Below are 112,935 nucleotides of genomic sequence, written 5' to 3' on the forward strand. Positions count from 1 at the left end.
GGGGCGAGATCTTCTCGATCTTCCCGGCGCTGTGTGCGGACACGTTCGGTAGCAAGAACGCGGCGTCGAACGCGGGTACGCTGTACACGGCCAAGGGTACGGCATCGTTGCTGGTGCCGCTGGCCTCGGTGCTCGCCGTCGGCGGTCACTGGGATCGTGTGTTTATCGCGGCGGCGATCATCAGCATCGCCGCGGCCGTGGGCGCGAAGTTCGTGCTCGCGCCGATGCGCCGACGCTGGATTGAAAGCGTGAACAGCAACGAGGTGCAGGCCTCGGCGAATCGCCCGGTCGCGATGGGGGCGCCCGCAAGCGAGTAAGCACGTTGTTCAGGAAGTCAGAGAGCGGGGCGCCGGAGACGGTGCCCCGTTTTTGTTTGCGCGCTCGGCGGGAGGGGGTGTTCGATCGATGCTGCGGGCGCCACCGAAAACAAAAAAGCCTCGCCGATCGGCGAGGCTTTCTGCGTTTTGGCTCCTCGACCTGGGCTCGAACCAGGGACCTACGGATTAACAGTCCGGCGCTCTACCAACTGAGCTATCGAGGATCAAACTTGGGTGCCGCACGCCGCTGTCACGGCGCATCGACTAAAACAAAAGCCTCGCGAGCGCGAGGCCATCGCTTTGAAATGCTTGGCTCCCCGACCTGGGCTCGAACCAGGGACCTACGGATTAACAGTCCGGCGCTCTACCAACTGAGCTATCGGGGATCAAAAGAGAAAGAGATTATAGGGGCGGCGTTCGCACACTGTCAACACCGGGTGCGCATTTTTCTGCGCGTGGCGCGCGACGTCCGCCCAAGTCGCCCGAGGCTTAGCGCTCGAGCAAATGAAGCTTTTCGGTGACGTCCTTCCACTGATCCGCGTCGGGCAGGGACGGCTTGGTCTTGGTGATGCTCGGCCAGTTCGGGGACAGTTCCACGTTCAAGGCGATGAAGGCTTGCTGGTCGCCCGGCACGTCTTCTTCGGCATAAATGGCGTTCACCGGGCACTCGGCCACGCAGACGGCGCAATCGATGCACTCGTCCGGATCGATGGACAGGAAGTTCGGGCCTTCGCGGAAGCAGTCCACGGGGCAGACGTCCACGCAATCGGTGTATTTACATTTGATGCAGCTTTCGGTGACAACGTGCGTCATGCCAACAACTCCAGAGTAGGGCGCGAAACGGCTTCGAACGGCCGTTAAAGGCGTTATTGTAACGCAGCCAGGGGCGGCAGGTGCGAGAGCCGAAGCGCTTCGCGCGCACGCCGCGGCGTCACCCGGTGCCCGGCGCGGACGTCATGCGTGACACCGCTTTGCGGTACGATGTCTGCTCTTCCCGCGCGCCGCGTCGTGGCTGTCTTGCCGATCGGCAGCGTGCGCTGCTTTCTGTTGCGTGTTCCTCGCGAAGTCTGTCGTCATGATCATCACGTCGCTGCTCGATACCGATCTCTACAAGTTCACGATGATGCAAGTGGTGCTGCATCATTTTCCCGCAGCGCAAGTCGAATACCGCTTCAAGTGTCGCACCGAAGGTGTGGACCTCACGCCGTATGTCGACGAGATTCGCGACGAGATCCGCCTGCTGTGCGGGCTGCGTTTTACCGAGTCCGAACTTCGTTACCTCGGTGCGATGCGCTTCATCAAGAGCGATTTCATCGACTTTCTCGACCTGTTCCATCTGAACGAGAAGTACATCACGGTGCAGCCCTCGCCAAAGGGCAACGGCGAGATCGACATCACGATTCGCGGGCCGTGGCTGCATACGATCCTCTTCGAGATCCCGGTGCTCGCCATCGTCAACGAAGTGTATTTCCGCAACACACAGCGCAAGCCCGCCTACGACGAAGGCCGTCAGCGGCTCAAGGACAAGATCGGCATGCTGGCGGGCCGCGTCGATTATCGCGACTGCAAGATCGCCGATTACGGTACGCGACGCCGCTTCTCGAAGGAGTGGCACGAGGAAGTGATTCTCACGCTGCGCGACGAACTGGGCGAACAGTTCGCGGGCACGAGCAACGTGTACTACGCGCTCAAGCTCGGGCTCACGCCGCTCGGCACGATGGCCCATGAGTACCTTCAGGCCTGTCAGGCGCTCGGGCCGCGTCTGCGCGACTCACAGATCTTCGGCTTCGAGACGTGGGCGAAGGAGTATCGCGGCGACCTAGGCATCGCGCTGTCCGACGTCTACGGTATGTCCGCCTTTCTGCGTGACTTCGATATGTATTTCTGCAAGCTGTTCGACGGTGCCCGTCATGATTCCGGCGATCCGTTCGTCTGGGGTGAGCGCCTGCTGGCGCACTACGCAGAGAATCGCGTCGACGCGCATACGAAAACCATGATCTTCTCGGACGGCCTCGATATTCCGAAGGTCCTGCAGCTTTTCGAGCGGTTCCGCGACCGTTGCAAGCTCGCCTTCGGCGTGGGAACGAACCTCACCAACGATCTGGGCTATCAGCCGTTGCAGATCGTCATCAAGATGGTGCGCTGCAACGGTCAGCCGGTGGCGAAGCTCTCGGACTCGCCGGGCAAGAATATGTGCGACGACGATGCTTATCTGGCGTATCTGCGTCAGGTATTCGAGATCGCGCCGGCGTCAGCGGCCGGCGTGTGACGTTCGATGCCTGCCGCCTGGTCCGAGCGTCGCGCCAGAGCATTCCGATAGTGCGCGAACGTGCGTCGCGCCCGCAAGGGCAGCCGTTATAATTGCGCATCGCCCGCCGAACTTGCAACGGTGGCCTTTCGAGAGACGATAAGCGACGACGTTGGCCGCACACCGGCACGTCGGCTTCACAGGACAGCCCATGGATACCTCCGACGCCCGCAATCGCATCTTTGCCCGCATCCGCAATGCTCAGCATCGTCCCGATGCCGCGCGCGCGAACGAGCAGGCGGCGGCAGAGGACTACCTGGCACGGCATCCGCAGGGACCGCGTCCGGCCATGTCGGACGATCTCGTCGCCACGTTCATCGACAAGGCGCAGGCGCTCTCGACGACGATCGCGCGCGTGCCGGGCATGAGCGACGTGCCGCCCGCGGCCGCGACGTATCTGCAGGCCAACGGCCTCACGGACCAGGCGGTGGCGTGGCCGACCTTGCGCGAACTCGATTGGGCGAATGCGGGGTGTCGCGTGGAATTCCGCAAGCCGCAGGGCGACGATCTGGTCGGCATCACCGGTTGCTTCTGCGCCATCGCTGAAACCGGCGCGTTGATGATGATGTCGGGCCCCGAGACATTTGCGTCGGCCACCCTGTTGCCCGAAACGCATATCGCGGTTGTGCCCGCGTCGCGCATCGTCGCCGGCCACGAGGACGGCTTCGCGCTCATGCGTAGCGAGCGCGGTCAACTCTCTCGGGCCACGAACTTCATTGCGGGCCCGTCGCGGACGGCCGACATCGAACAGACGCTGGTGCTGGGCGCCCACGGTCCCTACCGAGTGCATCTCATCATCGTCGACGGTGCCTGAGGCACGACGCCGTCGCATCGGCCCGCGACCGCGGGCCAACACCCAATGACTCCTTGCACCAGCGCGAATGTCGATACGCGATGGGGGGAAGGCTTTCGAGAATCGCCCGCCCGCTTCGGTATTTGATCCGCCGGGCCGTGCGGGACCTTGGTTTGAGATATTTCCCAAGGTTGCGCCATTTCGGGCACTCCTGCTTTGCGGGCGACTCGTACATCGTCGACGATCAATCAATAGGAACCAAGAACAATGCATAAGGGGATAGGGCGCATATTGGGAGCGGCGGGGCTGGCATTGGCAAGCCCCGCGGCGTTTGCTGCCGGGCCGGACGGCGCACAACTCGTCGCCTGGTGGGGCGTGCCGTTTGCCGGACTGCTGCTCTCGATCGCGATTGGGCCGCTGCTGGCGCCGGCGTTCTGGCATCACCATTTCGGCAAGATCGCGGCGTTCTGGGGCGCGGCATTCCTGGTGCCATTCGCATTGGTGTTCGGCGTGGGCGCGGCCTGGTATGGCGCTGTGCATGCCGTTGTCGCGGAGTACATACCGTTTGTCGTTCTGCTTACGGCGCTGTTCACCGCGGCCGGCGGCATCTGCGTGCATGGCAACCTGCGCGGCGGGCCGTGGCTCAACACCGGGCTGCTGACGCTGGGCACCGTGCTGGCCAGCATCATGGGCACGACGGGCGCGGCGATGCTGCTGATCCGTCCGCTTATCCGCGCAAACGACAACCGCAAACACAACGTGCACGTCGTCGTGTTCTTTATCTTCCTTGTGGCGAACGCCGGAGGCTCGCTGACGCCGCTGGGCGATCCGCCGCTGTTCCTTGGCTTCCTGCAAGGGGTCGACTTCTTTTGGACGACCGCGCACATCTGGCCTGAGACGCTGTTCATCTGCGCGGTGCTGCTGGTGCTGTTCTTCCTGATCGATAGCTACTACTTCCGGCAGAAGAGCGAGCCTCTGATCGAGGCAATGGATCCGACGCCGCATTCCGCGCCGCTGCGACTCGAAGGCAAGCGCAACTTCGTGCTGCTTGCCGCTGCCGTGGGGCTCGTGCTGATGAGCGGGGTCTGGAAGCCGGGCGTCGAGTTCGACATCTTCGGTACACCGGTCGCGTTGCAGAACCTCGCGCGCGACGTCGGGCTGATCGTGGTGACGTTGATGTCGCTGGCGATCACGCCGCGCACGGCGCGCGAGGGTAACGACTTCAATTGGGCGCCGATGAAGGAGGTCGCCAAGCTGTTCGCCGGTATCTTCCTGACCATCATCCCGGTGGTTGCCATTCTGCGAGCGGGGGAAGCCGGCGCGCTTGGCTGGGTCATTCGTCTTGTCACGGGGCCGGGCGGTGCGCCGGACAACGTCATGTATTTCTGGGCGACGGGCCTGCTCTCGTCGTTCCTCGACAATGCGCCGACGTATCTCGTGTTCTTCAATACCGCTGGTGGCGATGCCGCAACGCTGATGACCACCGGTGCGGCAACGCTCGCGGCGATTTCGGCCGGTGCGGTGTTCATGGGCGCGAACACCTACATCGGTAACGCGCCGAACTTCATGGTGAAAGCCATCGCGGAGCAACGCGGCATTCGCATGCCGAGCTTTTTTGGCTATATGCTGTGGTCGGGCGCGATTCTGCTGCCGCTGTTCGTATTGACGACCCTGATATTCTTCTGAGCCGCGATGGTGTGACGCGGTCAACCTTTGCGAGACAACTGGTGAAACCGAAGATCCTGGTAGCCCGAGCCATTTTTCCCGACGTGATCGAGCGTCTGGCGCAGTATTTCGAGGTCGAGCGCAACGACGCCGATACCGTGTATTCGAGCGACGAATTGCGCGCACGTCTGGCCGACAAGGCCGGCGCGATCACCACGGCGAGCGAGCGCATCGACGCATCGGTGCTCGCCGGTGCGCCACAGCTGCGTGTGGTGGCCAATATGGCCGTGGGTTACAACAACTTCGATATCGAGGCGATGACCGCCGCTGGCGTCATGGCGACGAACACGCCCGACGTGCTCAACGAGACGACGGCCGACTTCGGCTGGGCGCTGTTGATGGCGACGGCCCGTCGCGTGACCGAGTCCGAGCGGTGGTTGCGCGAAGGGCATTGGGATAAGTGGGCCTACGATATGTTTCTCGGCGCCGACGTGCATGGCAGCACGCTGGGCATCATTGGCATGGGCCGTATCGGACAGGCGATTGCGCGCCGCGCAATGGGCTTCAACATGCGTGTTGTGTACCACAATCGGTCGCGTCTCGATGCGGCAACGGAAGCGGCATGCCAGGCAAGCTTCGTCGACAAGGATACGCTGCTGCGCACGGCGGATCACGTCATCCTCGTGCTGCCTTACTCGGCCGCAACGCATCACACGGTGGGTACCGCCGAGTTGGCCCTCATGAAGCCGACGGCAACGCTGGTCAATCTGGCGCGCGGTGGCATTGTCGATGACGCGGCGCTCGCGGCCGCCCTTGCGGGCCGGCAGATTGCCGCTGCGGGCCTCGACGTCTTCGAGGGCGAGCCGAAGGTGCATCCCGATTTGCTCAAGGTGCCGAATGTCGTGCTGACGCCGCATATCGCGAGTGCCTCGGTGGCGACGCGTCGCGGCATGGCAAGTCTGGCGGCCGACAATCTGATTGCGGCGTTGGGATTCGGGGCGGCGGCGGGCAAGCCGCCGTGCCTGCTGAACCCGGCGGCGCGCCGGTCGTAGCGGCACCCTGCAGGCATCGGCAGGTATGGGCCGGCATCGGCAGCAGGATCGAAGGGCATCAACGGGAGTCGCAACGCGATGGTAGAGATGGGGTGGGTGGCGCTGGCAGCGCTGAACTTGTTGGTGATGATCGCGATTGCGGTGAAGGTCTGGCAGCGCGGCGGCGATTCGACGTTGCGCGAGACGCTCGTCGACGCGCTGGCCCATGTCCGCGATGATTTGCTTCAGGCGGCCGATCGCAGCGAGCGTGGCCTGCGCCAGGAGTTCGCGGAAACGGCGCGTGCCGCACGCGGCGAGCAAAGCGCGCAGATGGCGCAGTTCCAGCAGACGCTGGCCGCGCAGATGACGAGCGTGGCGACGGTGCAGAACAACCAGATCGACGCGTTTGCACAACAGTTGGCGAAGCTTACCGAAACGAATGCTGCCCAGCTCGATGCGGTGCGTCAGAGCCTGGTGCTCAACGGACAGCAGATGCGCGAAGAGCAGGCGTCGACGTTGCGCCGCTTCGGTGAGGCGCAGCATGAACAACTCACACAATTGGCCGAGGGCAACGAGCGGCGCCTGGCCGAAGTGCGTGCCACACTCGAACAGAAGCTCAAGGACATCGAGGTCAACAACGCGGCGAAGCTCGAAGAAATGCGCCGCACCGTCGACGAAAAGCTCCATGCCACGCTCGAGCAGCGACTCGGCGAGTCGTTCAAGCTGGTCTCGGACCGGCTGGAGCAGGTGCATCGCGGCCTGGGCGAGATGCAGACGCTCGCCGCTGGCGTGGGCGATCTCAAGCGCGTGCTGACCAATGTGAAGACGCGAGGCATCTGGGGGGAAGTGCAATTACAGGCGTTGCTTGAGCAACTGCTGACGCCCGACCAGTTCGCCAAGAACGTTGCGACCAAGCCGGGCAGTGCCGAGCGGGTGGAGTTCGCGATTGCGCTGCCGGGACAGAACGGCGACAGCAACACGCCGGTCTGGCTGCCGATCGACGCCAAATTCCCGCGTGAGGATTACGAGCGCCTGCTCGACGCGCAGGAGCGTGCCGATTTGGCGGCAGTGGAAGAGGCATCGAAGGCGCTGGAGACACGCATCCGCCTGGAAGCGAAGTCCATCGCGGACAAGTATCTCGCACCGCCGCACACGACCGACTTCGCGCTGTTGTTCCTGCCGACGGAAGGGCTTTACGCCGAAGTGCTGCGGCGTCCGGGACTCTCGGATCTGTTGCAGCGCGACTATCGCGTGACCGTGGCGGGTCCGACAACGTTGACCGCGCTGCTCAACAGCCTGCAGATGGGCTTCCGAACGCTCGCGATCGAACGCCGTTCCAGTGAGGTCTGGCAGGTGCTCGGCGCGGTGAAAACGGAGTTCACCAAGTTCGGTGATGTGCTCGCGAAGACCAAGGCGCAACTGGAGACGGTGACCCGTTCGATCGACAGGGCCGAGGTGCGCACGCGCGCGATGGCGCGTCAGCTCAAGTCCGTGGAAGCCTTGCCCGGTGAACAGGCGGTCGAACTGCTCGGTGTGGAGATGGAGGCCGACGACGAGACGTGAGCGCCCGGTAGGGCGAGTCGCGCGGAGGCGCCTGCGGACGCGGGACGTTCAAGACGCGCCTGACAGTCCCGGCATGGATGACGTTCGCAGCGTTCCCGAATTTCCCAATCCGTGGCGTGCTCAGAACGCTCGGGGCGCTGGGGGTTCGCCGCGATTGGCGAACCGCTCGAGTGCTTCGCCTGTCATGCGCACCACGCGCCAGTCGGGCAGCACCGTCGCGCCTTGCGAGGTGTAGAAGTCGATCGCCGGCTGATTCCAGTCGAGCACGGTCCACTCGAAGCGTCCGCAACCTCGTTCGACGGCGATGCCGGCCAATTGACGCATGAGCGCCTGTCCTACGCCCTTGCCGCGCATCGACGGCTGTACGTAGACGTCTTCAAGGTACAGGCCGCGCCGTCCGAGGAACGTCGAGAAGTTGTGGAAGTACAGCGCGTAGCCGACCGCCTCGCCATCCCACTTCGCCATCAGGCATTCAGCTGCCGGCGCGGGCCCGAACAGTGCCTCGTGCACGCTCTGCGGCGTTGCTTCGAAAATATCCAACAACTTTTCATAGACGGCCAGTTCTCGCATCAGGCCGTAAATCGCGCCGACGTCGTCGGCCTTGGCGGTACACAGGGTCAAGGACATGGGGCAGGGAAATCCGTGTGAAGGTCAGCACTCTTCGTCGGGGATGTCGCTCAGGGCAACTTCGATGCCGCCGAAGCGCTCCGCCACCCAGTTGTAGGCATGGCAGGCGACCCAGAGCAGCACGAAACCGACGATGGCGTTCAGGACCAGCGCGGAAATGAAGGCGAGACCCGGGAGTTCGCCGTAGCGGTAGAACGCTGCGAGGAAGGCCAGGAGCACCATCGGAATACTGAAAGTGAGATAGACCAGCACCAGCGCTTTGGCCGTCTGGCCAGGACTGATATACGTGATTTGCTTTTTTGTTGTCATTGACGTGTGCTTTCGGTTGGGTGCTGACATCGTCGAAGCGCCGACGCCGGCAATATATCGCAATTTCGCTGCTTCGCTTTAGGGGGGATTCGAGAGACTCGCGCTAAACCAATCCGTCGAACGCGATGACGTCGACCAATTCGCCCGCCGCGACATCGCCGCGAGCGGTGTCCAGCGTGACGAAGCAGTTCGCTTCGCTCATCGTGCGCAGAATGCCGGCGCTTTGTGCATCGGCCACCGTCACCTGCCAGCGGCCTTGCGCGTCGGCGGCGAGAATGCCGCGCAGGAATTCGGTCCGGCCGGGACGCTTGGCAATGGCCGTGGTCGTCGGCACCGGCAGGTTAGGCGTAACTTGCGGTTCGGCGCCCATCAGCGCGAACAGCCCGTCTCGAACCAGGTGGTAGAACGACGCCATTACGGCGGCCGGGTTGCCCGGCAAGCCGAAGAGCAGCGCGCGATGGCCGTCGGTCTCGAGTTCGCCGAAGGCGAACGGTCGGCCCGGGCGCATCGCCATCTTCCAGAAGACGACATTGCCCAGGCGCGTCATCATCTCACGGGTGAAATCGGCCTCGCCAACGGAGACACCCCCCGACGTGATGACGGCGTCGGCGTCGCGGCAAGCGGTGCGCAGGGTGTCCTCGATCGCTTGCGGGTCGTCGCGCACGACGCCCAGGTCGAGCACCTCGGCACCCAGACGTTGCAGCATGCCGAACAGTGTGTAGCGGTTGCTGTCGTAGAGATTGCCCGGCGCGAGTGGTTCGCCCACCGAGCGGAGTTCGTCGCCCGTCGAGAAGAACGCGACGCGAATGCGGCGGCGCACCGGCACTTCGCCAATCCCCAGTGAGGCGAGCAGGCCGAGCGCGGCCGGGCGAATCCGCTTGCCCGCATGCAGCGCCGTGTGGCCGGCGGCCAGATCCTCGCCAACGTGACGCACGTGGCGTCCGGGCGTGACGGCGTTGGCCGCAAAGGTGACGATGTCGGTATCGCCTTCGCGCCGCACCTGTTCCTGGGGGACGACGGTGTCGCAGCCGGCGGGCAGCAAGGCGCCGGTCATGATGCGCACGCATTCGCCGGGCGCGGCCACGCCGTCGAACGGATGGCCAGCGAACGAGCGGCCGGCCACGCGCAGGCGCACGTCGCCCCCGGCGGCCAGTACGCTGCCGGCGAAGGCATAGCCGTCCATGGCGGCATTCTCGAAAGCGGGAACGTCGAGCGGCGACGTGACGTCGCGACCCAGCACACGGCCCAACGCGCTGCGCACGGCGACCTGCTCGATGGCGGACACCGGACGCGCGGTGCGCGCAATGATGGCGCGCGCCGATTCGACCGTCATATGGTTGGGGTCGTAGTCCGGCAAGCCGGCCAGGGCTTCGTCAAGTGTAGTCATGGTGTGGCGTCGTCATCCGGCAAGTCCCCGGCATGAATCCCGTCAATGCGGTGGCGACAGATCGGGCCGCGTCGGTGTCCGCAATGTCAGGGCGCGCGCGGCGTGTCGGACGTATCGGGCCTATTGGAGGTATCGGGTTGGAGGTCGTCCAGCGTGTTGACATTGTAAAACGGACGCTCGTCGCCGAAGTGAACTTGTACGGCCTTGTGGCGTGCCAGCCACGCCCTGACGCGATGTTCGCCGGCCGCGAGCGTGGCGGCAAGATCGTCGGCGAGCGTGCGATGCAAGAGGGCGAAGACCGGATGCGGCCCCTGTGGCGTGACGGCATAGGCCGCCAGAGGCGGTGCGGCGGCGTCGGCGCCAGCGGCGCTCAACGCGGCCGCCAGTCGTTCGCCAAGATCCTCGGGGAGGTAGGGTGAGTCGCACGGTGCGGTGAGGAGGTAGTCCGAGCGCGTGGCGCGCAGGCCGGCCAACATGCCGGCGAGCGGGCCAGCGAAGTCCGGCGTCGCGTCGCACACGACTGGCTCGCCGAACGCGGCATAGGCATCGTGATGTCGATTGGCGCTAATCAGCAACGTCGCGACCTGTGGCCGCATTCGTTCGAGGACGTGCTCGACCAGCGTTCGGCCGGCGAATCGTTGCAAGCCTTTGTCGCGTCCGCCCATGCGTTGGCCTCGCCCCCCTGCGAGGACCAGGCCGGTCATGGCGCTACGAAGAATCGGCGCGGTAGTCATGGCGGCAGAATTCCAGGGCGATGGGCGGGCGGCGAACCGGTCAGGACCGATTGAGCGCGATGACGCGCCCGGACGCATCGAACCAGACGGCGCCGTTGCCCAGCATCACGCCCTGATCGCGCGCGAACATCAGGCGCGGCACGGCCGCGCCGATGGTGCGCACATAACCGTCGGTGAATATCTCGTTGTAGCGCGCGAGCAGCGATTTCGGGTTCCGAAGCATCATCGTCTTGCCGCGCAACGACACGCGCAACGGATAGCGAATCGATTGCGCAACGACGTCGCGCCGGTCGTCGAGAACCCCCTTGCGGAACTGCATGGCCGCACGATTGACCGTTTCGTCGTCGTCCACGCCGGCAACGCCGTAGAGGTGATCGAGCTTACCGTTCTGAACGCCGGCGAGCGCCAGCTCGAACGGCACCGAGCGCCCATTGCGAAGATCCTTCCATTGACCGGAAATGACCTCGCAGCTGGACGACACACCGCGTTGGCGGTCAACCTCGTCGTTGGCGGCGAAATCGCCGTCGAAGGTCGCTCGCGGCATGCCGCCCGCGTCGAACTCGGTCAGATGCAGACGCGACTTGTTCTCCAGCTTGCCCGTGAGGTACGTGTCGCCCAGCGATGAGGCATTGGCATAACGGCCTTCGAGCTTGCCGCCGAACGACGGACGCAGCACGAGCCGCAACGGATTGCGCTCGCCGAGCTGGCCGGTGTAGGTCATCACACGGTTTGCGACGTCGCGGCCGGCGGGGTCGCAATCGGCACGCGCCATCGCGGGCGCGAGGGCGGCCGACAACAGGGTCATAGCGCTCAGGCTGACGGCGACGAAGCGTCGGGCCGCAAGGCGAGCGCGCGGGGGCGAGACACGCCGGGAAATCTTCAGGGAGTCTCGGACACAATGGGCGTCCGGGGCGTCAAAAATCATGAGTCGAGTGAGAGTTCGATATTACGAAAGCGTGCGGACGAGCGGACAGGCACCGTGCCCGGTCCGTTCAACCGCCGATGTAGGACATCTCCACTTTCGGAGGGGCGTTTTCGGGCAGGCCAGTCGCCGCCGTGCGCAAGGCGGAGTAACGGTCGGTGCGACCCTGCCAGATGTCGCCGATGACGGTCGAGATCTGCGCGTCGCTCGCGCCGTTGCGTAGCAGCGTGCGCAGGTCGTAACCGGCGCTCGCGAACAGGCATAGATACAACTTGCCTTCCGTAGACAGGCGTGCGCGCGAACAAGTGCCGCAAAAAGCGCGCGTGACCGATGAAATGACACCGACTTCGCCGCCACCGTCGCGATACTGCCAACGCTGGGCCGTCTCGCCGGGATAGTTCGGCTCGAGCGCCTCGAGCGGCAAGGCCTCGTTCAGCCGGGCGATGACGTCGGCCGACGGCAGCACTTCGTCCATCCGCCAGCCGTTCGACGTGCCGACGTCCATGTACTCGATGAACCGCAACATCACGCCGCTGCCGTGAAAATGCCGCGCCATGGGCACGATGTCGCCATCGTTGGTGCCGCGTTTGACGACCATGTTGACCTTGACCGGGCCCAGACCGACGCGTTGGGCTTGCGCAATGCCTTCCAGCACTGTGTCGACCGGAAAGTCGACATCGTTCATCTGCCGGAAAATCGTATCGTCGAGGCTATCCAGGCTGACCGTCACGCGCGTGAGCCCGGCATCCTTGAGCGATTGCGCCCGGCGCGCCAGCAGCGACCCGTTGGTGGTGAGCGTGATGTCGAGCGGTTTGCCCGACGGTGTGCGCAGGCGGGCGAGCATCTCGATCAGACGCTCGATGTGCTTGCGCAACAGCGGCTCGCCCCCCGTGAGGCGCAGCTTCTCCACGCCATGGTCGACGAACAGGCGCGCGGCCCGCTCGATTTCTTCGAACGACAGCAGGGAGGATTGCGGGAGGAATGCATAGTCCTTGCCGAACACGTCCTTCGGCATGCAGTAGACACAACGGAAGTTGCAACGATCCGTCACCGAGATTCGCAGGTCGTGCAGTGGCCGCGCCAGCGCATCTTCGAGATGGCCGGTGGCAGCGCGCACTTGCGCGGGCGCTTGCGGGGAATACGTCGCATAACGCGCGTCGCTACGCAGATCGGTAAGTCGGATGATCGTTTCGGTCATGGTAGGGCCTTGGCTTGCGTCTCCATTCTAACGAATTGGCCTGTTGGCCGCCGACGCCGACGAACTAAGCATCGGATATCGGTACCCAGGCATTCGCTGCGGGACGTCAAACCCGTTCTGAGCGTCACGATACGGGGCGGGCCGGGCGGGCACAAGTCGGGACAACGTGGGGTCGCAAGGCGAAAAGCGATCCCCAATGGCAAAAAAGGAGGCCGAAGCCTCCTTTTCCAACATCACGTCAGGCGGATGGTCGCCAGCGGAACGGGTGCCGCTGCCTGTGCGTCACGCTATGGCACGTTAGGCCACGTGATCCGACGAGCCGCGCGTTTCCACTTGCTCCATCGGGCCACTGCTGGCCGGCGTGGACGGACGGCGCTCGCGCGGCACATGCGGTGCCGGTGCAGCTTGCGCTGCGGCCTCCTTGGCGGCGCGGTGCTTGTCGGCGTCCGTGTGGACCCAGACCAGACCCACACTTGCGAGCGACGACTCCAGTTCGGTGCTTTCCAGCGCGGGCGCTACGGAGGTCGGGGCCGGCCGAGTCGTCGCGACTTCCGTCGCGGCAACGGTGGCTACCGCTGCGGTCGCTGCGGTCGGTGCCGGCGTTTGCACCGGCTTCGCCGTTTCGACCATCTCCACCGGCGTCGACGGTGCGGCGGGTGCCGTCGGCGCGGGGCTGACGTCTGCCGGGGTGCTGGCAATGGCTGCCGTGGCGGCGATCTCGGTCAGGGCCTCGGCCGGGACGGCAGGCTGCGCCGGGATCGGCGTGGCGGCAGGCAACGGCGCGCTGACCGGCGGGACCACCGGTGCGGCGACTTCCACTGCAGGCAGCGGTGCCACGTTGATCGGGGCGATCGGTTCGACGATGACCGGCGACGAGACTTCCGGCAGCGCGAACGGCGCGGCTTCGGTCACGCGTGCCACGGGGACTTCCGCCGGCTCGACGTGAACCGGGGCGGGCGTCGATTCGACCTGCACCGTCGGCACATCGGCCGCCGTGACAGTCTCTGCCGCAATGACGGGCGCTGCAGCACGAGCCGGGACATCGATCGCGGTGGTGTCGACGGCTTCGTGCGTCAACACCGGGGCGTGCACACCTTCCTCGCCGGTCGATGTTGCGCCTTCGGCCTGCTCGCCTTCGCCATGGAGTTGCTGCTCATTGGCCTCACGCTCGCGACGGCCACCGCGGCGACCGCGACGACGGCTGCGGCGGCGCTCTTCACCCCCTTGCTCGCCTTCCTCGCCCGCGAGAAGCGGTGCGCCTTCGACCTGCGCCGTCAGACGATCCTGTTCGAGATCTTCCTGCTCTGCGACGAGCGGGGCGGCTTGGGCGATGCGTTGCGGCGTGGCTTGCTGGCCGTCTTCCCCTTCGGGCTGACGACGATCACGACGCTCGTTGCGGTCGCGACGATTGCCGCGTTCGCGACCTTCGCGCGGCTCGCGACCTTCCTCGGCACGCACGTCCTGAGCCGGCTGACGCGGCTGCGCTTCGTCGCGCTCACGCTTGTCACGGCCTTCCTGACGCTCGTTGCGATCACCGCGTTCGCTGCGCTCGGCACGTTCCGGACGGGCGGCGCGACCCTCACGGCCTTCGCGACCCTCGCGACCTTCACGCGCCGGTTGGCCGGCGTTGTCCTTGCCGGACTTGCTGTCGTCGCGAGCATTGCCACGACGGTTGCGGTTTTGCTGATGCGGACGTTCGTGGCGCTCGCGCGGCGGACGAACGTTAGGCTTGGCCGGTTCTTCGACCTGAACCGGTGCCGGGGCCGCAGGCTCGAGACCCAGCAGGCGCTTCACGAAGCCGATGAAGCCACCGCTGCGTGCGGGGGCTGCCGGCGCGGGTGCGGTCGCGGCGACGGGGGCAGGGCGCGGTTGCGCGGCCGGTGCCGGCTGTTCAGGCGTAATGCCCTTGACGGCGGCTTCCTGGCGCGGGCGCACGTCTTCCTTCTTCTTGCTGTAAGCCGCCGGATCCTCTTCCAGGGCACGCGCTGCCTCTTCGGCGAGGACGTAGCTGGCCCTCGGGGTATCCAGACGCGGATCGTCGAAACGCAGGCGCTCGAGCTTGTAGTGCGGCGTTTCGAGATGCTTGTTCGGGATCAGCAGCACGCCGACCTTGAAGCGTGCCTCGATCTTGTTGATTTCCTGGCGCTTTTCGTTGAGCAGGAACGCGGAGACTTCGACCGGCACCTGGCAGTGGATGGCTGCCGTGTGCTCCTTCATCGCCTCTTCCTGGATGATGCGCAGGACTTGCAGGGCCGACGATTCAGCGTCGCGGATGTGGCCGGTGCCATTGCAGCGCGGGCAGGTCACGTGCGTGCCTTCCGACAGCGACGGACGCAGACGCTGGCGCGACAGTTCCATCAAGCCGAAACGCGAGATCTTGCCCATCTGGACGCGTGCGCGATCGTGCTTGAGCGAGTCCTTCACACGTTGTTCGACTTCACGCTGGCTCTTGGCCGACTCCATGTCGATGAAGTCGATCACGATCAGGCCGCCCAGGTCGCGCAGACGCAGCTGGCGCGCCACTTCATCGGCCGCTTCCAGGTTGGTGCGAAGCGCCGTTTCCTCGATGTCGGCGCCCTTGGTGGCGCGCGCCGAGTTCACGTCGATCGACACGAGCGCTTCGGTGTGATCGATCACGATCGCGCCGCCCGAAGGCAGCGGCACTTGGCGTGCGTACGCCGTTTCGATCTGATGCTCGATCTGGAAACGCGAGAACAGCGGCACGTCGTCGCGATATTGCTTCACGCGATTGAGGTGATCGGGCATGACCACCTGCATGAAGTTACGCGCTTGCTCGGAGATTTCTTCCGTATCGATGAGGATTTCACCGATATCGGGTTGGAAATAATCGCGGATGGCGCGAATGACGAGGCTCGACTCGAGATAGATCAGCGCCGAGTCGCGCGGCAGTTCGATGTTGGTGGCGGCGCCTTCGACGGCACGCCAGAGTTGCAGCAGGTAGTTCAAGTCCCACTGCAGCTCTTCGGCCGAGCGGCCGATGCCTGCGGTGCGGGCGATGATGCTCATGCCTTCCGGCAGTTCGAGCTGACCCATCGTCTCGCGCAGTTCCTGACGATCTTCGCCCTCGATGCGGCGCGACACGCCACCGCCACGCGGGTTGTTCGGCATCAGCACGAGGTAGCGGCCGGCCAGCGAGATGAAGGTCGTGAGGGCGGCGCCCTTGTTGCCGCGCTCTTCCTTTTCGACCTGAACGATGAGTTCCTGGCCTTCGGAGAGGGCGTCCTGGATGCGCGCATTGCGCACATCGGCACCTTCGCGGAAGTACGCGCGGGCGACTTCCTTGAACGGCAGGAAGCCGTGACGGCCTTCGCCGTAGTTGACGAAGCAGGCTTCGAGGGAGGGTTCGATACGGGTAATAATACCCTTGTAGATATTGCCTTTGCGCTGTTCGCGGCCGGCCGTCTCGATATCGATATCGATGAGTTTCTGCCCATCGACAATTGCCACGCGCAGTTCTTCCTGCTGCGTGGCGTTGAACAACATGCGTTTCATGAAAACGACTCCCACCCGCCGCAGTTGCCAATGTGCAGTGCGTCGGGCACGTATCACTCGAGTTATCCAACACGCGAGGTTCGAGCCGGGAGTGGAAGAATTGCCGGGGGGTCCGGGCGATGAGGCCAACGGACGCAATGGCGCCAGCGAATACGTTATCGCGCTCACCCGGATCCGCCGAGGCACCGGAAAATTCCGGCCCGGCGCGGATCACTTCGGGCTTGCAGTCCCTACCAAGAGATACTGGACGAGAAACTTCATCAGCGTTTTCTCGGGGCGCCTGCCGACACTTTTTCTTCTTGTGACGGCGCCTCACCAAGACTCTTGCGCGAACGATACTCAGCAAAGCGATCAGCCCAGACAATCGAACCCGGGCTGACCACCAAAAAATTCTATAACCACCAACTCTATCCGCATCCCGCGCGCTGCGACCGAAGCGGCCTATGGGCCCACTTCCTGCCGACGCTGCGTGATGTGCGTGCGCTCGCTGCTCCAGGGTCACCGGACGAGCAGCCTGCCCGGGGTGCAAGTAAAATACCGTTTTGAGGTCAGCACCGACAGAGGTGGGGATTTGGCATGATTCCCGCTACCGCCACCTCTGTTGGGCAAATTATATTCATAATGAATGAGTTAGGCAAAAATCGGCAGAAAATGGTTTCGCCGGCGTCTCCGCCGCAGGTTCGACTGGTCGAAGTCGACGACGGCTCGGCCGGCCAGCGGATCGATAATTTCCTCTTGCGCGAGTGCAAAGGCGTGCCGAAAAGTCACATTTACCGCATTTTGCGTAGCGGTGAAGTGCGCGTAAACAAAGGAAGAATAGATGCTACCTATCGCCTTGTGCTTGGCGATATCATTCGTATTCCGCCGGTTCGCGTTGCGGCGCCGGCTGCCGAAGCGCCGGCCTACGTTCCCGCCGCCACCTTCCCCGTGTTGTTCGAAGACGATTACCTCATGGCGATCGACAAGCCGGCCGGGGTGGCGGTGCATGGCGGCAGCGGCGTGTCGTTTGGGGTGATCGAGCAACTGCGCCGCGCTCTGCCGCACCTGAAGTTTCTTGAACTGGTGCACCGTCTCGACCGAGAAACATCCGGGATCCTGCTGCTCGCGAAAAAGCGCTCGGCGCTGGTCGGCATGCACGAGCAGATCCGGCACAACCGGATGGACAAGCGTTACCTGGCTTGCGTCACGGGCGAATGGCGGGACCGTCAGCGTGCGGTCAAGGCCCCACTGTATAAGTATGTGACGGCAGAGGGCGAGCGTCGCGTGCGTGTACAGGAAGACGGTCAGGCATCGCACACGGTATTTCGCATGATGGAGTCGTATCCGCCCTATACGTTGCTCGAAGCGGAACTGAAAACGGGGCGGACCCATCAGATTCGCGTTCACCTGGCGCATTGCGGTACGCCGATCGTCGGTGACGACAAGTACGGCGACTTCACGCTGAACAAGACATTGGCCCGTCCCGGCGCCCGTCCCGGCATCAAGCGGATGTTTCTGCACGCGTGGCGGCTGAAGTTCAACCATCCGGTTTTAGATACGCCGATTGCGTTGGAAGCGGCGTTACCGCCAGAATGTCAGCAATTTCTGAACCAACTTCGAGGCGCTTCTGCCGATGCCAAGCCCTGAGTTCGACCTGGTCGTGTTCGACTGGGACGGGACGTTGATGGACTCGACGCCCACCATTACCCGCTGCATCCAGGCCGCCTGCCGCGATCTGGGGCTGCCCGTGCCGTCCGACGAGATCGCGAGCCACGTGATCGGCCTCGGCCTGCGCGATGCCCTGCAAATGGCCGTGCCATCCCTTGACCCCGCGCACTATCCGCGCCTGTCTGAGCGCTATCGCTTTCATTATTTGATAGGCGACAAGGAGACCGTGTTGTTCACCGGAATCCGTGAGTTGCTCGAAGCCTTGCGCGCGCGGGGGCGTTTTCTTGCCGTGGCGACGGGCAAGTCGCGTGTCGGTCTGAACCGGGCGCTCGAAGCCGCCGGGCTGATGCGGATGTTCGACGCAACGCGTTGCGCCGATGAGACATTTTCGAAACCGCATCCAGCCATGCTGCAAGAGCTGACGCGCGAACTCGGTCAGGACCTGCGTCGCACGGTCATGATCGGCGATACCACGCACGATTTGCAGATGGCGCACAGTGCAGGAACGTCCGCCGTGGCCGTGGCTTACGGCGGTGCGCATCCGCGCGAGCAACTGGTGGCGCTGGAGCCCGCGTATTGCGCCGGGAGCGTGGCCGAGCTGCGCGACTGGCTGCTGGAGCGCGTGTGAGCGAGTCCGTCGTGCCGCTGCCGATCTGCGCGGGCGCCGCGCTCGAGGATGGGGGGCGCGGCGTGCGTTTCGAGGTATGCGTGAGCGGTCGTCGTACCCCAGCGTTCGTGATTCGCTATGGCGGGCACGTTTACGCCTATCTCAATCAGTGCGCTCATGTGCCGATGGAACTCGACTGGTCTGAGGGGCAGTTCTTCGAAACGTCCGGCTTATACTTGATGTGCGCGACGCACGGCGCAACCTATGAGCCCGATACAGGGCATTGCGTTGGCGGCCCGTGTCGCGGCGGTGCGCTGCAGCCCGTGCGCGTGGAGGAGCGCTCGGCTGACCCGAACGGGGGCGATGCCGCTCACACGACCGTCGTCTGGTGGCCCGATGCGTACATCGAAGCGCCCGGACCTTCGACACACTGACGACACGACATCCCGGTTTCAATCGCAGTTTTCGCTTTTTACCCAAAGTTCTCTGGATACTTTATGGCTGACGCCCTGCCGCCTGATTCGCCCCGCACCGAACCTGGTTTTCCTCCGCCCGGTGGGCGGTCGTCGTCGGCAGCGGGGGCCGGCGCGGGCCGCGATCCGGGCGGGGTGAAGCTCTGGGAGCGCGAAATGCTGGAAAAGGTGTTGATGGCCGGCATTCGCGAGCAACGCGCGTCGCGCCGCTGGAAAATCTTCTTCCGGCTGCTGGCGCTGGCGATCGTCGCGCTTGTCATCTGGTCGATTTCCGATTTCGATGGCGGTACGGCAACGGTCGGCGCGGGCTCCGGCAAACATACCGCGCTGGTCACGCTGAGCGGCGAGATCGCGCCCGACGGTCAGGCGAGCGCCCGGAAGATCAACGCGGCGCTCGAATCGGCTTTCGAAGACTCGTCGGCGGCGGGCGTGATTCTACGCATCAACAGCCCTGGCGGCAGCCCGGTTCAGGCCGGCATGATCTACGACGACATCATGCGTTTGCGGGCGAAGTACCCGAAGAAGCCGCTGTATGTCGTGGTCGAAGAGATTTGTGCCTCGGGCGGCTACTACGTTGCGGCGGCCGCCGACAAGATCTACGTCGACAAGGCGAGCATCGTCGGTTCCATCGGCGTGTTGATGGATGGCTTCGGTTTCACCGGGTTGATGGACAAGCTCGGCATCGAGCGGCGATTGCTGACGGCTGGGCGTAACAAGGGGTTCCTTGACCCGTTCTCGCCGCAGACGGATCAACAGAAGACGTATGCCCTCGACATGCTCGAGCAGGTCCATCAGCAGTTCATCGGCGCGGTGAAGAAGGGGCGTGGCAATCGACTGAAGGACGACCCGGATCTGTTCAGCGGCCTGTTCTGGACGGGCCAGCGTTCAATCGAGCTGGGTTTGTCGGACGGCCTCGGCACGGTCGATTCGGTGGCCCGCGACGTACTCAAGGCGCCGAATCTCGTCGACTACACCGTCAAGGAAAACTTGCCTGAGCGCGTGGCGCGACGTTTCGGTGCGGCCGTGGGTGCCGCGGCGATGAAGACGATGATGATGGGCGCGACCCTCTCGCTCAAGTAACGCCCACGCATCGCGGAACGCAAGCACGCAAGCGACAACGCCACGGAAGATCTCCGTGGCGTTGTCTTTTGCTGAGGCCGATAGCGGGCGTTACTGGCCCAGAAATAGGAAAATGGCGGGGCGCTTGTGCAGATCGATACGCGCCTGAGGCCATCCCTGGATCCGATGCGTGACAATCTGCTCGCCGTCCTGCGTGACGTCGACCGCGACGCACAGCAGGGTGGAGGCGTCGCAGGTCTGCAGTAGCGCATCGAGCATGGCCTTGTTGCGATAGGGCGTCTCGATGAAGATTTGCGTCTGCTTCTCCTTGCGCGAGCGTTGTTCGAGTTCGCGCAAGCGCTTCGCTCGATCGGCCGCGTCCGTCGGCAGGTAGCCGTGGAAGGCGAAACTCTGCCCGTTCAGTCCGCTGGCCATCAAGGCGAGCAGGATCGAACTCGGGCCGACGAACGGCACCACGCGCACCCCTTTCTCGTGCGCCCTTCGCACCAGCAGCGCACCCGGGTCCGCCACGGCCGGGCAGCCGGCCTCCGAGACGAGGCCGCCATCGGCACCGGCAAGCATCGGCGCGAGGAGCGCATCGATGGCCGCTGCCGGCGTGTTGACGTTCAACTCGCGAATGTCGATTTCCTGAATCGGCGTGGACACCCCGACCAATTTGAGGAATGCTCGCGTGCTCTTGGCCTGTTCGCCGACAAAATACGTCAGACCGGCCGTCACGTTGCGGACGTCTTCAGGCAGTACCGCCGGCAGGCCGCCGCGGGTGTTCGTGCCAAGCGTATTCGGGATCAGATACAGCGTGCCGCTCATGCTGGCGCTCCTGTTGCGTCGGGGCCGGGGCCTGGCAGGCGAATGCCGGTGTTCATCAACATGGTCGTGAGCGCAATCAGCGGCAAGCCGATGAGCGCGGTCGGGTCGTCATTCTCGATGGTTTCGAGCAGCATGATGCCCAGTCCTTCGGATTTGGCGGCGCCGGCGCAGTCGTAGGGTGTCTCGGCATGAAGATAGGCGGCGAGCACCTCGTCGGGCAGATTGCGGAACTTCACCCGTGTCACGACATCTTTGGCCTGACTTTCGCCGTTGCGGGCATCGTGCACGCACAGGGCGGAGTGAAACTCGACGACCTTGCCGCGCATGTCGCGCAACTGTGTCATGGCGTTCTCGAAATTGCCGGGTTTGCCGATCTGGCGGCCTTCGAACGTGGCGACCTGGTCGGCGCCGATGACGATGGCGCCCGGTCGGCGCCCAGCCACCGCCCGGGCCTTCTGACGGGCCAGGCGCAGCGAGGTATCGTGCGGCGTCTCGCCGGGGACGGGCGTTTCGTCGATGTCCGGGACGTCGACCGTAAAGGGCACGCGCAGGCGCTCGAGCAACTCACGTCGATAGCGCGATCCGGAGGCCAGGATCATGGGTGGCGGGGGATGTGCGGTCATCAGGTTTAAGTGTTTGACGAGAAACGAAAAACTATTTAGAATTCACGGCTTTTGCAATCTGGCGCTCGGTCCCGCCAGTCTGCGCGGTACGGGTCCAAACGTCCGGAAACGGTGTTGGATCAAGGCGCTGCGGGTGGCAGGGGACGTTGAAAACGCGCTCAGATGCGCCAAAGGCAAGGATGAGCGTGATGAACGAATATATCGTCGATCTGTTCGAATTCGCGCGTACCGGCCGGGTGGCGGAAGGTGACGTGCAACTTGCGGCATTGCCGCGCATGGTAACCGAAGTGCCTGCCGAAGTCTCGGCGTCGGGGCGCGCCCAGGGCGTGTTCCACTGGCGCGCCGCAGGCGTCGAGAAGCAGGTGCTGCGTGCCGACGGGAAGCCTGCGGTGGCGCAGTTCCTGACGCTGTCGGTCGAAGGCCCGATGTGGCTCGAATGCCAGCGATGCCTTACGCCGTACCAGGAGCCGCTCGATTCGGAGACGACCTTCGAGGTTGTGCGTGACGAAGCGGCCGCGGAAGCCCGGCCCCTCGATGAAGATGAGTTCGAGGCGTTGGTCGGCTCCAAACATTTCGATTTGCGCGAGCTGATCGAGGAAGAATTGCTGTTGGCTTTGCCGATCGTGCCCAAGCACGAGGTGTGTCCGACTGTGCACGAAAGCCTGGCCACGGGCGACGACGGGTTGACCGAACCTGCCCCGCCGCCCGAAGAAGAGGATAAGCCGTCTCCGTTCGCGGCGCTGGCAGCGCTCAAGCGCTCGCCGGACAAGGACGGAAAGTAACGTGCGGCCGGGTCTCCGGCGCACCAAAGTACAAGTTTGCGTTAGTCGCACAGGTCGGGCCGACAGGCCGACACCGTAGGGCGGCGCTCGAACTGTGTTAAAATTTCGCGATATTTTGAGGAGTTATCATGGCCGTTCAACAGAACAAGAAGTCGCCGTCGAAGCGCGGCATGCACCGTTCGCACGATTTCCTGACCGCGCCGGCGACTGCCGTCGAGCCGACGTCGGGTGAGACGCATATGCGTCACCACATCTCGCCGAACGGTTTCTACCGTGGTCGCAAGGTCATCAAGACCAAGAACGACTAACTCGGCCCTCCAGACGATACGCGCCCATCATGGCGCTGTTTGATCGTCCGATGTGGCAAAAGCGGCACTCATCCTGCCGCTTTTTTTGTTACCTGTACCGCAAGCCAATCACGTCGACATGACAGTCACCCTGACGATCGATTGCATGGGCGGAGATCACGGCCCATCGGTGACGGTGCCGGCCGCGGTTCGCTTCGTGCAGTCCACCGACGATGTCGAACTTGTGCTGGTCGGACAGCAGGAGGTCATTAACGCGCAACTCGCAAAGTTGCGCGCGACGGATCACCCGCGCCTGTCCGTGGTCAACGCGACCGAAGTTGTCGCGATGGACGACTCCGTCGAGACCGCCCTGCGCAGGAAGAAAGACTCCTCGATGCGTGTGGCGCTCAACCTGGTCAAGGACGCGCGCGCGCAAGCCTGCGTATCCGCCGGCAATACCGGCGCATTGATGGCCGTCTCGCGCTATGTGCTCAAGACGCTGCCGGGCATCGAGCGGCCCGCCATCGCCACCGTGCTGCCGAACCAGAAGGGCGGTTACACCACGATGCTCGATCTCGGCGCGAACGTCGATTGCGAGCCGACCCATTTGCTGCAATTCGCCGAGATGGGTCATGCGCTCGTCGCGGCGGTCGATGGCAAGGAGCGTCCGTCGATCGGCCTGCTTAATATTGGCGAAGAAGTCATCAAGGGCAACGACGTCATCCGGCAGGCCGGCGAGCTGTTGCGCGGCTCCACGCTGAACTTCTACGGCAACGTGGAGGGCAACGATATCTATCGCGGCACGACCGACATCGTCGTGTGCGACGGTTTCGTGGGCAATGTTGCCCTCAAGACTTCCGAAGGCCTGGCACAAATGCTCGGCGACATGATCCGCGAAGAATTCACCCGTACGTGGTGGACGAAGGTGATCGCTGTCGTTGCGCTGCCGATTCTCTCCCGCTTCAAAAGCCGCGTCGATCATCGCCGTTACAACGGGGCAGCATTGCTCGGGTTGCGTGCGCTCGTGATCAAGAGCCATGGCTCCGCCGATGCCTACTCGTTTGAATGGGCCATCAAACGCGGCTATGATGCAGTTCGCAACGGCGTGCTCGACCGTTTGTCGCGCGCCATGCATGAGAATCAGACCCAGCTCCAGGACAACAAGCCGGTGGGCGCCATTCCGGCGCTCTGACGCCGGCGGCCTCGCTCCGGCGCTCTAACCGATCATAAGATGACTCAGTCCGCGATTCATTCCCGCGTCGTTGGTACCGGCAGCTACCTGCCGGCGCGCCGCGTGACCAATCAGCAGTTGGCCGACGAGCTGGCCACCCGTGGCATCGAGACGAGCGACGAGTGGATCGTTGCTCGCACCGGTATCCAGGCCCGCCATTTCGCCGCGCCCGATCAAACGAGCAGCGACATGGCGGTGGAAGCCGCCAGGCGCGCGCTCGACATGGCCGGCTTGAGCGCCAACCAGCTCGACCTCATCATCGTCGCCACGTCGACGCCGGATTTCGTGTTCCCGAGCACCGCCTGCCTCGTGCAGAACAAGCTCGGTATCGACAACGGCTGCGCGGCGTTCGACATTCAGGCGGTTTGCTCCGGCTTTGCCTACGCCATGGCGACGGCCGACAACTTCATTCGCACCGGTGCGTACCGCAACGTCCTCGTGATCGGTGCCGAGACCTTCTCGCGCATTCTCGATTTCACGGACCGCACGACCTGCGTGCTGTTCGGCGACGGTGCGGGCGCGGTCGTGTTGCAGGCGTCCAGCGAGCCGGGCATTCTGGCGAGCGCGCTGCATGCGGACGGCAGCCACGCGAACATTCTGTGCGTGCCGGGCAATGTGAGCGGCGGCGCGGTGCAGGGTGAAGCGTTCCTCTATATGGACGGCCAGGCCGTGTTCAAGCTGGCGGTGCGCGTGCTGGAAAAAGTGGCCAACGAGGCCCTTGAGAAGGCCGGTTTGGCGGCGTCGGCGATCGACTGGCTGATTCCTCATCAGGCCAACCTGCGCATCATGACGAGCACGGCCCGCAAGCTCGGACTGCCGGAAGAGAAGATGGTCGTGACCGTCGACCAACATGGCAATACGTCGGCCGCGTCGATTCCGCTGGCGCTCGACGTCGCGGTTCGTGACGGGCGCATCAAGCCGGGCCAGAACGTCATGATCGAAGGCGTGGGCGGCGGCTTTACGTGGGGCGCCGTGCTGTTCCGCATGTAAGTGGACCCGGCGCCAAGGCGCCACGCGGACCTGACGGTGGGCCTTCGGGGCGCCGCGTGGGGCGGCGCGCCCCACGCCGCCAGGTCGGTGCGCGACAGGGGGCCGCAATGTTTCTGAATCTGACTGCAAAACCAGGCGCTATGACATTCGCTTTCGTTTTCCCGGGACAAGGTTCCCAATCGGTGGGCATGCTCGATGCCTTCGCGGACAACGCGGTAGTGCGCGAGACCCTTGCCGAAGCTTCGGATGCCCTTGGGCAGGATATGGCCAAGCTGATCGCCGCCGGCCCGGCCGAAGACCTCAATCTGACGACCAACACTCAGCCGGTGATGCTCACCGCCGCCTACGCGATGTACCGCGCATGGTTGGCCGAGGGCGGTGCCAAGCCCGCGTTCGTTGCGGGCCACAGCCTCGGTGAATACACGGCGCTGGTCGCCGCGGGCGTCATCGCGTTCAAGGATGCCGTGCCGCTCGTGCGTTTTCGCGCGCAAGCGATGCAGGAGGCCGTGCCCGTCGGGCAAGGGGGCATGGCGGCCATTCTGGGGCTGGATGACGACACCGTTCGCAACGTCTGCGCCGAAGCATCGGCCGCGGGCGTCGTCGAGGCCGTCAATTTCAATGCTCCGGCACAGGTCGTGATTGCCGGCGCGAAGGCGGGCGTGGAAAAAGCCTGCGAACTGGCGAAGGCCGCCGGGGCAAAGCGCGCGCTCGTGCTGCCGGTGTCGGCGCCGTTCCACTCGTCGCTGCTCAAGCCGGCGTCGGATCGTCTGCGCGAATATCTGGCCGACGTGACGTTCAGCGCGCCGCAGATTCCGCTCGTCAACAACGTCGATGTCGCCGTCGAAACCGACGTGGCGCGCATCAAGGAGGCGTTGGTGCGTCAGGCCGCGGCGCCGGTGCGCTGGGTCGAATCGGTCAAATGGCTCGCGGCGCAGGGGGTGACCCAAGTCGTTGAATGTGGTCCGGGCAAGGTGCTGAGCGGCCTGACCAAGCGCATCGACGGCACGCTCACCGGGCTCGCGATCACCGATCCGGCGTCGCTCGGCGACGTGCGCGCGCAACTCTCGTAAGACACAGTCAAGGGTATTTCTCTCATGAGCAAGCAACTCGATAACCACGTGGCGCTGGTGACCGGCGCTTCGCGCGGCATCGGTCGTGCCATTGCCCTCGAACTCGCTCGCCAGGGGGCGACGGTTGTGGGCACCGCCACCAGCGAAGCCGGCGCGCAGGGCATTACCGCGTATTTCAGCGAGGCCGGTGTGACGGGCAAGGGCATCGTCCTGAATGTGACCGATGCCGAAGGCGTGGCTGCGGCACTCGACGACATCCTCAAGCAGTACGGCAAGCTCGACGTCCTCGTCAATAACGCCGGCATCACGCGCGATAATCTCGCCATGCGGATGAAGGACGACGAGTGGGACGACGTGATCGACACGAACCTCAAGGCGATCTTCCGTCTGTCGCGAGCGGTCATCAAGCCGATGATGAAGGCGCGCAGCGGCCGCATCATCAACGTGACGTCGGTCGTCGGCTCGGCGGGCAACCCGGGCCAGGCCAATTACGCGGCCGCCAAGGCGGGCGTTGCCGGGATGGCCCGTTCGCTGGCCGCTGAGATCGGCAGCCGAAACATCACCGTCAACTGTGTCGCCCCGGGCTTCATCGACACCGATATGACCAAGGCGCTGGGCGAAGCGCAGCACGAGGCGCTCAAGGCACGGATTCCGCTGGGCCGCCTCGGTGCGCCGGAAGACATCGCCAACGCCGTGGCGTTTCTCGCGTCGCCGCAGGCGGGTTACATCACCGGGACGACGCTGCACGTGAACGGTGGCATGTTCATGAATTAAGGGAATTTCGTCGGAATTGTGCTAATAATGCGCAATTTTGAGCGATATTGAACATTATTTGGCGCAGGCTAACTTTGCTTGGCAAACCTGTTAAAATGCGCGCACTTGTCTGAACTAACTACCCCGGAGGGTTTGAATGGATAACATTGAGCAACGCGTCAAGAAGATCGTCGCCGAACAACTTGGTGTGAACGAAGCTGACGTCAAGAACGAATCCAGCTTTGTGAACGATCTCGGCGCCGACTCGCTCGACACGGTTGAGCTGGTGATGGCACTGGAAGAAGAGTTCGAGACGGAAATCCCGGACGAGCAAGCTGAAAAGATCACCACGGTGCAGCAAGCCATCGATTACGTTCAAGGCAATTCCAAGGCCTAAGAGGCCCGCGGAGGATCGCCTGGACGGCCGGGGTGCCGACCGGTTCCCGGCGCCAGGCATGCCTGTCAGCCGCAGGGAGCACAGGGTCGAACCCTGTCGCCTCTGTGGCTTTTGTTTTGTAAGACCCAGCAGAAGAAGGGGAGTATCGTGAGTCGTCGTCGCGTCGTCATTACCGGTCTGGGCCTGATCTCGCCGGTCGGCAACACTGTTGCCGAGGGTTGGGAGAATCTGGTCGCAGGCCGTTCGGGCATCGCCAACATCACGAAGTTCGATGCGAGCGAATTCAAGGTGCAATTCGCCGGCGAAGTCAAAAACTTCGAGACCGAGAAGTATCTGTCGGCCAAAGAAGCGCGCCGCATGGATACCTTTATCCATTACGGCCTCGCCGCAGGCATTCAGGCGTTCGAAGACAGTGGCCTCGCCGTCACCGAAGCGAACGCGGAACGTATTGGCGTGCTGGTCGGTTCGGGCATTGGCGGTCTGCCGATGATCGAAGACACGCATGACGATTTGCTCAAAGGCGGCCCGCGCAAGATTTCCCCGTTCTTCGTGCCGGGCTCGATCATCAACATGATCTCGGGCCACCTGTCGATCAAGTACGGCCTGAAGGGGCCGAACCTGGCGATCGTTACCGCCTGCACGACCGGTCTTCACTGTATCGGTCAGGCCGCGCGCATGATCCAGTACGGCGACGCGGATGCGGTGCTTGCCGGTGGTGCAGAATCGACGGTGTCGCCGCTGGGGATTGGCGGTTTTGCCGCGATGACCGCGCTGTCCACGCGCAACGACGATCCGGCGACGGCCAGCCGTCCGTGGGACAAGGATCGCGACGGCTTCGTGCTGGGCGAAGGCGCCGGCGTGATGATGGTCGAAGAGTACGAGCACGCCAAGGCGCGCGGCGCGAAGATTTACGCCGAGCTGACGGGCTTCGGCATGAGCGCCGACGCGTATCACATGACGGCCCCGTGCGAAGACGGCGACGGCGCGCTGCGCGCCATGACCAACGCGCTGCGCGATGCCGGCATCAATGCCGATACCGTGAACTATGTGAATGCGCACGGCACGTCGACCCCGCTGGGCGATATCGCCGAGACGGTTGCCGTCAAGCGCCTGATGGGCGATGCCGCCAGGAACGTCGTGGTGAACTCGACCAAGTCGATGACCGGTCACCTGTTGGGTGGCGCGGGCGGCCTGGAGTCGGTGTTTACCGTGCTGGCCGTTCATCATCAGAAGTCGCCGCCGACGATCAACATCTTCAATCAGGACCCCGCTTGCGACCTGGATTACTGCGCAAACGTGGCGCGCGATCTGAAAATTGACGTCGCATTGAAGAACTCTTTCGGATTCGGCGGGACTAACGGCACGCTGGTCTTCCAGCGAGTCTAAGTTCGCGGGACGCCGCGCAGGCGTCCCGTTCCGCTGACCCACGCTCCGGTGAGTGTGCCCGGGCGTGCGGCGTAACAGACACTTCCCGCCGCGGTGGCCCGTGCTGCCGTGGAGCCATCAGGCCCGACCGGGGCCTGGCCGCCAGAGAAAATACGGATCCCAATCAGGTGAGTGAACGAGAAATCGACCAGGCGCTCGTCGAGCGCGTGCAAAAAGGCGACAAAGCCGCCTTCGAGCTGCTGGTCGCGAAATATCACCGCAAGATCATCCGCCTCGTATCGCGGCTCGTGCGCGACGCCGCCGAGGTCGAGGATGTGACGCAGGAGGCCTTTATCAAGGCCTACCGTGCCTTGCCGCAGTTTCGCGGCGAGTCGGCGTTCTATACCTGGCTGTATCGTATTGCTGTCAACACGGCAAAGAACCACCTGGCAACGCAGGGACGCCGTGCACCGACTTCGACTGAAGCGAACGCTGAAGAAGCGGAAACTTTTGCCGAGGCTGATCAACTAAGGGATATCAACACGCCTGAGTCGTTGCTGATGAGCAAGCAGATTGCTCAAACGGTCAACGCGGCGATGGAGGCTTTGCCCGATGAGCTTCGAACGGCCATTACCCTGCGGGAAATCGAGGGGTTGAGCTACGAAGAGATCGCCGAAGCCATGGGGTGCCCGATCGGAACGGTCCGTTCGCGAATTTTCCGGGCGCGTGAAGCGATTGCCAGCCGGCTCAGGCCGCTGCTGGACACGCCTGACGGCAAGCGCTGGTGAGCGCGCCGCCGGGGAAGTTATTTTCGTTAGGGGATATCATGGGATCAGCGACGGTGCAAACGCAGCGGGGGCTGCAAGCCGAGCGAATTTCCGCGTTGGTGGACGGGGAATTCGATTCGGACGAGCTGGCTGCCCTGCTGGATGAGGCTGACGCTTCCGGCCGGCCTTTGTGGGACGACTACCACCTGATTGGAGACGCCTTGCGTTCCGATGAGTTGACGTTGCCGCGATCGGAGTCGGCCTTCATGGCGGCCTTCTCGGCGCGCCTCGAAACCGAGCCTCACCTCCTCGCGCCGGCCGCACTGGTCGATGCCCAGGCAAGCGCCGCACAGGGCGCCAAGACCGCGGGCTCGCGCGTCACCCGTATCAATCCGTTCCTGCGCGTACGCCGCGTGCTGCCAACGGCGGCTGCCGCGGCGGCCGTGGCGGCGCTGTCATGGGTCGTGGTGCCGCGTCTACAGGATCACCCAGCCGGCGGCACGCAGCCGCAGGTGTTGGCTCAGGCCGCAACGCCGGCCGCCGGGGGCAGTAACCTCACGCGCGTTACGCTGTCGCAACCGTCGCAAGCCGCCGTGGCGGCCAACGGCGCGAGTGCGGGGGCGCCGAACGATCTGATCGTGCTGCGCGATGCGCGGCTTGACCAGTATCTGGCGGCACATCAGCAATATGCCCCGACGCCGATCGGCCAGGGCGTTTCCCCTTATATGCGAGCCTCGGCGCAAGCGGACGAATAAATGCAGCGCCTGAGTATCGAATCCTTGCCACGTGCGCCCATCGGGCGCACCTTCTTCCTGTTCGCCTTGCTGCTGGCGACCACGCTGCAATCGCAGGCGTGGGCCCAGGCTTCCGCGCCGACGAACGACCCGCTGATCGAGCGGCGCGAAGTCGGCGCGTGGCTCAACAAGATCCATCGCGCGGCGCAGACGCAAAACTACATCGGTACATTCGTTTATCAGCGTGGTTCGACCATGCGCTCTTCGAAGATCAGTCACTTCGCCGAGAAGGGTAACGAGTACGAAGCGCTCGAGACGCTGGACGGACGTCAGCGCCGCATTCTTCGGCAGAACGACGATGTCTACACGCTCATTCCCGAGCAGAAGACCGTGTTTCTGGAAAAGCGCGAGAGCAAGGACTCGTTCCCTGCCTTGCTCGCCACGCCCAATCGCGATGTGCTCGACTATTACGCACCGAAGCTGCTGCCGAATGAGCGCATGGCGGGCTTTGACTGCATGGTGATCGAACTCACGCCAAAGGACGAGTACCGCTTCGGCTACCGGCTGTGGGCCGATCGCAACACCGGCCTGTTGCTGCGCGCACAGACCCTCGATGCCGAAGGCCATTTGCTCGAGCAGGCGGCGTTCTCGCAGATCTCGATCGGTGTGCCGAGTGAGAAGGCGCGCATCGTGCACGCCATTCAGGCAACGCATGGCTGGCATGTCATCAAGCCGCAAATCGTACCGATGCATCTGTCCGATGCCGGCTGGAGCATCGACGTCGACAAGAAGGTGCCGGGGTTCAAGGCGGTGCGCGAAGTGCGTCGCACCATGCGATCGACGGCCGACGGCAAACCGTTGGAAGTCCAGCAGGTGGTATATTCAGACGGCATGGCCGGACTTTCGGTATTTATCGAACCGGCCACGCGAGAGCGCAAGGAAGGCCACGGCAGCGCCGGCGCGACGAATATTCTCATCAAGCGCTTTGGTGACTACTGGCTGACCTTGCTTGGCGAAGTGCCGCAGGCAACCTTGCAGCAGTTTGCTTCCAGTATCGAGTACAAACAGCCGGCGAAGTGACCGGCTGTCGGGTGGGCCGCGACCGGTGACGGTGCGGTCCGGGCAGCGAGGCACCGACAGACGCAATGCCCTGTCGGAGGGCTGGACTGCCTTCAAGCATTCCGAGACTATCGCGCACCACGATCTTCCAATGAAGAAGACCTTCCTGCTTCGTGTCATCCTTGGCGGTGCCATTGCCGCGCAATTGGCGGGGGCACCTGCTGCTTTTGCCGCCCCGGCCTCGGGGTCGGCGGCGCCACTTGTCAGCAATCTTCCCGATTTCACCCAGTTGGTCGACCGAGTCGGCCCGGCCGTCGTGAACATTCGGACGACCGAGCGCGTCAGCCGCAGTCAGAGTGGCTTGCCGCCCGGCATGGACGGCGACATGGCCGAGCTGTTCCGCCGCTTCTTCGGTGTGCCCCTGCCGCAGCAGCCGGGCCCGAAGGGCGGTACGCCCCGACGCGGCCAGCCGCAGCCGGATGAAGAGCAGAACAGCGGCGTCGGATCGGGCTTCATCGTCTCGGCCGACGGCTACATCCTGACCAACGCGCACGTGGTCGATGGCGCCGAAAGTATCTACGTCACCCTCACCGACAAACGCGAGTTCAAGGCGAAGCTGATGGGGGCGGACAAGCGCACCGACGTCGCCGTGGTCAAGGTCGACGCCAAGGACCTGCCGACCGTGCCGGTGGGCGACTCGAACAAACTGCGCGTTGGCGAATGGGTGGTGGCGATCGGTTCGCCGTTCGGTCTCGACAATACGGTAACGGCGGGCATCGTATCGGCCAAGGGCCGCGATACGGGCGATTACCTGCCGTTCATTCAGACGGACGTGGCCGTGAACCCGGGCAATTCGGGGGGGCCGCTCATCAACATGCGCGGCGAGGTGGTCGGCATCAACTCGATGATCTATAGCCAGACCGGTGGCTTCATGGGCATTTCGTTCGCGATCCCGATCGACGAAGTCATGCGCGTAGCCGACCAGCTCAAGAAGAGCGGCAAGGTCGTGCGCGGCCGGATCGGCGTGGCGATCAGCGAGGTCAGCAAGGAGGTCGCCGATTCGCTGGGGCTGCCGCGGGCGCAAGGCGCGCTGGTTCGCAGCATCGAGCCGGGGAGTCCGGCCGAGAAGGCGGGGGTGCAGCCGGGTGACATCATCATGAAGTTCGAGGGCCGGGCCGTCGATCATGCGACCGACCTGCCGCGCATGGTCGGCGAGACCAAGCCCGGTTCGAGCGCGATGCTGCAGGTGCTGCGCAAGGGCAAGAACCAGGACTTGCGCATCACCGTCGCGGAAGCCGATACCGATACGCCGAAGGCGTCCAAGGCGCAGAGCGGGAGTGCGGACACGCCCCACCCGAATGCGCTGGGCCTGGTGGTCTCCGACCTGACCGAGTCGCAGAAGAAGGACATGAAGCTGCGCGGTGGCGTGCAGGTCGAACTGGCCGAAGGTTCGGCGGGACGGGCCGGTTTGCAGCAGGGTGACATCATCCTGCGCGTGGGCGATGCAGACATCGTCAGCGCGAAGCAATTCGAGGACGTGGTCAAGGCGCTCGATCCGAAGCGCCTCGTGCCGATCCTCGTGCGGCGCGGCGATGCCACGCAATTCGTGCCGCTGCGTCCGCGCACGCCCGGCAAGTAATACCGCTGTCTCATGCATACGCCGGCGCTGACGCTCTATGGCCGCAAGTGGTGTCATCTTTGCGATGACATGCTTGCGGCGCTCGAAGCGATGCGTCCGGCGTGGAATTTCTCCGTCACCGTCATCGACGTCGACAGTGACCCGGCGCTGGAAGCGCAATACGACGAGATCGTGCCGGTGCTTGCGCTTGGCGAGCGCGAGTTGTGCCGGTATCGTTTCGACGCAGCGGCGGTCGCTGCCGCATTGCGCTCAGGTTGACGTTTCGCGCTATCCGCTCCCTGCCTCGAACGACGCCCGATCGTCTCAAGCTTCCCGCCATTTCCGATGGACTGCCGCGATACATGCGATTCCAGACGGCATCGCCACGCTTTCGGCTAAAATATCGTGTTTGCCGATTCTCTCGAAAGTCGCTGCCGAGCCGAATCCGATGGCACCGACTCTTCTCTAGCCTCGCCTCATGGACCATATCCGCAATTTTTCGATCATCGCCCACATCGACCACGGGAAATCGACCCTGGCCGATCGCATCATCCAGTTGAGCGGCGGTCTGTCCGATCGTGAAATGGAATCCCGGGTCCTCGACTCGATGGATCTCGAGCGAGAGCGTGGCATCACCATCAAGGCACAAACGGCCGCCCTGGAATACAAGGCGCGTGACGGCAAGGTGTACAACCTGAACCTCATCGATACGCCGGGCCACGTCGACTTCTCGTACGAGGTGAGCCGCTCGCTCTCCGCATGCGAGGGCGCACTGCTCGTGGTGGATGCCTCGCAGGGCGTGGAAGCGCAGACCGTGGCGAACTGCTACACGGCGATCGAGCTGGGCGTGGAAGTCGTGCCGGTGCTCAACAAGATTGACCTGCCGTCGGCCGAACCGGAGAACGCGATCCAGGAGATCGAGGACGTGATCGGTATCGAGGCAACCGACGCCGTGCGCTGCTCCGCGAAGACCGGCTTCGGCGTGGAAGAGGTGCTCGAAGCGCTCATCGCCAAGGTTCCGCCGCCCAAGGGCGATGCCGCCGCCCCGCTGCAAGCGTTGATCATCGACTCGTGGTTCGATAACTACGTGGGCGTGGTCATGCTGGTGCGCATCGTCAACGGCACGCTCAAGCCGAAGGAAAAAATTCAGTTGATGGCCACGGGCGCGACCTACCCGGTCGAGCAAGTGGGTGTCTTCACGCCGAAGTCGCAGCCGCGCCCGTCGCTGTCGGCCGGCCAGGTGGGCTTCATCATCTCGGGCATCAAGGAACTGGGCGCCGCGAAGGTCGGCGATACCGTCACGCATGCGCTGACGACCACGACCAAGCCAGCGCCCGAGGCGCTTCCGGGCTTCAAGGAAGTCAAGCCGCAGGTGTTCGCCGGCCTCTACCCGGTCGAGGCGAACCAGTACGACGCGCTGCGCGAATCGCTCGAAAAGCTCAAGCTCAACGACGCCTCGCTGCAATACGAACCTGAAGTTTCGCAGGCACTGGGATTCGGTTTCCGTTGCGGCTTCCTGGGCCTGCTGCACATGGAAATCGTGCAGGAGCGTCTGGAGCGCGAGTTCGACATGGACCTCATCACCACGGCGCCGACCGTGATCTATGAGGTGGTCGAGCGCGATGGCACGGTGACCACGGTGGAAAACCCGTCGAAGATGCCGGATCCGGGCCGTATTGAAGAAGTGCGCGAGCCGATCGTCACGGTCAACCTGTACATGCCGCAGGAGTATGTCGGCTCGGTGGTGACGCTGTGTCAGCAAAAGCGCGGCGTGCAGATCGATATGCAATACCACGGCCGTCAGGTGCGCCTCATTTACGAAATTCCGATGGCCGAGATCGTGCTCGACTTCTTCGATCGTCTGAAGTCGGTGTCGCGCGGTTACGCGTCGATGGACTACGAGTTCAAGGAGTACCGCACGTCGGACGTCGTCAAGGTCGACATGCTGATCAACGGCGACAAGATCGACGCGCTGTCGATCATCGTGCACCGTTCGGAGAGCCGCCGTCGCGGCGCGCAGGTCGCGTCGAAGATGCGCGAAATCATTCCGCGCCAGATGTACGATGTGGCGATTCAGGCGGCTATCGGCGCAAACATCATTGCCCGTGAGAACATCAAGGCTTTGCGCAAGAACGTGCTGGCCAAGTGCTATGGTGGCGACATCTCGCGCAAGAAGAAGCTGCTTGAGAAACAGAAGGAAGGTAAGAAGCGCATGAAGCAGGTGGGGAGTGTCGAGATTCCTCAGGAAGCGTTCCTTGCCATTTTGCAAGTCGAAGACAAATAACGTAGCGACAGGTCCCGCATGAATTTCGCCCTGATTCTTTTTGTCCTGGTGCTGGTGACCGGGGTGGCCTGGTTGGCCGACAAGTTGGTGTTTCAACCGGCGCGCCGCCGGGCAGCACAGGACGCCCTGGCGCAATTCGATCAACAGCAGCTTGCCACGCAGGGGTCTGGCATCCAGGGCTCCGGCTCACAGGATAGCGGCGTGATCGCAAGTGCGCGTGCGAAAGTGCGCGACGACAAGCTGCGTCAGCCCTGGTGGCTCGAGTATTCGGCGAGCTTCTTCCCCGTGATTCTCGCGGTGTTCGTGCTGCGCTCGTTCGTGGTCGAGCCGTTCAAGATTCCGTCGGGCTCCATGATTCCGACGCTGCTCGTGGGCGACTTCATCCTCGTGAACAAGTTCGACTACGGCATTCGCCTGCCGGTGGTCAACAAGAAGATCATCTCGATCGGTGAACCGAAGCGGGGCGATGTGATGGTGTTTCGCTACCCGAAAGATGAGTCGATGGACTACATCAAGCGCGTGATCGGCCTGCCGGGCGACGTGGTGGCCTACGAGAACAAGAAGCTCACGGTGAACGGCCAGCCGGTGTCGGAGACCGCCATGCCGGACTACTTCGACGAGGAGCATATCGCCTACTTCAAGCAGTTCGAAGAGACGGTGGGCGGCGTGAAGCACCGCATTCTGAACGACCCGAACGTGCCGCCATACATCCTGGGCGCCGACGACTTTCCGAACAAGCAGAACTGCCAGTACAACAGCCAGGGCGTGATCTGCAAGGTGCCGGAGGGCAACTACTTCATGATGGGCGATAACCGCGACAATAGCGCGGACAGCCGTTACTGGGGCTTCGTGCCCGAGCAAAACATCGTGGGCCGGGCCTTCTTCATCTGGATGAATTTCTCGAACCTCAAGCGCTTGGGCGGCTTCCAGTAAGCTTGCCGGTCGACGGGGAGGCCATCCCCCCCCGGGCGACGGTTTGATTAATGCGGAAATTGGCGATAAAAAGCCTATTTCCGCATTATTATTTTCAATTTTGAATTAAATGATGCGACGGGAAAGGGACACGGGGGAGATCGATGTATCGTCACCCCGGAAATGTCCGATCCCGCCCCCTCTCGCGAGTCCGAAAAGCCCGCCGCAAGGCGGTCCGGCCCGTCGTTTCTTGGCGACGACGCGCGCCGGGGCGGGAGCGTCGCGCTATACTTGCGCCATGCCTCAATCTCTGAACCCACTGGAAGAACGTCTCCAGTACCGCTTCCACGATGCGGAATTGCTTTGCCAAGCACTGACGCACCGTAGCCATAGTGCCGCCAATAATGAGCGGTTGGAGTTTCTTGGCGATTCCATCCTCAACTGTTCGGTCGCAGCGATCCTGTTCCGTCGCTACGGCAAGCTCGACGAAGGCGACCTCTCGCGTGTGCGCGCCAATCTCGTCAAGCAGCAATCCTTGTACGAAATCGCGCAGACATTGGGCGTCTCCGAATTCCTGCGCCTGGGCGAAGGCGAACTCAAGAGCGGTGGTTTCCGTCGCCCGTCGATTCTGGCCGATACCCTTGAAGCACTGTTCGGGGCAATGTATCTCGATGGCGGGTTCGAGGCGGCGTATGCCGTGATCGAGCGGTTGTACACGCCCGTGCTTGAACATGTCGATCCGAAAACGCTCGGCAAGGACGCCAAGACGCTGCTCCAGGAATACCTGCAAGGCCACAAGATTGCGCTGCCGCAGTACACGGTGACCGCGACGCACGGCGCTGCGCACAACCAGCAGTTCGAGGTGGAGTGCACGGTGCCGAAGCTCGACATCAAGGCCGGCGGATCGGGCGCGAGCCGACGAGCGGCCGAGCAGGCGGCTGCCAAGAAGGCGCTGGAGGAAGTGCAGAAGATGCCGGCACTTGCCAAGCCGAAGGCCGAAAAGAGCGCCAAGGCCGCAAAGAAGCGGGCGGCGAAGGCTGCGGCATCCGAGGCGAAAATGGCGGAGAGCGTCGGGCAGATGCGCGCTGCGCCGGCCATGACGGCGCCCGTTGGCAACGGTGCCGCTCGCACGGCGACAGCGCCCGCGGAAAAAACGGCCGACAAGGCAGCCGATAAGGCCACCGACAAGTCTGCCGAAAAACCTGCGGCTGAGAAGTCGGACGTCGCCAAGCAGCCCCCGGCCGCCGCCTGAGCCCCATTCAGGGGAAGGGCGCAACGCGCCGCCCCCTTTCAAGAGAGTTTCCAAACATGAACGATAAGACGGATTTTCGCTGCGGGACCGTGGCGATCGTCGGGCGTCCGAACGTCGGCAAATCGACACTGCTCAACGCCCTCGTCGGTCAGAAGATCAGCATCACCTCGCGCAAGGCGCAGACGACGCGGCATCGCATTACCGGCATTTGCACCACGGACGATGCGCAGTACATCTTCGTCGACACGCCGGGGTTTCAGACGCGTCACGCCACTGCGCTGAACCGATCGCTCAATCGCGCCGTGACCTCCACGCTGTCCAGCGTCGATGTCGTCATGTTCGTCATCGAAGCGGGCAACTTCGGGCCGGACGACGAGAAGGTGCTCAAGCTGCTGCCCGACAACACCCCGGTGCTGCTCATCGTCAACAAGTTCGATCGCATTGCCGACAGAGCGGAAATTCTGCCGTTCCTGAAAAAGGTGGGCGACCTGCGCGACTTCCGCGAGATCGTGCCGCTGTCCGCGAAGCGTCCAGACGATACCCAGCGGTTGCTTGGGGTGTTGCGTCCGTACCTGCTCGAAGGCGAGCCGATCTATGGCGAAGACGATCTCACCGACCGAAGCGAGCGGTTCATGGCGGCCGAGATCCTGCGTGAGAAGGTGTTCCGCTGGACGGGCGACGAGCTGCCGTACACAAGCACGGTGATCATCGACAAATTCGAGCAGGAAGGGGATCTGCGCCGCGTGTTCGCAACGATTCTGGTCGATCGCGACAGCCACAAGGCGATGATCATCGGCAACAAGGGGGCGAAGCTCAAACAGATTTCCACCGATGCCCGTCTCGATATGGCGAAGCTCTTCGACGGGCCCGTGTACCTGGAAGTCTGGATCAAGGTGAAGGGTGGCTGGGCCGACAACGAGGCCGGCCTGCGGGCGTATGGCTACGAGTGAACCGGACACCTTACGTGACGAGATTGCACCGCCGGACGATGTGACGTTGGCGGCAAGCAGCGCCTCGGCTGCCGGTGCGCCGCTGACGTCGGTCCCTCGTACCTCGCACGCCGGGGCAATCGGAGCGCGGCCGGCTCGCCAGGCGCGCAGTGCGCGCGCGCGGAGTGTCGACGACGATGCGTCGGACGCATTCCAGCACGCCGAAGCCACCGCCGATACCGTCAAGCGCGAAGCGAAACGCGTGCGCCGTGCGCCATCGCCCGCCCGGGCGGCCGAGCGCGAGCAAAGCCGCGTGACCGAGCAGCCCGGCTTTGTGCTGCACAGCTATCCCTACCGCGAAACCAGCCTGATCATCGACGTGCTCACGCGCGACCACGGCCGCGTCGCGCTCGTGGCGAAGGGGGCCAAACGTCCGCACTCGGCGCTGCGTGGCGTACTCCAGACGTTTCAGCCGCTCTCGCTCGCCTGGCTTGGCAAGGCAGAGCTGCGTACGCTGACCAAGGCTGAGTGGGTTGGCGGATTGCGTCCGCTTGAAGGCGATGCGCTGCTCAGCGGCTTCTACCTGAACGAATTGCTGGTGAAGTTCTGCGCGCGCGACGATCCGCACGACAAGCTCTTCCAGCACTATCTGACCACGCTGCATCATCTCGCGCATGGTGAGCCGGCGGGTATCATCCTGCGGGCATTCGAGCGCGTGCTGCTGCGTGAGACCGGTTACGCCGTGGCGTTCGACCGCTGCACGCAGACGCGCGGCAAGGTCGCGCCCGAGCGCCGCTACGTGTTTCATCCAGACCGGGGGGTACGCCCGGCGGGCGGCGATGAACCGTCGGACTGGCCGGTCGTCATCGGGCAGACGTTGCTCGACATGGAGCAAGACGATTATTCCCGGGCGCAGACCGTGCAGCAAAGCAAGCTGCTCATGCGCTTTCTTCTCAACCACCACTTGGGCGGCGTTCCGCTCAACACGCGGCAGATCCTGCTCGACCTGCAAAAACTATGAGCCTCTTCTTCCACGGCAACCCCATCGACCTCGGGGTGAACATCGATCACGTCGCCACGGTGCGCAACGCGCGCGGCACGGCCTATCCCGACCCGGTCAGGGCGGCATTGCTGGCTGAAGCGGCGGGCGCCGATGTCATCACGCTGCACCTGCGTGAAGACCGTCGTCATATTCGCGACGACGATGTGGCGAATCTGCGCGACAAGCTGCTCACGCGGATGAACCTCGAGTGTGCCGTGACGGACGAGATGCTGGCGATCGCATGCCGCACCAAGCCGCACGACGTTTGTCTGGTGCCGGAGCGTCGTCAGGAACTGACGACCGAAGGCGGGCTGGACGTCGTCGGTCAGTACGACCGTGTGGCTGCCGCGACGCAGCAACTCGGCGAAGTGGGCAGCCGTGTGTCGCTGTTCATCGATCCGGACGAAGCGCCGATCCGCGCGGCGGCGCGCATGGGCGCGCCGGTGGTCGAGCTGCACACCGGCCGCTACGCGGAGGCGCACGACGAGGCCACGCGCGAGGCCGAGTTCGCCCGCATCGAACGCGCCGTCGCGCTCGGTCTGTCGTTGGGCCTGCGCGTCAACGCCGGACATGGCTTGCATTATGAAAATGTGCAGCCGATCGCCGCGATCGAGGGCATTTCCGAACTGAACATCGGACACGCGATCGTCGCCCACGCCCTTTTCGTGGGCTGGGAGAACGCCGTGCGCGAGATGAAGGCCATCATGGTCGCCAGCCGCATCGCGGCGCGCGGCTGAGTCACGACGCCTTTCCCCCCCCACCATCAGGCGCTGCCCATGAGCGATCCGACGATGCCGTCGCCTTCGTCCCCCGACGTGCCGCCACCAGGCGAGCGTGCCGCTGGCCCTGAGTCCGGGGGCACGGCGATTTACGGCGTAGGCACGGACATCCTCCAGATCAGCCGTGTTGTCGGCGTCATGACGCGCACCCATGGGCGGTTCGCCGAGCGCGTGCTGGGGCCCGAGGAACTCAAGGTTTATCACGCGCGTCAGAGCCGGTCCGCCGTGCGCGGACTCGCGTATCTGTGCACGCGCTTCGCGGCGAAAGAGGCCGTGTCGAAGGCCATCGGGCTGGGTATGCGGTGGCCGATGACGTGGCGTGCCGTGCAAACGCTCAATGCGCCGTCGGGCAAGCCGGTCGTGGTGGCGTCGGGGGAGTTGGTGCAGTGGCTGGCCGAGCGGCAACTGTCGATCGAGATTTCGATCACGGACGAGAAAGAGTATGCGGTCGCCTTTGCGATCGCATCACGTAATGTAGGCAACATTCGCAATATTGCATCGGAGAAAACGCAATGACGAAGCGCAGGCCGGGCCCGGTGATGCTGGACGTCGTCGGGCTGACCCTCAGCGAAGACGACGTCCGTCGCATCGACCATCCGTTGACCGGGGGGGTGATCCTGTTCGCCCGCAACTTTGACGATCGCGCGCAACTGTGCGCGCTCACGAAGCAGATTCGCGACCTGCGCGACGACATCGTGATCGCTGTCGATCATGAGGGCGGGCGCGTGCAGCGCTTTCGTACCGACGGCTTCACGCACCTGCCGGCCATGGGCAAGCTGGGCAAGCTCTGGCACGACGACGTGTTCAAGGCGACGCGCGTGGCGACGGCCGTCGGCTATGTGCTGGCGGCCGAATTGCGCGCGTGCGATATCGACCTGAGCTTCACACCCGTGCTGGACCTGGACTACGGAACGTCGGCGGTCATCGGCGATCGTGCGTTTGACGCCGACCCGCGCGTGGTGGCCATGCTGGCCAAGAGCCTCAATCACGGCCTGCTTCTCGCCGGGATGGCGAACTGCGGCAAGCACTTCCCGGGGCATGGTTTCGTGGCGGCCGACTCGCACCACGAAATTCCGGTTGACGAGCGCTCGCTCGACGAGATCCTCAGCGTCGATGCGCAACCGTATGACTGGCTCGGCATGTCGCTGGCGGCGGTCATGCCGGCGCACGTGATTTACCCGCAGGTCGATCCGAACCCCGCCGGATTCTCGGCCAAGTGGCTCAAGGAAATCCTGCGCGGCAAGTATGCGTTCGACGGTGTGATTTTCAGCGACGACCTGTCGATGCAAGGGGCGAGCGCCGCTGGCGATGTCGTGACGGCGGCGCATGCCGCCATGGCGGCCGGCTGCGACATGGTCCTCATCTGCAACAGTCCGGAAAAGGCGGACCGATTGCTGCATGAGATGAAGTCGGTGCCCGATACCGCGTCTCAGCGCCGCATCAAGCATCTGCAGGGCCGCGGCAAGGTGCACGGCTGGGAAAAGATGCTCGCGCAGCCGGAATATCAGGCGGCGAAGCGTCTGATCGTGGAGACGTTCGGCGCGTAAGCGAGACACGCCCGCCAAGCAAAAAAGCGCTCAACCCTGACGGGAAGAGCGCTTTTCTTGTTGCCTGACGGTCGCGGATCGCGCCGCGTCGTCCGTAGACGGCGCGGGCGGCGTCGCAATCGTTTAGACGCGGCTGCGGTACTCGTCGGTACGCGTATCGATTTCGATCTTGTCGCCGGTGTTGACGAACAGCGGCACCTGGATTTCCAGCAGATCGTTGATCTTGGCGTTCTTCAGCACGCGGCCCGACGACGTATCGCCCTTGACGGCCGGTTCGGTGTATTCCACAACGCGCACGAGCGAGGTCGGCAGGTCGACCGAGATGGCCTTTTCATTGTAGAAAACGACTTCGCACTTCATGCCGTCTTCGAGGTACTTGATCGCGTCGCCCATGTTTTCGGCTTCGACTTCGTACTGGTTGTAGTCGGCGTCCATGAACACGTACATCGGGTCGGCGAAGTACGAGTAGGTCACTTCCTTCTTGTCGAGCACAACGACGTCGAACTTGTCGTCGGCCTTGTAGGCGAATTCGCCACGGCCTTCGCCCATCAACTTCTTGTACTTCATCTTGACGACGCTGGAGTTGCGGCCCGACTTGACGTATTCGGTCTTCAGCACGACATTGGGCTCACCGTCGATCATGACGACGTTACCGACGCGGAGTTCTTGAGCGGTTTTCATAAAAAACGAGATCCTGTGACGAAATAAGCGATTTGCCGCTTGTTGAGCGCTTCCATACGCCCACTCGCCGCTTGATTCCCGCGCCCGCCTGGAAACGGTCCGGTGCAGCAGGTTCAGCAGCAAAGCGTTGAAAAACCAGCTATTTTACCTGATTTTCGGCGAAGCTTGCCAACTGTCGCGCGAGGTCGGGGAGGGCCGCCTGCCTGCCTGCCCACGCCCGCGCATGGCGATTCAGTTCGGGCAGGACGGCGGCCAGTGCCGGCCAGTCGGGCGGGGGGCTGGCGTAGCCGTTCCAGAGATGCCAGAAAGTGCGCAGCGCCTCGCGTGCATCGTGTCCCAAGGCGCCGGTTGCCGGCGAGTCGGCGCTCGGATCGCTCAGATAGCGGTCGAGAAACGCGTCGAGTTTCACGTGGTGCGCGTTGTCGTCCTGCGGATAGATATGCCAGACGAGCGGCTTCGCCGCCCATTGCGCGCGCACGAACGAATCTTCTCCACGCACAAAATTGAGATCGCACGCCCACAGCAGCGCGTCGAACTCGGATTGCGCAACGAATGGCAGTCCATACGCCGTCAGTGCTCCTTGCGTTGCACAGTCGCGTGGCGCCAGTACCTCGCGGCCAAACCACGCGCCGACCGACGGTGCGATCCGACCTGGCGGGACCAGGCAGACGATGGGCGTCTCGCTGGCGGCCCATTGCGCAAGCAACCCCGGAAGCGCGGCGTTCTCATACGTGAAGAGCGATACCACCAGCGTGTCCCTCGGTGCGCCCGGGAGTCCGAGCGTGCGCTGCCACCAGGCGTCGCGAAGCGCCGGCGATGCAAGGAAGGCGTCTCTGCGCGAGAACAGCTCCCGTTCGCGCGCGAGCCCACCCGTGCGTTCCGTGAAGCCCGGGAAGAAGAACGTTTTGACGAGCCCCAGTTGCGGGTGTATCGACTTTTGCAGATGACATCCCTCGACCCAGTCTTCGGCGCTCAGGTACTCGAGGTTGATCCACACCGGCGCGTGTCCCGCCTGTTTGCGCACATGCATCGCCTGAACGCAGGCGTCGGGAATCTGGCAGGCAAACGCTTCGATGACGACATCGCCCGGCGCATTGTCGTCAGTGATCGGGCCGAAGTCGGCATCCCATCGGCGTACGTCCACGCCGTCGCAGCGTTGTCGGGCCAGGGAGGGATCGATGTCGGGACGCAGGTGACGGAAGCTCGCGAGGTCGTCGACCCATAGCCGCACCGACCAGCCATGTTCGCGCACGAGTTGTCGCGCGAGCCGCCAGCACACGCCGATGTCGCCGAAATTGTCGACGACGGTGCAGAACAGATCGCAGCGCGGCACCGGAGGCAGGGTGGTTGCGGCGGGCGAGAACGTAGTGGGCAGGGACATTGAGAGGCGGCAACCCGGATTGGTCTAAACTTCGGATTCTAGTCCCTGCGCCTGCTGGCGACGCGTGACGATGCCGTCGCACACAATTTGCGTGCCGCCGCGATCGCACGGTTTCGCCCCCGGGGACGCTCCGATGCCTGAGTTCATGACTGAAGACGCCCACGACGTCACGCCGCCGCGCAAGTCCCGCAAAGCCAAATCCGCCACGGCCCCCGCGGTCGCCACGACGGCGGATGCCGCTCAGCCCCCCGCCGAGGCGTTGCCCGACAGCGCGGCGTTCGACGCCCGCACGGTGCTTGCCCAGTTGCCGAACCTGCCTGGCGTCTATCGCTACTACGACGCAGCGGGCAGCGTGCTGTACGTCGGCAAGGCTCGCAATCTGAAGAAGCGCGTGTCGAGCTACTTCAACAAGACGCAGCTTTCCCCACGCATTGCGCTCATGGTTGCGCGCATCGCGAAGCTCGAGACGACTGTCACGCGCTCGGAGACCGAAGCGCTGCTGCTTGAGAACAATCTGATCAAGGCGTTGCATCCGCGTTACAACATCCTGTTTCGCGACGACAAGTCGTATCCGTTTCTCAAGCTCACGCAGCACAAGTATCCGCGCATGGCCTACTATCGCGGCTCGGTGGATCGCCGTGGACAGTATTTCGGACCATTTCCCAGCGCTTGGGCCGTGCGCGAGAGCATTCAGATCCTGCAGAAAGTATTCCAACTGCGTACCTGCGAGGACTCCGTCTTCACGAATCGCACGCGGCCGTGCCTGCTGCATCAGATCGCGCGGTGCAGCGCGCCTTGCGTGGGCGCCATTCAGGATGAAGATTACGCACGCGATGTGAATAACGCGGCGGCGTTTCTCTCGGGGCGTCAGAGCGAAGTGCTCAGTGCGCTCGAAGCGAAGATGATGACGTACGCTCAGGCGCTCCAGTTCGAGCAGGCCGCCGTGGTGCGTAATCAGATGCAGGCGCTCTCGGGCGTGCTGCAACAGCAGTCCGTCGAGACGGCGGGGGATGTCGATGCCGATATCCTCGCCGTCGCCTATGCGGGCGGGCGCGCGTGTGTGAACCTCGCGATGGTGCGGGGTGGGCGCCATCTTGGCGACAAGGCGTATTTTCCGGCGCACGTGGAGCGCGGTGTCGAAGGCGGGATTGCCGACGAATTCGAGCCGGACGAGGCGCTCGCGCCGGACACGTCCGAGGCCAACGCGGACGATGCCGCCACACAGGCGCGCGAGATCGCCAACGACATGCCGTCGGATACCCCGTTGGCATCGCTCGAATCGCGTTTGCTCGAGGCCTTCGTCGCGCAGCACTACCTGGGCCAGTCGGTGCCGCCGGTACTGGTCGTGAGCCATGCGTTGCCGAGCGACGAGTTGCTCGCCGCGTTGTCCGAGCAAGCGGGCAGGCGCATTGCGATGGTGCGTCAGCCGCAGGGGCAACGGCGTGCCTGGCTCGACATGGCGCTGCAGGGCGCGCAGCTCGCGCTCACGCGATTGTTGACGGAGCAGGGGAGTCAGCAGGCGCGCACGCACGCGTTGGTGCAAACGATCGGACTCGACATCGACGATCCGGCGCGGTTGCGGGTGGAGTGCTTCGACATCAGCCACACGCAAGGCGAGGCGACGCAGGCGTCGTGCGTGGTGTTCCATCATCACAAGATGCAGACGAGCGAATACCGGCGCTACAACATCGCGGGCATTACGCCGGGCGACGACTATGCGGCAATGCGCCAGGTGCTCACGCGCCGCTATGGTCGTTTGATGGAGGCGGCCGCTCACGTGACCGATGCGGCCGATCCGTCCTCCGTGGCCGCCGACGTGGCGCGCGCCGAAGCCGAGACGCGCGTGCTGCCGGACGACGGGGCGGCACTGCCGGCCGGCGAGTCTGCCGATGCAGGCGCCGCAACGGCCGCGCCCGAAGCGTCTGACGGGGAAGCGAATTTGCCGCAGCTCGTGCTGATCGACGGTGGCAAGGGGCAGGTCGAGGTGGCGCGCCAGGTGTTCGTCGAACTGGGGATCGACATCGGTCGATTGGTCGGCGTGGCGAAGGGCGAGGGCCGCAAAGTGGGGCTTGAGACGCTGATCTTTGCCGATGGACGCGCGCCGCTGGAATTGGGGCGCGAGAGTGCCGTGCTGATGCTGATCGCGCAGATTCGTGACGAGGCGCACCGGTTTGCGATCACGGGCATGCGGGCCAAGCGCGCGAAGGCGCGTCAGACGTCACGGCTTGAGGAGATCGAGGGCATCGGAGCGAAGCGCCGTCAGCGCCTGCTGATGCGGTTCGGCGGGTTGCAAGGGGTGGCGTCGGCCAGCGTGGACGAACTGGCCAGTGTCGACGGCATTTCGACAACGCTCGCCGAGCAGATCTATCGCCAACTGCACTGACGCGCGCAGCGCGTCACGTATCGCCGTGGAACAGCAGGCGCATGACGGTCTCGTTGTCGACGGTCTCGCCGGACAGCGTGCGGGCGAGCAGCTCGCCGCCGACGACGGGCGGCGCAAAAATCATGTCGGGCTGAACACGTTTGAGTTTGCTCAGGTGCTTGCTGTCGTTGACGGACGCGATGGTGCGCACCGTTGGCGCGATCTCTTTCGCGGCGAGCACGATGAAGGCGTTCTCCGAGTCGTCGGCCCGCAGGGCGAGCACGGCCTTGGCGTGTTCGATGCCGGCGTGGGTGAGCACGGTGTTGTCGCTGGCATCGCCGTGCATGACATCCGCCTCCTCGGGATACGGGTTATCGCTCCCGCTCGCGATGATGACCGTGACCGACCAGCCGCGCTTGGTGAGTTCGTGGTGCACGTTGATCGCGAGCGGCGATGCGCCGGCCACGATGAAGTGGTTCTTTCGTATCACGTGAGTGAACCTCCCCGAGAGAATTTTCTTTAGGTTGCCGCCGACGAGCGGGCCGATGACGACGGTCAGCGACGTTGCGAAGACACTGATCCCGAAGACGATGACCGAGGCGGTGAACAGGCGTGCGTCGACGCTGTGCGGCACGATGTCGCCGTAGCCGACGGTCGTCATCGTGACGATGGCGAAGTAGAACGCCGTGGCCAGGTCGGTGACGGGCGGCGCGAACTCGTGGCCGAGATACATGGTGCCGAACGTCGCGTAGACGAGCAGCGCGAACACGGCGACGAGCGTGTAGAGCGTGGCCGCCGCGAAGCTGGCGCGGTCGAATTCCCGCCAGTACCAGAGCAAAAGCGCAATGCAGGCGAGCGAGAGCGCGAACGTCAGGTCGAAGCGAAGGTTCAGGTGGAAATTGATGGCGGCGGCCAGCACGAGCATGACGAGCGTGAAGGCCCAGGCGGTGCGCGCGCGGATGACGAGTCCGCAGGCGAGCGCGATGAGCGACAGGCCGGAGAGCGCACGGGGCAGATGCGAGAAGTCGATGCGCTCGATGGCGTTCAAGCCGAAGAGCAACCGCGGCAGGTGGCTGGCTTCGATGCGCGCGAGCGCCGAGAGGTCGCCGCGCACGAAGAGATCGATGAGCAGTGAACCGGGCACGCGCAGCAGCACGGAGGCGACGAGCAGCAGGCCGTCGATCCCGACCAGTGCCGCGATGAGGATGTGGGGTGACAGCAGCGGTCGTCGTAATGTGGGCAAGGGCCAGGGCGGTTTCACGAGATCGGCGCTATTGGCGGAGGGTTGCAAGCAAGATAGGGGCACACCGACGCACATGTCAACCGCTGCGCGGCGCCTCGGCCTTGTCGCTACGGGGCAGACACGGCACAATGCGGGTCTGGTACGGCTGCCGAGGGCGCCGTGTGTCGACCGCCGTTTGCCGAACTCATGCTGCCATGCCCTTTAACGTCCCGATATTACTGACCTGGCTCCGGATCGTGCTGATCCCGCTGGTGGTCGGCGTCTATTACGTGCCGCCGACCTGGTTGTCGCCGGTCGAGATGAATTGGGTGGCCTGCGGCGTGTTTGTGCTGGCGGCGCTGACCGACTGGTTCGATGGCTTTCTCGCACGGCGCTGGAACCAGACGTCGGCGTTCGGCGCGTTCCTGGACCCGGTGGCGGACAAGCTGATGGTCGCGGCGGCGCTGCTGATGCTGTTGCAGATGGGGCGGATCAATGCGTTGGTGGCGTTGATCATCATTGGCCGCGAGATCACGATTTCGGCGTTGCGTGAGTGGATGGCGCAGATTGGCGCGTCGCGCAGCGTGGCGGTGCATCAGTTGGGCAAGGTCAAGACGGCGGCGCAGATGGTGGCGATTCCGCTGTTGCTGTTCAACGGCACGGTCGTCTGGGGGGCGTGGCACTTCGACTCACGGTTCTGGGGGACATGGTTGATCTACGTGGCGGCGATTCTCACGTTGTGGTCGATGATGTATTATCTGCGCCGCGCGTGGCCGCAGATTCGAGAGCGGGGCGCGGGCAAGATGTGAGTGCAAGTCCCTGAAGACGCGGGATTTGCGCGGTCGGAGAGAATAATCTTCACAAATTTTCGGTGCGGATGCTTGACACTGAATCACGGTTTAGACATAATCTCCTTCTCGCTGCTACGGCGCTAGCCCAGCAGCGAAGTTTTAAGAAACGGTTGGATTGGTAGTACGCATGACAATGCGGGAGTAGCTCAGTTGGTAGAGCGCAACCTTGCCAAGGTTGAGGTCGCGAGTTCGAGACTCGTCTCCCGCTCCAGTTTTCACACTGGACATTGAGTGAAGCAATCCTTGGTGTTCGGTGTCATGCGGGAGTAGCTCAGTTGGTAGAGCGCAACCTTGCCAAGGTTGAGGTCGCGAGTTCGAGACTCGTCTCCCGCTCCAAATCCAGAGGGAAGCCTGGCTTCCCTTTTTATTTGCCGAAAAGCCCGCGGCGATCGATCCGAAGGGCGCCCTCGATGGCAACACCGAGCGGTTACAATGCGGCATATCCCAATGGCGGGATGGCAGAGTGGTCATGCAGCGGCCTGCAAAGCCGTGTACGCCGGTTCGATTCCGACTCCCGCCTCCAAAATTCAAAAGCCCTGACTTGTCAGGGCTTTTTCTTTTTCCGCCGTTGATACGGCGCGTCCATGCAGATGCTGGTGCGCTGTCAAGTGCCGCTCGTTCATAGCGTTGCGCGGCTCACCCATGTCAGCATCATGGTCCGTTGAGAATTGCCGCATTAATATTCTGAGAACGATCCCAGGCATCGGAAATCGATGAAAGACATGACCGTCCCGAAACTGTTTTGCGTGAGCGCATTTTTGACGAGCACGCATTGCCGATGCTGGAACGGGCTAGTGATGCACGTGTTTGCATTGGCCAGACACGCACGGATTGCCCGCCAGCTTCGCAAGCGCTTGGGCATGGCGCAGCACCTCGCGAACCTCCAAAGGCCCACCGTGACCCATGTGGAACCGCTTGCCGCCGCTCTGCACCATCCGAATCAGTTCACGCGACACCGTGGCGGGGTCATCTTCAAACGGCGGTCGAATGGCTCGCCCCTTTCGAATCACGCCACCGATAAGGATGCCTGAGGCGATCAGGTCGCCAACCATCATGTCCTGGGACGACAACTCCACGGCAATCGAGCCGGGCGTATGGCCGCCCGTATGCCGCACGATGCCATCAACCCCGAAGTCGAGCAGGTTCACCGTGTGGCCGTTGCTCATCATGATGTCCGGGACAAAGCCGTCGTATGGTTCATGCGGAACTGGCGTCTTGAGAAACAGCTTGCCGACCCAACTCGTCGTGCAATAGGTCATCGGCTCCTTGCGGCTGTAAAAATCCGCGTCATTCTGATGCGCCAGAATGGGCGCGCCCGACAATGCGCGCACACGTGCCGCGCTGCCGGCGTGATCGGTATGCGCATGCGTGACAACGATCAACTTGATGTCGCGAAACGTCAGGCCGTGTTCGGCGAGCACCTTGCCGATCTTGAGCTCCGATCCGGGAATGCCGGTGTCAATGAGTACACAACCGGCCTCGCTGCGGATGAGATGGGCGTTGACCATACCGAAAGGCAAGATCGGAATGGTAATGATCTGGGTCTGAAACATGACGTAATCCTTGGATAGGCAAGTAGACGGTGGCATGCGGTCTATGGTGTCGTGGCGAAGTCTTCGTCATCGCTGCGATGCGGTGCGAAGCGTTGCGTGGTGCCCGCGATCATGTTGCGCTCGGCAGGAGGCGCTTCCGCAGGCTCGATCAGTGCGGGCGTTGCAGCTGCTAACGGCGTGGCAAAGTCCCGGATCAGGTCTGACAGGTCGCCCGGTGCTTCCAGGGGCGAGAGATGGCCGATGCCCGACAAAATATGCAAAGTGGCGTGCGGTATGCGCGTCATCAACTCCTGCCGCAGCACAGCAGGGGGATCGACCTGATCTTTTTCGCCTGAAATGACGAGTGTGGGAACGCGAATCAGTGCGGCTTGCGCGCTGATGTCTTCCTGGCTGGCGGCCAGCGGCCACGCCACTTTGGCTGCGGGCGCTCCGCGCAGGCTGTCCTGCACGACGGTTTCCAGATCGTCCGGCTGAAGCGGACTGGCTGCCAGCACCTGCCGGACGGTGGCCAGGATGCTTTCCCGGCTATCGTAGGCGCTGACCATGTCTTGCCTGACGGCAAGCGGCACGCGCATCGGCGATGGCGGCGATGGTGCTACCAGCACCAGTCCCGCCAATCCTGCCGGGTGGCGCGATGCCAGCAGTTGCGCGACTTTGCCACCCATCGAATGCCCGACCAAGAGGTAATGGTCGAGGCCGAGGCTTTCGATCAGCCGTTGGGCATCGTCGGCCAGCGTCGCGAGCGTATAACCACTGGATGGTTTGTCCGACTGGCCCCAGCCGCGCTGATCGAGCGCGATGGTGCGAAAAGCGGGCCTGAGGCGCTGGGTGACATGCCGCCACGTGCGCGACGACCCGCCCCAGTAATGCAGGAACACGAGCACCGGAGCGGTTATCCCGAGATCCTCGACATGTAGTTGGACGGTGTCCGAAAGGGTGTTCATGAAACGGCTCCTGAAACAGGCTGGCAGTGAGGATATTGCGGCTTTGGTGATCTCAGGCGGCGGCCTGAAGGATGAAGTCAGCGACGACAACGGGATGCGACAACATCGGCACATGGCTGGAAGCAACACGCTTGACCGTTGCATTCATGCGCGCGGCCATGCGTTCCTGATCCACGCGCAGGATGGCCTGATCGTCTTCGCCAATCAGGTAGAAGGTGGGACGACTGCGCCATGCGGCCTGTGTCAGCGTGCCGCCGAGCGCCGCGCGGTTGATCGGGCCTTGTGTGGCATGGACGACTGTCTGCTCGGCGGGGGCGAGGTCCTGTGCGAACAGGGTGGCGACGCCTTTGGCGGTGAGCGACAGGAACCCTTGCGCGTCGGGCCTGATTTCGTCGTTGAGCGGGGCGGCTTCGAACTGGGCGAAGAGCGAGCCGGCTGATTCGCCCGCGTCCGGCGCAAAGGCGTCGATGTACACGAGCCGTTTGACCTTGGGATCGTTGCCTGCCTGCCCGATCACCGCGCCCGCATAGCTGTGACCCACCAGAACCACATCGCCCTGCGCCAGCGCGATGGCACGCCCAACCGCCGCGACATCGGCCTCGAAACTGGTGAGCGGAAGCTGGACAGCAGTGACGGCCATGCCCTTGGCGGCCAGCAGAGGGATGATCCTGGCCCAGCTGGAGCCATCAGCCCAGGCGCCGTGAACGAGGATTACGTTAGAGATCGAGTTGGATACAGAGGCAGTCATCGCATTTCTCCTTGAATATATGGTTTGTGGGAAGAGGCTTAGCCGTGCCAGTGTGAGCAGCGGATGACGGCGCAGAAATTCCCGCGATGGAAGTGCGGCGCCTTGTCGGCGATCACATCTGCCTTGACGTTGCCGAATGTGGTGTCGGGCTTATGCTTGATGCCGTCGTAGAAGGCCTGGATGATGTCTTCCTTGAAGGCGGGGGTGCGTGGAAAGGCGGCGACCACGGCCTCACGGATGTCTGAGGGATAGCGGTCATAGGTCAGGCCCAGCACGTCCATCTCAACGCCTGCGGTGGTAAGGGCGATCACCGGATGCATGAATTCGGGTACGCCCGGCGTGGTGTGCAGCGCAATGCCGGTCCACACCTTTTCAATGTCGGCGGGGTCGAGCTTGTAGCTTTGCAGGAAGTCGCGGGCGGCGTTCGCCCCATCCACTTCGAAGCGCAGGTCGGCGCTGCTGTGCGACGGCATCAGACCGACATCGTGGAACATCGTCGCCGCGTAAAGCAGCTCCGGATTGAAGGTCAGTCCGCGTTGCTGCCCGGCGAGGGCGCCGAAGAAATAGACCCGGCTCGAATGGTTGAACAGCAGCTCGGTCTCGGTATCGCGCACAAATTCGGTGATCGCCCGGGCCAAGGCGCTGTCGGGAATGGCAATGCCATTGATGGCCGGCGTTGCATGATGATGGTGGGTCAAGATGGTTCTCCGTAGGTAGCGAACTTGGCGGGTATCGGATGAATGCGCCAGCGACGGTGCTGACGGCCATTGCCGTGGATCGAATGCGTGGTTTGGCTGGCGCCCGACTAGGACCTCGCAGCCGACCTAGTCATCATCGCGACAATCCGGTGTGGCAGCAATCGCATTGATCCGCGAAAAACCGCCAAGCGTGAGTGATAAACTGCCAGCGGCGTTTCGGGCGAATGGGAGTCCGAAAAACGGATCAATCTTGGCGCAGGGGCACGGGTACTGATGGCAAAGCGAGAAGTTGCAATCGTCATTTTCGACGGCGTTCAAGCGCTTGACGTAGCCGGCCCGCTTGATGTCTTCACGGCAGCCAATGGCTTCTTGCCGGAGCAGGACCATTACCAATGCGTTCTGGTGGCAAGCAACACACAGCGCCTGCGCAGTTCCAACGGAATGTGGATGATGGCTGATCTGAGCTTCGATCAGGCAGACCGCGCTTTTGACACGGTGCTGGTGGCAGGCGGCCCGCACCTTCCCGCAAGTCCACCCGACGATGCCTTGTCGGCATGGCTGAGGCGATGGGGTGTCGCGGCCCAGCGATATGGCTCGATTTGCACGGGCGCTTTTGCGCTAGGCCATGCCGGACTGCTCGATGACCGAACCGTCACGACGCATTGGATTTGTTCGGAGCAGCTCGCAACGCAGTTCCCTGCAGCGCGGGTGGAGCATGACCGGATCTATTCTCGTGACGATCGCTTGGTGACCTCCGCCGGCGTGACGGCCGGCATTGACCTCAGCCTCTCTCTGGTGGGTGAAGATCACGGACCTGCGCTTTCTCTCGCATGCGCCAAGGCGCTCGTTGTTATCGCGCAGCGCCAGGGAGGCCAATCTCAGTTCAGCCCCCTGCTGATTTCGGCCCGTGACCCGGAAACCCCGCTGGGCAGGGTGCAAACCTACGTAATGGAACATATCCGCGAGGCGTTCCCGGTTGAGCGGCTCGCTGATATCGGCGGTGTAAGCCCGCGTAGTATTGCGCGGCTCTTCGTGAGTGAACTGAGCGTAACCCCGCATGAATTCGTGGAAGGGGTTCGCCTGGATCAAGCTCGCAAACTTCTGGAATCCACCGAGGCGGCCCTCAAGACCATCGCTTTCGACTGTGGTTTTACCAGTCCCGACCATATGCGCAGCGCGTTTCAGCGGCGACTCAACGTCACGCCTCAGCAATATCGAGGAAGCTTCAAAACCGTGTAGAAGAATTTGCCTCGGTGAAGTTGGCCCTTCGTTGTTGAACGGCTCACTCGCCGGCAGTTTCGCGCAACACTCATGCCGCCGCGCCGAGGCGCGCGACTACCTGAGCGCGTGGTGACCAAAGCGTTCAACGGGAAAATCAATGAACGCGCGTGCGCGTGCCGACTGATTCAGTTTGTTCGGGTAGTAGACGAACAAATCGACATCCGGCGGAACGTGTTCGGGGAGTACCGCGCGCAGTCGCCCGCTCTCCACGAGATCCACCGGCCGATCCGTCACGTCCAATTGCACTTCCACGTGGGGGTGCCGCTTGGCGAATTCGGAAAGGAGCGGCGCAATCACGGTGCGCCCGAACCCCATGGGCGCGTTGACGCGCAACAGGCCTCGCGGCACTGACCGGCTCGACGATACCGCATCCTCCATCTCTCGGATCTCGGCCAGGATGCGCGTCGCATGAACTTACGTGGGGGGGCGCAAGCGACGGGCGGGCGGTGCGGACCGACCAGCATCGGCCAGCAACGTCGCTTTGCCCCCCCGCCATTGCGTCAACCGATGGAGCGACGTGCGATGACGCGTCGTGACAACAGCAGCAGCACCGTCAGCACGCAAAAAATGGCGCCTGCGTAAAACGTCGCCATGGCGCCGACCCGATCCCACAGCATGCCGGCAATGACGCTCGACCCGAGCGTGACGATGCCGCTCACCAGGTTGAAAACACCAAAGGCCGTCCCCCGCAATTGGGCCGGCGCCGTCTGGGCGACCATCGTGGCCAGCAGCCCCTGGGTCATGCCCATATGCAATCCCCAAAGGGCGACACCGACGAGCAGTACCGTCCAATGGTTGCCGTGCGCGAGCACGATGTCGGACGCGAACAACATCACAAGGCCCGCGATGAGCAATCGGGTGTGGCTCATCTGGTCGGCGAGCTTTCCGAAGGGATAGGCCGACAGCGCATAGACGGCGTTCATTGCCACCATCACCAGCGGCACCCATGCGACAGGCACGCCGCTGTCCATGGCCCGCAGCACCAGGAATGCTTCGCTGAATCGCGCCAGCGCAAATACGCCCCCCACGCCGACGACCCACCAATAGTCGCGTCCGAGGCGTTTTGCGTTCTCCCAGCGAATCGGGTTGACCCGCTTGGCCCCGCGGTCGTGAGCGGGTTCTTCAATGCCCAGCGTGAGCAGCGCCACGGCGATCACGCCGGGGATCATGGCCAGCCAGAAGGCCAGCCGAAAGTTGTCCGATCCTGCGAGCATGATGAGAACCGCCAGCAACGGTCCCAGGAACGCGCCCACCGTGTCCAGTGCCTGTCGCAAGCCGAACGCCGCGCCGCGCAGGTGGGGTGGCGTAACGTCGGCCACCAGCGCGTCGCGTGGGGCACCGCGTACGCCCTTGCCAACACGATCGAGCACGCGCGCGGTCACGACAACCCCGATCGTGGGCGCGATGGCGAACAACGGTTTGCTGATCGCACCGAGACCGTATCCCAAGACCGCAAGCCACTTGCGATTACGCAAATAATCGCTGAGCGTTCCGGAAAACACTTTCACGATTGGGGCCGTGGCTTCGGCGATCCCTTCGATCAGGCCGATCGTCGTCGCGCTCGCGCCGAGACTTGCCATCAGAAACATCGGCAGGAGGCTGTGGATGATCTCGGATGAAATGTCCATGAACAGACTGACGAAACCGAGTATCCACACGCTTCGTGGGATCTGTTGCAGTACCTTCGTTCGCGGGTTGGCTGACATCGAACATTTCCGAGGGACGGCGGAATCGAGTGGGGGGCTGGACCTGCCTCCCACAGGGTAAACCACCTGCAGGTTAGCTGGCAGGCACGTTTTCGGCTATTACTATTGTTGGGATTGCCCTGCCGCCGGAGCGACTGCTGCTGTGCGTCGTCACCCTGCCAGGGGGCAACCGCGGAACGACGTGTCCGAGCGTGCCGGCTGGAAAGCGCCCGAACTCTTCTCTACAATGAAAATCCGCACTCGAAGCCGAAACCGAACATCGGCTTGCGAGCCCGCCGGCTGCGCTGGCGAACGCCGGCAATCAAGGAAGGCAACCATGTCGACACTGATCGAAACGATGACGGGCGCGATCGACGGCCTACTGCCGGAACTCGAGGCGATCTACAAGGACCTTCACCAGCATCCGGAACTGTCGATGCAGGAAGTCCGCACCGCACGGATCGTGGCGGACTACGTCGAGAAGCTCGGCTATGAAGTCGCGCGCAACGTGGGCGTGACCGGAGTGGTGGCCGTGCTTCGCAACGGCGCCGGGCCGACGGTGATGCTGCGTGCCGACATGGACGCGCTGCCGATGGCCGAAGCCACCGGACTGCCCTATGCCAGCACGGTGAGCGCGAAGGATGAAGACGGCGTCGAGGTCGGTGTCGCACACTCGTGCGGTCACGATATGCACGTGACCTGGCTGATGGGCGTCGCGCGACTGATGGCCGAACATCGCGACGCCTGGCACGGCACCCTGATGGCCGTTTTCCAGCCCGGAGAAGAAGTCGCCCGCGGCGCGCGCAGCATGATGGACGATGGGATGACGCAGCGCTTTCCGAAGCCCGACGTGATTCTCGGCCAGCACGTGATGGTCGGCGCGGCGGGCACGGTGGGCTATCGAAGCGGCACGATTCTCTCCGCCGGCGACAGTCTCAAGGTCAAGCTGTTCGGCCGTGGCTCGCATGGGTCGCAGCCCCAGACGTCGATCGATCCGGTCATCATGGCGGCGTCCACGACGCTGCGCCTGCAGACGATCGTGTCGCGCGAAATTTCGCCACGCGACAGTGCGGTGTTGACCGTCGGGGCCCTGCAGGCGGGAACGAAAGAAAACATCATCCCCGACGACGCCACGCTCAAGCTCAATGTGCGCACATTCGACGAAGACGTGCGCGAGTACATGCTCGGTGCGATCCGTCGTATCTGCTGTGCGGAGTGCGCCGCCTCGAACGCCCCGCGCGATCCGGAGTTCACAACGCTGTCGAGCTACCCGCTTACGGTCAACGATGCCGCGACCCACGCGCGCCTGCTTGCCGCCTTCGAAGCCCATTTCGGCGAGCGCGTTTATGAAACGCAGCCCGCAGCGGCCAGCGAGGACTTCAGCGTGTTCGGCCGTGAATGGAAGGTGCCGTATGCCTTCTGGTTCGTCGGCGGCACCGATCCCGAGGTGTTCCGGCGCGCCGTGGCGGCGAAGCGGATCAACGAGATTCCGAGCAATCATTCGCCGAAATTCGCACCAGTGATCGAGCCAACGCTGCGCACCGGGTTGGAGGCCATGCTGTGCGCCGCCGGCGTGTGGCTCGCCCAACACGACGCAGCGGCATGAATTCCCACACGGTCTATCTCGTTCTCGACCTGATCGGTACCTTCGCCTTCGCGCTCAGCGGCGCGGTCGCGGCGCGTCAACGGCGACTCGATCTCTTCGGCATTGCGGCAGTGTCGTTCATGGTGGCTTGCGGCGGCGGTATCATCCGCGATGTCTGTATCGGCGCGATTCCGCCCACCGGACTCTCGAACTGGCGCTATCTAGCGGTGTCGTTGCTGGCATCCGTCGTGGTAATTGCCGCCTACGCACCGGTTCGCCGGATGCACCAGCCAGTGCTCTTCTTCGACGCGATCGGGCTCGGCCTGTTTGCGGTCTCGGGCGCGCAGAAGGCACTGGCCTTCACTCACAGCGCCGAACTGGCGATTCTGCTGGGGATCGTGAGCGCGGTCGGTGGCGGCGTCATGCGCGACGTGCTGCTATCGCGCGTGCCATCCATTCTGGACCGGGAAATTTATGCCTCGGCGGCGCTTGTCGGCGCGGGCGTGCAAGTCGGTTTCTTCTATGCGGGATGGACGGACTGGTGGACGCCGTGGTTTGCCACGTTTGCCTGCGTCGCGCTGCGTCTCGCGTCACTTCGTTTCGGCTGGGGGCTGCCGGTATTCGGCAAGCCGCGCGTGATCGACGTCCCCGACGGAAAGTAGTGGGGCTTCCGGCAGGCAGGACCGCGAAACACAACCGGCCGTCAAACGTCGACTGTCAAAGGCGCTGTGCTCGCGTGCCGGGCTGCGGCATTACGCTTGCGGACCGGCCGATTCCTGCGCGCGACGCAGACGCTCGCGGCTGTTGGTGAGGTGCGTGCGCATGGCCGCGCGCGCCGCTTCCGGATCGTGTCGCGCAATGGCGTTATAGATGTCTTCGTGCTCGCGATTCACGCGATTGAGATACGACACCTGGTCGTCGTCGGCGAGCTCGGCGGAATTCACGCGCGTACGTGGAATGATCGTGTTGCCGAGCTGCTCGAGAATGTCGTGGAAATAGCGGTTGCCGGTAGCGTTGGCCACTTGCAGATGGAACGCGACGTCGGCCGTCACCGCATTGCCCGTGCGTTGGCGCACGTGCATCTCGAAGTCGTCCAGCGCCTGACGCATCAGCTTGAGCTGTGTGTCGGTACGGCGATTCGCCGCCAGCCCGGCCGCTTCCGTTTCCAGCGAAATACGCAGCTCCAGGATCGCCATCACGTCGAGCATTGTGAGGATGCGGTTGGTGTCGACCTGCAATGAATTCTCGCGCGGCGCTTCGAGCACGAAGGTGCCGATGCCGTGGCGCGTTTCCACCAGTTGCGCGGCTTGCAGTCGCGAGATCGCTTCGCGGACCACGGTGCGGCTCACGCCCAGGCTTTCCATGATGGCCGACTCGGTCGGCAGCTTGTCGCCCGGGCGGAACGTCCCGCTGCGGATCTGCTCGGACAACGCGCTCACCACCTCTTCCGTGAGGCTGCGAGACTTGCGGCGAGGACGTGCGGGCAACGGGCTGGTCATGGACATGGCGTTGGTTGGAGTGTTGGGTGACGACAGAACGCCCCCAGTTTACCTTATCGCCGGTCGCATACATACGACAACCGATAAGAATCGACCGCCAACGCCACCCCCTAATCGGTATCAGGCATTGGCGGCCGAAAGTACCACCTCGTGCGACTTCTCGCGACCACTCATGACTGCCTGGGCCGGCACGCGCACGGCGCCAGCCCGGACAGCTTTCCTACGGACGAACCCGCGTCAGAAATCGACGCGGATCCCCAGCATGCCGACCACCTGCGAACTCGTCGCCGACGGCGTGCTGTTCTGCGAGTCGCCCACCGCCGGGCCGGCATTGATGATGCTCGCCGCATTGGCCGAGAGCGACTTGCCGTTGGCGTGCTGCCAGGCTTCGAGCGCGTACAGCGAGGTGCGCTTCGAGAGCGAATACACTTGCGCAAGCGAGACCTGATGATAGGTGGCGGCATCGGTGATGCCGTTCGCCTTCGAGGCCGCCGTGTAGCTGTACGCCGCCGCCAGACGCCACTGCGGCGACACGACCCACGACGCATGCACGCCCGCGGTATTGAAGATGGCGGTGTCATGGAAGAGCGACGCCGCGCCCGGCTTGTACTGCACGTTGCTGTAAGTCGCGCCCAGCGTCACGCTGCCGATCGTGTAAATACCGGCCACGGCGATGTGTTGCAGCACATCGGCAGTGACATAGCCCTGGTTGAGGGAGGACGTGCCCGGCGTGCCGGTCGACGCACCATTCCACGTCGCCCCGCTGCCGCCCACGTTGTTCAGGCGCAGGTAGCCGGCGGCCAGCGAGAGCGGGCCACCGTCGTAGCGCAGCGCGCCGGAGTAAGTGTTGCCCTTGCTGAACGCACCGGCCTGTCCGCCAAAGCCGTATTGCAGGCTGGCCGTCACGCCCCACATCACCGGCGACGTGTAGGTCACCGAGTTGTTGATGCGGATGGTGGTGTCGAGACCGTCGATATCGCCCGGGTGTGCGCCGGTCGCGCCCGTCACGTAGGTCGTCGGGCCGATGGTGCCGACCATCAGGTAGTACGGCGTGTACTGACGGCCGATGGTAACCGTGCCGAGCCGATCGTTCTTCAGGCCGACGAAGGCTTGACGATTGAACATCGAACCGGACGCGCCGAGTGTGCCATTGTTGAGGTCGAACCCGTTTTCCAACTGAAACAAGGCCTTGGTGCCACCGCCCAGATCCTCGGTGCCGCGCAGGCCCCAGCGACTCCCCGCCAGATTGCCGCTGCGCAGATAGGTGTTCGACTTGCCGTTCTGGTTGCTGCTGTACGTCATGGCATCGTCGACGATGCCATATAGCGTTACGCTCGACTGCGCAAACGCCGGGACGGCGCCAGCGGCGAGCCCGGCCAATACGAGCCCGGCAAACAATTTCGAATGTCTCACGACTTCTCCTTTTGTGGTGTGTTTTCTTGGACTTCGCTTGAAACGTTGTTGCATGCTCACGGGGGACTAAAAACGGGGTGCCCGGCCGCTCCAGTCGGGTTGGTATTTGCGCATCTGGATGGCGTCGTTGCGAGTGCGCACGCCGCAACGCAGAAACTGCTCGTGCAACTTGGCCAACTGGTCCTGATCGATCTCGAGACCCAGCCCAGGGGCCCGCGTCACGGCGACTGCGCCATTGCGAATGGCGATCTTGCCGCCGCGCACGACTTCCTCATCCGGCGCTTGCCACGGGTAATGCGTATCGCAGGCGTACGACAGGCGCGGCACGCTGGCGGCCAGATGCGTCATGGCCATCAAGCTGATGCCGAGGTGGGAGTTGGAATGCATCGACAGTCCGAGATCGAACGTCTCGCACATGCGCGCGAGCAGTTGGGTGTCGCGCAATCCGCCCCAGTAGTGATGGTCGGAAAGGATGATCTGCGCACCATTCAGTCGCACGTTCTCGCGGAACTGCCGCAGGTCGGTCACGACCATGTTCGTGGCGAGCGGCATGCCCGTGGCGCGATGCAGTTCCGCCATGCCTTCCAGCGTGGGCGTCGGATCTTCGTAGTACTCGAGATCGCCGGCGAGTTCGCGGCCCATTGCGATCGCAGTGGCGAGCGACCAGTTGCCATTCGGATCGATGCGCAACGGCTTGTCCGGGAAAGCGCGCTTGAGCGCCTTGATGCACTTCACCTCTTCCGACGGTTCGAGCACCCCGGCCTTGAGCTTGATGCTGCCGAAGCCGTGGGCGTCGATCATCGTGCGTGCCTGGGCAACGAGTTGTTCGGCGTTGAGCGTTTCCCCCCAAGGGTCGAGCGGATAACCGGTCGCCGGCATGTCGATGTGCTGCGCGTACTTGAAGAACAGATACGCGCTGTAAGGCACCTCGGGACGGACTGCGCCGCCGAGCAGTTCGACCAGCGGAATACCCAGATGACGCGCCTGCAGATCGAGGAAGGGCACCTCGAACGCGGCGTAGATCTTCTCGGCGTCCTTGCGCGGATCGGTGCCCGGCGCGAGTTCGTATTCCACGCGCTCACCGCGCACGCCCTGACGCACTACCGCCGCGACGCGCGCGCGCAAGCCGTTGGTGTCGAACGGATCCATGCCGATCAGGTGCGCTCGGGTGCTGTCAAGCAACGCCAGCACTGGCGCGTCGCCGTACGTTTCGCCGAGGCCCACGTGACCGTTATCGGTCTCGATCTCGATGATCGAACGCAGCGCATACGGCTCGTGAATGCCGGCCGCGTTAAGCAACGGTGGGTCGCGAAAAGCGATGGGGGTGATCGTGATGCGGCGAATTTTCACAGCGACTCATCCTCCGGCTCCAGGGGGAGCAGGGCAAGGGACGGAAACGCAAATTGCGTTTTGTGGACTACTTTTACGTCATCGTATGACTGGCCGTAATTTAGGTGACGGACGGGACGTCTCTCTATCGGTGAAATCCCTGATGTGTATCGAAAGATCCCACTAAAATCCCCGGAATTTCGACAAATAATCAATCGAATAGGAATCTCTTAGGGAAATCTCTGAGATGTTCCGACGTGTCTCCTGATTGCAAATTCACCTTTCAAGTCATATGATGACTTACGAGAAATTCAACACGAAGAGGAGACAGCATGACCTTCAGCCGCAGAGGATTCTGGCAACGCACGCTTGGCGCACTGGCATGTGCGACCGTATTGGGAAGCATCGCGAGTACCGCAACCGCTGCGCCGGTCGCGCTGAACATTGTCGACGTGGCGGGTAACCTCGCCCTCACGCAGAAGGGCTTCGAGGCCTTCCGCGACAAGTACCCGGATCTTGTTTCCAAGATCACGTTTACCAACGCGCCCGCTCCACAACTGCCGGGCAAGATCAAGGCCATGCAAGCGGCGGGTCGTTCCGACATCGACATCGTGCTCACGGGTACCGATGCGCTTGCCGCCGGTATTCAGCAAAACCTCTGGCAGCGTCTGCTGCCTGATGACAGCGCAAAGCTGCCGGGCGTACTCGACAAGTACTCGCCTAACGTGCGCGCGATGCAGGAACTCTCAAAGGGCTACGGTATTACCGTGACGTATAGCCCGGGAGGACCGCTCATTGAATACAACCCGGCCAAGGTCAGTCATCCGCCGAAGACAGCCGCCGAGCTGCTCTCGTGGTGCAAGGCCAATCCGGGAAAGCTGATTTATGCACGTCCGGCCAACTCGGGCCCGGGCCGCGCATTCCTCATGGGGTTGCCGTATCTGCTGGGCGACAAGGACCCGCACGATCCGATCAAGGGCTGGGACAAGACGTGGGCGTTCCTGAAGGAACTCGACTCGTGCATTCCCTATTACCCGGGCGGCACGTCGGCGGTGATGAAGGAACTGGGTGAGGGCAGTCGCGACATGACCGTGACCATGACGGGTTGGGACATCAACCCGCGTGCCTTGGGCATCGTGCCGGCAAGTTTCAAGGTGCAGGCCTTCGACAAGTTCACGTGGGTCAATGATGCGCATTACATCGTCGTGCCCAAGGGCGTTGCCAAAGAGAAGATGGAAGTCATTCTCAAGCTGATCAACTTCATGCTCGAGCCTGCGCAACAGGCGCTCGCCTACGACGACGGCTACTTCTACCCGGGCCCCGCCGTGAAGGATGTGCCGCTGTCCGCCGCGCCGGCGAAGAGCCAGGAAGTGATTGCGAAGTATGGCCGTGCGGAATACGCGAAGCTCATCGCCGACTTCCCGCATGCCGTGCCGCTCGATGCGACCGCAATGGTCGCCGCATTCCAGAAATGGGATGCCGAGATCGGCGCGCGCAAATCGAAGTGACCGGAGTGATCGGAGTCGTCCATGAAGCACAACTTTCAACACCTGCGCCTCGACAACGTCGCGCGCGCTTTCACCAACGCGGAAGGTCAGTCCGTGGCCGCCTTGAACGGCCTGGACCTGACCATCGAGCGCGGCGAATTCATCGCGCTGCTGGGGCCGTCGGGATGCGGTAAATCCACCGCGCTCAACTGTATTGCCGGACTGACGCCGCTGACCGGCGGCGCCATCTGGCTAGACGACGAGCGCATTGACGTGCTGCCAAGCGAGAAGCGCGGCTTCGGCATGGTCTTTCAGAACTACGCGCTGTTTCCGCACATGAGCGTGCTCGATAACGTGGGCTTCGGCCTGCGCATGCGCGGCATGCCGCGTGCGGAGATCGAGAAGCGGGCCCGTGCGGCCTTGCAACTCGTGCAGCTCGTGGGGCACGAGCGCAAGCTGCCGGGCCAGCTCTCCGGCGGGCAGCAGCAGCGCGTGGCCATCGCTCGCGCCATCGTGATCGAGCCGCCCGTCGTGCTGATGGACGAGCCGCTCTCGAACCTCGATGCGAAGTTGCGCATCGAGATGCGCGCCGAGATTCGCCGCATTCACGGCGAACTCGACCGCGCCACGATCTACGTGACGCACGATCAGGACGAAGCGCTCTCGATGGCCGATCGCATCGTGGTGATGAAGGAAGGCGTCGTGCAGCAGATCGGTGTGCCGCGCGATGTTTATTGCCGTCCGCGCAATCTGCATGTGGCGCGCTTCATGGGCTATCGCAACGTGTTCGACGTGTCGATCACGTCGGCGCAGGGCGATCGCGCCCGTGTGTCGAGCGGTGGTGCGTCGTTCGACGGCGTGCTCATGGAGTCGCCCGGCAGCGAGGGCAAGGTCAGCGTGGCGATTCGTCCCGACGATTTCGAGCGTGCACAGGCCGCCAATGACAACGCGTTCGATACGGTCGTGGAGACCGTCGAATACGGTGGCCGAGATTCGTTGTTGCGGGTGGCGTCGCCCTTTGGTCCGTTGTATGCGCGCCTGCCCGGCGACTATGCCGTGGGTGAGCGCGTGCCACTTTGCGTGCCGGTCGAGCGCACGCTCGTCTACGCCGGAGAGCGCGCATGAGTGCCGCCGCGTCCTCCCCGTCGCTCACGCCGGCCGCGCGCTTCGACGGCCGTGGCTGGCTCGTGGCCCCGGCGCTCGTGTGCCTGCTCGCGATGTTCGTGTACCCGTTCGCCTACGGCCTGTTCCTGTCCTTCCAGCCGATGGAGGGCGGCGTCTTCGCGAACTACGTGAAGTTCTTCACCGACCCGACGCTGTGGCCGACGGTGCTCATCACGCTCAAGCTCGCCGTGCCGGCCACGTTGATCAACGTCGGCGCGTCGATTCCGGCGGCGTTCGCGCTGCGCAAGAGCACGCGCGCGTCGAAGTTCGTGACGATGCTGCTCGTTGTGCCCGTCACGCTCGGCACGGTGCTGATCGCCGACGGCATGCTGACGTACTATGGACCGAACGGCTGGTTCCCGCAGGCATTGCATGCGCTGCATCTCTACAGCGATGAAGTCCGCCTGACGCACAACTATTGGGGCGTGCTGATCTCGCTGGTGATTTCCGGTTTCCCGTTCGCGTTCCTGCTGATTCTGTCGTACGTAACGGGTATCGATCCGACGCTCGCGCGTGCGGCCGGCACGCTGGGCGCCGGACCGTGGCAACAGTTCCGGCTGATCTATCTGCCGCTGCTGGTGCCGGGACTGACGATGGCGGCGTGCCTGTCGTTCGTGCAGGCGTTCTCGGTGTTCCCGTCGGCGGTACTGCTCGGGGTGCCGGCCGGGGCCACACGCGTGGTGTCGATCGCAGCGTATGAAGCCGCGTTCGAGAGCTACGACTACTCGCTGGCGTCGTGCGTGGCGATCGTGATGGGCTTCGTGCAATTGCTGATCGTGGCAGGGATGCTCGGCGCGCGCCGGGCCTTCTATAGCGGCCCGACCACGGGAGGCAAGGGATGAGCGCCACCAACAAGCATTTGGCCGGAACCCTGGCCGCGCAAAACGGAGATTTCATGACCACGCCTTCGCCCGTGAGTTCGCTGGCGGCTGCCCCCACGACCCGACGCAAGATGCGCCGTGAAGGACCGGGCTCGCGTCTGTGGCGTGTGCTGGTGTGGGGCGCGATGATCTTCTTCCTCGTGAACGTGGGGTTGATGATCGCCACCGTCACGATGAACTCGCTGGCCACCCGCTGGTTCGGCACGCCGCTGCCGCAAGGCTTCACGCTGCATTGGTACGCACAGGCATGGCGCGATTTCCAGCTTGCCGATGTGCTGTGGGTCACCATGGAGGTCGTGGGTGCGGTCGTGCTGCTGTCGATTGCGCTGGGCGTGCCTGCGGCGTATGCGCTGGCGCGTGCGCAGTTCCCCGGCAAGAAGCTCGCGATGCTGGTGTTCCTGCTGCCATTGATGGTGCCGCCGGTCACCTACGGCATTCCGATGGCGACGGTGCTCTACAAGGTCGGGCTGGGGGGCACGCTCGCGGGGGTGATTCTCGCGAACCTCGTGCCGTCGCTGCCGTTTGTGATTCTCGTGATGACGCCGTTCATCGAGCAGATCGATCCGAATCTCGAAGCCGCCGCGCGCATCTTCGGGGCCAACACGCTGAAGTATTTCCGCTACGTCTTGCTGCCGCTGCTGGTGCCGGGGATTCTCGCGGCCGGGTTGCTGGTGCTCGTACGCACCATCGGCATGTTCGAGCTGACGTTCTTCACGGCGGGTCCCGACACGCAGACGCTCGTCGTCGCACTGTACTACGCGGTGTTCTCGACCGGCGTGCGGGCGCCGCAGTCGATCGACGCCATGGCCATGATCTATATGGCGATCACGCTGTTGTGGGTGCTCATCGCGCTGCAATTCGTGAGTCCGACGCAGCTCGTGAGCCGCGTCAAGGAAGCGCCGAAGGGCGAGTAGGTCGTTGGGAGTGCCGCCGTCGCCTTGGGAGGGTCCGGGGGATGTGCGGCACTTGCCGCTTCCGCTGCCATGGCATTGCCGTCCCCCGCTGTTCTCTCCTTCGCTCCGCGCTGCATTGCGGCGCAGCAAAAAAATCGCTGACATCGGACGGAATAAAGCGTCGCGACCGGGCGTTCTGAGAGTGTCGTCCCCGACATTTCATTCAGGAGCCAATGTCATGAACCAACGTCAATCGATGTCCTCCGTTCTCACCGCACTCGTGGCGGCCGCCGGCCTGTTCGCCGCTGCCGCTGCCCATGCCGAAGCCCCGCTCAAGGCGATGGGCGGCATGATGGTCGATAGCCAGAACCGTACCGTCTACACGTTCGACAAAGATGTGGCCGGCAGCGGCAAGAGCACCTGTAACGGCCCGTGCGCCGATGCGTGGCCGCCCGTGATGGCCGCGCCGGGAGCGAAGGCCGAGGGCGATTACACCGTCGTGACGCGCGACGACGGCACGATGCAATGGGCTTACAAGGGCAAGCCGATGTATCGCTTCTCGAAGGACACCGCCCAGGGCGACATGAAGGGCAACGGCTTCAAGGACGTGTGGCACGTGGTCAAGCCCTGAGCGGGAGCGCACGCAGATCCGACAGGGAGTCAAGGGTGTTGGCGGTCTGGCCGGCCACGCGGCGTAGTGCAAAGTCGCGGCGGCTCAGTATAATTTCGCGGCAAGCGTCGGCGGTCGTCGCCGGCGCTGCTTCGGACTGGCTTGACGCCAGGCACCCTCCGCCAGGACATTTGCCGATGACCGGTCAGGATTTGCCCAGCTTGCTCCCTGGCTTGCTGCCGCGCCTCTGGGCGTTCGCCCTGCGCATTACAGGCGATCGCCACGATGCCGAGGATCTCGTGCAACGTGCCTGCCTGCACGCGCTTGAGCGCGTGCATCAGTGGCAGCCGGGCACCTCGGCGTTGAGCTGGATGTACCGCATCGTGCACACCACGTGGATCAACGAGATCCGTGCGCGTCGTGTCCGCTCGCGCGGCAGCCTGGCCTGGGACGATGCCGACGTCGAGGCGATTCCCGATCTTCAGGCGTCCACGCCCGAAGACCTGGCCAGTTACCATCAGGTGTTCGGCGCCGTCGATCGTCTGCCCGAAGCCCAGCGGCTCGTGGTGCTGCTCGTCGCTGTCGAAGGGCTGAGCTACCAGGAGGCCGCGCTGGTGCTCGACGTGCCCATCGGTACGGTCATGAGCCGCTTGTCTCGCGCACGCCGAACCGTCGGCGACCAGTTCCGTCAATCCAGGGGGCAACCCCGCCGTGCCGACAACGTCGGCCCTGACGCCGGCGCACGTGAGGAGGATGCGTGATGAACGAAGACGATATCCGCCTGCTCGCGTACGTCGACGACACACTCCCCGCTGCCGAGCGGGCCGAGGTCGAAGCGGCCATCGGCGCGTCGCCCGAATTGGCCGACGCGGTCGAGGCGTTGCGCGCGTCGCGCCTGCCGTATCGGGAGACGTTCGCCGCACAAGTGATCCCGCCCGTGCCTGCCAGCCTGAGCGCCCATCTCGATGCATTGCTGCGCGCGCATGCGCAGCGGCAGACGCCGCAAGACGGCGCCGATGCCATGAAGCCGTTGAGCTCGGCGTCGCCCGTCGCGTCCGTATCCGTCAATGCATCCCTTGGTCCGCCCGCGGCGAACGATGCGCCCGCCGCACGCCGCGTGCGCGCGGGGTGGCTGCTCGCCGCATTTGCCGCTGGCGTAGCCGTCACCGCCATCACCTTGCCCTGGTTGCCGGGTGCGCTGAACCGCCTGGGCGCGGGGCACGGAGGACTCATGACGGCCTCGGTAACGGCGCCGCCGAAGTCGCCGCAAGGCACGACGTGGGTGCGCGCGGCCGCCGAATACCAGCAGCTCTATGTGCGCGACACGATCGCGTCCGTACGGGTGGACGATGGCGACATTGCGCGCACCGTCAGCGATATTCGGCACGACGACAATCTCGATATCAGCGTTCCCGACCTGCGCGCACAGGGGCTGACGTTCAAGGGCGTGCAACGCCTGCGCTGGCAGGATCGAACGCTGGTGCAGATGGTGTACCTGCCGGAGACGGGCGACCCCGTCGCCCTGTGCGTGGTGCGCGACCCGCGTCCGGATCAGGACGTGGCGGAGCAGAAGATCGACCGGATGGGCGTGGTGACGTGGCGCAAGGGACAGATCGGCTACGCGCTGATCGGTGCGCCGGGTTCGATCAATCTGAAGGCGGTGGCGAAGGGGCTGGCGCAGGGACAGGTCACGCGACTGTATGGTCTGGTGACGCCGCCGGCGCTTGCGCGAGGGGATGTGGCGTCGTAGCCGCGACCGCTGCCCTGTATCCAAGACAAAACACCCTCGGATCGAAATCCGAGGGCGTTTGTCGTTGCGGCAATGTCGTTCGCTACGCGTTGAGCCTGCGTGTCATGCCTGCGACATCTCACCGTCGCGAAGTCGCCACAGGCCGAGCGGATTGGCTTCCTGCAGGGCTTCGGGCAACAGCGTGTCGGGCAGATCCTGATAGCAGACCGGACGCAGGAACCGATCGATGGCCGTGGCGCCCACCGACGTGAACATGGCGTTCGACGTCGCCGGGAACGGACCGCCGTGGACCATCGCATGACACACCTCGACGCCGGTCGGGAAGCCGTTGGCGAGAATGCGTCCGGCGCGACGCTCCAGACTCGGCAGCAAGCGGCGCGCCGCCTCGGTATCGCCGGCGTCGAGTTGCAGCGTCGCCGTGAGCTGTCCTTCCAGACGCTCGGTGATCGCGATCATCTCTTCGACGGTATCGCAGGCAATCACGACCGATGCCGGGCCGAAGACTTCCTCATGCAGTGCCGGCGTAGCGAGGAATTCGGCGGCGCTCGTGCGGAAGAGAGCCGCTTGGCCCTGGCATGCCCCCCCCGCCTGACCGCGCGCGAGCAGCGTCACGTTCGGTTCGTCGACCAGTCGCGTCACACCCTTGTCGTACGCCTGATGAATGCCCTGCGTCAGCATCGTGCCGGCGGCTTTCGCACCGAGCGCTTCAGTAGCCGTGCGGCAGAAGCGCTCGAGCGCGTCGCCCGCGATGCCCAGCACCATCCCCGGGTTGGTGCAGAACTGACCGACGCCCATCGTGAGCGAGTCGACGAACCCCTTGGCGATCGCTTCGCCGCGCGCGTTCAGCGCCTCAGGCAGCAAATACACCGGATTGATACTGCTCATTTCGGCATAGACCGGAATCGGTACGGCACGCGACTGCGCAATGCGCTGGAGCGCGAGGCCGCCGGTGCGCGAACCGGTAAAGCCCACGGCGGCAATCGCCGGATGCGCAACGAGCGCCTCGCCCACGGCGCGTTCGCCCACGAGCAGCGAGAACACCCCTTCCGGCAGGCCAAGTGCCTGCACCGCTGAGCGGATGGCGCGGGCCACGAGTTCCGACGTTCCCAGGTGCGCCGAATGTGCCTTGACGATCACCGGGCAACCCGCGGCAAACGCCGATGCCGTGTCGCCGCCCGCCACCGAAAACGCCAGCGGGAAGTTGCTCGCGCCGAACACGGCCACGGGACCGAGACCGATCTTGGCCAGACGCAAGTCGCTGCGCGGCAGCGGCTCGCGCGCCGGCTGCGCCGGGTCGACGGTGGCGTCGAGGAAGTGGCCGTCACGCACCACGCGGGCGAACATGCGCAGTTGGCCAACGGTGCGCCCACGCTCGCCTTGCAGGCGGGCGGCAGGCAATCCGGTCTCCGCATGCGCACGCTCGATGAGCGCGTCGCCCAGATCGAGAATGGCCTGGGCGACGGCCTCCAGGAACTCGGCACGCTTGGCGAGCGGCAACGCGCGGAACGGGTCGAACGCGGCGCGAGCCAGCGCGCAAGCGCGTTCGACGTCTTGCGCGTTGCCCGCGCCGAACGCGGGCGTCAGCGGCTCGCCGCGCGACGGGTCGAACGCTTCGAGCGTTCCCGCGCTGCCCCGCACGTCGGCGTGGCCGATCAACATCTCACCGGTAATTTGCATGCGTGGGCTCCTTAGCCTTCAACCTTCTTGATCAGCGCGTCGAGCATCTCGAGTTCGTTCGGCAGCAGGTCGGTCAGCGGCGCGCGCACCGGGCCGGCATCGCGACCGACGAGCTTCGCGCCCGCCTTGACGATACTCACGGCGTAGCCCGCGCGGCGGTTGCGGATTTCCAGGTACGGCAGGAAGAACGTGTCGAGCAGGCGGCCGATCGTGGCCTCGTCGTTCTCGCACACGGCGTGATAGAACGCCATGGCCGTCTTCGGAATGAAGTTGAAGACCGCCGACGAGTACACCGGCACGCCCAGCGCGCGGTAGGCGGCGGCATAGACTTCGGCCGTCGGCAGCCCACCCAGATAGGAGAAGCGGTCGCCCATGCGGCGACGGATCTGCACCATGCGCTCGATGTCGCCCACGCCGTCCTTGAAGCCGATCAGGTTCGGGCACGTCTCGGCGAGACGCTCGAGTTGGTCGGCGCCGAGCTTCGAATTGGCGCGGTTGTAGACGATCACGCCGATGTTGACCGAACGGCAGACCTGTTCGACGTGAGCGGCGATCCCGTCCAGGCTCGCTTCGGTCAGGTAGTGGGGCATGAGCAGCACGCCCTTGGCGCCAAGACGCTCGGCTTCCTGAGCGTATTCGATAGCCAGACGCGTCGGGCCGCCGGCGCCTGCCAGAATCGGCACCTTGCCTGCGCAGGTGTCGACGGCCGTCTTGATCACGGCGCTGTAATCGCGCGGGGTAAGCGAGAAGAATTCGCCCGTGCCGCCCGCCGCGAAGAGCGCCGTCGCACCGAACGGCGCCAGCCACTCAAGTCGGGCCGCGTAACCACGCGCATTGAAGTCGCCGTTCGCGTCGAAGTCGGTGACGGGGAAAGACAACAAGCCGTCGGAGACGATCTGCTTGAGTTCTTGAGGTGCGGTCATGTCAAGAGTTCCTGTCGGCCACGGGGCCGGTTTCGATAAGGAAGAAAGAAGCTCAACCAGCGCGCGGCGCTGAGTTATATGTCATCGTATAACATGTGGCGAAATCGAACAAGAGGCTGTTGGAAAGAATGGCAGTGGGATTAACCCGTACAAAGCATGGAAGGGGGATTTCCCCGATTTATCCCGCAGACTTGAGGGGTACGCACAGCGCAAATCTAGATGTATGATGACACATGAGTGACGGCATGCGCGACAACGTCGAAATTCGACGCCGTTATGCGCGCTGGCCGAGAGAGTCTTCAGCGTCGATGGCGTATCGCATGTGTGAACCCGTGCAGGCGCCGCATCTCATCGGAAAACAGGAAGGAGTGAGCAACATGGCATCAATGACGGACGCGGGGCGCACGGACGCCGCGGGTGAAGCCGGGTCTGGGACGAAGGATGTGCCGCGCTATATTCGGATGCAGCCGGACGACAATGTCGCCATCGTCGTGAACGACGGCGGTTTGCCCGCCGGTCGCCGGTTTGCCGACGGGCTAACGCTCGTGGACGCCGTGCCGCAGGGGCATAAGGTCGCGCTGACCGATCTGGCCGAAGGCGCGCCGGTGATTCGCTACGGTGTGGTGATCGGCTATGCGGCGCGCGCGCTGCCCGCAGGCAGCTGGGTCAACGAGCGCAATCTGGTCATGCCCGAGGCGCCTTCGCTGGATCGCCTGCCGATCAGCACACGGGTGCCCGCGTCACTGCCGCCGCTCGAGGGCTTCACGTTTCAGGGCTATCGCAACGCCGACGGCTCGGTCGGTACCCGCAACATTCTGGCGATCACGACCACGGTGCAGTGCGTGGCCGGCGTGGTCGAATTTGCCGTCAAGCGGATCAAGGAGACGTTGCTGCCTCAGTATCCGAACGTCGACGACGTTGTCGGGCTGGAACACACCTACGGCTGCGGCGTGGCCATCGATGCGCCGGACGCCGACGTGCCGATCCGCACGCTGCGCAACATCTCCACGAACCCGAATTTCGGCGGCGAAGTGATGGTCGTGAGTCTCGGTTGCGAGAAGCTTCAGCCCGAGCGCCTCTTGCCGGCGGGCAGTATTCCGATCGGCAGCGCCAATGCGGATGGCAAGCCCGATACCGTCTGTCTGCAAGACGACGCGCACGTTGGCTTCCTGTCGATGATCGATTCGATCCTGGCAACGGCGCGCACGCATCTGGAGCGGCTCAATGCGCGCCAGCGCGAGACGGTGCCGGCGTCGGAGCTGGTGGTGGGCGTGCAGTGCGGCGGCAGTGACGCGTTCTCCGGGGTGACGGCGAACCCGGCGGTGGGCTTCGCCACGGATTTGCTCGTGCGCGCGGGCGCGACGGTCATGTTTTCCGAAGTCACCGAGGTGCGCGACGGGATCGATCAACTCACCTCACGCGCGGCGACCCCGGAAGTGGCCGACGCGATGATTCGCGAGATGGCCTGGTACGACGCCTATCTCGAGCGCGGCCGCGTCGACCGCAGCGCCAACACCACGCCGGGCAACAAGCGCGGCGGGTTGTCGAACATCGTGGAAAAGGCGATGGGGTCGATCGTGAAGTCCGGCACGGGGCCGATTCACGGCGTGATCGCGCCGGGGGCGAAGCTTGATCGCTCGCGCCAGCGCGGGCTGATTTACGCCGCCACGCCAGCGAGCGATTTCATCTGCGGCACGCTGCAACTCGCGGCGGGGATCAACATGCACGTCTTCACGACCGGACGCGGCACGCCTTACGGGCTGGCCGAGGTGCCCGTCGTCAAGGTGGCGACGCGCTCCGATCTGGCCCGTCGCTGGCATGACCTGATGGATGTCGACGCCGGGCGCATCGCCACGGGCGAAGCCACCATCGAAGACGTCGGCTGGCAGCTCTTTCACCTGATGCTCGCCGTGGCGAGCGGCGAGAAGACCTGGGCGGAACGCTGGGGCCTGCACAACGCGCTCGTCCTCTTCAACCCGGCGCCCGTGACCTGACCCGGAGGCGCACTTCAGAGATCGGCTGGCGTTTGCGCCAGCCCGAACTCGAGCATGGCCGGGACAAAGCAATGATTGAGCGTGTCGCGCCGCGAGAGCTTCGCGAGCACATAGCGACGGAACGGCGTGAGCGTGGCCCAGTCGCCCACCGCGGGCGGCAGCAGATCGGCCAGTTCGCACTGCTTGAGCAGTCCCGGCGGCAACGCGTTCGTATCCTGCCAGGCGGTCGGCGCAGGGTCGACGCTGCGCGCCACCGCTTGCCCGAGATACTGGCTCGCCATCTCGTCGAGACGCGCGGCAAAGTCCTCGTCGCCGGGCCTGCATGAGGCCAGCGCCTCGCGCGCCGCTTCGGGCAAGCGTTGCCAGTCGGCCAACGATAGATGTTGACCGTTGCGATCCAGATTGAAGCGAATCGCCATCGTGATGAATGTCAGGTTCTCGCAGGCTTCGATCTCGAAAACGAAGATCGGCAGACGCTGATAAAGATGCATGAGAGTCACTCCCCGGGGCGCAGCATCGAAAACAATCATGGTACTTCAAGAGGGCGCACTCTCGTGCGCTGCGCTGTGTCGCCCGCGTCGCTACGAGGAAGGCGTGCCGGCGGAACGTCGTATTCCGACATCAATCCCCTAGGTTCTTGGGAAAAGTCTTGAATTTGCGTGTTTGAGCGACGTTGTCCGCATTTGCCGTTCACGATGGCGACCGACGTCGAATCGTCGTCATCCCTCGGGGCGCGGACGGTCGTTCACGCCGCCCCCGCGGGGAGGCCGGAGGGCTATGGAGCGACGTGGTTTGCGCACTTCTAGAGCCTCCGTTCTTTTTCGTATCCCTAAGGGATTCCTATGGTAGATGTTTGGCCCGCAGGCGCCTGCGTTCATGCCCGGCATGGCATGCGCGGCTTGCGCGGCAGTCTTGCACGAGGCGCGGGCGTCCGCGCCATGCGATTTTTGAAAGGAGCCGACATGCCGTCCAATGCGCCGCCGTCACCGTTTCCTTTTCTTCCCGTCGTCCTGGAGTCGCCCGTCGGGGCGCAAGGTCGCGCGATGTCTTCGCCCGACGGGACCGCCTGCATGCCTGAGCCGGCGTCACGTCGGCTGGCGCGCGGCGCGCCGGACACGCCGCGTGGCAAAGGGCGAACCCCGCCCCGCCGTCGTTTGGGCGCCGTGCAGAACGTGCCGGGCCTGTCGCTGGGCGATGGGGGCGCGACGCTCCGCGTGGAGGTCGTCAGGCGTATCGATCCCGCGGGGGTGGCGCTGCTGGGGGCGATCGTCCGATGAGTGCCCCGATCGCGTCACCGGTCGCCACGCCTCTGCCCGCCGCGCCGGTCGCGTTGGCGGCGTACGACACGGCGGTATGGGTCATCGCGTCGCCGCATGCGCGATGGACGGTCGAGGCGCAGGCCGTCGTCGTGTCGTCGCACGAGGTGTCGTGCACGTTGCACGGCGCGCTTGCCGAAACCGCGATGTGGCTGGATCGTATGCGGCACGGTGTGCTGCTCGCCGAGGCGCCGTTGCCGGGCACCTGGCTCGCGATGCTGGTCGACGAAGCGCTGGTGCAGGTGTTGCCCGCCACGCAGGGCAGTATCGTGCCGGCGTTCGGGCGCATTTGCGACGATTGGGTGCGCGGCATTTTCGCCGCGCCATTCTGGACCCGCTTCCTGGCAGGCGAATCGAGCGACGTCCAGGTGCTGGCGTTTCTCGCGCAGCACTACCATCGCGCGGCGGGGGCGGATGTGCACAATCGCATGGCGGTCGAGCGCTGCACCGACGCGGCGCTGCGACCAATGCTGTTGCGCCAGTATCGCGAGCAGCGCGGACAGGCGACGATGCTTGCCGCCGGCCTCCTTCGCTGTGGCCCGGCGGCCCGCACCTTCCTCGACAGCGGTGCGTTCGATGCGACGCACGCGCTCATCGACTTCATCATTGGCGCGGCGGGCGACATGCCCGCCTACGTGGGGTGTTGCGCGCTCAGTCAGGCACCGGCGGCGGTGCGTGCGGCCAGCGAGATCGAGGCGCAGTTCGACGCGCTCGCGCAGCGATATCCGTCGGCTGCCGAAGGGTTCGCGGCCGTCGGAGCGCACGCGCGGCAAGACGCGAGTGTCTGCGGCGCGACCCCGTTGCTCGCGCAGTGGGTGGAGGAGGCGGGCGAGCCCGATGCGGCGTCGCGCTTGCGCATGCTGCGCGGGGCGCACGGTGTGGCGGCGGCCTATCGGGTCATGTTCGACACGTTGCATCGTCTGGACGACGAAATCTGAGGTCGGCGCGCGGGCCATGCCCCCGAATGGGGCATGCGACTCGTATAATGGCGTCCGAACGGCGGGGGCGGTGGTGCCTGCGAGCCGTCTGCCCCCTGACCATGACAACCCAACTCGCCTACCTTGCCGCGCTCGGTGCTGCCCTTTGCTGGGCCTTCAGCGGCATGATCGCCATTACGCCCGTGCGCCGGGCCGGTTCCTTCCCGTTCAATTACGCCCGCATGCTGCTCGTCTTCGCGATGCTGCTCATCGCGGTGGCGGTGCAGCGAGGCTGGCCGTCGCTTACGCTGGAACAGTGGCTGCGACTCACGGCGTCGGGGCTGATCGGCATTCTCGTGGGCGACACGATTCTCTATACGTCGCTCGGCCGTCTCGGGCCCCGCCGCAACTCCATCGTCTTCGCGACGAACGCCCCGATGACCGCCGTGCTCGGCTATGTTTGGCTCGGCGAGGCACTGGGCTGGCGCGCGGTGATCGGGGTGGCGCTGGTCACGACGGGCGTGGCGCTCGCCGTCGCATTCGGTGGCCGGCGCGAGGATGCTCATCACTGGGAGTCCGTGCGTGGCGATGTGCGTGTGGGCGTCGCCATCGGGCTGGTGGCGGCGCTGTGTCACTCCGTGGGAACGCTCATCGCCAAACCGGTCATGGCCGCCGGCGTCGATCCGGTGAGCGCGTCGGCGGTGCGTGTGGGGGTGTCGGCGCTCGGGCTGACGATGCTCGCCGCACGGCGCGGGCGTGACCTCTTCTCGGCCTTCACGCCGGGCACGCTCGCGCTCACGGCAGCGTCGGGCTTCGTCGGCGTGGCCGTCGGCATGACGCTGCTGCTCTACGGCATGGGCCACGGCAACACCGGCGTCATTGCGACGCTCTCGGCGACCACGCCCGTCGTGGTGTTGCCGCTGATGTGGATTCGCACCCGGCAGCGTCCGGCGGCAGGCGCCTGGTGGGGGGCGTTGATCGCGAGCGCGGGCGTCGCGTTGATCTTCAACCGGTGAGCGGAGACGGACGCCAATATGGGGGGCGGCTCAGGTGCCGCCTCGCGCTCAGCGCGTGAGTGGCGGTTGCAGGGGGTCGGAATGCTGACGCGATGCGTCGGTCGTCATGCCGGACGGCGGTGCTTGCGGCGCAACGGCCGGGCGAGGCAGGTCCGGCGTCAGCAAACGCCGCAGCCAGGCCGCAAGCCGTTCGAAGACGCCTGGATCGTCGTTGAACAACTCGGGGCGCAGGACTCGCAGGTAGTCGAGAATCTGTTCGGCCTCCTGAGCACCAACCGACCCGTAGATCACCGCCAGATCGAGGAGTGCACGCAGTTCGCCGAGTCGCTCGCGCGCTTGCAGTGAGCGGGCCGTTTCCACGCTGCGCTTGGCGTCGAACACGCGCTCGCGCAGCACGGAGGCGGCGCGCCACGCGGGCGTCTGCAACGACGCTTCCAAGGCGCGGAGGTCTTGGGCAGAGCTGACGATCTGTCCCGCGAGCGATTCCACGATGCGTTCCTCGCCCTTCGCTTCGCGCACGATACCTTCGGCCCAGCGGCTCGCCTGACGCGACATGTCCTCGCGCGTCCATTCGGGGCGAGAGACGAAATAGAAGCCGTGTTGACGCGCCTGGTTCAGGATGATCGAGACGACGTCCGGGAACTGCTTGTCGAACGTGCGCTTGGCCCACGCGTAATGCCCCCCGGCGAGCAATTGTGCGACGGCGGCTTCGGTGAGCGGAACGGTGCTGTCGAGCAGGCGGGCGCGCAGGAAGTCGTCGAAGGGCGGTGGCGTGAAGTGACGGTCCACGGCGGCGGAAATGCGCACGAACGCGTCGAAGTCTTTCTTCAGATCCGCCAGCGCGATGTCGGAGAGGGTTAGCGAAATGCGGCTCATCGTGACCGACCCCAAGGCGCCGTCGCGACGACGCAAAGCCGACGCGCGAGCGAGTGCGCGTTAGCCAGTCGAGTGTCTGTGCCAGTGCCGCGAGCCGCAGGTGTTACTGCCGAAGCTCGTGCCACGTGCATCCCCATTGCGCGTGAAGTCATGTGCAGCGATACGTGTCAACGGTGCGCCGCGGTCATGGCCGCGCGCTGTGAAGATGGCCCTTGAGGGGACACAGGCGGACGTCCCGGCGTGTCGGATCCCATGGCGTTCATGGCGGCAATGCTAGCCTAATCCTGGCTAGCGATCCCCGCGTCTCCACCGTCTCCCCAGGAAATTCACATTTCGCATGGCGGACAGCAGGCGTCTGCATGCATCAACGGCATGGTGACGTCAAAACTTTAGCGATAAGGGCCGGATTTTTTGCGCGGCGTCGTGCGCGGGTCAGCTTCCCGCCGCGGGGCGCAGCAGATAGACGGCGAAGCGCGCGCGGGCATCGAGCCAGACGCGCTCGACATCCCACCCCGCGGAGCTTGCCAGGGCGCGGAACTCCGTCTGACCGTACTTGTACGAGTTCTCGGTGTGAATGGACTCGCCTGTCATGAAGTCGAAGCGATGGCCCAGCACGCTCGCGCGGAAAGGGCGCTGGGCGACGAGATGCATTTCGATCCGACTGGCGGCCGCGTTGAAGCGGGCTTCGTGACGGAAGGCGTCGAGCGGCAGGTCGCCGTCGAGTTCGCGATTGATGCGCGTGAGCACGTTCAGATTGAACTGCGCGGTGACGCCGCGCGCGTCGTCGTAGGCGGGCAGCAGCACGGCGGCGTCCTTGCAGGCATCCACGCCGACGACCATCCGGCGGCGCGGGCCGAGCATCTTGCCGACGTGGGCAAGAAAGGCGGCGGCCTGTCCGGGCGCGAAATTGCCGATCGTCGAGCCGGGAAAGAAGCCCAGGCGCGGCCCTTGGGTGGTCTGCAACTGCGGCGGCAGGCGAAACGGCCGGGTGAAGTCGGCGCGCACCGGCAACATGGGGATGCCCGGGCAGCGGCGGGCCAGCGTGGCGACGGCGTCGTCGAGGAAGTCGTCGGCGATGTCGACGGGCACATAGGCGCGCGGCGTGACCAGCGCGTCGAGCAGCAACGGCGTCTTGCGACTCGAGCCGCTGCCGAATTCGACGACGACGGCGTTCGGGCCAATGACGTCGGCAATCGCGGCGGCGCATTCGCCGAGCAGCACCGTTTCGGTGCGTGTCTGGTAATACTCGTCGAGGCCGGTAATCGATTCGAATAGTTCGCTGCCGAGCCGGTCGTAAAGCCAGCTGCTGGGCAGCGACTTGGGCGTGTGGCCGAGACCGGCGAGCACGTCCGCCGCGAACGCATTTTCCGGCAGCGACGGACAAACGAACGGCGTGGCTTGGGGGGCTTGCGACATCAGCGATCCTCCGCGAGCCTCAGGCCGCAGAACTGCCAGCGCTGATGCGGGTAAAAGAAGTTGCGATACGTGGTGCGTGCATGTCCCGGCGGCGTGGCGAGCGAGCCGCCGCGCAGCACGAATTGTCCGCACATGAATTTGCCGTTGTATTCGCCGACGGCCCCCGCCGCCGGTCGGAATCCCGGATAGGCGACGTAAGGGCTGGCCGTCCATTGCCATACCGGGCCGAAGCGTTGCGCCATGGCGGGTTGCGAAGCGGGCGACACGGTTGCCGCGACCTCCCACTCGTGTTCGGTCGGCAGACGCTTGCCGGCCCATCGCGCGAAGGCGTCGGCTTCGAAATAGCTTACGTGCCGCACGGGCGCGTCGTCGTCGATCGGTTGCATGCCGGCGAGCGTCATCGACTGCCATTCGCCGTTGTGCAACTCCCAGTACAGCGGATGTCCCCACCCTTCGCGTTGCACCGTCGCCCAACCGTCGGACAACCAGAGTCCCGCCGTGCGATAGCCGCCGTCGTCGATAAACGCGCGCCACTCCCCGTTCGTCACCACGCGCGAGGCGATCGCGAAGGGGCGGAGCAAGATGTCGTGGGCAGGGGTTTCGCAGTCGAACGCAAAGGGTCCGCTCGATTCGCTCTCGTGCCCGACGCGATGCTGGCCACCGCTGTGGGCAATCCATTGCAGCGGCCCGGCGATGTCGCCGGCGCAGGCCGGTTGGCGATGCGCGGGACGCAACGGATTTTGCGCGAACAGATGCAGCAAGTCGGTGTGCATCAGCTCCTGGTGCTGTTCCTCGTGATGCAGGCCGAGGGTGACGAGTGCGTGAACGTCGGGCGGGAGATCGGCATGCAGCAGGCGCTCGTGCATGGCGGCGTCGACATGGCGCCGATAGCGCAGCACGTCATCGAGCGTGGGGCGAGAGAGCAAGCCGCGTTGCGGGCGCGGATGGCGCGGACCGGCGGCCTCGTAATATGAATTGAAGAGATAGGCGAAGCGCGGATCGTAGGGGCGGTAGTGGCGGCCCGACAGGGCGCCGGACTCGCTCAGCAAGAAGGTTTCGAAGAACCATGTGGTGTGCGCGAGATGCCACTTGATGGGGCTGGCGTCGGGCATCGACTGCACGGTGGCGTCGGCGTCGGAGAGGTCTTGCGCAAAGGCGACCGAGGCGGCGCGCACGGCATCGTAGCGCGCCACGGCTTGCGACGTACAACAGGGGAGGGCCATGGGGACACGCCGTGTTGTGAAACGTGCTGCCTATTGTAGACCCGTTGCTTGCCCCTCGTGTGTCACCGGGCATCGCGTCGGCGAGGTCACGACTGCCCGTTGCCGGTGGGGCCGTGGAGTTCGTGTTCGAGACGCACGACTTCCTGCGCGACGAGTGCGATGGCGTTGCGAATTTCCATGAGCGCGGTGTAGAGCGCTTGCGCGTTCTGGGGAGATTGCAGGGCGAGGTCGCGGGCGGCGGCTTCGATGGCGTCCAACGACAGGGCGATGCGGTCGAGATTCTCCAGCATGGGGCGATCTCCGATGGCGCGCGCAGCGCGTGCGTAGCCCTATGATACCCAACTGACGTATCTCGGTGGGGATGTTAGAATGCGTGCCCTTGCCGGGGTGATGCGTTTGGTGAACACCGCGGACTCGGAATCTGTTGTGCCGAGCCTTTCCCGCCGCGGATGCGGCGCCGGAAGGCCAATGATGACAGGGATTTGCGAGCATCCGAGATGTAGCGTCATGGCTTGTCTTGGTAGCTGGGCGCCATCCAGGCGCCAGTGAAAAGCAGAAGGACAGATCACTCACGCCCGAGTGGTGAAATTGGTAGACACAAGGGACTTAGACAATTTGAGCCTTCGGGGGGAAACGCCCGAAGTGACGCCCGTCAAAGTCGGCGAAATCCCTGGATGCTTCGGCATCCGAGTCAACGCCGAGCCAAGCCCAAACTTCAAGATTGGGAAGGTGTAGAGAGCAGACGGCGGGCACCTACGGCCGCAAGGCTATGGTGAAGGCGTGCTCCAGACCACGAACAGTGCAAACGCGCTGGCGGCGAAAGTCGAAGTGGTAAGAAAATCCCTCGACCTAACGGTCGTGCCGGTTCGATTCCGGCCTCGGGCACCATCCAGAGCCGCCCCTGTTTGCGCAGGAGCGGCTTTTTCGTTCCGCGGACGGCGACTCGGCGAGCTTGACCACTTGCATCCTTCATTCCCGGCCATGAAGGCTTGCAGTCTGTGCGGAATCGGCGTCGCCGCGTCGACGGTCTCGCCATAGGTCTGCGCACGCAACGCGACATAGCGGTCGAGGTCGGCCTGGAGGTCAGCCGGGCACAGATGGGGCCGCGCCGTCAGCCGGCGCTGTCCGGCGAAGCCAGACGGCATCCGCCTGGCGTTGTATGCGCTCAGACCGGCGCCATGCCGCCGTCGACGAACAGGTCAACGACATTGACGCGAATACCGCGATCCCTCAGATCCTGCGCGCGCCGCACCAACGCATTGTGCGTGATTAGTCGAACTTAAAGAGCCGTGCCGGCGTCTCGACCAATACGACTCGTCGATCGTCATCGTCAGGAAGGAGCTCGTGGATGAGCGCGTAGGCGTTCTCGAAACGGCGGTCATGTTCGAACTGCGTGTGCGGCCAGTCGCTTCCCCAAACGAGCCGCTCCAAGCCAAACGCCGTCCTGAGCAGCGGCGTCGCGGCGCGCGCTACGGCGACGCCGGCTTCGCCAGCGCCATTGCGGTATGCGCCGGACAGCTTGACCCATACGCGGCGGGACGTCGCAAAGCCGAGCAGATCGCGGAACCCCGGATCCGCGACACCAAGCGCTGGATCCGGGCGTCCGAAATGATCGACCACGACGTTGATGCCGTGAGCGACGAGCGTCGGCACAACGCGGCGAAGCCTGCAGGCTTCGCAATGCACTTCGACTTGCCATCCGAGTGCGGCGATGCGCGGCAGCAAGGTTTGCCAGGCTTGCGTTGCCCAATTGGGATCCGGCGCGCCGAACAGGTTGAGCCGGATTCCGACGACGCCGCCACGAGCAAGGGCATCGAGATGCGCTGAATCGGCCGCGGCCTGCACCGGGGCGATCACAGCGATGCCACGCAAGCGGTGGCGTTCCTGGGCGAGCGCTGCAAGGAGATAGCGGTTGTCGGTGCCAAGGAAGCTCGGTTGCACGAGTACGCCATGGGCGATTCCGTGTGTGCCGAGCTGCGCGAGATACGCGCTCAGCAGTGCGTCGTAGTTCGGCGCGTAGCGCCGTTCGCCTGCGAGCGGAAGATCTCGCGTGAAAACGTGCGCATGCGTGTCAATTGCCAATACCGTCTGTTGGGGCGTATCGTATCCGCCGGTCGCGGCGGTCGGGGTAGGCATTGCAGGAAATTCCTTTTCAGGGCCCGGCGCAAGCGCCGGGGGTGGGGTCGTCTCGCCATCGCCAACGTGCCCGTTGGCGTGGCATTGGCAACGTTGGCGGCCGTCATTCAACGGGGGGCCGCTTCTCCGTGCTGATCGCTCAGTGACGTCATGGGCAGATGTTCGGCGAGCGCGCGCCCGCGCGTCTCCGGTAGCATCAGGACGGCCAACGCGACGATCGAGTAGGCGATTCCCGCATCGATTCCGATGGCGAAACCAAGCGAGGTTGTGGCGGCAAGGTGGCCTACCATGACCGGAAATGCGGCCGACGCCACGCGTCCGAAGTTGTAACAGAATCCGACGCCCGTGCCCCGCATGCCGCGCGGGTATAACTCGTTGAAGAGGGCCCCCATGCTCGCAGGAATGCCTGCGGCAAAAAAGCCGAGCGGGAAGCCAAGAAACAGCATCGCCGTGTTGCCGAGCGGCGCGAACAGGTAGACGACGACCGTGGCGACGCAGCATACCGAGAACAACAAGATTGTGCCGCGTCGCCCGATACGGTCGAGCAGGTGCGAGCTCGCGATGCAGCCGCAGAAGAATGCCGCGATGATGACGGCCAGAAAACCACCCGTGCTCAGGACGGACAGGTGACGCTCCGTTTTGAGATAGGTCGGTAGCCACGTCATGAGTGCGTAGTAGCCACCGTGCGCACCGACGCCGAGCAGTGCGCCGATCAGTGTCATGCGCAGCAACTGCGGCGAAAAGATGCCGACGAGCGGTGTGCTGTCGCCAGTCGCTACGGGGCGAGTGCGCGGTACCTCGGGCTCCTTGATGTGGCGGCGCACATACACGACGAGCAGCGCCGGCAGCACACCGAGGGCAAACATCGCGCGCCACGCAAGGTGTGCGGGTGCGAAGGAGAAGAGCAACGTATAAAGCAGCACGGCGGCCGCCCAGCCTACGGCCCACGCGCTCTGCACGGTCCCCATTGCCTTGCCGCGATGCTCTGGACGAATCGATTCGGCCATCAGTACCGCGCCGGCCGCCCATTCGCCGCCGAAGCCAAAACCTTGTAGCGTCTTCAGTACGATGAACTGCGGGAACGATTGGGCAAACGCGCTCGCGAACGTAAAAAACGAGAAGAACAGAATCGTGATCTGCAGCGTGCGCACACGCCCGATCCTGTCGGCGAGTGCGCCGGCAAGCCAGCCGCCGAGCGCTGACGCCACGAGCGTGGCGCCGCTTACGAATCCGGCTTGTGTCTTGTCGATCGCCCATTCGGCAATGATCGCCGGAATGACGAGGCTGAACATTTGCACGTCCAGCGCGTCGAGCGCCCAGCCGCCGAAGCACGCCCAGAACGTGCGTTTCTCTTGCGGTGATACCGTTTTGAACCAGTTGAACATGAGGGGTCTCCTTGTTGGAATGGCAGCGTCCGCTTCAGCGGATCTCCACCTGATACGTAAATTCGCTCGCCGGCCCGCGAGACCGGCGCCATTCCAGTGGCCGCCTGTCGAAGCTGTACGCGACGCGCTCAATCACGACGACAGGCGTGTGCGCATCGACGCGCAGCAGCCTCGCCTGCATCGGGTCGACGGTCTCTACCGTAAGCGTCTCGGTCGCCGATGCGATGACCTGGTTGCAGTGCGATTCGTAGACGGGATAAAGGAGGTCGCCGATATCCTCGGTCTTGAGTTGGACAAACGCCTCAAAGGGCGCGTACGGCAACCAGATCTCCTCCACGAGGATCGGCTGGTCGTCGATGAGACGCAGCCGCGACATGTGAATCACCTCGGCGTTCGGCTCGATCTGCAATGTTGTCGACACGGCCGAAGGCGCTTTCGTGATTTCGCGCGTCAGGATGCGACTGGACGGGATGCGCCGTTCGCCCTGCCGACTCTGGAAACGAAAGAAGCGAAATAGCGATCCGTCGAAACTAGCCCGCCGCACGAAGGTTCCACGGCCCTGAAAACGTTCGAGCATGCCCTCGGTCACGAGGACATCGATGGCTTTACGCACCGTTCCAATGGCAACACCGTAGGTACGCGAAAGTTCCTGTTCTGTCGGAATGGCTTCGCCAGGGCGCCACCGGCGCTGGGCAATTTGCGCCGTTAGCTCATCGCGCAGGCGCTGGTATCGGGGCAGGCGGTCGTCGGCTTGCATGGTTGATTCCGTTAGTCAACTAAACATATATATGATTGGTTGAAATGCCATTCGGCACAACCCGGGAAGACCCGTATTCTCGAAAGAGGGGGGGCGGATCGTGGCGCTTTCTGCGTGCCGCCGCTTCGACGTTCCCCCGTATTCAGTAGCATCCGGCTTTAGAGTCCGGGGGTTAATCGAGCACGACCCCATCGCTGGTAGGCGTCTCATGTCGAGATCCACAGCACAGTACCCCCATCGTCTCCCGCCGTAGCCGGCCGTCGCGGCACGAAACCCGCCTCACCGTTCCTGTCATCCGCAACGTGATGAGGTCGCGTTCATGCGCAACCGGTGCGATGGCGCCGGCATTCGGATCCATGGATTTCATCCGTGCCATCTTTGCGACCAGCGTCGCTCACGGTGCGTCGCCAAAGCCGAGCGCGAACGCATGATCGCGCACATCGGCAGGCCAACCAGCGACCAGTTCTCCAAAGCGCGCGCGATCGTCCGCGAACAACGCTCGCGCCACTTCCTCGAAGCCGGGTAGATCGCCGGCCAACGCCGACATGAAGTGGTAGGCGCGCTCGTGAGAGGCGCGGCGATTGTCACGTTGGGCGTTGGCGCGACGCGCGTCTTCAACCAGCTTTCGGAGCGCAACCGATGCCCCTCCGGGCTGCTTCGCGAGCCAATCCCAATGGCGTGGCAACAGCGTGACCTCACGCGCGATGACGCCGAGCTTCGGCCGCCCCCGGCCGCGTGCTTCGCTCTGCGCCACCGTGCTGTCGGCGCCGTCGGTGTCGTCGGTGCCGTTGGGGTATGGCGCATCGGATGCCGCCAGCGCGAAGCGCGCGGTGATGTCGTCGTCAGTGCCGCGCGTGTCGATGTCGATCGAGCGCCCAGTCGCGTTGTCGAAGATCAGCACAGGCGTCTGGGGAGCCTTTTCCACGGCATGCTTTACCGCAAGCGCGACGGCAGCAAGCGAGCCTGAGGCGATGCATCGTTGACCCACGAAGGCGATGTGGGAGGGAAGCGTCGAAGGCGTCATGGTATTCAGCCGGGTTGTGAGGATTGCAATTTATACCCGGATAAAATAATCGTCAATATTATCCGGGTATAAATATGATGCTGACCGTCAAACGAATGCAGCGGTACGCGTAGGCGATGCCGACCATGAGATTCCTGCCGGCGGTTATCCAAGCGGCAGGTCGCCAGCGCACAAAGCATTGGCTTCCGCAGCATGTTGGGGGCGCTGACCGAGTCGACGTGTGTTGAGCCGGTCGCGCGGGGCGGACGTCAACGCGTGGGGAGCGCTCAATCCGACCGCCCGGCGAGTGTCCCGATTCCGACAGTAGTCCATCCGAGCCTGCGCAACGTGGGCTGACTTTTTTAGATATCGAAAATTTAAAGAATCCGCATTTCTGATAGTTGTGCGCGCGCAAGAATAGCGGTGCCGTGCGGCCACTTCGGCAACGTTTCCGAGTGGCTTGTCGCGACGGCATTCAACCGCAAACCACAGCTACACAGGAAAAAACATGCAACTCCAAAACCACCCGTCATGCAGGCCTTTCTACGAAGCCGGGGACATGTCGCAAATGGCCGCATTTTATGAGGAAGGCCGAAACATCATGTGGATGATGCTCCGTGCCGCCCCCCGCCCGTGTTTCAATCAGGGGCTTCTCACCGAGATCATGCACCTTGCCCGTACGGCGCGGGAATCCGGGCTGCGCATCGATTTTTGGGTCACGGGATCGCTGGTGCCCGAGCTTTTCAACGTTGGCGGAGATCTTAGCTTCTTTGTCGATGCGATCCGCTCCGGCAAGCGTGACATGCTGATGGCGTATGCGCGGTCGTGCATCGATTGCATCTGGGAGATGTACAACGGCTACGGCACCGGTGCGATCTCGATCGCGATGGTCGAGGGCAGCGCGCTCGGCGGCGGACTCGAGGCGGCGCTCGCGCATCACTTCGTGCTTGCGCAGAAAGGCGTGAAGCTCGGTTTTCCGGAGATCGCGTTCAATCTGTTCCCCGGCATGGGCGGATATTCGCTCGTCGCACGCCGAGCCGGCATGCGCGTGGCGGAGGAACTGATCAGTACCGGAGAGTCGCACGTGGCCGAGTGGTTCACGGAAAAGGGGCTTGTCGACCAGCTATTCGAGCCCGGCGACGCGTTCCTCGCGACACGCACGTTTATCGACGTGATCCGGCCTAAGCTGAATGGGATTCGCGCGCTGATCCGCGCGCGTCAACGCGTGCTGCCCCTGGATCGCTCGGAGCTGATGGACATTACCGAGGACTGGGTTCGGTCGACGTTTACGATCGAGACGAAGGATCTCGCCTATATGGAGCGACTGGTGATGATGCAGAACCGCCGCGTTTCCAAGCTCCGCACGGTATCTTGAGGCACAACGGCGGTAAAGTGATGTAGCGAATCGAGAAGGCTCAGGCGATAAGCCTGAGCTTTCTTTTTTCGATGATCCAAGCCTCGAGATCGTGTGCTGGCATCGGCTTCGCGTAGAGGTAGCCTTGCGCACGTTCGATCCCGGCCTGCCGCAGGAATGCCGCCTGGGCGTCGGTCTCGACCCCTTCCGCCACCACCGAAAACCCCAGCGCCTTGGCCAACGTGAATACTGACGACACGAGCGCCTGGGCATTCGTGTCGCTGTCGACGCTGGTCACGAAACTGCGGTCGAGCTTGATCACATCGAATGGCAGGCGCGCGAGCTGCGCAAGTGACGAATAGCCGGTGCCGAAATCGTCGAGATAAATCCGTGCGCCGAGCTTTCGGAACTGCTCCATCAGACTGAGCACCCGGTCCTCGTCCTCGATGAAGCAGCTCTCGGTCAACTCGACGTCGAGCAGGCCGGGCTTCAGACCGACGCTGTCGCAGATCTCGCCGAAGTGATTTGCGACATTCAGGTCGCTCAATTGACGCGCGGACACATTGATCGAGACGCGCATGTTCAGGCCCTTCGCTTGCCACTGAACGGCCTGTTTCGCTGCCGCTTCCATCACCCAGCGTCCGAGTGATCCGATCAGGCCGAATTCCTCGGCATGGCGAATGAATTCGACAGGCCCCACCAGTCCGCGCTCCGGCGATTGCCAGCGGATCAATGCCTCGACACTTTGTATGTCGCCCGTCGCGATGTCGACGAGCGGCTGATAGTGCAATACGAACTGCTTTTCCTCGAGCGCCTTGCGAAGATTGGTATCGAGCCACATGGCCTTCGCGACCTTCTGGTTCATTTCCTGAGTGAACACCCGATACGTCCGCTTTCCGGCTTCCTTCGCAACGTACATTGCCGTATCGGCGTTGCGGATGAGGGTTTCCATGGTGTCGCCATGTTGCGGATGCAGCGTGATGCCGATCGAGCAACTGGTATAGACCTCCATCACGTCCAGGCGAACCGACGTCTCGAACCGGTCGATGATCGTCTTCGCGGTGTCTTCGAGCATGGCGAGCGTTGCGTGCTCGAACAGCACCAGGAATTCGTCGCCACCGAGACGCGCGAGCGTTGCACATTCGGGCAGGCAGTTCCTGACGATCGCGGACACTTGGGTCAGTAGACGGTCGCCGGTCACATGTCCATAGTGATCGTTGACGTGCTTGAAGTTGTCGAGATCGAGAAACAGGATGCCGACCTGCCGTGGGGTGTCATCCGGGCCGCCAGCTAGCGCGGCGCGGATCATCTCGGTGACGGCATGGCGGTTCGGCAGCCCGGTCAGCACGTCGGTATTCGCAAGCTCGGTCAGGCGCTGCTGTGCGTTGCGCTCCTCGGTGATATCGACGCCCGAGCAAATCAGGAACCGCTCGTCGAGTCCGCTGCCGCTCTGCACGAACTTATTGCGAAACTGATACAGGCGCGGGCCGTTGACCGTATTGATGAAGCGCTCGACAGCGAATGGCTTGTCGTTTTCGAAGAAACCCGTGATGTTCGTGCTCGACTTCTTGCCTTGCTCTTCGGTCATGAACAGATCGAAGGCGCTCCTGCCAATGACGTCTTCCTCGCGTTTGCCCAGTACTTCTTCGGCGAGCCGATTGAAGCGCTGCAGGATGCCGTGCCGGTTGAGGACCACGACGAGCGAATTGACTTCGGAGACGACCTGCTCGGCAAAGGCAAGACCGTGCGCGAGGTCGCGCGCGACGGAGCGAGTATCCGAGTAGGCGGAGGCGGTGCCGGCCCAGGTGGTCGCATCGAGCTTTTTGCCAACCATGTGCAGGCGAAGCGGATGGCCAAACAGGGCGATCTCGAGTTCGAAGGACGAGGTGACGCCAGTCAGGCTGCGAATCGTGGCGGCCTGCGCGGCATCGAGCGCGATGCTGATGTTCGTCAAGCCGCGAACCGCGGAAAGCTCGAGTGCGTTGCTGTCGATGCCCAGGCGCCAGTATGGGCTCTGTGTGCCGAGGTGGACTTCGAGGACTTCACTGTCGTTTTCGTCATGCATGGACGAGACCCGCCTTTAAACCGCATAAGTTAGACGGCGCTCCATGACGGATGCCCATCGACGCGCCTCGCCATACGTTGCGCCATTCGCGGCAAAGCGCGATGCGCATCTGTTCTCGCCGGCTGGCGTCCCGGCTTGCGCCGACCGGGCGGTCGCATGGGGTGCATTGAACGATTACGTGTCGGTCATCTTATCAAAAGATGACTATGGGTTTCAATGTTCATACCTAACCAGTGACGTTCGCGTGCGGTCGGTGCGCTTCCCCCCTCATCGTCGGCAATAAACGGACATTATCGAACCCGAACGCCAATCTGGTGGAAGTCGTATTTCAAACGCGCGTCAGCGAGTACTGCTTTGCTTTACCCATTGTCACGGCCCCACGTGGTGCATGACGCCTTCCCGCAGCCCCCGGAACCGCTGCCGCGCTGACCTTCGCCGAATCTGGTACTTTTTGGTATCTGCGCCCGGATGCAGATCCGATCGTCTGATTTCATGCAACGTATGGAGCGAGAAATGGAAAGCAAAAGCGCGAGTGCTTCTGGCAAGTGCCCGGTGATGCATGGCAGTGCCACGTCGGCGGAGATGTCCCACATGGATTGGTGGCCCAAGGCGCTGAACCTTGACATCCTGCATCAGCACGACAGCAAGACCAACCCGATGGGGGCGTCGTTTCACTATCGGGACGCCGTCAAGACGCTCGACGTCGATGCGCTCAAAAAAGACCTCAAGGCCCTGATGACCGACAGTCAGGACTGGTGGCCGGCGGACTGGGGGCACTACGGCGGCCTGATGATCCGCATGGCCTGGCACTCTGCAGGCACCTATCGCATCGCCGACGGGCGAGGCGGCGGCGGCACGGGCAATCAGCGATTCGCGCCGCTCAACTCCTGGCCGGACAATGCCAATCTCGACAAAGCCCGTCGTCTGCTGTGGCCGATCAAGAAGCAGTACGGCAACAAGCTGAGCTGGGCGGACCTGATCATTCTCGCCGGCACGCTGGCTTACGAATCGATGGGGTTGAAGACCTTCGGCTTCGGCTTCGGACGTGAAGATATCTGGCATCCGGAAAAGGATATCTACTGGGGATCCGAAAAGGCGTGGCTCGCGCCCACCGACAACCCGAACAGCCGCTACTCCGGCGAACGTGATCTGGAAAACCCGCTGGCGGCAGTCATGATGGGGTTGATCTATGTGAACCCGGAGGGCGTCGATGGCAAGCCCGATCCGCTGAAGACCGCGCGTGACGTGCGCGAGACCTTCGCGCGCATGGCGATGAACGACGAGGAAACGGTCGCCCTGACCGCTGGGGGCCACACCGTTGGCAAGACGCATGGCAATGGCAACGCGGCCAATCTCGGCCCGGCGCCGGAAGGTGCGGATGTCGACGCGCAGGGGCTGGGCTGGATCAACGCGGTCAGCCGTGGTGTGGGGCGCGACACGGTCACCAGTGGCATCGAAGGGGCCTGGACCACGCACCCGACGACGTGGGACGGCGGCTATTTCGACATGCTTCTCGGCCATGAGTGGGCGTTGCAGAAGTCGCCCGCCGGCGCGTGGCAGTGGGAGCCGGTCGACATCAAGGAAGACGCCATGCCCGTGGATGTCGAAGATCCGTCGATCCGCCGCAAGCCGATCATGACCGACGCCGACATGGCCATGAAGATGGATCCGGCATACCGGAAAATCTCGGAACGGTTCCACCAGGATCAGGCGTATTTCTCGGAAGTCTTCGCTCGCGCATGGTTCAAGCTGACGCACCGCGACATGGGCCCGAAGTCCCGCTACCTCGGCCCGGATGTGCCGAAGGAGGACTTGATCTGGCAAGACCCGGTTCCCGCGGGCCGCAAGGATTATGACGTGGCTGCGGTGAAGGCAAAAATCGTCGCCAGCGGCCTCGGCATCGCCGATCTGGTGGCGACGGCGTGGGACAGCGCGCGCACCTTCCGAGGTTCCGACAAGCGCGGCGGCGCCAACGGCGCACGCATTCGTCTGGCACCGCAGAAGGATTGGGAAGGCAACGAGCCGGTGCGTCTGGCCAGCGTGTTGGCCGTGCTGGAGAAGATCGCGGCCGAGACGGGCGCCAGCGTGGCCGATGTGATCGTGCTGGCCGGTAACGTCGGTGTGGAGCAGGCGGCCAAGGCGGCGGGTGTTCACGTCACCGTGCCTTTTGCACCGGGGCGTGGCGATGCCACGCAAGCGCAAACCGATGTGGCGTCGTTCGACGTCCTGGAGCCTGTGGCGGATGGGTTCCGCAATTGGCTGAAGCAGGCATATGTGGTGAGCCCGGAGGAACTGCTGCTCGATCGCGCCCAGTTGATGCGGCTGACGGCGTGCGAAATGACGGCCTTGATGGGCGGCATGCGCGTACTGGGCACCAACCACGCGGGCACCCGGCATGGCGTGCTTACGAACCGCGTTGGCGCATTGACGAATGATTTCTTCGTCAATCTGACCGACATGGCGAACCTCTGGAAGCCCGCGGGCAACAATTTATACGAAATCCGCGATCGCAAGTCCGGCGAAGTGAAATGGACGGCCACGCGTGTCGATCTGGTCTTCGGCTCGAACTCGGTGCTGCGGGCCTATGCGGAGGTCTACGCACAGGACGACAATAAAGAGAAGTTTGTGCAGGACTTCGTCGCCGCCTGGACGAAGGTCATGAACGCCGATCGGTTCGACCTGGCGTAATTCCCGATGGGGCGTCCCCCGCAGCCCGGGCACGGCTGCGGGGGGCGTTCAGACACCGTGCGAGCGGATGAGCGGATAAATCAGCACGCCAATGATCGCCGCCGCCAAGACAACCACCGGCTCCGGCAGACGTTTGAAGCGCCATAACAAGGCGATGGTCACGACCGCCATCAGCAGCGTGGGCCAGTCGACGATCGAGCGGCGTGCGATGACAAGGACCGATCCCGTGATCGCGCCTACGGCTGCTGCTGTGATGCCGTCGACGAAGGCCCGTATCGCGGGCAGCTTGCCGTACTTCTTGAAGTACGGCGCCGGCAGCACAGTAAAGAGATAGCAGGGGAGAAACGTGCCGAGCGCGGCAACGCACGCCCCCGTCAATCCAGCCACGAGATAACCGATAAAGCCGACAGTAATGACAACGGGCCCCGGTGTGATCATCGCCACCGCGACGGCGTCGACGAACTGCTTGTCGTTGAGCCAGTGGTGCTCGGTGACCACCCCGCCATATAGAAACGGCACGATGGCGAGTCCCGAGCCGAACACGAAGGCGCCGGCCTTTGTGAAGAACAGACCGAGTTGGCCAAGCAGAGGCCAATCGAGACCGCTGATTACGCCGCTTGCCGGCGGCAACTGCGCCAACGCAACTGCGTTGATGCCGCCTTTGCCCAGCCATTTGGGCGGTGCCTTAACCAGCCAGTTGATGACACCTCCCGCAATGAACAGCCACGCGATCTCCGATTCGGTGACCACCGTGACGGCAGCCAGCGTCAGGTAGATCGCGAGTAAGAGCCGGTGTCTGCCCACCGTCTTTGTGGTGAGCTTGTACGCGCTCATGGCAATGATGCCCACGACGGCCGCGCCGACGCCGTAGAAAACCGCCTGCATCCAGGCCAGACCGCCAAAGTGCGCGTAAGCCCATCCGAGCAGAACCACCATCGCAAACGACGGCAGGACGAAGGCGATGCCAGCGAGCGTCGCGCCAACCACACGATAGTGGACGTAGCCAAGATAGATGCCGAGCTGCGCGGCGAGCGGGCCGGGCATCATCTGCGCCAGTGCCAAGCCCTCGCGGTAGTCCGCGTCGGTAATCCAGCCGCGCCCTTCGACAAGATCGCGATGCATGTACCCGACCAGTGCCACGGGACCGCCGAAACCGAAGGTGCCAAGCCGCAGCATGTAAAGCACCATCTGACCCAGCGTGTAGCTCGGTGCGGAGGCGGTGGTCGTGCTCACGGGCGGCTCCTGCTTTCCTTGTGCTTCGTGCTGGCGGCAAAGTGCGCGTAGAGCGCGTCGAGAACCGGCATCATCGCGTCGAGCAACTGATCATCGTCGGGCGCACCGTCGCGCGTGCCAGCCAACACGGCTTCGAAGCCGCTGGCCTCCGGCACCGACTCGCCGCCGACATCCAGTGAATGAACCAGTTGCCCAAGGCGCAGCAGCGCCGCGTCGTGATCGAGACCGAACGTCGCGAGCAAAACCTCGAAAGTCACCCGGTCGTCGACGTGCGTGAATGCGGCGCCATCGAAATCGAAGCCGAGCGCGTCCGCGGGACACGCCTTGGGCGACTCGAGCCACACGAACCGAGCCTCGAGGTCGATAAACCGACCAATCAGCCATGCGCTCGCTACCCGGTCTACCCACAGGCGACGACGTGTCGCCCAGATTCGCCGCTGATAGTCCTCGCGCTTGAGGAGGGCGATGGGCTGGTGGGCCGCATGCGGCTCACCCGGCGACAGGACCGTCTCGACATGAGAGACGAAGTCCCCCCACGCGGCTGCCGCGCGTGCGGCAGCCGCGGTGGGGAAGTAATCGACTGCGGCAACGCTCTCATAGTCCTTTTGCAGCCGCCGTTGCAACCGGGCCAGCTCGGCAGGCGACTGCGCAGACACCGCCTTGCGTGCCTCGGCGAGCGATTGGACGAGGTTGTCGTAGTCGTCGGATCGGTCGAACAGCCCGCGGAAGTACGCCTCCTGCGCCGCGTCGAGGCTTGGGGTGCGCAGCAGATGCGCGGTGCCGCCGCTGTCGCTGATGGATTCGGCAAGCTCGCGCAGCATGCCTTCACGCTCGGCGTTGTAGGGCAGCAGATAAACGCCGTCCCGCAGAACGGCACAGCCCCGGGCTTTCAATGCGCGCCAGTACCGCATGCGCGCGGTGGCATTTTCCGTCGGCAGTGACAGCACTAGCAGAGACCAGGTGGAAATCTGTTTCATGTAGATGACATTACGTCAACGTAATATATTCTACAAGTTTACTTTTCGTTTGATCGACCGGGTTTTGTCCGCCGAGCCGGCTGGGGGCCAGTACACTTCCCCCAATAGACGATGCGAGATTTGACGACCGTGAAATTCCGATACAGCGCGGTATTCACCGCTTTGGCTGCCGCGGCGCTTTTCGGCGCCGCGACACCGCTCGCCAAAGCGATGCTCGGCGCCGTCAGTCCATTCATGCTGGCCGGGCTGTTTTATCTGGGGAGCGGCTTGGGGCTGGGTGTCGGGATCGCGTGGCGCGCGTTGAGTGGGCGTGGGCGTCATGCCGGCAGCGACCATCGCATCCAGCGGGGCGAGCTGCCGTGGCTGATCGGCGCGATTGCGATGGGGGGTGTCGCCGGCCCGGCGTTGCTGATGCTGGGGCTGTCGAGCACCCCGGCGGCAACGAGTTCGCTGCTGTTGAACCTCGAGGGCGTGCTGACGGCCGTCATTGCCTGGGTGGTTTTCCGGGAAAACGTGGACCTCCAGGTTTTTCTCGGCATGGTGGCGATCGTCGCGGGCGGCGTGCTTCTCTCATGGCACCCTGGCGGGGTGGGTTTGCCGGTGGGCGCGCTGTTGATCGTCTGTGCGTGTATGTGCTGGGCTATCGACAACAACCTCACGCGCAAGGTCTCGGCAAACGACGCAATGGTGATTGCGTGTCTGAAAGGATTGGCGGCGGGTCCGGTAAATCTTGGCATTGCGTTCGCGGCGGGTGCTTCGCTGCCGTCGCCAGGGACAGTGGCCGCGGCCATGGCGACAGGGCTTGCCGGTTACGGAATCAGTCTCGTGCTGTTCGTGGTCGCGCTGCGCAATCTCGGAACCGCGCGTACTGGTGCTTACTTTTCGGTGGCGCCGCTGTTCGGCGTCATACTTTCTCTGATCATCTGGCCCGCATGGCCTGATCTGACTTTTTCGTTGGCTGCCGGACTCATGGCGGTCGGTATCTGGCTGCATGTGCGTGAGCGGCACGAACATGCGCATACGCACGAGCGGCTCGAGCATACGCATCGTCACCGCCACGACGAACATCATCAGCACGAACACGACTTTCCTTATGCCGGCGATGCGCCGCACACGCACGCGCACGCACATCTACCCATCACGCATTCGCATGCGCATTTTCCCGACATCCATCACCGGCATCGGCACTAGCCGGTGGGGTCGGTCCGAAGTCGGGGCAGCATGCAGCGACACCTCGGGATCGCGCCATGGATGTGGTTGAAGCAGCCGTCCGGCGCGCGGTGCATTCCGGTCCCTTTCATTACATTGACGATGCGCCGAAACGCTCCACAACCTCCCACCCCAAACCACCTCACTTCGTACTTTTGGAGTGGCGACGCCATCCGCAGGCGGTGCGTGAGCGACGTTGTGTTGTCGGGTACTGTCGACGTGCCTGAGCTGCCAACGCGCCTGCTCGCCGATTGGACGAGGGAGTTATCGCTGCGCATGACGCTGGGTGCCGGGGATGTCGATGTGATGCCGCTGGCACGCGCGCGGGCGCGCTGGCCGAACTATTCGCACTATGTGCAGGCCGCGTCCGATTGGACGGGTACGCTTGGCTTGCCCGGGTCGCTCGCGTCGAAGGACGTCGCGCTCATGGCGTGCCGTGGTGCGAGGTATCACCACGACGGAGAACAGTACGGCGGCGCGGCCTTCTGCAATTTGTTCCTGAGCGAAGACAAGGGGCAGGACGTTCATTTCCCCGGATTGGACCTTCGCATTCCTTTGACCCGGGGGACGGTGCTGATATTCGATACCTGCCAGCCGCATGGGGTGATTCAACGCGGCAGCCACGTCTTCGATGCGGGCGACTTCCCGGTAGATCAAGATGGCACGCAGGTATTCCTGACCTGGGAGCTTCCGATCGAGGATATCCATGTCGCACAAGCGCTCAATGTCGCTTTCGACGTCGACCCATCGGGCCCGACGACGGTGAATGACGAGCAAGTGTGGCGCAATGGCGACAGGGTCGAGGTTTGCCCGCAATCAGGTCAGTGGCGCCGCGCGGACGCATCGGGTCACGCGTTGAACGACGGCGTTCGATGATGCCAACGGCGTGGGCTGCTGCGCGCCAGCACCAGCGCTGACTACAGCGGGACGTCTTCGATCAAGGCCAGACGCACTGCGCGAATCCGTCGATCGACGAAATAACCACCGCCTTCCGTGTAGCGCAGATACAGCCGAGCGCACGACGTGCATTCCCACACGCTGCAGCGGTTGTATGGGAAGTAGCGCGGGGCGATCGGCGCATCGTCCGCCCAGTACGTCGTCTTGCCCGGCAGGTATTCGGCAACGGTCGGTTCCGGAGCGTCTTCCGCGAGCAAGGTGCCGATCTCCCGCAATAGGGTTTCGTCGAGGGAAACCGGCTGGGATTGCCAGCCGTCGAGCGGCGTTTTCGTGCACGCACACGGACCGGGCGTCTTGGCTTGCGCGCGTCGTGCAAGATCGATCAGGGTGGCGGTGTCCAGAGGGGCGGGCATGGTGGGTATAGTCGTGTCGATGAGGCGGCAAACGCGCCATCATGCGCGCGTTCGCCTGGGTTCGGCAAGCTGTCAGCCGTTCATCATTCGGTCACGCGGGTCCCGGCGACCGTCGACGACACGACCCTCACGTGCTCTCTCTATCGATGATCGTGAACCCTGTATCGACACGCAGCGTTTCGTTGAAGGGCGGGTTCCCATCCAGTCGCTGCAGCAGGGCCTCGGCGGCAAGGCGTCCGATCATCGCCCCGTCGATGCGGACCGTCGACAAGGACGGATGGACGTGGGCGGCGGTGCTCAGATCGCCGAAACCCATCACCGCCACTTGCTGAGGAACGCCAATGCCGCGACTCGCCGCCTCGGCGAGAATGCCCTGCGCCAGCATGTCGGTGCTGCAAACAATCACGTCGGGCAATCCTTTGTCGAGCAAGCGTACAAAGCCTTCGCGCCCCGCTTGCAGTGTTGCCGGCGCGGGCAGGACTTCCAACGGCACATCGTCCATTCCGTGCGCCTTCAATGCCTCCACGACACTGATACTGCGGCGCATTCCGCGCGGATCGTCGGCTGACATCAGGGCGAACCGCCGGTACGATTTCTTCAGCAGATGGTCGACCACCGCGCGGCCGACGGCTTCGTGCGAGAAACCGACCAGCATGTCGATGGGGTCGTCGGCCAGGTCCCACACTTCCACGATCGGCACGTTCGTCTTGAGCAATCGCTCGCGTGTGACGCGGGAGTGGTCTGTGCCGGTCAGGACGATCGCATCCGGTCGACGGCCGAGCAAGGTGTGCACGAGTTGCTCTTCCCGTTCGCGACGGTAGTCCGTTAGCCCCAGCAGCGTTTCATAGCCCGACGCGGCCAGCGTCGACATCATCGTCTGCACCAGTTCCGTGAAGATCGATGTCGCAATCGTCGGCAACAGCAACGCCACGAGGTGGCTCCGGTTCGTGGCAAGCGCGCCCGCCAGCAGGTTGGGCACGTAGCCGGTCACGCGAACGGCGTCGAGCACCCGTTGCCGCGTTGCTTCGCGTACGAGTTCCGGTCGCTTCAGCGTGCGTGACACCGTCATCGCCGTAACGCCGGCAAGGCGTGCAACGTCTTCCAACGTCACGTTGTCGTTCGTCTGAGGCGGCCGACTGGCGGACGGCCTGTAGTGCTCTTCCATCGCGGCTCCCTGTGTTCATCCATTCTATCGATAAGAGAACGCGATTAGAGAGCCCAATGACATACGACGTCATATGTATTAATCCCGGGAAAACCCGGATTTTCGGACTGTTTGCGCTAACATATGCTTCCAACACATAAGACATCACACAACATTTCGGAGACGATGATGGAAAATGGCGTAACGCGGGCAGCCTTGGCTCGGGATGAGGCGCTTGGCACGGCGGCCGCGACGGCAGGCGGCGTCGATGGCCGTTATGCGGGGCAAAGCAAGGCGCGCTACCTGGTCGTTTTCATGCTTTTCCTGATCACGACGGTCAACTACGCCGATCGCGGAACGCTCTCTATTACGGGCACGGCCATACAGCACCAACTGGGTATTTCGCCGGTCGCGATGGGCTACCTGTTCTCGTCGTTCGCATGGGCCTATGTCGCCGCGCAGATTCCCGGTGGCTGGCTGCTCGATCGCTTCGGCACCAAGCGGGTCTATGCCTGCAGTATCTTCTTTTGGTCACTGGTGACGGCGCTGCAGGGTCTGGTCGCGGGCTTGCCGGTGGCGATGGCGGTCATCACGCTGTTCGCGTTGCGCTTTCTCGTGGGGGCGGCCGAGGCGCCGGCATTCCCGGGCAATTCGCGCATGACCGCCACGTGGTTCCCGACGGCCGAGCGGGGCACGGCGTCGGCCATCTTCAATTCGTCGCAGTATTTTGCCGCCGTGCTGTTCACGCCGCTCATGGGCTGGATCACGCATGCGTACGGTTGGCAGTACGTGTTCTATGTGATGGGCGCGCTGGGCATCGTGCTCACCGGCGTCTGGCTGAAGACCATCTATGCGCCGCGCCAACATCCGCTCGCGAACGACGCGGAAGTCCGCTTCATTGCCGATCACGGTGCGATGATCGACCTCGAAGACAAACAAGTCGCCGCGCAGCGTCGCGTCGCGACGGCGGGTTCGAACGACGGAATGCAGGGGCGCAAGATTTTCAGGCAACTGCTCAAGAGCCGCATGATGCTTGGCGTGTTCATCGCGCAATACTGCATCACGACGCTCACCTATTTCTTCCTGACGTGGTTCCCGATCTACCTCGTGCAGGAGCGCCATATGTCGATCCTGAAGGCGGGCTTCGTGTCGTCGATCCCGGCGATTGCCGGCTTCCTCGGCGGCTTGCTCGGCGGCGTGGTGTCGGACCGGATGATGAAGCATGGCTTCTCGACGTCGACCGCGCGCAAGGTGCCCATCGTCGTCGGGCTGCTGCTGTCGACCTGCATGATCGCCTGCAACTACGTGGACAACCAATGGGTGGTGGTCGGCATCATGGCAGCGGCGTTCTTCGGCAAGGGCATCGGCGCGCTGGGCTGGGCCGTTGTGTCGGATACGGCGCCGAAGCAAGCAAGCGGGCTGTGCGCGGGCCTCTTCAATACGTTCGGTAACACGGCAGGTATCACGACGCCGATCGTGATCGGATATCTCGTGCAAGACACGGGTTCGTTCGCGGCGGCACTGGTCTTCGTGAGCGCCAATGCGCTGATTGCGATCGTGTGCTACCTGTTCGTCGTGGGCAAGATCGAGCGCTTCGAGCTGGCGGCGTAACGCATACCTGGCTACCGGTCCCATCGCAAGGAGATTCGATTGAATACCGCCCGCGGATTGCACGAGCAAGGTTCGCCCCTCGAGGCCGCATCGTCGAGCGCCATGGCGACGGCGGATGCCTTCGCCGGTGCGCAGCCGCTCGGCGGGTCGCCCGATGCCCATCGGGTGGCATTCCAGCCGAGCACGCGCTACCCGGACGTCGCCATCGAAATTCTCGATCCGAGCTTCGCGAAATACCGGCTCTACAGCAGCGCGGTCGAGCAGTTGGGGACCGGAATGCGCTGGGCCGAAGGCCCCGTGTACTTCCCCGCGGCACGCTACCTCGTCTTGAGCGACATTCCCAACAATCGCATGATGCGCTATGACGAAGTGACGGGGCATTGGGGTGTCTTTCGCCAGCCGTCGAATCAGAGCAACGGGAACACCCGAGACCGGCAAGGGCGACTCGTCACGTGCGAGCATCTCACGCGGCGCGTCACGCGCACGGAGCACAGCGGCAAGATCACGGTGCTCGCGAACGGCTATCAGGGCAAGCGCCTGAACTCGCCGAACGACGTCGTCTGCCAGTCGAACGGCGCCCTCTGGTTTACCGATCCGCCCTTCGGCATCGCGGGGCATTGGGAAGGCGAGAAGGCGACGCCCGAGCTGCCGCCATCCGTCTATCGTCTTTCGCCGGACGGTGAGTTGCAGGCGATGATCACTGACCTCGCCGGGCCGAACGGCCTGGCGTTCTCACCAGACGAGTCGAAGCTCTATGTGATCGATAGCCGGGCCACGCCGAGCCGCGTGCTGTGGCAATACGATGTCGGCGCAAACGGCGTCACGCTGTCAAACAAGTCGAAGCTTTTCGATGCGCACGGCGCCGGGGCGCTCGACGGCTTCGCGGTCGATACGGATGGCAACCTGTGGTGCGGCTGGGGCGCTGACGGACGCGCCGGTGTCAGTTCCGCCGACCTCGACGGGGTGAAGGTCTTCAACGCGAACGGCAAGCCGATCGGTTTTATCCGATTGCCGGAACGCTGCGCGAACTTGACGTTCGGCGGCCCGAAGAACAACCGGCTGTATATGGCAAGTTCGCATTCGCTTTATTCGCTTTACGTGGAAGCCGAGGGCGCCGTCTGATCGTCACGACGCTCGCCTGCTTCCCTCAACTACTGGTACTTCGCTTATGTCCACGACTCTCACTCGCGTCAACGCCACGCCTACCGTCACCGAACTGCGCGTCATTCCCGTCGCCGGGCGCGACAGCATGCTGATGAATCTTTCGGGCGCACACGGCCCGTTCTTCACGCGCAATATCGTGATCCTGACCGACAGCGCGGGGAACACGGGCGTAGGCGAAGTGCCGGGCGGCGAGACCATCCGCAAGACGATCGACGATGCGCGTGCCTACGTCGTCGGTCAATCGATCGGCAACCTGCAAGCGATTCTGAATCGCGTGCGTACCGCGTTCGCCGATCGCGACGCGGGCGGTCGCGGTCTGCAGACCTTCGACCTGCGCACCACGATCCACGCCGTCACGGCGCTCGAAGCCGCGCTGCTCGACCTGCTCGGCCAGCACCTTGGCGTGCCGGTCGCTGCCTTGCTCGGCGAAGGCCAGCAACGCGACGAGGTGGAGATGCTCGGCTACCTGTTCTACGTCGGCGATCGTAACAAGACCGATCTGCCGTATGCCTCGGGCGCGCAAGGGCGCGACGATTGGGAGCGTCTGCGCACGGAAGTCGCATTGACGCCGGAAGCGGTCGTGCGTCTGGCGCAAGCCGCGAAGGCGCGTTATGGCTTCAACGATTTCAAGCTCAAGGGCGGCGTGCTCTCAGGCGACGCGGAAATGGAAGCGGCCACCGCGCTTGCGGAGTGCTTCCCGGAAGCACGCGTGACGCTCGACCCGAACGGCGCCTGGTCGCTTGCCGAAGCGATCCGCCTGTGCCGTGACAAGCACGACGTTCTTGCCTACGCGGAAGACCCGTGCGGCGCGGAGAATGGCTATTCTGGCCGCGAAGTGATGGCCGAGTTCCGTCGTGCGACCGGACTGCCGACCGCGACCAACATGATCGCGACCGACTGGCGTCAGATGGGCCACGCGATTCAACTGCAATCCGTTGACATTCCGCTGGCCGACCCGCACTTCTGGACGATGCAGGGCTCGGTGCGTGTTGCGCAGATGTGCAACGACTGGGGCCTCACGTGGGGCTCGCACTCGAACAATCACTTCGACGTGTCGCTGGCCATGTTCACGCACGTTGCCGCCGCCGCGCCCGGCAAGATCACCGCGATCGACACGCACTGGATTTGGCAAGACGGCCAGCGCCTCACGCGCGATCCGTTGCAGATCGTCGGTGGCAAAGTGAAGGTGCCGGAAGTGCCGGGCCTCGGCGTAGAACTCGATATGGACGAAGTCGAGAAGGCGCACGCGCTGTATCAGCAGCATGGCCTCGGTGCGCGCGACGACGGGGTCGCGATGCAGTACCTGATTCCGAACTGGACGTTCGACAACAAGCGTCCGTGCCTCGTGCGCTGAGGCACTTCGCTCGAGCATCGGTGGAAAACATCGGAGGCTGGTAAAATGCGCGTCCCATGCGGAACGTTATTTTATGAAGTCTCAAACACTTCGGGAGCAGTGGCTACCGAATCTCCCCGGCAACGTGCTTGCCGGTCTGACCACGGCGTTCGCGCTAGTGCCCGAGTGCATCGCCTTCGCGCTGGTCGCTCAAGTCAATCCGCTCATGGGCCTCTACGGGGCCTTCATCGTCTGCGCGCTCACCGCCATCTTCGGCGGTCGTCCCGGCATGATCTCGGGGGCGGCCGGATCGATGGCGGTGGTCATCGTCGCACTGGTCATCCAACACGGCGTGCAATATCTGCTGGCGACCGTCGTTCTGGGCGGCGTGCTCATGATGCTCTTCGGCCTGTTGCGTCTCGGCAAGCTGATTCGCATGGTGCCGCACCCGGTGATGATCGGTTTCGTGAATGGGCTCGCGATTGTCATCGCCATGGCGCAGCTGGCACATTTCAAGCGAGCCACGCCGCACGGCGACGTCTGGCTGCAAGGCACACCGCTGGCAATCATGTGCGCGCTGGTTGCGCTCACGATGCTGATCGTCTATGGGCTGCCACGCCTCACGAAGGCCGTGCCGCCCGCGCTCGTCGCCATCGTTGGCGTCGGGCTCTTCAGCCAAGGACTGCACCTGCCCACGCGTACGCTCGGCGACATGGCGCACATTGCCGGGGCACTCCCGTCGCTCCATCTGCCGCAAGTGCCTTTCGATCTGGAGACGTTGCGGATCGTCTTCCCCTACGCATCGCTCATGGCGATGGTCGGTTTGCTGGAGACGCTGCTCACCTTCAATCTCACCGACGAGATCACGCAAACGCGCGGCCGTCCGAATCGAGAATGCCTCGCGCTTGGCGCGTCGAATGTCGTATCCGGAATGTTCGGGGGCATGGGCGGTTGCGCCATGATCGGCCAGACCATGATTAACCTGAGTTCGGGCGGACGCAGCCGCGTTTCGGGGGTGACGGCTGGCATCATGATCCTGCTGTTCGTGCTTTGCCTGTCACCGCTCATCGAGCGCATTCCGCTGGCGGCGCTCGTCGGTGTGATGTTTGTCGTCGCCCAGCAGACGTTCGCCTGGGGCTCACTTCGCGTACTCGGCAAAGTGCCTCGCAACGACGCGCTCGTGATCGTCGCGGTGACGGTCATCACCGTGTTCACGGATCTGGCCGTCGCGGTGATGTGTGGCATTGTTATCGCCGCACTCAACTTCGCCTGGCAGCATGCCCGCGACATTCGTGCCGACGTGCAAGAGAACGGCGACGACGCCCGTACCTATGTGCTTCATGGCACGCTGTTCTTTGCGTCGACCGCCAATTTCCAGGACCTGTTCCAGCCGTTGTCCGATGTCCGCCGGATCGTTGTGGATTGCCGGTCTCTGCACGTGGCGGATCACTCGGCCATCGTGGCGTTCGAGACGCTCAGGGAGCGTTATCGGACGTCGGGTCGAAACGTGCGCTTCGTCAACCTTTCGTCGCGCAATCAACGCCTGCTGGAACGAGCCGGTGTGAGCCTCGTCGAGGCCTGAGGCACGCTTGCGGGCGATGGCCGTCGCGCGTTACTTGAACGTGTGCAGGTAGGCCAGCAAGTCGGCCACCTTGCGCTCGTTTCCGATGCCCCAGAAGCGCATCTTCGTTCCCGGTACGGTTTTGCCCGGATTGGCAATGAAGGTGGCGAGTGTCTTGTCGTCCCAGACAATGCCGGACTGCTTCATCGCCGTCGAGTAATCGTAGTCCGGCAGGCTGCCCGCGCGGCGGTTGACGACGCGGTTGAGTTGCGGGCCGAAGCCCGACGTCGCCATGGGCCCGACCGCATGGCACGACGCACAGCGTGCCGCGAACATCGCCTTGCCGGCTTCCACGTCGCCAGCGGCCATGGCGGGCGACGCGAGCGCGCTCAGCGCGCCGAGCAGCGCGAGCGTTGGCGCAACGCGGCGTCGGCGGGCGACAAGCGGGAGTGGCGGGAGTGGCGGGAATGGCGGGAGTGGCGCGAGTCGTACGACACGCGGGACAGCGAAGATCTGGAAAGCGGAGCGGGCAGTCATCGGAGGGCGTGCAGCCGGGGAACGGGTCGAAGGCAAGCCGCTAACTTACCGCGTTCCCTCCGGCGCGACCAGCGATTCCCGTGCGAAGGCGGTGCGACATCGTGTCGCGGCCGTCGACGCCAGAGCATCGACGGCCATTCGCCGCAGGCGGCAGCGGTCTTACGCCGCGCCCTTGATCACGCTCTCCGGCAGATCGCGACCGTGGTACTTCTTGTAGATCGCGTTGAGCTTGCCGTTCTTCAGATTGGTCTTCACCCAATGGTTGATCCAATCCTTGAGCGCCGGCTGATTCTTGTTGAGCGCGATGCCCAGATTGAATTCCGTCTGCGCAAACTTCAGTTCGAGGTTCTTCTCCGGGGCGCGCTTTTGCATCTCGCCGAGATTCGACGGCGTGCTCGAGAAGATGTCGACCTGACCGGTCACCATCGACGTGATGAGTGTCGCGTCGTCTTCGTAGCGCACGATCTGCGCACCCTTGGCGTTCTGCGTGGTGAGCGTGTCGTTGACGGTCGCGCGCGTGAGACCGATGCGCTTGCCGTTCAGGTCGTCATAGCCCTTGATGACCATGCTCTTGGGGCCGCCGACGATGATCGAGATGACCGCGTACGGCATCGAAAAATCGATCACCTTCTCACGCTCCGGCGAGATCGCGAGATCGGCCACCACGATATCGGCGCGGTTCGACTGCAGCGTGGGGATGCGTGCGGCGTTCGTCACGGACACAATGTCGAGCTTCACCCCCAGATCCTGTGCCAGCAGCTTGGCCGTTTCGACGTCCGAGCCCACCGGTTGCAGGTTCGCGTCGGCATACGAGTACAGCGGCGTGCCCATGGCGATGGCGACGCGGATCTTGCCTGCCTTCTTGATGTCGTCGAGCTGGTCGGCGAGGGCAGCATGCGCCACGGCGCCGAGCAGAGCGGCGGCGCAAGCTTGGGTGAGGAACGTCTTGAGTTTCATGCGGGTGTCTCCTTGGAATAATGGATTGTCTTGCGTGGCCGGACTACAGGCCGTTGGCGAGGAATGCACGCAGTTCGGGCGTTTGCGGGTTGTCGAGCATGTCGCCCGGACCGACTTCCCACACCTTGCCCTGATGCATGTAGATGATCTGGTCGGCGACGCGCTTGGCGAATGCCATTTCGTGCGTGACGAGCACCATCGTCATGCCGTTCGCCGCGAGGTCTTCCATGACGCGCAGCACCTCGCCCGTAAGCTGCGGGTCGAGCGCCGACGTCACTTCGTCGAACAGCATGACCTTCGGCGACATGGCGAGCGAGCGCGCAATGGCCACGCGCTGCTGCTGGCCGCCCGAGAGTTGCTCGGGATAGCTCTCGGCCTTGTCCGACAGTCCCACCTGATCGAGCACGCGCTTGGCCACGTCTTGCGCTTCGCTGCGCGCCATGCGCTTGACGTGCCGCAGCGCGAGCATGATGTTCTCGCGCACGTTCAGGTGTGGGAACAGGTTGTAGCTCTGGAAGACGATGCCGACTTCGCGGCGCAATTGATGCAGGTCGATGTGCGGATCTTCCACGCGAATGCCGCACACTTCGATGGAGCCTTCGTCGATGGTCTCCAGACGATCGATGCAGCGCAGGGCCGTACTCTTGCCCGAGCCGCTGGCGCCGATGACCGCCACCATCTGGCCGCGTTCAACTTCGAATGACACGCCCTTGAGCACCGGGTTGTCGCCAAAGCGCTTGTGAATCTGGTTGACCTTAACGATTGCCGACATTGAGCTTGTCCTCCAGTGATGCGCTCCAGCGCGAGAGCGGGTAGCACAGCACGAAATAAAACACCCCGACCAACGAGAACACGAGGAAGGGTTGGAAAATCGAGTTGTTGATGATCTGTCCGGCGCGCGTCAGCTCCACGAAGCCGATCACCGACGCGAGCGACGTCATCTTGATGATCTGCACCAGGAAGCCGATGGTCGGTGGCAGCGACAGGCGCACCGCCTGCGGAATGATGACCAGACGCAGCGTCTGCCAGCGCGAGAGCGACAGGCACTCCGCGGCCTCCCACTGCGCCCGCGGCATCGCTTCGACGCAGCCGCGCCAGATGTCGCCCAGGTAGGCGCTGGTGTACACCATCAATGCCAGCGCGGCCGCCACGATGGCGGGTAACTCGAAGCCATACACCGACAGGCCGAAGTAGACGATGAACAGCAGGATCAGCAGCGGAATGCCCTGAATTGCCTCGATGAACACTTGCGCAGGCAAGCGCAGCCATCGGCGCGGCGAGATGCGTCCGAGCATCACGACAAAGCCGCCCGCGCTGCCGAGGACGAATGCGATGAGCGAGAGCACGAGTGTCCAGCCGATGGACTGCACCAGATAGTTGAAATAGGTCCAGGAAAAATTGCCCATCATGAGGCGCTCCGTTGCGCGGCGTTGGTACCGGATGTGCCTGAAGCGCCCGGCGTGCCGGCGTTGCCCGGGGCGTTCAGGCCGGCGGCGCGCGACGCGGCCGCCCGACGGCGTGCGGCCTGAGCGGTCTGCGCGGCGGCGCGTCGCACGATGCGGCGGCGCTTGAAGAAGTACTCGCCGGCGGCCCACGCCACGAGCTTGACCAGCAGCGAGAGGCACAGATAGAGGGCGGCCACGACGATATAGGTTTCGAGCGAGCGGAACGTGTCCGACTGCACGGTATTCGCCACGGCCGTCAGTTCCTCGGCGGAAATCTGCGACGCCATGGCCGAGGCCTGCATCATCAAAATGAACTGGGTGGTGAGCGCCGGATAGACCTTTTCGATGGACGGTTGCAGCATGACGTGCCACGCGATGCGCCATTTCGGCAGCCCCAGGCACTCGGCGGCCTCGATCTGACCGCGCGGCACCGATTCGAGCCCCGCGCGAATGATCTCCGCCGCGTACGCGCCGATGTTGATCACCATCGCAATGACCGACGCGGCGAACGTCGGCATGTGCACGCCTACGCTGGCCAGGCCGAAATACAGTAGAAAGATCTGGACGAGGAACGGTGTGTTGCGCACCGCTTCGATATAAATGCCGCACAGGCGGGAGAGCCAGCGGTGGCGGCTGCGCTTGGCAAAGGCCACGAGCGTACCGACGACGGTGCCGAGGACAACCGAAATCACCGTCATCTTCAGCGTGAGCCACGCGCCATCCAGGAATACTGGCCAGTAGGGGAGCAGTGGGGCGAAATTCAACGAGAAATGCATGGCAAGCGCCTGTCTCCGGTGACGTTCGGGGCCGACGCGCCAGGCAGTCCATTGCGGTCACGGCACCCGCAATCACTGTGGTGGGTCTTTCTTGTACGTCGTCATATAAGTGATGCGATTTTGCGCATCGCGATACGGCGTTGTCAATAGCGGAGGATTGGGGGGATACCCTTGGCTTTCGCCTTGTCGGGGAAAGGGTTAAAGGGGATTCTGGCCGGTGGGGCAAGCAACCGCACGCCGCGTGAGGCGGCCTCAACGGCGGGTTGATGAGGACGGATTTTGTCTGCGTGTCATCGTATCTCTTGACGTCGGGGGGGGCGTCGGACGGTTGGGCAGTCGGGAAGCGCCGAGCGCGGCGGCGCGGTTCCTGGTTCTATAATCGCGCTTTGCCATTCCAACCGTGACATTCAAGGCGAAATCCGATGACGCTGTCCGCGACCGCCCTCGACGAACTCGACCGTAACCTGCTCGCCCTGCTGCGGGTCAATGCGCGCGAGAGCACGGCCAATCTGGCGCGCCGTCTCGGCGTGGCGCGCACGACCGTGGTGGCCCGCCTGACGAGGCTAGAGCTGGCGGGCGTGATCGCCGGCTATACGGTACGACTCGGGCAGGACGCCGCCGGAGGCGGGTTGCAGGCCTGTGTCGGCATCAGCGTGCAACCGCGCTCCGGGCGCGACGTGTTGCGGCGCCTGAACAAGATGCCCGAGATTCACCTGCTGTGCACCGTCAGCGGCGAGTTCGATTACGTGGCATGGCTGCACGCGGCGTCGGCAGACCAGCTCGACGCGCTGCTCGACACCATCGGCGAGATCGACGGCGTCACCCGGACGACAACGTCGGTCGTGCTCGCCCGCAAGATCGACCGGGGGGGCGTGTTGCCCTGAGCATCGCCCAGTAATTTTTCGTAAACGTCGGCCAAGAATCGCGCCGCGCGCCCGCTGGCGCTCGCGCTGTGCTCGAATTTCCCGTTCATCCCCGTGTTGCCTTGACTTCGTGGTTTGTCTGACGAATGTGTTAGTGCTAAAATTACTGAGAATTGTTTGCATTAACTTCTTTGTCAATCTGGAGTGTGTATGCGCGTGAAATCCCTCGTGGCTGCGGCGCTGTTCGTCGGTGCAGCCACCCTGGCGAATGCCGCCGAATTTCCCATTGGTAAGCCGCTGAATGTGGCGGGCATGGAGATCAACACGGTGTATCTCCAACCGATCTCGATGGAACCGGCCGGCATGATGCGCGACGCCGCCAAGTCGGACATCCACCTCGAAGCGGATATTCATGCGATTGCCAAGAACCCGAACGGTTACGCCGAAGGCGACTGGATTCCCGGGCTGGAAATCACGTACAAGCTGCAAAAGATGAAGAGCGACGGCAAGACCCCCGAGGGCGCATCCATCGAAGGGTTGATGATGCCGATGGTCGCGAGCGATGGTCCGCACTACGGCGATAACGTCAAGCTGGCCGGTGTCGGCAAGTACAAGCTGACGATGGTCGTCAACGCACCGGGCACGCTGCAGGCGTTCGGCTGCAAGATGGGCGGCATGCCCGCCGCCGACGCCCACGCGGCGCACGGGGGCATGGGCCCGTGGTGCTTTGGCCGTCACGTCGACAAGGAAACCGGCGTGGGTCCGTGGTTCAAGCCGGTGACCAAGGAAGTGGATTTCACTTTCTCGGGAATTGGCAAGAAGGGCGGGTACTAAGTCGCCCGCATGAATTTGACTCGGCGTTGGCCTGCGGGCCGGCGCTGTTTTCGTTTGGAGCGGAAGAATGAATCAGCGCATCGCGCGCCTGCTGGCCACGATGACAGCCGTGGTGGCGACTTTGTTCGTGCTGGCGGGGCCGTCGCTCGCGCGCGCGGACGACTTGCCAACCTTCAGGCTGGAAATGAACAACGGCAAGCTCAACCCGGCGCGCATCGAGGTGCCGGCCGGCAAGCGCATCAAGATTGAAGTGCACAACACCGGCACGAACGCTGTCGAGTTCGAGAGTCTGCAACTTCGCAAGGAAAAGGTGTTGGCACCGGGTGCGCAGTCGTTCGTGGTGATCGCGCCGCTGCAGCCGGGCGAGTACAAGTTTTTCGACGATTTTCACCAGCAGGCACAAGGCGTGATCGTTGCCAAGTAAGCGGGCGGAAGTCGTTCTGGATAGTCGGTAAGACACGCATCACGAGAGGAATCAAACGATGGGTCAGGTCATGTTCATCGTCTGGCGCGAAAGCGTCGAGGCATTGCTGGTTGTCGGCATTCTCCATGCCTGGCTGGCCAACCCGGAGCACGGTGCCAAGCGCGGCCTGCCTTATCTGTGGGGCGGTGTGGCGCTCGGGATTGCGGCGGCCGTGGCGCTGGGCGCCGCTCTCGTTGGTTTTACCGAGGTGCTCTCGGGCGACGCGCAGGACTACTTCCAGACGGCCATGGTGCTGGTCGCCTGCGTGCTGATCGTGCAGATGGTCTTTTGGATGAAGCGCCACGGGCGAACGCTCAAACGCGACATGGAATCGTCGCTGCGCAAGAGCCAGGATCAGGGCACCTGGTGGGGCGTGCTCGTGCTGGTGGCGCTGGCCATTGCCCGCGAAGGCAGCGAGACGACCATCTTCCTGTACGGCATCGGCTTCGGCCAGCAAGGCAGCGTGCCGCCATCGATGTGGCTCGCGGTGCTGATCGGTTTCGCCCTGGCACTCGCCACGTTCTGGCTGCTGCAACTGGGCGGAAAGATCTTCTCGTGGCGCCTGTTCTTTCGCGTGACCGAAATCATGCTGCTGTTCCTCGCCGCCGGGCTGCTGGAGTCCGGGCTCGATCGCCTGATCTCGCTCGAGCTGGTGCCGACGCTGGTCGATCAACTGTGGGATACCTCCGCACTGCTCGACGACACCAGCCCGTTCGGCAGTCTCGTCGCCACGTTGACCGGCTATCGCGCGCATCCGTCCGGCATGAATCTATTGGTGTACGGCATCTATTGGCTGTTCGTCTGGGCCTTGCTCAAGCGGGCTGATGGGCCGCTCAAGCAGGTCAGGCCCGCTTGAGCGGGCCGCAGGCATCGGGGGCGCAAATCTCGCCGGTGCACGACAACGGTCTGTTCGGACCGGTCGGTGCCAGCGTCACAAGCGCTCCGGCATTGGCAAGGTCCGCCAGCCTGACAAGGTTGTTTCCCCGACGTACGAGTTGAGCATGAGCATCGCCATACCTGTCCCGAACCGACTGGCCCGCGCAGGGCTTTGGATGCAACGCCATGGCAAGCTGATTCGTGGCGTGCAGTGGGGCATCGTGCTCGTGTACGCGTTCCTCATCGGGGTGCCGGTCATGTTGCCGCTGCCCGACGAGACGGCGCACATCCTCAATAACCTCACCGTCTTCGCGCAGTTCACTTTCTGGGGCATCTGGTGGCCGTTCGTGCTCATCAGCATGGTCTTGATGGGCCGCGTATGGTGCGGGGTGCTGTGCCCGGAAGGCACGCTCTCGGAATTCGCGAGCCGTCACGGACGCGGTCGCGCCATTCCACGCTGGATGCGCTGGGGCGGCTGGCCGTTCGTGGCCTTTGCGGGTACCACGCTCTACGGCCAGATGGTCAGCGTCTACCAATATCCGAAGGCCGTGTTGCTGGTACTCGGCGGTTCCACCATCGGCGCGATGGTGATCGGCTATTTCTACGGCCGCGACAAACGCGTGTGGTGCAAGTACCTGTGCCCGGTCAACGGCGTGTTCTCGCTGCTCGCGCGTCTGGCACCGTTCCACTTCAAGGTCAACGAAGAAGCGTGGCGTCGCTCGTATCACACCAACGGCCACAAGATCATCCCGGTCAATTGCGCGCCGCTCGTGCCGCTGCGCAACATGAAGGGCGGCGCGCAATGCCATATGTGCGGGCGCTGCGCCGGGCATCGCGACGCCATCGCGCTCACGGGCCGCTCGCCGAGCGACGAGATCGTGAAGTTCGGCGCGACGGAGAACAACAGTGTGTGGGACAGCGTGCTCGTCATGTATGGCCTGCTTGGCGTGGCCATCGGCGCCTTCCACTGGACGGTGAATCCGTGGTTCGTGGCGACCAAGACGATGCTCGCCACATGGCTCATCGACCGCGACATCATGTGGCCGTTCGCGACGAACGCGCCGTGGTTCGTCTTTACCAACTACCCCGCACAGAGCGACGTCTTCTCATGGCTCGACGGCGGCATGGTCGTCACGTACATCCTCGGCAACGGTCTGCTGCTGGGCTTGGCGTTCACGACGATCTTCGCGCTGGCGAACCGGGCGATGGGGCCGTGGCAGACCTCGCGATTCAATCACCTGGTGCAGTCGTTGATTCCGATTGCCGGGGCCGGGGTGTTCATCGGTCTGTCGGCCACGACGATCAGCCTGCTGCGCGCCGAGCATCTGCCGGTGTACTGGGCGAACGATGTGCGCGCTGCGATCCTCGCCGCGACCACGTTGTGGAGCCTGTGGCTTGGCTGGCGCGTGACCGGGCGGCATGCGCGCTCGCTGGGGCGGCGTCTGGCCGGGATGGCGGGTGTCGTGGCGGCGCTGGCGCTGGTCAACTGGCTCTGGCTGTTGATGTTCTGGATCTGGTGACGTTCGGGGCGCGTCGATTGTCGCGCCTCAGGCCGGTGGCCTACAATGGCGCCACCGGTCTTTCTGTGTAACGCTCATGTTGCTCGCTCAACGTCTCCCGCTGTATTTCCGCCTCGTTCGTCTCGATAAGCCGATCGGCACCGTGCTGCTGCTGTGGCCAACGCTTGCGGCGCTGTGGATCGCTTCGAATGGGCATCCCGACCTCTGGCTGCTCGCGATCTTTACGCTCGGCACGTTCCTGATGCGCTCGGCGGGTTGCGCCATCAACGATTACGCCGACCGCGACTTCGACAGGTACGTCAAACGCACGAAGGAGCGGCCGATCACGTCGGGACGCATTCGTGCCTGGGAAGCGGTGGCCGTGGCGGCCACGCTCGCGCTGGCGAGCTTTTTGCTGATCCTGCCGCTCAACGCGCTGACCAAGTGGCTCTCGATCCCGGCCCTGTTCGTGGCGGGCACCTATCCGTTCACCAAGCGCTTTCTGGCGATTCCGCAGGCGTATCTCGGCGTGGCCTTCGGTTTCGGCATTCCGATGGCCTTCGCCGCAGTGCAGGATCAGGTACCGGTCATCGCATGGGTGCTGCTGCTCTCGAATGTATTCTGGTCGGTCGCCTACGACACCGAATACGCAATGGTCGATCGCGACGACGACCTGAAGATCGGCATCAAGACCTCGGCGATCACGTTCGGACGCTTCGACGTATTGGCGATCATGCTCTGCTATGCAGGGGCGCTCGGCATTCAGGCGGGGGTGGGCGTGTATCTCGGCTTCGGCTGGCCGTTCTGGCTCGGCATGGCGGTGGCGGTGAGCTTCGCGATCTATCACTACTTCCTGATTCGCGCACGCGAGCGCATGCCTTGTTTTGCCGCCTTCCGTCACAACAACTGGCTCGGTGCCGCCGTGTTCGCAGGCATCGCGGGCCACTACTTGTTGGCCGCGCGGGCATAGGTTGGCGTGTCGATGGGAAGGTCGGCGCGAACGACGACCGGTGAAATGAAAAACGGACCGCATGCGGTCCGTTTTTCGTTCCGGCAGACCGGCGAATCCGTCGGCCGTTCCGCTCAGGCGTCGCCCAACTCGTCGCCAAGTTCCTTGGCGCGGGTATTGGCCGCATGCACGCCGCGCACGATTGCCGCCTTGATGGCGTCGCGCTCGAACGAGCTGAGGGCAGCAAACGTCGTGCCGCCCTTGGACGTCACACGCTCGCGCAGCACGCTCGCGGGTTCGCTCGACTGCGCCGCCAGTTGCGACGCGCCGGTAAACGTGGCGATGGCCAACTGACGTGCCTGCTCGGGCGAAAAGCCCAGCTCGTTCGCGGCTTGCTCCAGCGCTTCGATGAAATAGAACACGTATGCCGGACCGCTGCCCGAGATGGCCGTCACGGCGTCGAGCTGGCTTTCCTTCTCCACCCAGACGATCTGGCCGGCCGCACCGAGCACGGTCTCGGCGCGCTTGCGCTGGTCCGAATCCACCCCCGACAAGGCTGCCAGACCCGTGATGCCCATGCCGATCAAGGCGGGGGTGTTCGGCATGCAACGCACGATCTGATTGTGGCCGCCGAGCCAACGCGCGAGATCGGACGCGCGAATGCCCGCCGCGATGCTGATCACCAATTGACCGATCAGGTGCGGCTGGAGCGCTTGTGCGACGTCCTTGAGCACTTGCGGTTTGACGGCCAGCACGATCGTGTCGTAATCGCGCAGGCGATCGTTGGGCGCGCTGGCCGTGTCGACACCGTACTGCTTGACGAGACCGTCGCGCGTCGATTCGTTGACGTCGATCGCGAGAATGTCGCGCGGGGCCGTGCCGCGCTTGACGAGTCCGCCGATCAGGGCATTGGCCATGTTGCCGCCGCCGATGAATGCAATTCTCATAACCATCCTTTGCGTTGCGTGAGTCGTTACCGTCGTTACCTTTTGCCGCGGCGAGTCGTCAAAGCGCGCTCACCGCCAAGGCGCGCCGCGATCAGGCGCGTGAGCCATAATCGCGTGCGCCGAAAATCGCGGTGCCGATTCGCACCATTGTCGCACCCTCGGCAATCGCCGCCTCGAGATCGCCCGACATGCCCATCGACAGCGTGTCGAGCGGCAGACCGTCGGCGCGCAAGGCGTCGAACACATCGCGCACGGCCTTGAACGGTGCGCGTTGGCGGGCCGGATCGGCTTCAGGCTCGGGAATCGCCATCAGGCCGCGCAATCGTAAATTCGGCAGCGCCGCGATGGCGCGTGCCACGGCGGGCACGTCGGCAGGCGCTACGCCGCTCTTGCTGGCTTCGCCGCTGATGTTGACCTGCAGGCACACCTGCAAGGGCGGGAGGTCTGCCGGTCGCTGCGCACTCAGCCGCTCGGCGATCTTCAGGCGGTCGACCGAATGCACCCAGTCGAAGTGTTCGGCCACCGGCCGCGTCTTGTTGCTTTGCAGTGGGCCGATGAAATGCCATTCGAGCGGTTCGCCATTGACCGTCTCGCCGGACAACGCGGCGATCTTGTCGAGCGCCTCCTGCACATAGTTCTCGCCGAATGCCCGCTGGCCAGCCGCGAGCGCGTCGCGTACGGCATCGGCGCCAAAGGTCTTCGAGACGGCGAGCAAGCGCACGCTGTCCGCTGGCCGGCCGGCGGCGGTGGTGGCGCGGGCAATGCGGGAGAGCACGTCGTCGAGATTCGCGGCGATGGTCGACATGAGGCAGGGCGGAGCGTCAGTGAGGGGGTGTCTGTGGCGCGGGGGCGCGTTGCAACGGCGTTGCGGATCAACGATTATAGCCGTGCCCGCACGCGAGGTGCTACCCGGGAAAAACGAGGTGCTACCCGCGCCGGGGTTCCGGACGGGAAGGCACAACGCACGCGGCACGGCGCCGGCGCGCGGCTTGTGGCAGACTGCGCGGTGCCAACCATCACTCGGAGCCAGAGATGAGCGCGAATTCGCAGACAGTTTACGATTTTTCCGTCCAGACGCTCGC

The 112,935-nt window shown here is 63.8% G+C and carries 106 protein-coding genes, 5 tRNA genes and 2 pseudogenes (2 of these 113 cut by a window edge); 65 read left to right on the forward strand and 48 right to left on the reverse strand.

Annotation, left to right across the window (positions count from 1 at the left end; translation table 11 throughout):
* On the forward strand, positions 1–317 hold the final stretch of the coding sequence (gene oxlT / locus PanNE5_RS11230; protein WP_150563682.1) for an oxalate/formate MFS antiporter. 1,009 nt of this gene lie to the left of the window's left edge; 317 of the gene's 1,326 nt are visible here — the last part of the coding sequence; its start codon lies beyond the left edge, outside the window; its stop codon occupies positions 315–317.
* A 148-nt stretch (positions 318–465) separates the two neighbouring features.
* Here oxlT and PanNE5_RS11235 read toward each other — a convergent pair.
* From PanNE5_RS11235 to fdxA, 3 genes are all read right to left on the reverse strand, one after another.
* Positions 466–541: transfer RNA gene (locus tag PanNE5_RS11235), tRNA-Asn, on the reverse strand.
* Between the two features lie 86 nt (positions 542–627).
* Positions 628–703: transfer RNA gene (locus tag PanNE5_RS11240), tRNA-Asn, on the reverse strand.
* Positions 704–806: 103 nt separating this feature from the next.
* A complete protein-coding gene (fdxA, locus tag PanNE5_RS11245; protein WP_017232480.1) occupies positions 807–1,130 on the reverse strand; it encodes a ferredoxin FdxA in 324 nt (107 codons plus the stop codon).
* 262 nt (positions 1,131–1,392) lie between these two features.
* Here fdxA and pncB point away from each other — a divergent pair, with 262 nt between their 5' ends.
* The 5 genes from pncB to rmuC all read left to right on the forward strand — a co-directional run bounded on the left by pncB (position 1,393) and on the right by rmuC (position 7,677).
* Complete coding sequence (pncB, locus tag PanNE5_RS11250; RefSeq protein WP_017232481.1) at positions 1,393–2,586, forward strand: nicotinate phosphoribosyltransferase; 1,194 nt, start codon at positions 1,393–1,395, stop codon at positions 2,584–2,586.
* 190 nt (positions 2,587–2,776) lie between these two features.
* Positions 2,777–3,439 carry a lactate utilization protein C gene (locus PanNE5_RS11255; RefSeq protein WP_017232482.1) on the forward strand — a complete coding sequence of 221 codons (663 nt, stop codon included), beginning with the start codon at positions 2,777–2,779 and terminating at the stop codon, positions 3,437–3,439.
* 246 nt (positions 3,440–3,685) lie between these two features.
* Positions 3,686–5,104 carry a sodium:proton antiporter gene (locus tag PanNE5_RS11260; RefSeq protein WP_026131691.1) on the forward strand — a complete coding sequence of 473 codons (1,419 nt, stop codon included), beginning with the start codon at positions 3,686–3,688 and terminating at the stop codon, positions 5,102–5,104.
* Positions 5,105–5,142: 38 nt separating this feature from the next.
* Complete coding sequence (locus PanNE5_RS11265) at positions 5,143–6,135, forward strand: 2-hydroxyacid dehydrogenase (RefSeq protein WP_026131692.1); 993 nt, start codon at positions 5,143–5,145, stop codon at positions 6,133–6,135.
* A gap of 87 nt (positions 6,136–6,222) precedes the next feature.
* Positions 6,223–7,677: a DNA recombination protein RmuC gene (rmuC, locus tag PanNE5_RS11270; protein ID WP_017232485.1), complete on the forward strand. Its 1,455-nt coding sequence runs from the start codon at positions 6,223–6,225 to the stop codon at positions 7,675–7,677.
* A gap of 120 nt (positions 7,678–7,797) precedes the next feature.
* Here rmuC and PanNE5_RS11275 read toward each other — a convergent pair whose 3' ends face one another.
* From PanNE5_RS11275 to PanNE5_RS11305, 7 genes are all read right to left on the reverse strand, one after another.
* Positions 7,798–8,304, reverse strand: a complete 507-nt coding sequence (locus PanNE5_RS11275; protein ID WP_017232486.1) for a GNAT family N-acetyltransferase — start codon at positions 8,302–8,304, stop codon at positions 7,798–7,800.
* A 24-nt stretch (positions 8,305–8,328) separates the two neighbouring features.
* Positions 8,329–8,613 (reverse strand): hypothetical protein, encoded by a 285-nt coding sequence (locus PanNE5_RS11280; protein ID WP_017232487.1) that lies wholly within the window; start codon positions 8,611–8,613, stop codon positions 8,329–8,331.
* 103 nt (positions 8,614–8,716) lie between these two features.
* The gene (gene glp, locus PanNE5_RS11285; RefSeq protein ID WP_017232488.1) at positions 8,717–10,000 is read right to left on the reverse strand and encodes a gephyrin-like molybdotransferase Glp; all 1,284 of its coding nucleotides are present in this window, start codon (positions 9,998–10,000) and stop codon (positions 8,717–8,719) included.
* Positions 10,001–10,086: 86 nt separating this feature from the next.
* Positions 10,087–10,734, reverse strand: a complete 648-nt coding sequence (gene mobA, locus PanNE5_RS11290) for a molybdenum cofactor guanylyltransferase MobA (protein WP_051060075.1) — start codon at positions 10,732–10,734, stop codon at positions 10,087–10,089.
* Between the two features lie 40 nt (positions 10,735–10,774).
* A complete protein-coding gene (locus PanNE5_RS11295; protein ID WP_261939768.1) occupies positions 10,775–11,539 on the reverse strand; it encodes a hypothetical protein in 765 nt (254 codons plus the stop codon).
* 187 nt (positions 11,540–11,726) lie between these two features.
* A complete protein-coding gene (gene moaA, locus PanNE5_RS11300) occupies positions 11,727–12,854 on the reverse strand; it encodes a GTP 3',8-cyclase MoaA (RefSeq protein ID WP_017232491.1) in 1,128 nt (375 codons plus the stop codon).
* Between the two features lie 297 nt (positions 12,855–13,151).
* The gene (locus tag PanNE5_RS11305) at positions 13,152–16,367 is read right to left on the reverse strand and encodes a ribonuclease E/G (protein ID WP_261939769.1); all 3,216 of its coding nucleotides are present in this window, start codon (positions 16,365–16,367) and stop codon (positions 13,152–13,154) included.
* A 621-nt stretch (positions 16,368–16,988) separates the two neighbouring features.
* Here PanNE5_RS11305 and PanNE5_RS11310 point away from each other — a divergent pair.
* The 4 genes from PanNE5_RS11310 (at position 16,989) to PanNE5_RS11325 (ending at position 20,174) form a co-directional block, all read left to right on the forward strand.
* Positions 16,989–17,993, forward strand: a complete 1,005-nt coding sequence (locus tag PanNE5_RS11310; RefSeq protein ID WP_026131693.1) for an RluA family pseudouridine synthase — start codon at positions 16,989–16,991, stop codon at positions 17,991–17,993.
* On the forward strand, positions 17,980–18,642 hold the full coding sequence (locus PanNE5_RS11315) for an HAD family hydrolase (protein WP_017232494.1): 663 nt from the start codon (positions 17,980–17,982) through the stop codon (positions 18,640–18,642). The genes PanNE5_RS11310 and PanNE5_RS11315 overlap by 14 nt, the downstream gene beginning before the upstream one ends.
* A complete protein-coding gene (locus PanNE5_RS11320) occupies positions 18,639–19,055 on the forward strand; it encodes a Rieske (2Fe-2S) protein (RefSeq protein WP_017232495.1) in 417 nt (138 codons plus the stop codon). Before PanNE5_RS11315 ends, PanNE5_RS11320 begins: the two co-directional genes overlap by 4 nt.
* Positions 19,056–19,118: 63 nt before the next feature.
* On the forward strand, positions 19,119–20,174 hold the full coding sequence (locus PanNE5_RS11325; RefSeq protein WP_261939770.1) for a S49 family peptidase: 1,056 nt from the start codon (positions 19,119–19,121) through the stop codon (positions 20,172–20,174).
* 90 nt (positions 20,175–20,264) lie between these two features.
* Here the strand turns inward: PanNE5_RS11325 and PanNE5_RS11330 are convergent, their stop codons facing one another.
* Complete coding sequence (locus PanNE5_RS11330) at positions 20,265–20,981, reverse strand: SAM-dependent methyltransferase (protein ID WP_150563692.1); 717 nt, start codon at positions 20,979–20,981, stop codon at positions 20,265–20,267.
* On the reverse strand, positions 20,978–21,604 hold the full coding sequence (locus tag PanNE5_RS11335; protein ID WP_026131694.1) for a Maf-like protein: 627 nt from the start codon (positions 21,602–21,604) through the stop codon (positions 20,978–20,980). Before PanNE5_RS11335 ends, PanNE5_RS11330 begins: the two co-directional genes overlap by 4 nt.
* Positions 21,605–21,783: 179 nt before the next feature.
* Between PanNE5_RS11335 and PanNE5_RS11340 the strand changes: the two genes are divergently transcribed.
* The 21 genes and pseudogenes from PanNE5_RS11340 to nagZ all read left to right on the forward strand — a co-directional run bounded on the left by PanNE5_RS11340 (position 21,784) and on the right by nagZ (position 41,402).
* Positions 21,784–22,386, forward strand: a complete 603-nt coding sequence (locus PanNE5_RS11340) for a YceD family protein (RefSeq protein WP_017232499.1) — start codon at positions 21,784–21,786, stop codon at positions 22,384–22,386.
* A 128-nt stretch (positions 22,387–22,514) separates the two neighbouring features.
* Positions 22,515–22,694, forward strand: coding sequence for a 50S ribosomal protein L32 (gene rpmF / locus PanNE5_RS11345; protein WP_017232500.1), 180 nt, complete (start codon positions 22,515–22,517; stop codon positions 22,692–22,694).
* Between the two features lie 118 nt (positions 22,695–22,812).
* Positions 22,813–23,865 carry a phosphate acyltransferase PlsX gene (plsX, locus tag PanNE5_RS11350; protein WP_051060079.1) on the forward strand — a complete coding sequence of 351 codons (1,053 nt, stop codon included), beginning with the start codon at positions 22,813–22,815 and terminating at the stop codon, positions 23,863–23,865.
* 39 nt (positions 23,866–23,904) lie between these two features.
* Positions 23,905–24,894, forward strand: a complete 990-nt coding sequence (locus tag PanNE5_RS11355; RefSeq protein WP_017232502.1) for a beta-ketoacyl-ACP synthase III — start codon at positions 23,905–23,907, stop codon at positions 24,892–24,894.
* A 140-nt stretch (positions 24,895–25,034) separates the two neighbouring features.
* Complete coding sequence (fabD, locus tag PanNE5_RS11360) at positions 25,035–25,964, forward strand: ACP S-malonyltransferase (RefSeq protein ID WP_017232503.1); 930 nt, start codon at positions 25,035–25,037, stop codon at positions 25,962–25,964.
* A 24-nt stretch (positions 25,965–25,988) separates the two neighbouring features.
* On the forward strand, positions 25,989–26,738 hold the full coding sequence (gene fabG / locus PanNE5_RS11365) for a 3-oxoacyl-ACP reductase FabG (RefSeq protein WP_017232504.1): 750 nt from the start codon (positions 25,989–25,991) through the stop codon (positions 26,736–26,738).
* A gap of 136 nt (positions 26,739–26,874) precedes the next feature.
* Complete coding sequence (gene acpP, locus PanNE5_RS11370; protein ID WP_017232505.1) at positions 26,875–27,114, forward strand: acyl carrier protein; 240 nt, start codon at positions 26,875–26,877, stop codon at positions 27,112–27,114.
* A gap of 147 nt (positions 27,115–27,261) precedes the next feature.
* Positions 27,262–28,500 (forward strand): beta-ketoacyl-ACP synthase II, encoded by a 1,239-nt coding sequence (gene fabF, locus PanNE5_RS11375; protein WP_017232506.1) that lies wholly within the window; start codon positions 27,262–27,264, stop codon positions 28,498–28,500.
* Positions 28,501–28,667: 167 nt separating this feature from the next.
* On the forward strand, positions 28,668–29,267 hold the full coding sequence (gene rpoE, locus PanNE5_RS11380; protein WP_017232507.1) for an RNA polymerase sigma factor RpoE: 600 nt from the start codon (positions 28,668–28,670) through the stop codon (positions 29,265–29,267).
* A 38-nt stretch (positions 29,268–29,305) separates the two neighbouring features.
* Entirely contained in the window at positions 29,306–30,001 is a 696-nt protein-coding gene (locus tag PanNE5_RS11385; protein WP_261939771.1) for a sigma-E factor negative regulatory protein, read from the forward strand.
* Positions 30,002–31,060, forward strand: coding sequence for a MucB/RseB C-terminal domain-containing protein (locus PanNE5_RS11390; protein ID WP_017232509.1), 1,059 nt, complete (start codon positions 30,002–30,004; stop codon positions 31,058–31,060).
* Between the two features lie 130 nt (positions 31,061–31,190).
* The gene (locus tag PanNE5_RS11395; protein ID WP_017232510.1) at positions 31,191–32,678 is read left to right on the forward strand and encodes a DegQ family serine endoprotease; all 1,488 of its coding nucleotides are present in this window, start codon (positions 31,191–31,193) and stop codon (positions 32,676–32,678) included.
* Positions 32,679–32,690: 12 nt separating this feature from the next.
* A complete protein-coding gene (locus PanNE5_RS11400; protein WP_017232511.1) occupies positions 32,691–32,936 on the forward strand; it encodes a glutaredoxin family protein in 246 nt (81 codons plus the stop codon).
* Positions 32,937–33,135: 199 nt separating this feature from the next.
* Entirely contained in the window at positions 33,136–34,941 is a 1,806-nt protein-coding gene (gene lepA, locus PanNE5_RS11405; RefSeq protein WP_130026949.1) for a translation elongation factor 4, read from the forward strand.
* 18 nt (positions 34,942–34,959) lie between these two features.
* Complete coding sequence (lepB, locus tag PanNE5_RS11410) at positions 34,960–35,874, forward strand: signal peptidase I (protein ID WP_017232513.1); 915 nt, start codon at positions 34,960–34,962, stop codon at positions 35,872–35,874.
* Positions 35,875–36,151: 277 nt separating this feature from the next.
* Positions 36,152–37,102, forward strand: a pseudogene (rnc, locus tag PanNE5_RS11415) (ribonuclease III); the annotation flags it as partial.
* Positions 37,103–37,161: 59 nt separating this feature from the next.
* Positions 37,162–38,055 carry a GTPase Era gene (gene era, locus PanNE5_RS11420; protein ID WP_261939772.1) on the forward strand — a complete coding sequence of 298 codons (894 nt, stop codon included), beginning with the start codon at positions 37,162–37,164 and terminating at the stop codon, positions 38,053–38,055.
* Positions 38,042–39,055 carry a DNA repair protein RecO gene (recO, locus tag PanNE5_RS11425; RefSeq protein WP_261939773.1) on the forward strand — a complete coding sequence of 338 codons (1,014 nt, stop codon included), beginning with the start codon at positions 38,042–38,044 and terminating at the stop codon, positions 39,053–39,055. Before era ends, recO begins: the two co-directional genes overlap by 14 nt.
* Positions 39,052–39,813 (forward strand): pyridoxine 5'-phosphate synthase, encoded by a 762-nt coding sequence (pdxJ, locus tag PanNE5_RS11430; RefSeq protein WP_017232517.1) that lies wholly within the window; start codon positions 39,052–39,054, stop codon positions 39,811–39,813. Before recO ends, pdxJ begins: the two co-directional genes overlap by 4 nt.
* A 39-nt stretch (positions 39,814–39,852) precedes the next feature.
* Positions 39,853–40,371: a holo-ACP synthase gene (acpS, locus tag PanNE5_RS11435; RefSeq protein ID WP_017232518.1), complete on the forward strand. Its 519-nt coding sequence runs from the start codon at positions 39,853–39,855 to the stop codon at positions 40,369–40,371.
* The gene (gene nagZ / locus PanNE5_RS11440; RefSeq protein ID WP_261939774.1) at positions 40,368–41,402 is read left to right on the forward strand and encodes a beta-N-acetylhexosaminidase; all 1,035 of its coding nucleotides are present in this window, start codon (positions 40,368–40,370) and stop codon (positions 41,400–41,402) included. Before acpS ends, nagZ begins: the two co-directional genes overlap by 4 nt.
* A 123-nt stretch (positions 41,403–41,525) precedes the next feature.
* Here the strand turns inward: nagZ and efp are convergent, their stop codons facing one another.
* Positions 41,526–42,083 (reverse strand): elongation factor P, encoded by a 558-nt coding sequence (efp, locus tag PanNE5_RS11445; protein WP_017232520.1) that lies wholly within the window; start codon positions 42,081–42,083, stop codon positions 41,526–41,528.
* 139 nt (positions 42,084–42,222) lie between these two features.
* The gene (earP, locus tag PanNE5_RS11450; RefSeq protein WP_017232521.1) at positions 42,223–43,464 is read right to left on the reverse strand and encodes an elongation factor P maturation arginine rhamnosyltransferase EarP; all 1,242 of its coding nucleotides are present in this window, start codon (positions 43,462–43,464) and stop codon (positions 42,223–42,225) included.
* Positions 43,465–43,609: 145 nt separating this feature from the next.
* On the opposite strand from earP, the gene uvrC reads away from it, so the two are divergent.
* Positions 43,610–45,847, forward strand: coding sequence for an excinuclease ABC subunit UvrC (gene uvrC, locus PanNE5_RS11455; RefSeq protein ID WP_157211368.1), 2,238 nt, complete (start codon positions 43,610–43,612; stop codon positions 45,845–45,847).
* Positions 45,848–45,860: 13 nt separating this feature from the next.
* Here uvrC and kch read toward each other — a convergent pair whose 3' ends face one another.
* Complete coding sequence (gene kch / locus PanNE5_RS11460) at positions 45,861–47,087, reverse strand: voltage-gated potassium channel protein (RefSeq protein WP_261939775.1); 1,227 nt, start codon at positions 47,085–47,087, stop codon at positions 45,861–45,863.
* 176 nt (positions 47,088–47,263) lie between these two features.
* Between kch and pgsA the strand changes: the two genes are divergently transcribed.
* The 4 genes from pgsA to PanNE5_RS11480 all read left to right on the forward strand — a co-directional run bounded on the left by pgsA (position 47,264) and on the right by PanNE5_RS11480 (position 48,422).
* Entirely contained in the window at positions 47,264–47,857 is a 594-nt protein-coding gene (pgsA, locus tag PanNE5_RS11465; protein ID WP_026131696.1) for a CDP-diacylglycerol--glycerol-3-phosphate 3-phosphatidyltransferase, read from the forward strand.
* Between the two features lie 177 nt (positions 47,858–48,034).
* Positions 48,035–48,110, forward strand: a tRNA-Gly gene (locus PanNE5_RS11470).
* Positions 48,111–48,159: 49 nt separating this feature from the next.
* Positions 48,160–48,235: transfer RNA gene (locus PanNE5_RS11475), tRNA-Gly, on the forward strand.
* Between the two features lie 113 nt (positions 48,236–48,348).
* Positions 48,349–48,422 (forward strand) — tRNA-Cys (locus PanNE5_RS11480).
* A 268-nt stretch (positions 48,423–48,690) separates the two neighbouring features.
* Here PanNE5_RS11480 and PanNE5_RS11485 read toward each other — a convergent pair.
* Genes PanNE5_RS11485 through PanNE5_RS11500 form a run of 4 tightly spaced genes read right to left on the reverse strand, consistent with a single transcriptional unit; the run spans position 48,691 to position 51,842 of the window.
* The gene (locus PanNE5_RS11485) at positions 48,691–49,452 is read right to left on the reverse strand and encodes an MBL fold metallo-hydrolase (protein WP_017232525.1); all 762 of its coding nucleotides are present in this window, start codon (positions 49,450–49,452) and stop codon (positions 48,691–48,693) included.
* Positions 49,453–49,493: 41 nt separating this feature from the next.
* The gene (locus PanNE5_RS11490; RefSeq protein WP_017232526.1) at positions 49,494–50,396 is read right to left on the reverse strand and encodes an alpha/beta fold hydrolase; all 903 of its coding nucleotides are present in this window, start codon (positions 50,394–50,396) and stop codon (positions 49,494–49,496) included.
* Positions 50,397–50,448: 52 nt separating this feature from the next.
* A complete protein-coding gene (locus tag PanNE5_RS11495) occupies positions 50,449–51,144 on the reverse strand; it encodes an alpha/beta fold hydrolase (RefSeq protein ID WP_261939776.1) in 696 nt (231 codons plus the stop codon).
* Positions 51,145–51,182: 38 nt separating this feature from the next.
* Positions 51,183–51,842 carry an HD domain-containing protein gene (locus tag PanNE5_RS11500; protein ID WP_261939777.1) on the reverse strand — a complete coding sequence of 220 codons (660 nt, stop codon included), beginning with the start codon at positions 51,840–51,842 and terminating at the stop codon, positions 51,183–51,185.
* Between the two features lie 273 nt (positions 51,843–52,115).
* Here PanNE5_RS11500 and PanNE5_RS11505 point away from each other — a divergent pair, with 273 nt between their 5' ends.
* A complete protein-coding gene (locus tag PanNE5_RS11505) occupies positions 52,116–53,081 on the forward strand; it encodes a GlxA family transcriptional regulator (protein ID WP_026131697.1) in 966 nt (321 codons plus the stop codon).
* Positions 53,082–53,177: 96 nt separating this feature from the next.
* Here PanNE5_RS11505 and PanNE5_RS11510 read toward each other — a convergent pair.
* Together PanNE5_RS11510 and PanNE5_RS11515 are read right to left on the reverse strand one after the other, a co-directional pair.
* A pseudogene (locus PanNE5_RS11510) lies at positions 53,178–53,534 on the reverse strand (LysR substrate-binding domain-containing protein); the annotation flags it as partial.
* A gap of 89 nt (positions 53,535–53,623) precedes the next feature.
* Entirely contained in the window at positions 53,624–54,829 is a 1,206-nt protein-coding gene (locus PanNE5_RS11515; protein ID WP_261939778.1) for an MFS transporter, read from the reverse strand.
* A 316-nt stretch (positions 54,830–55,145) separates the two neighbouring features.
* Here PanNE5_RS11515 and PanNE5_RS11520 point away from each other — a divergent pair, with 316 nt between their 5' ends.
* Both PanNE5_RS11520 and PanNE5_RS11525 read left to right on the forward strand, forming a co-directional pair.
* A complete protein-coding gene (locus PanNE5_RS11520) occupies positions 55,146–56,414 on the forward strand; it encodes a M20 family metallopeptidase (protein ID WP_017232533.1) in 1,269 nt (422 codons plus the stop codon).
* A complete protein-coding gene (locus tag PanNE5_RS11525; RefSeq protein ID WP_261939779.1) occupies positions 56,411–57,055 on the forward strand; it encodes a trimeric intracellular cation channel family protein in 645 nt (214 codons plus the stop codon). The genes PanNE5_RS11520 and PanNE5_RS11525 overlap by 4 nt, the downstream gene beginning before the upstream one ends.
* Before the next feature lie 90 nt (positions 57,056–57,145).
* Here the strand turns inward: PanNE5_RS11525 and PanNE5_RS11530 are convergent, their stop codons facing one another.
* The 3 genes from PanNE5_RS11530 to PanNE5_RS11540 all read right to left on the reverse strand — a co-directional run bounded on the left by PanNE5_RS11530 (position 57,146) and on the right by PanNE5_RS11540 (position 60,655).
* Positions 57,146–57,892 (reverse strand): FadR/GntR family transcriptional regulator, encoded by a 747-nt coding sequence (locus PanNE5_RS11530; RefSeq protein WP_017232535.1) that lies wholly within the window; start codon positions 57,890–57,892, stop codon positions 57,146–57,148.
* Positions 57,893–58,129: 237 nt separating this feature from the next.
* Positions 58,130–59,290 carry a porin gene (locus tag PanNE5_RS11535; RefSeq protein ID WP_017232536.1) on the reverse strand — a complete coding sequence of 387 codons (1,161 nt, stop codon included), beginning with the start codon at positions 59,288–59,290 and terminating at the stop codon, positions 58,130–58,132.
* Positions 59,291–59,371: 81 nt separating this feature from the next.
* On the reverse strand, positions 59,372–60,655 hold the full coding sequence (locus tag PanNE5_RS11540) for a glucarate dehydratase family protein (protein ID WP_017232537.1): 1,284 nt from the start codon (positions 60,653–60,655) through the stop codon (positions 59,372–59,374).
* A gap of 311 nt (positions 60,656–60,966) precedes the next feature.
* On the opposite strand from PanNE5_RS11540, the gene PanNE5_RS11545 reads away from it, so the two are divergent.
* The 7 genes from PanNE5_RS11545 to PanNE5_RS11575 all read left to right on the forward strand — a co-directional run bounded on the left by PanNE5_RS11545 (position 60,967) and on the right by PanNE5_RS11575 (position 67,419).
* Positions 60,967–62,142 (forward strand): ABC transporter substrate-binding protein, encoded by a 1,176-nt coding sequence (locus PanNE5_RS11545; protein WP_017232538.1) that lies wholly within the window; start codon positions 60,967–60,969, stop codon positions 62,140–62,142.
* A 21-nt stretch (positions 62,143–62,163) separates the two neighbouring features.
* The gene (locus tag PanNE5_RS11550) at positions 62,164–63,246 is read left to right on the forward strand and encodes an ABC transporter ATP-binding protein (RefSeq protein WP_017232539.1); all 1,083 of its coding nucleotides are present in this window, start codon (positions 62,164–62,166) and stop codon (positions 63,244–63,246) included.
* The gene (locus PanNE5_RS11555) at positions 63,243–64,127 is read left to right on the forward strand and encodes an ABC transporter permease (protein WP_150562559.1); all 885 of its coding nucleotides are present in this window, start codon (positions 63,243–63,245) and stop codon (positions 64,125–64,127) included. Before PanNE5_RS11550 ends, PanNE5_RS11555 begins: the two co-directional genes overlap by 4 nt.
* Before the next feature lie 110 nt (positions 64,128–64,237).
* On the forward strand, positions 64,238–65,080 hold the full coding sequence (locus PanNE5_RS11560) for an ABC transporter permease (protein WP_232424539.1): 843 nt from the start codon (positions 64,238–64,240) through the stop codon (positions 65,078–65,080).
* A 217-nt stretch (positions 65,081–65,297) separates the two neighbouring features.
* Positions 65,298–65,690, forward strand: a complete 393-nt coding sequence (locus tag PanNE5_RS11565; RefSeq protein ID WP_017232542.1) for a hypothetical protein — start codon at positions 65,298–65,300, stop codon at positions 65,688–65,690.
* A 176-nt stretch (positions 65,691–65,866) separates the two neighbouring features.
* The gene (locus PanNE5_RS11570; RefSeq protein WP_017232543.1) at positions 65,867–66,430 is read left to right on the forward strand and encodes an RNA polymerase sigma factor; all 564 of its coding nucleotides are present in this window, start codon (positions 65,867–65,869) and stop codon (positions 66,428–66,430) included.
* A complete protein-coding gene (locus PanNE5_RS11575; RefSeq protein ID WP_261939780.1) occupies positions 66,430–67,419 on the forward strand; it encodes an anti-sigma factor in 990 nt (329 codons plus the stop codon). Before PanNE5_RS11570 ends, PanNE5_RS11575 begins: the two co-directional genes overlap by 1 nt.
* A 102-nt stretch (positions 67,420–67,521) precedes the next feature.
* On the opposite strand, the gene PanNE5_RS11580 is transcribed toward PanNE5_RS11575, so the two are convergent.
* Positions 67,522–69,096 carry an aldehyde dehydrogenase (NADP(+)) gene (locus PanNE5_RS11580; protein WP_261939781.1) on the reverse strand — a complete coding sequence of 525 codons (1,575 nt, stop codon included), beginning with the start codon at positions 69,094–69,096 and terminating at the stop codon, positions 67,522–67,524.
* Between the two features lie 11 nt (positions 69,097–69,107).
* Positions 69,108–70,019: a 5-dehydro-4-deoxyglucarate dehydratase gene (gene kdgD, locus PanNE5_RS11585; protein ID WP_017232956.1), complete on the reverse strand. Its 912-nt coding sequence runs from the start codon at positions 70,017–70,019 to the stop codon at positions 69,108–69,110.
* Positions 70,020–70,405: 386 nt separating this feature from the next.
* On the opposite strand from kdgD, the gene garD reads away from it, so the two are divergent.
* Positions 70,406–72,013 carry a galactarate dehydratase gene (gene garD / locus PanNE5_RS11590; RefSeq protein WP_261939837.1) on the forward strand — a complete coding sequence of 536 codons (1,608 nt, stop codon included), beginning with the start codon at positions 70,406–70,408 and terminating at the stop codon, positions 72,011–72,013.
* A 14-nt stretch (positions 72,014–72,027) separates the two neighbouring features.
* On the opposite strand, the gene PanNE5_RS11595 is transcribed toward garD, so the two are convergent.
* Positions 72,028–72,504 (reverse strand): nitrate reductase associated protein, encoded by a 477-nt coding sequence (locus PanNE5_RS11595; protein ID WP_017232958.1) that lies wholly within the window; start codon positions 72,502–72,504, stop codon positions 72,028–72,030.
* A gap of 471 nt (positions 72,505–72,975) precedes the next feature.
* Between PanNE5_RS11595 and PanNE5_RS11600 the strand changes: the two genes are divergently transcribed.
* The 3 genes from PanNE5_RS11600 to PanNE5_RS11610 all read left to right on the forward strand — a co-directional run bounded on the left by PanNE5_RS11600 (position 72,976) and on the right by PanNE5_RS11610 (position 75,262).
* Positions 72,976–73,290 (forward strand): hypothetical protein, encoded by a 315-nt coding sequence (locus PanNE5_RS11600; protein ID WP_017232959.1) that lies wholly within the window; start codon positions 72,976–72,978, stop codon positions 73,288–73,290.
* Positions 73,287–74,267 carry a hypothetical protein gene (locus PanNE5_RS11605; protein ID WP_261938018.1) on the forward strand — a complete coding sequence of 327 codons (981 nt, stop codon included), beginning with the start codon at positions 73,287–73,289 and terminating at the stop codon, positions 74,265–74,267. Before PanNE5_RS11600 ends, PanNE5_RS11605 begins: the two co-directional genes overlap by 4 nt.
* A 101-nt stretch (positions 74,268–74,368) precedes the next feature.
* Positions 74,369–75,262, forward strand: coding sequence for a DMT family transporter (locus tag PanNE5_RS11610; RefSeq protein ID WP_261938019.1), 894 nt, complete (start codon positions 74,369–74,371; stop codon positions 75,260–75,262).
* A 48-nt stretch (positions 75,263–75,310) separates the two neighbouring features.
* Here PanNE5_RS11610 and PanNE5_RS11615 read toward each other — a convergent pair whose 3' ends face one another.
* The 9 genes from PanNE5_RS11615 to PanNE5_RS11655 form a co-directional block, all read right to left on the reverse strand.
* A complete protein-coding gene (locus tag PanNE5_RS11615; RefSeq protein WP_017232962.1) occupies positions 75,311–76,138 on the reverse strand; it encodes a DUF4088 family protein in 828 nt (275 codons plus the stop codon).
* 432 nt (positions 76,139–76,570) lie between these two features.
* Positions 76,571–77,554, reverse strand: a complete 984-nt coding sequence (gene egtD, locus PanNE5_RS11620; RefSeq protein WP_261938020.1) for an L-histidine N(alpha)-methyltransferase — start codon at positions 77,552–77,554, stop codon at positions 76,571–76,573.
* The gene (gene egtB / locus PanNE5_RS11625; RefSeq protein ID WP_017232964.1) at positions 77,554–78,777 is read right to left on the reverse strand and encodes an ergothioneine biosynthesis protein EgtB; all 1,224 of its coding nucleotides are present in this window, start codon (positions 78,775–78,777) and stop codon (positions 77,554–77,556) included. Before egtB ends, egtD begins: the two co-directional genes overlap by 1 nt.
* An 86-nt stretch (positions 78,778–78,863) precedes the next feature.
* Positions 78,864–79,067, reverse strand: a complete 204-nt coding sequence (locus PanNE5_RS11630) for a hypothetical protein (protein WP_017232965.1) — start codon at positions 79,065–79,067, stop codon at positions 78,864–78,866.
* Between the two features lie 477 nt (positions 79,068–79,544).
* The gene (locus PanNE5_RS23060) at positions 79,545–79,922 is read right to left on the reverse strand and encodes a DUF2274 domain-containing protein (RefSeq protein WP_157211400.1); all 378 of its coding nucleotides are present in this window, start codon (positions 79,920–79,922) and stop codon (positions 79,545–79,547) included.
* 124 nt (positions 79,923–80,046) lie between these two features.
* Positions 80,047–80,913 carry an amidohydrolase family protein gene (locus PanNE5_RS11640; protein ID WP_017232967.1) on the reverse strand — a complete coding sequence of 289 codons (867 nt, stop codon included), beginning with the start codon at positions 80,911–80,913 and terminating at the stop codon, positions 80,047–80,049.
* Positions 80,914–81,020: 107 nt separating this feature from the next.
* Positions 81,021–82,298: an MFS transporter gene (locus PanNE5_RS11645; RefSeq protein ID WP_017232968.1), complete on the reverse strand. Its 1,278-nt coding sequence runs from the start codon at positions 82,296–82,298 to the stop codon at positions 81,021–81,023.
* Between the two features lie 34 nt (positions 82,299–82,332).
* Positions 82,333–83,055 (reverse strand): GntR family transcriptional regulator, encoded by a 723-nt coding sequence (locus PanNE5_RS11650; protein ID WP_017232969.1) that lies wholly within the window; start codon positions 83,053–83,055, stop codon positions 82,333–82,335.
* A 394-nt stretch (positions 83,056–83,449) separates the two neighbouring features.
* Positions 83,450–84,079, reverse strand: coding sequence for a DUF2239 family protein (locus tag PanNE5_RS11655; protein ID WP_261938021.1), 630 nt, complete (start codon positions 84,077–84,079; stop codon positions 83,450–83,452).
* Positions 84,080–84,566: 487 nt separating this feature from the next.
* Here PanNE5_RS11655 and PanNE5_RS11660 point away from each other — a divergent pair, with 487 nt between their 5' ends.
* Complete coding sequence (locus PanNE5_RS11660) at positions 84,567–85,433, forward strand: crotonase/enoyl-CoA hydratase family protein (protein ID WP_026131768.1); 867 nt, start codon at positions 84,567–84,569, stop codon at positions 85,431–85,433.
* Between the two features lie 40 nt (positions 85,434–85,473).
* Here the strand turns inward: PanNE5_RS11660 and pdeR are convergent, their stop codons facing one another.
* A complete protein-coding gene (pdeR, locus tag PanNE5_RS11665) occupies positions 85,474–87,477 on the reverse strand; it encodes a cyclic di-GMP phosphodiesterase (RefSeq protein ID WP_017232972.1) in 2,004 nt (667 codons plus the stop codon).
* A 513-nt stretch (positions 87,478–87,990) separates the two neighbouring features.
* Between pdeR and katG the strand changes: the two genes are divergently transcribed.
* A complete protein-coding gene (gene katG / locus PanNE5_RS11670; RefSeq protein WP_017232973.1) occupies positions 87,991–90,165 on the forward strand; it encodes a catalase/peroxidase HPI in 2,175 nt (724 codons plus the stop codon).
* Between the two features lie 48 nt (positions 90,166–90,213).
* Here the strand turns inward: katG and PanNE5_RS11675 are convergent, their stop codons facing one another.
* Positions 90,214–91,398 carry a chromate transporter gene (locus PanNE5_RS11675; RefSeq protein ID WP_261938022.1) on the reverse strand — a complete coding sequence of 395 codons (1,185 nt, stop codon included), beginning with the start codon at positions 91,396–91,398 and terminating at the stop codon, positions 90,214–90,216.
* Positions 91,395–92,375, reverse strand: coding sequence for a chromate resistance protein (locus tag PanNE5_RS11680; protein ID WP_261938023.1), 981 nt, complete (start codon positions 92,373–92,375; stop codon positions 91,395–91,397). The genes PanNE5_RS11675 and PanNE5_RS11680 overlap by 4 nt, the downstream gene beginning before the upstream one ends.
* 129 nt (positions 92,376–92,504) lie before the next feature.
* On the opposite strand from PanNE5_RS11680, the gene PanNE5_RS11685 reads away from it, so the two are divergent.
* On the forward strand, positions 92,505–93,566 hold the full coding sequence (locus tag PanNE5_RS11685) for a DMT family transporter (RefSeq protein ID WP_026131770.1): 1,062 nt from the start codon (positions 92,505–92,507) through the stop codon (positions 93,564–93,566).
* Positions 93,567–93,686: 120 nt separating this feature from the next.
* Positions 93,687–94,460, forward strand: a complete 774-nt coding sequence (locus PanNE5_RS11690; RefSeq protein ID WP_261939838.1) for a hypothetical protein — start codon at positions 93,687–93,689, stop codon at positions 94,458–94,460.
* A 41-nt stretch (positions 94,461–94,501) separates the two neighbouring features.
* Here PanNE5_RS11690 and PanNE5_RS11695 read toward each other — a convergent pair whose 3' ends face one another.
* Together PanNE5_RS11695 and PanNE5_RS11700 are read right to left on the reverse strand one after the other, a co-directional pair.
* Positions 94,502–94,894 carry a hypothetical protein gene (locus PanNE5_RS11695; RefSeq protein ID WP_150562573.1) on the reverse strand — a complete coding sequence of 131 codons (393 nt, stop codon included), beginning with the start codon at positions 94,892–94,894 and terminating at the stop codon, positions 94,502–94,504.
* Positions 94,895–95,021: 127 nt separating this feature from the next.
* The gene (locus PanNE5_RS11700; protein WP_315973431.1) at positions 95,022–96,005 is read right to left on the reverse strand and encodes a LacI family DNA-binding transcriptional regulator; all 984 of its coding nucleotides are present in this window, start codon (positions 96,003–96,005) and stop codon (positions 95,022–95,024) included.
* A 348-nt stretch (positions 96,006–96,353) separates the two neighbouring features.
* Between PanNE5_RS11700 and PanNE5_RS11705 the strand changes: the two genes are divergently transcribed.
* The 4 genes from PanNE5_RS11705 (at position 96,354) to PanNE5_RS11720 (ending at position 101,728) form a co-directional block, all read left to right on the forward strand.
* Positions 96,354–97,649: an MFS transporter gene (locus PanNE5_RS11705; RefSeq protein ID WP_232424563.1), complete on the forward strand. Its 1,296-nt coding sequence runs from the start codon at positions 96,354–96,356 to the stop codon at positions 97,647–97,649.
* Between the two features lie 39 nt (positions 97,650–97,688).
* On the forward strand, positions 97,689–98,771 hold the full coding sequence (locus PanNE5_RS11710; protein ID WP_261938026.1) for an SMP-30/gluconolactonase/LRE family protein: 1,083 nt from the start codon (positions 97,689–97,691) through the stop codon (positions 98,769–98,771).
* A gap of 46 nt (positions 98,772–98,817) precedes the next feature.
* Positions 98,818–100,167, forward strand: a complete 1,350-nt coding sequence (gene gudD, locus PanNE5_RS11715) for a glucarate dehydratase (RefSeq protein ID WP_017232986.1) — start codon at positions 98,818–98,820, stop codon at positions 100,165–100,167.
* Positions 100,168–100,240: 73 nt separating this feature from the next.
* Positions 100,241–101,728 (forward strand): SulP family inorganic anion transporter, encoded by a 1,488-nt coding sequence (locus tag PanNE5_RS11720; RefSeq protein ID WP_017232987.1) that lies wholly within the window; start codon positions 100,241–100,243, stop codon positions 101,726–101,728.
* 30 nt (positions 101,729–101,758) lie between these two features.
* Here PanNE5_RS11720 and PanNE5_RS11725 read toward each other — a convergent pair whose 3' ends face one another.
* From PanNE5_RS11725 to PanNE5_RS11745, 5 genes are all read right to left on the reverse strand, one after another.
* On the reverse strand, positions 101,759–102,244 hold the full coding sequence (locus PanNE5_RS11725; RefSeq protein ID WP_315973432.1) for a cytochrome c family protein: 486 nt from the start codon (positions 102,242–102,244) through the stop codon (positions 101,759–101,761).
* Between the two features lie 159 nt (positions 102,245–102,403).
* The gene (locus PanNE5_RS11730; RefSeq protein ID WP_017232989.1) at positions 102,404–103,201 is read right to left on the reverse strand and encodes a transporter substrate-binding domain-containing protein; all 798 of its coding nucleotides are present in this window, start codon (positions 103,199–103,201) and stop codon (positions 102,404–102,406) included.
* Positions 103,202–103,244: 43 nt separating this feature from the next.
* The gene (locus PanNE5_RS11735) at positions 103,245–103,973 is read right to left on the reverse strand and encodes an amino acid ABC transporter ATP-binding protein (RefSeq protein WP_017232990.1); all 729 of its coding nucleotides are present in this window, start codon (positions 103,971–103,973) and stop codon (positions 103,245–103,247) included.
* Complete coding sequence (locus tag PanNE5_RS11740) at positions 103,957–104,610, reverse strand: amino acid ABC transporter permease (protein ID WP_017232991.1); 654 nt, start codon at positions 104,608–104,610, stop codon at positions 103,957–103,959. Before PanNE5_RS11740 ends, PanNE5_RS11735 begins: the two co-directional genes overlap by 17 nt.
* Positions 104,607–105,422 (reverse strand): amino acid ABC transporter permease, encoded by an 816-nt coding sequence (locus tag PanNE5_RS11745; RefSeq protein ID WP_261938027.1) that lies wholly within the window; start codon positions 105,420–105,422, stop codon positions 104,607–104,609. The genes PanNE5_RS11740 and PanNE5_RS11745 overlap by 4 nt, the downstream gene beginning before the upstream one ends.
* A gap of 422 nt (positions 105,423–105,844) precedes the next feature.
* On the opposite strand from PanNE5_RS11745, the gene PanNE5_RS11750 reads away from it, so the two are divergent.
* The 6 genes from PanNE5_RS11750 (at position 105,845) to ubiA (ending at position 110,927) form a co-directional block, all read left to right on the forward strand.
* A complete protein-coding gene (locus PanNE5_RS11750; protein ID WP_261938028.1) occupies positions 105,845–106,306 on the forward strand; it encodes an Lrp/AsnC family transcriptional regulator in 462 nt (153 codons plus the stop codon).
* 189 nt (positions 106,307–106,495) lie between these two features.
* On the forward strand, positions 106,496–107,119 hold the full coding sequence (locus PanNE5_RS11755; protein ID WP_017235836.1) for an iron transporter: 624 nt from the start codon (positions 106,496–106,498) through the stop codon (positions 107,117–107,119).
* Positions 107,120–107,219: 100 nt separating this feature from the next.
* A complete protein-coding gene (locus PanNE5_RS11760) occupies positions 107,220–107,543 on the forward strand; it encodes a cupredoxin domain-containing protein (protein WP_051060359.1) in 324 nt (107 codons plus the stop codon).
* Between the two features lie 58 nt (positions 107,544–107,601).
* The gene (locus tag PanNE5_RS11765; protein ID WP_261938029.1) at positions 107,602–108,438 is read left to right on the forward strand and encodes an FTR1 family protein; all 837 of its coding nucleotides are present in this window, start codon (positions 107,602–107,604) and stop codon (positions 108,436–108,438) included.
* A gap of 196 nt (positions 108,439–108,634) precedes the next feature.
* Positions 108,635–109,978, forward strand: a complete 1,344-nt coding sequence (locus tag PanNE5_RS11770) for a 4Fe-4S binding protein (protein ID WP_150562730.1) — start codon at positions 108,635–108,637, stop codon at positions 109,976–109,978.
* 76 nt (positions 109,979–110,054) lie between these two features.
* A complete protein-coding gene (gene ubiA / locus PanNE5_RS11775) occupies positions 110,055–110,927 on the forward strand; it encodes a 4-hydroxybenzoate octaprenyltransferase (protein ID WP_017235832.1) in 873 nt (290 codons plus the stop codon).
* Between the two features lie 113 nt (positions 110,928–111,040).
* Here the strand turns inward: ubiA and proC are convergent, their stop codons facing one another.
* Together proC and PanNE5_RS11785 are read right to left on the reverse strand one after the other, a co-directional pair.
* Positions 111,041–111,853 (reverse strand): pyrroline-5-carboxylate reductase, encoded by an 813-nt coding sequence (gene proC / locus PanNE5_RS11780; RefSeq protein WP_017235831.1) that lies wholly within the window; start codon positions 111,851–111,853, stop codon positions 111,041–111,043.
* A 91-nt stretch (positions 111,854–111,944) separates the two neighbouring features.
* On the reverse strand, positions 111,945–112,658 hold the full coding sequence (locus PanNE5_RS11785; RefSeq protein WP_150562584.1) for a YggS family pyridoxal phosphate-dependent enzyme: 714 nt from the start codon (positions 112,656–112,658) through the stop codon (positions 111,945–111,947).
* Between the two features lie 227 nt (positions 112,659–112,885).
* Between PanNE5_RS11785 and PanNE5_RS11790 the strand changes: the two genes are divergently transcribed.
* A protein-coding gene (locus PanNE5_RS11790; protein WP_017235829.1) for a glutathione peroxidase crosses the window boundary here: on the forward strand, positions 112,886–112,935 show its 5' portion. It continues 448 nt past the right edge of the window; the window shows 50 of its 498 coding nt (coding positions 1–50); its start codon is at positions 112,886–112,888; its stop codon lies off the right edge, out of view.

The organism is Pandoraea sp. NE5 (assembly GCF_024363545.1).
In the GTDB taxonomy this organism is placed as follows: Bacteria; Pseudomonadota; Gammaproteobacteria; order Burkholderiales; family Burkholderiaceae; genus Pandoraea; species Pandoraea cepalis.

What these genes read in the sequence shown, in the direction of transcription:
- fdxA (WP_017232480.1), bottom strand. Translation starts at nt 1,130, where the DNA reads ATGACGCACGTTGTCACCGAAAGCTGCATCAAATGTAAATACACCGAT.
- pncB (WP_017232481.1), top strand. Translation starts at nt 1,393, where the DNA reads ATGATCATCACGTCGCTGCTCGATACCGATCTCTACAAGTTCACGATG.
- PanNE5_RS11255 (WP_017232482.1), top strand. Translation starts at nt 2,777, where the DNA reads ATGGATACCTCCGACGCCCGCAATCGCATCTTTGCCCGCATCCGCAAT.
- PanNE5_RS11260 (WP_026131691.1), top strand. Translation starts at nt 3,686, where the DNA reads ATGCATAAGGGGATAGGGCGCATATTGGGAGCGGCGGGGCTGGCATTG.
- rmuC (WP_017232485.1), top strand. Translation starts at nt 6,223, where the DNA reads ATGGGGTGGGTGGCGCTGGCAGCGCTGAACTTGTTGGTGATGATCGCG.
- PanNE5_RS11275 (WP_017232486.1), bottom strand. Translation starts at nt 8,304, where the DNA reads ATGTCCTTGACCCTGTGTACCGCCAAGGCCGACGACGTCGGCGCGATT.
- PanNE5_RS11280 (WP_017232487.1), bottom strand. Translation starts at nt 8,613, where the DNA reads ATGACAACAAAAAAGCAAATCACGTATATCAGTCCTGGCCAGACGGCC.
- glp (WP_017232488.1), bottom strand. Translation starts at nt 10,000, where the DNA reads ATGACTACACTTGACGAAGCCCTGGCCGGCTTGCCGGACTACGACCCC.
- mobA (WP_051060075.1), bottom strand. Translation starts at nt 10,734, where the DNA reads ATGACTACCGCGCCGATTCTTCGTAGCGCCATGACCGGCCTGGTCCTC.
- PanNE5_RS11295 (WP_261939768.1), bottom strand. Translation starts at nt 11,539, where the DNA reads ATGACCCTGTTGTCGGCCGCCCTCGCGCCCGCGATGGCGCGTGCCGAT.
- moaA (WP_017232491.1), bottom strand. Translation starts at nt 12,854, where the DNA reads ATGACCGAAACGATCATCCGACTTACCGATCTGCGTAGCGACGCGCGT.
- PanNE5_RS11305 (WP_261939769.1), bottom strand. Translation starts at nt 16,367, where the DNA reads ATGAAACGCATGTTGTTCAACGCCACGCAGCAGGAAGAACTGCGCGTG.
- PanNE5_RS11310 (WP_026131693.1), top strand. Translation starts at nt 16,989, where the DNA reads ATGAATGAGTTAGGCAAAAATCGGCAGAAAATGGTTTCGCCGGCGTCT.
- PanNE5_RS11315 (WP_017232494.1), top strand. Translation starts at nt 17,980, where the DNA reads ATGCCAAGCCCTGAGTTCGACCTGGTCGTGTTCGACTGGGACGGGACG.
- PanNE5_RS11325 (WP_261939770.1), top strand. Translation starts at nt 19,119, where the DNA reads ATGGCTGACGCCCTGCCGCCTGATTCGCCCCGCACCGAACCTGGTTTT.
- PanNE5_RS11330 (WP_150563692.1), bottom strand. Translation starts at nt 20,981, where the DNA reads ATGAGCGGCACGCTGTATCTGATCCCGAATACGCTTGGCACGAACACC.
- PanNE5_RS11335 (WP_026131694.1), bottom strand. Translation starts at nt 21,604, where the DNA reads ATGACCGCACATCCCCCGCCACCCATGATCCTGGCCTCCGGATCGCGC.
- PanNE5_RS11340 (WP_017232499.1), top strand. Translation starts at nt 21,784, where the DNA reads ATGAGCGTGATGAACGAATATATCGTCGATCTGTTCGAATTCGCGCGT.
- rpmF (WP_017232500.1), top strand. Translation starts at nt 22,515, where the DNA reads ATGGCCGTTCAACAGAACAAGAAGTCGCCGTCGAAGCGCGGCATGCAC.
- plsX (WP_051060079.1), top strand. Translation starts at nt 22,813, where the DNA reads ATGACAGTCACCCTGACGATCGATTGCATGGGCGGAGATCACGGCCCA.
- PanNE5_RS11355 (WP_017232502.1), top strand. Translation starts at nt 23,905, where the DNA reads ATGACTCAGTCCGCGATTCATTCCCGCGTCGTTGGTACCGGCAGCTAC.
- fabD (WP_017232503.1), top strand. Translation starts at nt 25,035, where the DNA reads ATGACATTCGCTTTCGTTTTCCCGGGACAAGGTTCCCAATCGGTGGGC.
- fabG (WP_017232504.1), top strand. Translation starts at nt 25,989, where the DNA reads ATGAGCAAGCAACTCGATAACCACGTGGCGCTGGTGACCGGCGCTTCG.
- acpP (WP_017232505.1), top strand. Translation starts at nt 26,875, where the DNA reads ATGGATAACATTGAGCAACGCGTCAAGAAGATCGTCGCCGAACAACTT.
- PanNE5_RS11385 (WP_261939771.1), top strand. Translation starts at nt 29,306, where the DNA reads ATGGGATCAGCGACGGTGCAAACGCAGCGGGGGCTGCAAGCCGAGCGA.
- PanNE5_RS11390 (WP_017232509.1), top strand. Translation starts at nt 30,002, where the DNA reads ATGCAGCGCCTGAGTATCGAATCCTTGCCACGTGCGCCCATCGGGCGC.
- PanNE5_RS11395 (WP_017232510.1), top strand. Translation starts at nt 31,191, where the DNA reads ATGAAGAAGACCTTCCTGCTTCGTGTCATCCTTGGCGGTGCCATTGCC.
- PanNE5_RS11400 (WP_017232511.1), top strand. Translation starts at nt 32,691, where the DNA reads ATGCATACGCCGGCGCTGACGCTCTATGGCCGCAAGTGGTGTCATCTT.
- lepA (WP_130026949.1), top strand. Translation starts at nt 33,136, where the DNA reads ATGGACCATATCCGCAATTTTTCGATCATCGCCCACATCGACCACGGG.
- lepB (WP_017232513.1), top strand. Translation starts at nt 34,960, where the DNA reads ATGAATTTCGCCCTGATTCTTTTTGTCCTGGTGCTGGTGACCGGGGTG.
- era (WP_261939772.1), top strand. Translation starts at nt 37,162, where the DNA reads ATGAACGATAAGACGGATTTTCGCTGCGGGACCGTGGCGATCGTCGGG.
- recO (WP_261939773.1), top strand. Translation starts at nt 38,042, where the DNA reads ATGGCTACGAGTGAACCGGACACCTTACGTGACGAGATTGCACCGCCG.
- pdxJ (WP_017232517.1), top strand. Translation starts at nt 39,052, where the DNA reads ATGAGCCTCTTCTTCCACGGCAACCCCATCGACCTCGGGGTGAACATC.
- acpS (WP_017232518.1), top strand. Translation starts at nt 39,853, where the DNA reads ATGAGCGATCCGACGATGCCGTCGCCTTCGTCCCCCGACGTGCCGCCA.
- nagZ (WP_261939774.1), top strand. Translation starts at nt 40,368, where the DNA reads ATGACGAAGCGCAGGCCGGGCCCGGTGATGCTGGACGTCGTCGGGCTG.
- efp (WP_017232520.1), bottom strand. Translation starts at nt 42,083, where the DNA reads ATGAAAACCGCTCAAGAACTCCGCGTCGGTAACGTCGTCATGATCGAC.
- earP (WP_017232521.1), bottom strand. Translation starts at nt 43,464, where the DNA reads ATGTCCCTGCCCACTACGTTCTCGCCCGCCGCAACCACCCTGCCTCCG.
- uvrC (WP_157211368.1), top strand. Translation starts at nt 43,610, where the DNA reads ATGACTGAAGACGCCCACGACGTCACGCCGCCGCGCAAGTCCCGCAAA.
- pgsA (WP_026131696.1), top strand. Translation starts at nt 47,264, where the DNA reads ATGCCCTTTAACGTCCCGATATTACTGACCTGGCTCCGGATCGTGCTG.
- PanNE5_RS11485 (WP_017232525.1), bottom strand. Translation starts at nt 49,452, where the DNA reads ATGTTTCAGACCCAGATCATTACCATTCCGATCTTGCCTTTCGGTATG.
- PanNE5_RS11490 (WP_017232526.1), bottom strand. Translation starts at nt 50,396, where the DNA reads ATGAACACCCTTTCGGACACCGTCCAACTACATGTCGAGGATCTCGGG.
- PanNE5_RS11495 (WP_261939776.1), bottom strand. Translation starts at nt 51,144, where the DNA reads ATGACTGCCTCTGTATCCAACTCGATCTCTAACGTAATCCTCGTTCAC.
- PanNE5_RS11505 (WP_026131697.1), top strand. Translation starts at nt 52,116, where the DNA reads ATGGCAAAGCGAGAAGTTGCAATCGTCATTTTCGACGGCGTTCAAGCG.
- PanNE5_RS11515 (WP_261939778.1), bottom strand. Translation starts at nt 54,829, where the DNA reads ATGTCAGCCAACCCGCGAACGAAGGTACTGCAACAGATCCCACGAAGC.
- PanNE5_RS11520 (WP_017232533.1), top strand. Translation starts at nt 55,146, where the DNA reads ATGTCGACACTGATCGAAACGATGACGGGCGCGATCGACGGCCTACTG.
- PanNE5_RS11525 (WP_261939779.1), top strand. Translation starts at nt 56,411, where the DNA reads ATGAATTCCCACACGGTCTATCTCGTTCTCGACCTGATCGGTACCTTC.
- PanNE5_RS11530 (WP_017232535.1), bottom strand. Translation starts at nt 57,892, where the DNA reads ATGACCAGCCCGTTGCCCGCACGTCCTCGCCGCAAGTCTCGCAGCCTC.
- PanNE5_RS11545 (WP_017232538.1), top strand. Translation starts at nt 60,967, where the DNA reads ATGACCTTCAGCCGCAGAGGATTCTGGCAACGCACGCTTGGCGCACTG.
- PanNE5_RS11550 (WP_017232539.1), top strand. Translation starts at nt 62,164, where the DNA reads ATGAAGCACAACTTTCAACACCTGCGCCTCGACAACGTCGCGCGCGCT.
- PanNE5_RS11555 (WP_150562559.1), top strand. Translation starts at nt 63,243, where the DNA reads ATGAGTGCCGCCGCGTCCTCCCCGTCGCTCACGCCGGCCGCGCGCTTC.
- PanNE5_RS11560 (WP_232424539.1), top strand. Translation starts at nt 64,238, where the DNA reads ATGCGCCGTGAAGGACCGGGCTCGCGTCTGTGGCGTGTGCTGGTGTGG.
- PanNE5_RS11565 (WP_017232542.1), top strand. Translation starts at nt 65,298, where the DNA reads ATGAACCAACGTCAATCGATGTCCTCCGTTCTCACCGCACTCGTGGCG.
- PanNE5_RS11570 (WP_017232543.1), top strand. Translation starts at nt 65,867, where the DNA reads ATGACCGGTCAGGATTTGCCCAGCTTGCTCCCTGGCTTGCTGCCGCGC.
- PanNE5_RS11575 (WP_261939780.1), top strand. Translation starts at nt 66,430, where the DNA reads ATGAACGAAGACGATATCCGCCTGCTCGCGTACGTCGACGACACACTC.
- PanNE5_RS11580 (WP_261939781.1), bottom strand. Translation starts at nt 69,096, where the DNA reads ATGCAAATTACCGGTGAGATGTTGATCGGCCACGCCGACGTGCGGGGC.
- kdgD (WP_017232956.1), bottom strand. Translation starts at nt 70,019, where the DNA reads ATGACCGCACCTCAAGAACTCAAGCAGATCGTCTCCGACGGCTTGTTG.
- garD (WP_261939837.1), top strand. Translation starts at nt 70,406, where the DNA reads ATGACGGACGCGGGGCGCACGGACGCCGCGGGTGAAGCCGGGTCTGGG.
- PanNE5_RS11595 (WP_017232958.1), bottom strand. Translation starts at nt 72,504, where the DNA reads ATGCATCTTTATCAGCGTCTGCCGATCTTCGTTTTCGAGATCGAAGCC.
- PanNE5_RS11600 (WP_017232959.1), top strand. Translation starts at nt 72,976, where the DNA reads ATGCCGTCCAATGCGCCGCCGTCACCGTTTCCTTTTCTTCCCGTCGTC.
- PanNE5_RS11605 (WP_261938018.1), top strand. Translation starts at nt 73,287, where the DNA reads ATGAGTGCCCCGATCGCGTCACCGGTCGCCACGCCTCTGCCCGCCGCG.
- PanNE5_RS11610 (WP_261938019.1), top strand. Translation starts at nt 74,369, where the DNA reads ATGACAACCCAACTCGCCTACCTTGCCGCGCTCGGTGCTGCCCTTTGC.
- PanNE5_RS11615 (WP_017232962.1), bottom strand. Translation starts at nt 76,138, where the DNA reads ATGAGCCGCATTTCGCTAACCCTCTCCGACATCGCGCTGGCGGATCTG.
- egtD (WP_261938020.1), bottom strand. Translation starts at nt 77,554, where the DNA reads ATGTCGCAAGCCCCCCAAGCCACGCCGTTCGTTTGTCCGTCGCTGCCG.
- egtB (WP_017232964.1), bottom strand. Translation starts at nt 78,777, where the DNA reads ATGGCCCTCCCCTGTTGTACGTCGCAAGCCGTGGCGCGCTACGATGCC.
- PanNE5_RS11630 (WP_017232965.1), bottom strand. Translation starts at nt 79,067, where the DNA reads ATGCTGGAGAATCTCGACCGCATCGCCCTGTCGTTGGACGCCATCGAA.
- PanNE5_RS23060 (WP_157211400.1), bottom strand. Translation starts at nt 79,922, where the DNA reads ATGCCGTCTGGCTTCGCCGGACAGCGCCGGCTGACGGCGCGGCCCCAT.
- PanNE5_RS11640 (WP_017232967.1), bottom strand. Translation starts at nt 80,913, where the DNA reads ATGCCTACCCCGACCGCCGCGACCGGCGGATACGATACGCCCCAACAG.
- PanNE5_RS11645 (WP_017232968.1), bottom strand. Translation starts at nt 82,298, where the DNA reads ATGTTCAACTGGTTCAAAACGGTATCACCGCAAGAGAAACGCACGTTC.
- PanNE5_RS11650 (WP_017232969.1), bottom strand. Translation starts at nt 83,055, where the DNA reads ATGCAAGCCGACGACCGCCTGCCCCGATACCAGCGCCTGCGCGATGAG.
- PanNE5_RS11655 (WP_261938021.1), bottom strand. Translation starts at nt 84,079, where the DNA reads ATGACGCCTTCGACGCTTCCCTCCCACATCGCCTTCGTGGGTCAACGA.
- PanNE5_RS11660 (WP_026131768.1), top strand. Translation starts at nt 84,567, where the DNA reads ATGCAACTCCAAAACCACCCGTCATGCAGGCCTTTCTACGAAGCCGGG.
- pdeR (WP_017232972.1), bottom strand. Translation starts at nt 87,477, where the DNA reads ATGCATGACGAAAACGACAGTGAAGTCCTCGAAGTCCACCTCGGCACA.
- katG (WP_017232973.1), top strand. Translation starts at nt 87,991, where the DNA reads ATGGAAAGCAAAAGCGCGAGTGCTTCTGGCAAGTGCCCGGTGATGCAT.
- PanNE5_RS11680 (WP_261938023.1), bottom strand. Translation starts at nt 92,375, where the DNA reads ATGAAACAGATTTCCACCTGGTCTCTGCTAGTGCTGTCACTGCCGACG.
- PanNE5_RS11690 (WP_261939838.1), top strand. Translation starts at nt 93,687, where the DNA reads ATGCGCCGAAACGCTCCACAACCTCCCACCCCAAACCACCTCACTTCG.
- PanNE5_RS11695 (WP_150562573.1), bottom strand. Translation starts at nt 94,894, where the DNA reads ATGCCCGCCCCTCTGGACACCGCCACCCTGATCGATCTTGCACGACGC.
- PanNE5_RS11705 (WP_232424563.1), top strand. Translation starts at nt 96,354, where the DNA reads ATGCTTTTCCTGATCACGACGGTCAACTACGCCGATCGCGGAACGCTC.
- gudD (WP_017232986.1), top strand. Translation starts at nt 98,818, where the DNA reads ATGTCCACGACTCTCACTCGCGTCAACGCCACGCCTACCGTCACCGAA.
- PanNE5_RS11720 (WP_017232987.1), top strand. Translation starts at nt 100,241, where the DNA reads ATGAAGTCTCAAACACTTCGGGAGCAGTGGCTACCGAATCTCCCCGGC.
- PanNE5_RS11725 (WP_315973432.1), bottom strand. Translation starts at nt 102,244, where the DNA reads ATGACTGCCCGCTCCGCTTTCCAGATCTTCGCTGTCCCGCGTGTCGTA.
- PanNE5_RS11730 (WP_017232989.1), bottom strand. Translation starts at nt 103,201, where the DNA reads ATGAAACTCAAGACGTTCCTCACCCAAGCTTGCGCCGCCGCTCTGCTC.
- PanNE5_RS11735 (WP_017232990.1), bottom strand. Translation starts at nt 103,973, where the DNA reads ATGTCGGCAATCGTTAAGGTCAACCAGATTCACAAGCGCTTTGGCGAC.
- PanNE5_RS11740 (WP_017232991.1), bottom strand. Translation starts at nt 104,610, where the DNA reads ATGATGGGCAATTTTTCCTGGACCTATTTCAACTATCTGGTGCAGTCC.
- PanNE5_RS11745 (WP_261938027.1), bottom strand. Translation starts at nt 105,422, where the DNA reads ATGCATTTCTCGTTGAATTTCGCCCCACTGCTCCCCTACTGGCCAGTA.
- PanNE5_RS11750 (WP_261938028.1), top strand. Translation starts at nt 105,845, where the DNA reads ATGACGCTGTCCGCGACCGCCCTCGACGAACTCGACCGTAACCTGCTC.
- PanNE5_RS11755 (WP_017235836.1), top strand. Translation starts at nt 106,496, where the DNA reads ATGCGCGTGAAATCCCTCGTGGCTGCGGCGCTGTTCGTCGGTGCAGCC.
- PanNE5_RS11760 (WP_051060359.1), top strand. Translation starts at nt 107,220, where the DNA reads ATGACAGCCGTGGTGGCGACTTTGTTCGTGCTGGCGGGGCCGTCGCTC.
- PanNE5_RS11765 (WP_261938029.1), top strand. Translation starts at nt 107,602, where the DNA reads ATGGGTCAGGTCATGTTCATCGTCTGGCGCGAAAGCGTCGAGGCATTG.
- PanNE5_RS11770 (WP_150562730.1), top strand. Translation starts at nt 108,635, where the DNA reads ATGCAACGCCATGGCAAGCTGATTCGTGGCGTGCAGTGGGGCATCGTG.
- ubiA (WP_017235832.1), top strand. Translation starts at nt 110,055, where the DNA reads ATGTTGCTCGCTCAACGTCTCCCGCTGTATTTCCGCCTCGTTCGTCTC.
- proC (WP_017235831.1), bottom strand. Translation starts at nt 111,853, where the DNA reads ATGAGAATTGCATTCATCGGCGGCGGCAACATGGCCAATGCCCTGATC.
- PanNE5_RS11785 (WP_150562584.1), bottom strand. Translation starts at nt 112,658, where the DNA reads ATGTCGACCATCGCCGCGAATCTCGACGACGTGCTCTCCCGCATTGCC.